The organism is Microbacterium sp. 22242 (genome assembly GCF_052045495.1).
Taxonomy (GTDB): Bacteria; Actinomycetota; Actinomycetes; order Actinomycetales; family Microbacteriaceae; genus Microbacterium.
Genome location: NZ_JBQEOZ010000007.1, coordinates 1 through 114,534, shown reverse-complemented (window position 1 = coordinate 114,534; position 114,534 = coordinate 1). Strand labels below are relative to the sequence as shown.

General features: G+C 70.8%; 98 protein-coding genes, 4 tRNA genes, 1 other RNA gene and 1 pseudogene (1 of these 104 only partly in view). 21 read left to right on the top strand and 83 right to left on the bottom strand.

From position 1 onward, the window contains the following. Positions 1-446 carry the 5' portion of a DNA-directed RNA polymerase subunit beta gene (locus ACTJJZ_RS09895; protein WP_440721012.1) on the bottom strand. It extends 184 nt beyond the left edge of the window, so 446 of the gene's 630 nt are visible here — the first part of the coding sequence; its start codon is at positions 444-446; the stop codon falls past the left edge of the window. A gap of 65 nt (positions 447-511) precedes the next feature. On the opposite strand from ACTJJZ_RS09895, the gene ACTJJZ_RS09890 reads away from it, so the two are divergent. Both ACTJJZ_RS09890 and ACTJJZ_RS09885 read left to right on the top strand, forming a co-directional pair. After that, positions 512-584: transfer RNA gene (locus ACTJJZ_RS09890), tRNA-Lys, on the top strand. A gap of 87 nt (positions 585-671) precedes the next feature. Then, positions 672-1,040, top strand: a complete 369-nt coding sequence (locus ACTJJZ_RS09885) for an A1S_2505 family phage non-structural protein (RefSeq protein ID WP_440721011.1) — start codon at positions 672-674, stop codon at positions 1,038-1,040. Between the two features lie 8 nt (positions 1,041-1,048). Here ACTJJZ_RS09885 and ACTJJZ_RS09880 read toward each other — a convergent pair whose 3' ends face one another. The 13 genes from ACTJJZ_RS09880 to ACTJJZ_RS09820 all read right to left on the bottom strand — a co-directional run bounded on the left by ACTJJZ_RS09880 (position 1,049) and on the right by ACTJJZ_RS09820 (position 12,589). Beyond that, on the bottom strand, positions 1,049-1,462 hold the full coding sequence (locus ACTJJZ_RS09880; RefSeq protein ID WP_440721010.1) for an arsenate reductase ArsC: 414 nt from the start codon (positions 1,460-1,462) through the stop codon (positions 1,049-1,051). Between the two features lie 86 nt (positions 1,463-1,548). Then, the gene (locus tag ACTJJZ_RS09875; protein WP_440721009.1) at positions 1,549-2,094 is read right to left on the bottom strand and encodes a DUF1697 domain-containing protein; all 546 of its coding nucleotides are present in this window, start codon (positions 2,092-2,094) and stop codon (positions 1,549-1,551) included. Then, entirely contained in the window at positions 2,091-2,705 is a 615-nt protein-coding gene (locus ACTJJZ_RS09870; protein ID WP_440721008.1) for an isochorismatase family protein, read from the bottom strand. The genes ACTJJZ_RS09875 and ACTJJZ_RS09870 overlap by 4 nt, the downstream gene beginning before the upstream one ends. A 55-nt stretch (positions 2,706-2,760) precedes the next feature. Next, positions 2,761-2,836: transfer RNA gene (locus tag ACTJJZ_RS09865), tRNA-Thr, on the bottom strand. A gap of 93 nt (positions 2,837-2,929) precedes the next feature. Then, positions 2,930-4,519, bottom strand: a complete 1,590-nt coding sequence (locus ACTJJZ_RS09860) for an alpha/beta hydrolase (RefSeq protein WP_440721007.1) — start codon at positions 4,517-4,519, stop codon at positions 2,930-2,932. A gap of 11 nt (positions 4,520-4,530) precedes the next feature. Beyond that, positions 4,531-5,688: a DNA polymerase III subunit delta' gene (locus ACTJJZ_RS09855; RefSeq protein ID WP_440721006.1), complete on the bottom strand. Its 1,158-nt coding sequence runs from the start codon at positions 5,686-5,688 to the stop codon at positions 4,531-4,533. Positions 5,689-5,756: 68 nt separating this feature from the next. Beyond that, complete coding sequence (gene tmk, locus ACTJJZ_RS09850) at positions 5,757-6,386, bottom strand: dTMP kinase (protein WP_440721005.1); 630 nt, start codon at positions 6,384-6,386, stop codon at positions 5,757-5,759. Beyond that, positions 6,383-9,280, bottom strand: coding sequence for a type I DNA topoisomerase (gene topA, locus ACTJJZ_RS09845; RefSeq protein WP_440721004.1), 2,898 nt, complete (start codon positions 9,278-9,280; stop codon positions 6,383-6,385). The genes tmk and topA overlap by 4 nt, the downstream gene beginning before the upstream one ends. A gap of 83 nt (positions 9,281-9,363) precedes the next feature. Further along, the gene (locus ACTJJZ_RS09840; protein WP_440721003.1) at positions 9,364-9,705 is read right to left on the bottom strand and encodes a helicase; all 342 of its coding nucleotides are present in this window, start codon (positions 9,703-9,705) and stop codon (positions 9,364-9,366) included. A gap of 172 nt (positions 9,706-9,877) precedes the next feature. After that, positions 9,878-10,282, bottom strand: a complete 405-nt coding sequence (locus tag ACTJJZ_RS09835) for a TadE family type IV pilus minor pilin (protein ID WP_440721002.1) — start codon at positions 10,280-10,282, stop codon at positions 9,878-9,880. After that, positions 10,279-10,503 (bottom strand): DUF4244 domain-containing protein, encoded by a 225-nt coding sequence (locus ACTJJZ_RS09830; RefSeq protein ID WP_440721001.1) that lies wholly within the window; start codon positions 10,501-10,503, stop codon positions 10,279-10,281. The genes ACTJJZ_RS09835 and ACTJJZ_RS09830 overlap by 4 nt, the downstream gene beginning before the upstream one ends. Positions 10,504-10,565: 62 nt before the next feature. After that, positions 10,566-11,495, bottom strand: coding sequence for a type II secretion system F family protein (locus ACTJJZ_RS09825; protein ID WP_440721000.1), 930 nt, complete (start codon positions 11,493-11,495; stop codon positions 10,566-10,568). Positions 11,496-11,599: 104 nt separating this feature from the next. Next, a complete protein-coding gene (locus tag ACTJJZ_RS09820) occupies positions 11,600-12,589 on the bottom strand; it encodes a TadA family conjugal transfer-associated ATPase (RefSeq protein ID WP_440720999.1) in 990 nt (329 codons plus the stop codon). A gap of 391 nt (positions 12,590-12,980) precedes the next feature. On the opposite strand from ACTJJZ_RS09820, the gene acs reads away from it, so the two are divergent. After that, positions 12,981-14,945, top strand: coding sequence for an acetate--CoA ligase (gene acs / locus ACTJJZ_RS09815; protein ID WP_440720998.1), 1,965 nt, complete (start codon positions 12,981-12,983; stop codon positions 14,943-14,945). A 67-nt stretch (positions 14,946-15,012) separates the two neighbouring features. Here acs and ACTJJZ_RS09810 read toward each other — a convergent pair whose 3' ends face one another. Beyond that, the gene (locus tag ACTJJZ_RS09810) at positions 15,013-15,471 is read right to left on the bottom strand and encodes a RidA family protein (RefSeq protein WP_440720997.1); all 459 of its coding nucleotides are present in this window, start codon (positions 15,469-15,471) and stop codon (positions 15,013-15,015) included. Next, positions 15,468-15,692 carry a hypothetical protein gene (locus ACTJJZ_RS09805; RefSeq protein WP_440720996.1) on the bottom strand — a complete coding sequence of 75 codons (225 nt, stop codon included), beginning with the start codon at positions 15,690-15,692 and terminating at the stop codon, positions 15,468-15,470. Before ACTJJZ_RS09805 ends, ACTJJZ_RS09810 begins: the two co-directional genes overlap by 4 nt. Positions 15,693-15,769: 77 nt before the next feature. Between ACTJJZ_RS09805 and ACTJJZ_RS09800 the strand changes: the two genes are divergently transcribed. The 5 genes from ACTJJZ_RS09800 to ACTJJZ_RS09780 all read left to right on the top strand — a co-directional run bounded on the left by ACTJJZ_RS09800 (position 15,770) and on the right by ACTJJZ_RS09780 (position 21,595). After that, positions 15,770-18,412 (top strand): transglycosylase domain-containing protein, encoded by a 2,643-nt coding sequence (locus tag ACTJJZ_RS09800; RefSeq protein ID WP_440720995.1) that lies wholly within the window; start codon positions 15,770-15,772, stop codon positions 18,410-18,412. After that, positions 18,409-19,356 (top strand): metallophosphoesterase, encoded by a 948-nt coding sequence (locus tag ACTJJZ_RS09795; protein WP_440720994.1) that lies wholly within the window; start codon positions 18,409-18,411, stop codon positions 19,354-19,356. Before ACTJJZ_RS09800 ends, ACTJJZ_RS09795 begins: the two co-directional genes overlap by 4 nt. Before the next feature lie 67 nt (positions 19,357-19,423). Continuing rightward, entirely contained in the window at positions 19,424-19,990 is a 567-nt protein-coding gene (locus ACTJJZ_RS09790; protein WP_440720993.1) for a hypothetical protein, read from the top strand. Between the two features lie 97 nt (positions 19,991-20,087). Next, positions 20,088-20,161 (top strand) — tRNA-Pro (locus tag ACTJJZ_RS09785). A gap of 171 nt (positions 20,162-20,332) precedes the next feature. Then, a complete protein-coding gene (locus ACTJJZ_RS09780) occupies positions 20,333-21,595 on the top strand; it encodes an ROK family protein (protein ID WP_440720992.1) in 1,263 nt (420 codons plus the stop codon). A gap of 45 nt (positions 21,596-21,640) precedes the next feature. Here the strand turns inward: ACTJJZ_RS09780 and ACTJJZ_RS09775 are convergent, their stop codons facing one another. The 15 genes from ACTJJZ_RS09775 to ACTJJZ_RS09705 form a co-directional block, all read right to left on the bottom strand. After that, positions 21,641-22,645 carry a sugar phosphate isomerase/epimerase family protein gene (locus ACTJJZ_RS09775; protein ID WP_440720991.1) on the bottom strand — a complete coding sequence of 335 codons (1,005 nt, stop codon included), beginning with the start codon at positions 22,643-22,645 and terminating at the stop codon, positions 21,641-21,643. Beyond that, positions 22,642-23,058 (bottom strand): C-glycoside deglycosidase beta subunit domain-containing protein, encoded by a 417-nt coding sequence (locus ACTJJZ_RS09770; RefSeq protein WP_440720990.1) that lies wholly within the window; start codon positions 23,056-23,058, stop codon positions 22,642-22,644. The genes ACTJJZ_RS09775 and ACTJJZ_RS09770 overlap by 4 nt, the downstream gene beginning before the upstream one ends. 61 nt (positions 23,059-23,119) lie before the next feature. Then, complete coding sequence (locus tag ACTJJZ_RS09765) at positions 23,120-24,187, bottom strand: sugar phosphate isomerase/epimerase family protein (RefSeq protein ID WP_440720989.1); 1,068 nt, start codon at positions 24,185-24,187, stop codon at positions 23,120-23,122. A gap of 45 nt (positions 24,188-24,232) precedes the next feature. Beyond that, positions 24,233-25,447 (bottom strand): Gfo/Idh/MocA family protein, encoded by a 1,215-nt coding sequence (locus tag ACTJJZ_RS09760; protein WP_440720988.1) that lies wholly within the window; start codon positions 25,445-25,447, stop codon positions 24,233-24,235. Beyond that, the gene (locus tag ACTJJZ_RS09755) at positions 25,444-26,628 is read right to left on the bottom strand and encodes a sugar phosphate isomerase/epimerase family protein (protein ID WP_440720987.1); all 1,185 of its coding nucleotides are present in this window, start codon (positions 26,626-26,628) and stop codon (positions 25,444-25,446) included. Before ACTJJZ_RS09755 ends, ACTJJZ_RS09760 begins: the two co-directional genes overlap by 4 nt. Next, complete coding sequence (locus ACTJJZ_RS09750) at positions 26,625-27,029, bottom strand: C-glycoside deglycosidase beta subunit domain-containing protein (protein WP_440720986.1); 405 nt, start codon at positions 27,027-27,029, stop codon at positions 26,625-26,627. Before ACTJJZ_RS09750 ends, ACTJJZ_RS09755 begins: the two co-directional genes overlap by 4 nt. Positions 27,030-27,084: 55 nt before the next feature. Then, positions 27,085-28,632: a GMC oxidoreductase gene (locus ACTJJZ_RS09745; protein WP_440720985.1), complete on the bottom strand. Its 1,548-nt coding sequence runs from the start codon at positions 28,630-28,632 to the stop codon at positions 27,085-27,087. Continuing rightward, on the bottom strand, positions 28,629-29,423 hold the full coding sequence (locus tag ACTJJZ_RS09740) for a TIM barrel protein (protein WP_440720984.1): 795 nt from the start codon (positions 29,421-29,423) through the stop codon (positions 28,629-28,631). Before ACTJJZ_RS09740 ends, ACTJJZ_RS09745 begins: the two co-directional genes overlap by 4 nt. A 37-nt stretch (positions 29,424-29,460) precedes the next feature. Beyond that, entirely contained in the window at positions 29,461-29,832 is a 372-nt protein-coding gene (locus ACTJJZ_RS09735; protein ID WP_440720983.1) for a nuclear transport factor 2 family protein, read from the bottom strand. Then, positions 29,829-32,447 carry a hypothetical protein gene (locus ACTJJZ_RS09730; RefSeq protein ID WP_440720982.1) on the bottom strand — a complete coding sequence of 873 codons (2,619 nt, stop codon included), beginning with the start codon at positions 32,445-32,447 and terminating at the stop codon, positions 29,829-29,831. Before ACTJJZ_RS09730 ends, ACTJJZ_RS09735 begins: the two co-directional genes overlap by 4 nt. Continuing rightward, positions 32,444-34,606: a glycoside hydrolase family 3 N-terminal domain-containing protein gene (locus ACTJJZ_RS09725; RefSeq protein ID WP_440720981.1), complete on the bottom strand. Its 2,163-nt coding sequence runs from the start codon at positions 34,604-34,606 to the stop codon at positions 32,444-32,446. The genes ACTJJZ_RS09730 and ACTJJZ_RS09725 overlap by 4 nt, the downstream gene beginning before the upstream one ends. After that, positions 34,603-36,117, bottom strand: a complete 1,515-nt coding sequence (locus ACTJJZ_RS09720; RefSeq protein WP_440720980.1) for a family 43 glycosylhydrolase — start codon at positions 36,115-36,117, stop codon at positions 34,603-34,605. The genes ACTJJZ_RS09725 and ACTJJZ_RS09720 overlap by 4 nt, the downstream gene beginning before the upstream one ends. A 5-nt stretch (positions 36,118-36,122) precedes the next feature. Beyond that, the gene (locus ACTJJZ_RS09715; RefSeq protein WP_440720979.1) at positions 36,123-36,965 is read right to left on the bottom strand and encodes a carbohydrate ABC transporter permease; all 843 of its coding nucleotides are present in this window, start codon (positions 36,963-36,965) and stop codon (positions 36,123-36,125) included. Between the two features lie 3 nt (positions 36,966-36,968). Beyond that, the gene (locus ACTJJZ_RS09710; RefSeq protein ID WP_440720978.1) at positions 36,969-37,910 is read right to left on the bottom strand and encodes a carbohydrate ABC transporter permease; all 942 of its coding nucleotides are present in this window, start codon (positions 37,908-37,910) and stop codon (positions 36,969-36,971) included. A 64-nt stretch (positions 37,911-37,974) separates the two neighbouring features. Further along, entirely contained in the window at positions 37,975-39,270 is a 1,296-nt protein-coding gene (locus tag ACTJJZ_RS09705) for an ABC transporter substrate-binding protein (protein WP_440720977.1), read from the bottom strand. Positions 39,271-39,515: 245 nt separating this feature from the next. On the opposite strand from ACTJJZ_RS09705, the gene ACTJJZ_RS09700 reads away from it, so the two are divergent. After that, positions 39,516-40,451, top strand: coding sequence for a LysR family transcriptional regulator (locus ACTJJZ_RS09700; protein ID WP_440720976.1), 936 nt, complete (start codon positions 39,516-39,518; stop codon positions 40,449-40,451). A 29-nt stretch (positions 40,452-40,480) separates the two neighbouring features. On the opposite strand, the gene ACTJJZ_RS09695 is transcribed toward ACTJJZ_RS09700, so the two are convergent. Genes ACTJJZ_RS09695 through ACTJJZ_RS09675 form a run of 5 tightly spaced genes read right to left on the bottom strand, consistent with a single transcriptional unit; the run spans position 40,481 to position 46,429 of the window. After that, complete coding sequence (locus ACTJJZ_RS09695; RefSeq protein WP_440721088.1) at positions 40,481-41,971, bottom strand: C-glycoside deglycosidase beta subunit domain-containing protein; 1,491 nt, start codon at positions 41,969-41,971, stop codon at positions 40,481-40,483. After that, positions 41,971-42,912 carry a sugar phosphate isomerase/epimerase family protein gene (locus ACTJJZ_RS09690; protein ID WP_440720975.1) on the bottom strand — a complete coding sequence of 314 codons (942 nt, stop codon included), beginning with the start codon at positions 42,910-42,912 and terminating at the stop codon, positions 41,971-41,973. The genes ACTJJZ_RS09695 and ACTJJZ_RS09690 overlap by 1 nt, the downstream gene beginning before the upstream one ends. Continuing rightward, positions 42,909-43,310, bottom strand: coding sequence for a C-glycoside deglycosidase beta subunit domain-containing protein (locus ACTJJZ_RS09685; protein WP_440720974.1), 402 nt, complete (start codon positions 43,308-43,310; stop codon positions 42,909-42,911). The genes ACTJJZ_RS09690 and ACTJJZ_RS09685 overlap by 4 nt, the downstream gene beginning before the upstream one ends. A gap of 30 nt (positions 43,311-43,340) precedes the next feature. Next, complete coding sequence (locus ACTJJZ_RS09680; RefSeq protein ID WP_440720973.1) at positions 43,341-44,912, bottom strand: GMC oxidoreductase; 1,572 nt, start codon at positions 44,910-44,912, stop codon at positions 43,341-43,343. Between the two features lie 29 nt (positions 44,913-44,941). Further along, the gene (locus tag ACTJJZ_RS09675) at positions 44,942-46,429 is read right to left on the bottom strand and encodes an MFS transporter (protein ID WP_440720972.1); all 1,488 of its coding nucleotides are present in this window, start codon (positions 46,427-46,429) and stop codon (positions 44,942-44,944) included. Between the two features lie 179 nt (positions 46,430-46,608). Here ACTJJZ_RS09675 and ACTJJZ_RS09670 point away from each other — a divergent pair, with 179 nt between their 5' ends. Beyond that, the gene (locus ACTJJZ_RS09670) at positions 46,609-47,391 is read left to right on the top strand and encodes an HAD-IIB family hydrolase (protein ID WP_440720971.1); all 783 of its coding nucleotides are present in this window, start codon (positions 46,609-46,611) and stop codon (positions 47,389-47,391) included. A gap of 88 nt (positions 47,392-47,479) precedes the next feature. On the opposite strand, the gene ACTJJZ_RS09665 is transcribed toward ACTJJZ_RS09670, so the two are convergent. From ACTJJZ_RS09665 to ACTJJZ_RS09625, 9 genes are all read right to left on the bottom strand, one after another. Further along, complete coding sequence (locus ACTJJZ_RS09665) at positions 47,480-48,346, bottom strand: alpha/beta hydrolase (protein ID WP_440720970.1); 867 nt, start codon at positions 48,344-48,346, stop codon at positions 47,480-47,482. After that, positions 48,343-49,707 (bottom strand): alpha-hydroxy acid oxidase, encoded by a 1,365-nt coding sequence (locus tag ACTJJZ_RS09660; protein WP_440720969.1) that lies wholly within the window; start codon positions 49,705-49,707, stop codon positions 48,343-48,345. The genes ACTJJZ_RS09665 and ACTJJZ_RS09660 overlap by 4 nt, the downstream gene beginning before the upstream one ends. A 14-nt stretch (positions 49,708-49,721) precedes the next feature. Continuing rightward, entirely contained in the window at positions 49,722-50,450 is a 729-nt protein-coding gene (locus ACTJJZ_RS09655) for a FadR/GntR family transcriptional regulator (RefSeq protein WP_440720968.1), read from the bottom strand. 92 nt (positions 50,451-50,542) lie between these two features. Further along, positions 50,543-51,163, bottom strand: a complete 621-nt coding sequence (locus tag ACTJJZ_RS09650; protein WP_440720967.1) for a thymidine kinase — start codon at positions 51,161-51,163, stop codon at positions 50,543-50,545. 7 nt (positions 51,164-51,170) lie between these two features. Beyond that, entirely contained in the window at positions 51,171-52,631 is a 1,461-nt protein-coding gene (gene mqo / locus ACTJJZ_RS09645) for a malate dehydrogenase (quinone) (protein ID WP_440720966.1), read from the bottom strand. 80 nt (positions 52,632-52,711) lie between these two features. Beyond that, positions 52,712-53,788, bottom strand: coding sequence for an aspartate-semialdehyde dehydrogenase (locus tag ACTJJZ_RS09640; RefSeq protein ID WP_440720965.1), 1,077 nt, complete (start codon positions 53,786-53,788; stop codon positions 52,712-52,714). Between the two features lie 145 nt (positions 53,789-53,933). Further along, complete coding sequence (locus ACTJJZ_RS09635; protein ID WP_440720964.1) at positions 53,934-55,214, bottom strand: aspartate kinase; 1,281 nt, start codon at positions 55,212-55,214, stop codon at positions 53,934-53,936. A 111-nt stretch (positions 55,215-55,325) separates the two neighbouring features. After that, a complete protein-coding gene (locus ACTJJZ_RS09630) occupies positions 55,326-55,943 on the bottom strand; it encodes a response regulator (RefSeq protein WP_440720963.1) in 618 nt (205 codons plus the stop codon). After that, positions 55,940-57,148 carry a sensor histidine kinase gene (locus tag ACTJJZ_RS09625; RefSeq protein WP_440720962.1) on the bottom strand — a complete coding sequence of 403 codons (1,209 nt, stop codon included), beginning with the start codon at positions 57,146-57,148 and terminating at the stop codon, positions 55,940-55,942. The genes ACTJJZ_RS09630 and ACTJJZ_RS09625 overlap by 4 nt, the downstream gene beginning before the upstream one ends. A 95-nt stretch (positions 57,149-57,243) precedes the next feature. Here ACTJJZ_RS09625 and ACTJJZ_RS09620 point away from each other — a divergent pair, with 95 nt between their 5' ends. Next, the gene (locus tag ACTJJZ_RS09620; RefSeq protein ID WP_440720961.1) at positions 57,244-57,720 is read left to right on the top strand and encodes a DUF2871 domain-containing protein; all 477 of its coding nucleotides are present in this window, start codon (positions 57,244-57,246) and stop codon (positions 57,718-57,720) included. A 75-nt stretch (positions 57,721-57,795) separates the two neighbouring features. On the opposite strand, the gene ACTJJZ_RS09615 is transcribed toward ACTJJZ_RS09620, so the two are convergent. The 6 genes from ACTJJZ_RS09615 to ffs all read right to left on the bottom strand — a co-directional run bounded on the left by ACTJJZ_RS09615 (position 57,796) and on the right by ffs (position 65,943). Beyond that, the gene (locus tag ACTJJZ_RS09615) at positions 57,796-58,770 is read right to left on the bottom strand and encodes a DMT family transporter (protein WP_440720960.1); all 975 of its coding nucleotides are present in this window, start codon (positions 58,768-58,770) and stop codon (positions 57,796-57,798) included. Further along, on the bottom strand, positions 58,767-59,360 hold the full coding sequence (recR, locus tag ACTJJZ_RS09610; RefSeq protein WP_440720959.1) for a recombination mediator RecR: 594 nt from the start codon (positions 59,358-59,360) through the stop codon (positions 58,767-58,769). Before recR ends, ACTJJZ_RS09615 begins: the two co-directional genes overlap by 4 nt. Before the next feature lie 38 nt (positions 59,361-59,398). Beyond that, positions 59,399-62,083, bottom strand: a complete 2,685-nt coding sequence (locus ACTJJZ_RS09605; RefSeq protein ID WP_440720958.1) for a DNA polymerase III subunit gamma and tau — start codon at positions 62,081-62,083, stop codon at positions 59,399-59,401. A gap of 265 nt (positions 62,084-62,348) precedes the next feature. Next, entirely contained in the window at positions 62,349-64,844 is a 2,496-nt protein-coding gene (locus ACTJJZ_RS09600) for a glycoside hydrolase family 65 protein (protein WP_440720957.1), read from the bottom strand. Between the two features lie 25 nt (positions 64,845-64,869). Continuing rightward, positions 64,870-65,607: an HAD family hydrolase gene (locus ACTJJZ_RS09595; RefSeq protein WP_440720956.1), complete on the bottom strand. Its 738-nt coding sequence runs from the start codon at positions 65,605-65,607 to the stop codon at positions 64,870-64,872. Positions 65,608-65,846: 239 nt separating this feature from the next. Further along, positions 65,847-65,943: signal recognition particle sRNA small type (gene ffs, locus ACTJJZ_RS09590), an RNA gene on the bottom strand. Between the two features lie 195 nt (positions 65,944-66,138). On the opposite strand from ffs, the gene ACTJJZ_RS09585 reads away from it, so the two are divergent. From ACTJJZ_RS09585 to ACTJJZ_RS09575, 3 genes are read left to right on the top strand one after another with little or no spacing between them, the layout of a single operon-like run. Beyond that, positions 66,139-67,134 carry an AAA family ATPase gene (locus tag ACTJJZ_RS09585; RefSeq protein ID WP_440720955.1) on the top strand — a complete coding sequence of 332 codons (996 nt, stop codon included), beginning with the start codon at positions 66,139-66,141 and terminating at the stop codon, positions 67,132-67,134. A 35-nt stretch (positions 67,135-67,169) separates the two neighbouring features. Continuing rightward, positions 67,170-68,468, top strand: a complete 1,299-nt coding sequence (locus ACTJJZ_RS09580; protein ID WP_440720954.1) for a DUF58 domain-containing protein — start codon at positions 67,170-67,172, stop codon at positions 68,466-68,468. Continuing rightward, positions 68,455-70,755, top strand: coding sequence for a transglutaminase family protein (locus tag ACTJJZ_RS09575; protein WP_440720953.1), 2,301 nt, complete (start codon positions 68,455-68,457; stop codon positions 70,753-70,755). Before ACTJJZ_RS09580 ends, ACTJJZ_RS09575 begins: the two co-directional genes overlap by 14 nt. A gap of 23 nt (positions 70,756-70,778) precedes the next feature. Here the strand turns inward: ACTJJZ_RS09575 and ACTJJZ_RS09570 are convergent, their stop codons facing one another. The 3 genes from ACTJJZ_RS09570 to ACTJJZ_RS09560 all read right to left on the bottom strand — a co-directional run bounded on the left by ACTJJZ_RS09570 (position 70,779) and on the right by ACTJJZ_RS09560 (position 73,889). Then, a complete protein-coding gene (locus tag ACTJJZ_RS09570; RefSeq protein ID WP_440720952.1) occupies positions 70,779-71,453 on the bottom strand; it encodes a DedA family protein in 675 nt (224 codons plus the stop codon). A 136-nt stretch (positions 71,454-71,589) separates the two neighbouring features. After that, positions 71,590-72,486, bottom strand: a complete 897-nt coding sequence (gene trhO / locus ACTJJZ_RS09565; RefSeq protein ID WP_440720951.1) for an oxygen-dependent tRNA uridine(34) hydroxylase TrhO — start codon at positions 72,484-72,486, stop codon at positions 71,590-71,592. Between the two features lie 38 nt (positions 72,487-72,524). Further along, a complete protein-coding gene (locus ACTJJZ_RS09560) occupies positions 72,525-73,889 on the bottom strand; it encodes an LssY C-terminal domain-containing protein (protein WP_440720950.1) in 1,365 nt (454 codons plus the stop codon). A gap of 135 nt (positions 73,890-74,024) precedes the next feature. Here ACTJJZ_RS09560 and ACTJJZ_RS09555 point away from each other — a divergent pair. Next, positions 74,025-74,109: transfer RNA gene (locus ACTJJZ_RS09555), tRNA-Ser, on the top strand. Between the two features lie 131 nt (positions 74,110-74,240). Continuing rightward, positions 74,241-74,423, top strand: coding sequence for a hypothetical protein (locus ACTJJZ_RS09550; protein WP_440720949.1), 183 nt, complete (start codon positions 74,241-74,243; stop codon positions 74,421-74,423). 15 nt (positions 74,424-74,438) lie between these two features. Here the strand turns inward: ACTJJZ_RS09550 and ACTJJZ_RS09545 are convergent, their stop codons facing one another. From ACTJJZ_RS09545 to ACTJJZ_RS09520, 6 genes are all read right to left on the bottom strand, one after another. Continuing rightward, positions 74,439-75,053, bottom strand: a complete 615-nt coding sequence (locus tag ACTJJZ_RS09545; protein WP_440720948.1) for a GNAT family N-acetyltransferase — start codon at positions 75,051-75,053, stop codon at positions 74,439-74,441. A 121-nt stretch (positions 75,054-75,174) separates the two neighbouring features. Continuing rightward, a complete protein-coding gene (locus ACTJJZ_RS09540) occupies positions 75,175-75,903 on the bottom strand; it encodes a hypothetical protein (protein ID WP_440720947.1) in 729 nt (242 codons plus the stop codon). Positions 75,904-76,062: 159 nt separating this feature from the next. Continuing rightward, positions 76,063-76,722: a phosphatase PAP2 family protein gene (locus ACTJJZ_RS09535; RefSeq protein ID WP_440720946.1), complete on the bottom strand. Its 660-nt coding sequence runs from the start codon at positions 76,720-76,722 to the stop codon at positions 76,063-76,065. A gap of 73 nt (positions 76,723-76,795) precedes the next feature. Beyond that, the gene (locus tag ACTJJZ_RS09530; protein ID WP_440720945.1) at positions 76,796-77,764 is read right to left on the bottom strand and encodes a carbohydrate ABC transporter permease; all 969 of its coding nucleotides are present in this window, start codon (positions 77,762-77,764) and stop codon (positions 76,796-76,798) included. Next, the gene (locus tag ACTJJZ_RS09525; protein ID WP_440721087.1) at positions 77,764-78,984 is read right to left on the bottom strand and encodes a carbohydrate ABC transporter permease; all 1,221 of its coding nucleotides are present in this window, start codon (positions 78,982-78,984) and stop codon (positions 77,764-77,766) included. Before ACTJJZ_RS09525 ends, ACTJJZ_RS09530 begins: the two co-directional genes overlap by 1 nt. 232 nt (positions 78,985-79,216) lie before the next feature. Beyond that, positions 79,217-80,548, bottom strand: a complete 1,332-nt coding sequence (locus ACTJJZ_RS09520) for an ABC transporter substrate-binding protein (RefSeq protein WP_440720944.1) — start codon at positions 80,546-80,548, stop codon at positions 79,217-79,219. A 233-nt stretch (positions 80,549-80,781) separates the two neighbouring features. On the opposite strand from ACTJJZ_RS09520, the gene ACTJJZ_RS09515 reads away from it, so the two are divergent. Next, complete coding sequence (locus ACTJJZ_RS09515) at positions 80,782-81,795, top strand: LacI family DNA-binding transcriptional regulator (protein ID WP_440720943.1); 1,014 nt, start codon at positions 80,782-80,784, stop codon at positions 81,793-81,795. A gap of 76 nt (positions 81,796-81,871) precedes the next feature. Here ACTJJZ_RS09515 and rplL read toward each other — a convergent pair whose 3' ends face one another. Both rplL and rplJ read right to left on the bottom strand, forming a co-directional pair. Further along, positions 81,872-82,252 (bottom strand): 50S ribosomal protein L7/L12, encoded by a 381-nt coding sequence (gene rplL, locus ACTJJZ_RS09510; RefSeq protein ID WP_440720942.1) that lies wholly within the window; start codon positions 82,250-82,252, stop codon positions 81,872-81,874. Positions 82,253-82,301: 49 nt separating this feature from the next. Further along, on the bottom strand, positions 82,302-82,790 hold the full coding sequence (gene rplJ / locus ACTJJZ_RS09505) for a 50S ribosomal protein L10 (RefSeq protein WP_440720941.1): 489 nt from the start codon (positions 82,788-82,790) through the stop codon (positions 82,302-82,304). 631 nt (positions 82,791-83,421) lie between these two features. On the opposite strand from rplJ, the gene ACTJJZ_RS09500 reads away from it, so the two are divergent. After that, positions 83,422-85,611: a carbohydrate-binding module family 20 domain-containing protein gene (locus ACTJJZ_RS09500; RefSeq protein ID WP_440720940.1), complete on the top strand. Its 2,190-nt coding sequence runs from the start codon at positions 83,422-83,424 to the stop codon at positions 85,609-85,611. Between the two features lie 138 nt (positions 85,612-85,749). Then, positions 85,750-86,407: pseudogene (locus ACTJJZ_RS09495) on the top strand (YqaJ viral recombinase family protein). A gap of 28 nt (positions 86,408-86,435) precedes the next feature. On the opposite strand, the gene ACTJJZ_RS09490 reads toward ACTJJZ_RS09495, so the two are convergent. From ACTJJZ_RS09490 to ACTJJZ_RS09445, 10 genes are all read right to left on the bottom strand, one after another. Then, positions 86,436-86,948, bottom strand: a complete 513-nt coding sequence (locus ACTJJZ_RS09490) for a hypothetical protein (protein WP_440720939.1) — start codon at positions 86,946-86,948, stop codon at positions 86,436-86,438. After that, entirely contained in the window at positions 86,945-87,583 is a 639-nt protein-coding gene (locus ACTJJZ_RS09485) for a hypothetical protein (protein WP_440720938.1), read from the bottom strand. The genes ACTJJZ_RS09490 and ACTJJZ_RS09485 overlap by 4 nt, the downstream gene beginning before the upstream one ends. Then, positions 87,570-88,298 carry a signal peptidase I gene (locus ACTJJZ_RS09480; RefSeq protein ID WP_440720937.1) on the bottom strand — a complete coding sequence of 243 codons (729 nt, stop codon included), beginning with the start codon at positions 88,296-88,298 and terminating at the stop codon, positions 87,570-87,572. Before ACTJJZ_RS09480 ends, ACTJJZ_RS09485 begins: the two co-directional genes overlap by 14 nt. Positions 88,299-88,384: 86 nt before the next feature. After that, a complete protein-coding gene (locus ACTJJZ_RS09475; protein WP_440720936.1) occupies positions 88,385-89,008 on the bottom strand; it encodes a SipW-dependent-type signal peptide-containing protein in 624 nt (207 codons plus the stop codon). A gap of 11 nt (positions 89,009-89,019) precedes the next feature. Beyond that, the gene (locus ACTJJZ_RS09470; protein WP_440720935.1) at positions 89,020-89,646 is read right to left on the bottom strand and encodes a SipW-dependent-type signal peptide-containing protein; all 627 of its coding nucleotides are present in this window, start codon (positions 89,644-89,646) and stop codon (positions 89,020-89,022) included. Between the two features lie 134 nt (positions 89,647-89,780). Continuing rightward, a complete protein-coding gene (locus tag ACTJJZ_RS09465; RefSeq protein WP_440720934.1) occupies positions 89,781-90,920 on the bottom strand; it encodes an SseB family protein in 1,140 nt (379 codons plus the stop codon). A gap of 49 nt (positions 90,921-90,969) precedes the next feature. Then, positions 90,970-93,468: an ATP-dependent helicase gene (locus tag ACTJJZ_RS09460; protein WP_440720933.1), complete on the bottom strand. Its 2,499-nt coding sequence runs from the start codon at positions 93,466-93,468 to the stop codon at positions 90,970-90,972. A 95-nt stretch (positions 93,469-93,563) separates the two neighbouring features. Next, positions 93,564-94,583: an ABC transporter permease gene (locus tag ACTJJZ_RS09455; protein WP_440720932.1), complete on the bottom strand. Its 1,020-nt coding sequence runs from the start codon at positions 94,581-94,583 to the stop codon at positions 93,564-93,566. After that, the gene (locus tag ACTJJZ_RS09450; RefSeq protein ID WP_440720931.1) at positions 94,583-95,533 is read right to left on the bottom strand and encodes an ABC transporter ATP-binding protein; all 951 of its coding nucleotides are present in this window, start codon (positions 95,531-95,533) and stop codon (positions 94,583-94,585) included. Before ACTJJZ_RS09450 ends, ACTJJZ_RS09455 begins: the two co-directional genes overlap by 1 nt. A gap of 103 nt (positions 95,534-95,636) precedes the next feature. After that, complete coding sequence (locus ACTJJZ_RS09445; protein WP_440720930.1) at positions 95,637-96,638, bottom strand: glycerophosphodiester phosphodiesterase family protein; 1,002 nt, start codon at positions 96,636-96,638, stop codon at positions 95,637-95,639. Between the two features lie 88 nt (positions 96,639-96,726). Between ACTJJZ_RS09445 and ACTJJZ_RS09440 the strand changes: the two genes are divergently transcribed. Then, the gene (locus tag ACTJJZ_RS09440) at positions 96,727-97,683 is read left to right on the top strand and encodes a Bax inhibitor-1/YccA family protein (RefSeq protein ID WP_440721086.1); all 957 of its coding nucleotides are present in this window, start codon (positions 96,727-96,729) and stop codon (positions 97,681-97,683) included. Between the two features lie 240 nt (positions 97,684-97,923). Here ACTJJZ_RS09440 and guaA read toward each other — a convergent pair whose 3' ends face one another. The 8 genes from guaA to ACTJJZ_RS09400 form a co-directional block, all read right to left on the bottom strand. Then, positions 97,924-99,528: a glutamine-hydrolyzing GMP synthase gene (guaA, locus tag ACTJJZ_RS09435; protein ID WP_440720929.1), complete on the bottom strand. Its 1,605-nt coding sequence runs from the start codon at positions 99,526-99,528 to the stop codon at positions 97,924-97,926. Then, positions 99,525-100,007, bottom strand: a complete 483-nt coding sequence (locus tag ACTJJZ_RS09430) for a DUF3817 domain-containing protein (protein ID WP_440720928.1) — start codon at positions 100,005-100,007, stop codon at positions 99,525-99,527. The genes guaA and ACTJJZ_RS09430 overlap by 4 nt, the downstream gene beginning before the upstream one ends. 119 nt (positions 100,008-100,126) lie before the next feature. Next, entirely contained in the window at positions 100,127-104,836 is a 4,710-nt protein-coding gene (locus ACTJJZ_RS09425) for an ExeM/NucH family extracellular endonuclease (RefSeq protein ID WP_440720927.1), read from the bottom strand. A 186-nt stretch (positions 104,837-105,022) separates the two neighbouring features. Further along, entirely contained in the window at positions 105,023-105,841 is an 819-nt protein-coding gene (locus tag ACTJJZ_RS09420; RefSeq protein WP_440721085.1) for an SURF1 family cytochrome oxidase biogenesis protein, read from the bottom strand. A gap of 68 nt (positions 105,842-105,909) precedes the next feature. Beyond that, complete coding sequence (locus ACTJJZ_RS09415; protein ID WP_440720926.1) at positions 105,910-107,034, bottom strand: GuaB3 family IMP dehydrogenase-related protein; 1,125 nt, start codon at positions 107,032-107,034, stop codon at positions 105,910-105,912. Positions 107,035-107,353: 319 nt separating this feature from the next. Further along, positions 107,354-107,629 carry a DUF2277 domain-containing protein gene (locus ACTJJZ_RS09410; RefSeq protein ID WP_440720925.1) on the bottom strand — a complete coding sequence of 92 codons (276 nt, stop codon included), beginning with the start codon at positions 107,627-107,629 and terminating at the stop codon, positions 107,354-107,356. 39 nt (positions 107,630-107,668) lie between these two features. Then, positions 107,669-107,893 (bottom strand): hypothetical protein, encoded by a 225-nt coding sequence (locus tag ACTJJZ_RS09405; protein ID WP_440720924.1) that lies wholly within the window; start codon positions 107,891-107,893, stop codon positions 107,669-107,671. A 57-nt stretch (positions 107,894-107,950) separates the two neighbouring features. Further along, positions 107,951-108,601: a TetR/AcrR family transcriptional regulator gene (locus ACTJJZ_RS09400; RefSeq protein WP_440720923.1), complete on the bottom strand. Its 651-nt coding sequence runs from the start codon at positions 108,599-108,601 to the stop codon at positions 107,951-107,953. A 96-nt stretch (positions 108,602-108,697) separates the two neighbouring features. On the opposite strand from ACTJJZ_RS09400, the gene ACTJJZ_RS09395 reads away from it, so the two are divergent. After that, positions 108,698-110,200: a DHA2 family efflux MFS transporter permease subunit gene (locus ACTJJZ_RS09395; protein ID WP_440720922.1), complete on the top strand. Its 1,503-nt coding sequence runs from the start codon at positions 108,698-108,700 to the stop codon at positions 110,198-110,200. A gap of 171 nt (positions 110,201-110,371) precedes the next feature. On the opposite strand, the gene guaB is transcribed toward ACTJJZ_RS09395, so the two are convergent. The 3 genes from guaB to ACTJJZ_RS09380 all read right to left on the bottom strand — a co-directional run bounded on the left by guaB (position 110,372) and on the right by ACTJJZ_RS09380 (position 114,266). After that, complete coding sequence (gene guaB / locus ACTJJZ_RS09390) at positions 110,372-111,874, bottom strand: IMP dehydrogenase (protein WP_440720921.1); 1,503 nt, start codon at positions 111,872-111,874, stop codon at positions 110,372-110,374. A 79-nt stretch (positions 111,875-111,953) separates the two neighbouring features. Then, a complete protein-coding gene (gene rarD / locus ACTJJZ_RS09385; protein WP_440720920.1) occupies positions 111,954-112,898 on the bottom strand; it encodes an EamA family transporter RarD in 945 nt (314 codons plus the stop codon). Positions 112,899-113,099: 201 nt separating this feature from the next. Then, positions 113,100-114,266: an IS30 family transposase gene (locus ACTJJZ_RS09380; RefSeq protein ID WP_440721084.1), complete on the bottom strand. Its 1,167-nt coding sequence runs from the start codon at positions 114,264-114,266 to the stop codon at positions 113,100-113,102. Positions 114,267-114,534 lie beyond the last annotated feature (268 nt).

Genomic DNA, 114,534 nt, shown 5'->3' with positions numbered 1-114,534 from the left:
GCGACGGAGAAGTCGCCCGAGAACGCACCGCGCAGGATCGTGTCGATGAGTGCCACCAGCTCGTCCGGCCCGGCGGGCACCGGGGCGCCCGCGACCAGCGCGTCGGCCGAGGGCAGCTCGATCCTTCCCCGCTCGTGCAGCAGCGCCGCCGTGGCCGGGTCGCCGTGGATCGAGGCCTGCAGCAGATACAGCCGCCAGAGCGCGCCCGGCAGAGACACGGCGGGGCTCTTGGCCCACAGCTCGGCGACCTCGTCGATGCCGTGCTCTTTCGCGTACGCCACGAGCCGTTCCGCGCTCACGCCGCTGTCGTCCGCGCGCACGCGCGCGAGCAGCGCCGACGCCGTGGCGTGCGCCATCCGCGTCCGCTCGGCGGGGTCGTGGGATCCGAGCAGGTTGTCGAACGTCTCCGGAGGAAGACGGACGGGGCGGTGGAAGGGCGCAGGCACCGACCCAGGGTACGCGCCCCTGCCGACGCAGGGCACCCGTTCGCGACCGTTAGACTCGGAAGCACGGGCCTCTAGCTCAGTTGGCAGAGCATCGGACTTTTAATCCGCGGGTCGTGGGTTCGAGCCCCACGGGGCCCACACTCCAGGTGATGACCTGAGATCACCGCATGTGCGTCACCGGGTGACAGGCTGGAATCAGCCAGGATCGACCGGATCGGAGGGGATGTGGACGTCACACCGAAGGCCGTCACGGAGCTGAAGCCCGACGAGGTCTTCGTCTTCGGCTCCAATGCGGAGGGGAACCACGGCGGCGGGGCGGCCCTCACCGCGCATCGCAGGTTCGGGGCGGTCTGGGGCGAGGGACACGGGCATCACGGCCAGACCTACGCCATCGACACGATGAGCGGCCTGACGACGCTGGCGTCCGAGGCAGGCGATTTCCTCCGGTATGCCGAAGCGCACCCGGAGCTGAGGTTCCTGCTCACGCCCGTCGGGTGCGGGATCGCCGGGTACACCCCGCAGCAGGTCGCTCCGCTGTTCCGCGGCGCGCCCGGCAACGTCACGATGCCGGAGTCGTTCCTGCCGTATCTCTGATCCTGCGACTACGCCGCCACGGGCACGCCGAGATCGGCGAGCAGACCACGCACCCGCACCTCGATGTCGTCGCGCACCTCGCGGACGACGTCCGCGCTCTGCCCAGCGGGATCGCGCAGATCCCAGTCCTCGTAGCGCTTGCCGGGGAAGATCGGGCAGGCGTCCCCGCAACCCATCGTGATCACCGCGTCGGCCTCGCGCACATCCTCGGTGCGCAGCAGCTGCGGCACGGCAGCGGTGATGTCGATGCCCTTCTCCGCCATGACCTCGACCGCCGCGGGGTTGATCCGCTCGCCCGGCTCGGACCCGCCGGAGCGCACCTCGACCCGGCCGCCGCCGAGCGCGCGGGCGAAACCGGCGGCCATCTGCGAACGACCGGCGTTGTGCACGCAGACGAACAGGATCAGGGGCGCATGCGTCATACCGCTCACGCTAGCGGACTGCGGCGCGAGGCCGGTGTCCTCGTCCGACCTGACGGTCCGGCGATCGGGTCACCGAGCCGGCCGGGTCAGACCGGAGCTGTGAGCTCGGCGAGCTTCTGCACGGTGCGGAGGTTGCGGGCGGTGCCGGCCACGCCGAGCGCCCGGTCGAGGACCGCGCGCGTGAGCCTGGTCGTGTGAACGCCCGCCGCATAGTCGATCCACAGGTCCGCGCCGCGCAGCGCGATCCGCTCCCCCGGCTGCAGGCGCTCGGTGAGGGCCTGGACGCCGTCCGTGCGCGGTGCCCCTTCGAGAAACATCGCGTGCAGCATCTTGTCGCTGGCGGCATCCGGGAACGGGTTCTCCGCGATCGCCCGCACCAGCTCGTCATGCGTGCGCAGAACCACCGGAGTGTCCACGCCGAACTCGTCGTGGATCAGGGACCGCACCGCGGCGCATCCGGCCGTGCGGTCCGCGGGGGCGTCGCAGATCACGTTGCCGCTCGCGATGTACGTCGCCACCGAGCCGAGATCCATCCGCTCGGTCATCAGCGCGCGCAGCTCGGCCATCGGCACCCGGTTGTTGCCGCCGACGTTCACGGCGCGCAGCAGCAGCACGCAGCGTTCGGCCGTCACGCCCCCGGCCCGTCCGCGTCCGCGCCGTCCGGCTCTGCGTCGCCGTCCGCCAGCTCGGCGCCTGCGTGGGCGAGCTCGGTCAGAGCCGCCGCGCTCGACTCCTCTCCCACGCCGGCGACCAGGTCGGTGCGGATCCGCACGCGCAGGCCGTGCGCGATCGCGTCCGCCGCGGACGCGCGCACGCAGTGGTCTGTCGCGATCCCGACGACGTCGGCGGTGAGCACGCCGTGGGCGGTGAGGATGCCGGCGACCGTCTCTCCGTCTTCGGTCGTGCCTTCGAACATCGAGTACGCCGGTCTGCCCTGCCCCTTGAAGACGTGATGCGTGACCGCCGCGGTGTCCAGCAGAGGGTCGTAGTCGGCGCCGGGGGTGCCCGCAACGCAGTGCACGGGCCAGGTGTCGACGTAGTCGGGCGCGTCGGCGAAGTGGCCGCCGTTGTCGCCGTCCGCGTCATGCCAGTCGCGGGAGGCGATCACGACCTCGTAGTCCGTCGCGTGCCCGTGCAGCAGTGCGCTGATGCCGGATGCGACCGCGTCCCCTCCGGTGACGGCGAGGGCGCCGCCCTCGGTGAAATCGTTCTGAACGTCGACGATCAGCAGTGCCCGGCTCATGCTTCGAGGGTACGCCGAAACGAGGAAACCCCCTCCGCGGAGGGGGTTTCGTTCGTGGAGCCGCCCAAGGGAATCGAACCCTTGACCTTCTCATTACGAGTGAGATGCTCTGCCGACTGAGCTAGGGCGGCGCACCCCGTGAGAGGCGCATGCGGACGAACCGCACGATCAACGATCTTACCCTGTCCGGGAGGGTGCCGCGAACCAGTCGCCCCGCTGTCCGCCTAGCCGCAGCGGATGCCGGCCTTGTCGGGCACCGTGCTGTTCACGAAGTACGCGTCCACGGCGTCGTCGACGCAGCTGTTGCCCTTGTTGTAGCCGGTGTGCCCCTCGCCGACGCGGGTGATCAGCACGCCCCCTTCGAGCTGCTTGGCCAGCGAGACGGCCCACGCGTACGGGGTCGCCGGGTCGTTCGTGGTGCCGACGACGAGGATCGGACCGGATCCTGCGGCCTTGATCTCGCCACGCGTGCCGGACGGCGGATACGGCCACTGGTCGCACACGTCGGCGCCGTCCCAGTAGGGCGCGACGACCGGCGCCTCGGCCTTGATCTTGGCCTGCGAGGCGGCCTTGGCCGCCGCATCGTCGTCCCTCGGGTAGTCCATGCAGTTGTACGCGTCGAACGCCTCAGTGGAGTTGTCGGTGTATTTGCCGTTCTCCCGAGAGTTGTACGAGTCGGCGAGCTGGAACGCGATCGTCGGATCCCCCTTCAGCACCGCCGTGAGCGACTGCGTCAGGTAGGTCCAGTCGCCCTGCGAGTAGAGCGCGACGACGATCGAGGTCATCAGGGTGTCCGCGCCGAGCATGCGGCCGTCGGCGTTCTTCTGCGGCGAGCGGTCCACACTCGCCAGCAGCGCGCCGAGATCGCTCATCGCCTCGTCCACCGTGCCCTGGAACGGGCACTTCTTGCTCTTCAGGCAGTCGGTCATGTACGCCTTCAGCGCCGATTCGAAGCCGATCGCCTGGGTGGTGCTCACGTCGAGGTTGGAGACCGCGGGATCGAGCGCGCCGTCGAGCACGAGATGCCCGACCCGGTCCGGATACAGCTCGGCGTAGGTCGCCCCGAGGAAGGTGCCGTAGGAGTAGCCCAGGTAGTTCAGCTTCTTGTCGCCGAGCACGCCGCGCAGCAGATCCATGTCCCGAGCGGAGTTCACCGTCGTGATGTACGGCAGGATCCCGCCGCTGTTCTTCTCGCAGGCGGCGCCGAAGTCCTTGTTCGCCTTCTCCTGCGCGGCCTTCCACGGGGCGCTGCCTCGGGTGCCCGGCGGGATCGAGTACAGATAGGCGTCCATCTGCGCGGCGTCGTAGCATTTCACCGCGGTGGAGGCGCCCACTCCGCGAGGGTCGAAGCCGATCACGTCGTAGTTCTTGATCAGAGTCCCGCTGACCGCGAACGTCAGGCTCGACTTGATCAGGTCGACGCCGCTCGCGCCGGGACCGCCCGGGTTGGTGAGCAGGGATCCCTTCGCCGTTCCGCTCGCGCGGTGCCGGACCACGGCCAGGTCGATGGACGCTTTGGCGGGGTTCTCCCAGTCCAGAGGCGTCTTCACGGTGGTGCACTCCATGCCGGAGCCGCACGAGGACCAGCTCAGCTTCTGTCCGTAGAAGGACTGCAGCTCGGGGGCGATGCCCGAGGTGTCCGGCGGCGTCGTCGACCGGGACGACGGGGACGATTCCGCGGGGATCATCGAGTACAGGCAGCCGGAGAGTGCCACGGCGGCGACGGTCAGGCCGGCGACGACCGCCGAGAGACGACGCAGGCGCGAGACAAGACGGCCGCTCGGCGCACCGCCCCGCAGGGGACGGCTGTTCACAGGGCGTTTCTTCACGGCATCCTCCCGCTCGTCACGGTCACGAGCAAGCTCTCGAGGGCGAGCGCCGGTGCGACATTGCGCTCCAGCGATTCTCTGGTCTGGGCGAGATGATCCAGCACGACGAGGGTGCGCTCGGGCTCCCACGCCGTCGCGAGGACGGAAAGCTCGGCGGCGAGCTCCTGATTGATGAGGCTCTCCTCGCGCCCGAACTGCAGCATGATCACATCGCGGAACAGCGACTGCATGTCGGTGAGCACGCGGTCGAGTCCGTCGCGCACGCTGCGCCGTGCGCGCTGCTTCTGCTCGTCCTCGAGCGCGTTGATCTGCGACCGGACCGCCGGGGGCACGGCCTGCCCTTCCGCGAGTCCGACGGTGTGCAGGAGCGCACGCCGCTCGGCGTCGTCGCGTGCGGCGGTGAGCGCCTTCGCGTCGTCGGTGGCGGCCTGCACGATCTGCCCGGCGACCTCGACGGCGTCGCTCACGCCCCTGGTGCCGAGCACGGCACGCAGCGTCTGATCGCGGCGGGCACGGGCGGAATCATCGGTGGCGAGTCGCTGCGCCATGCCGATGTGCCGCTGGGCGTGGCGGGCGGCCTGCTCCGCGATCGCGGGGTCGGCGCCGGTGCGCCGCACGATCAGCTCGGCGACGGAGGCGACGTCGGGCTCGCGCAGGCGCAGGGAACGCACGCGGGAGCGGATCGTCGGCAGCAGGTCGGCTTCGCTCGGGGCGCAGAGGACCCACACGGTCTGCTCCGGCGGCTCCTCCAGCGCCTTCAGCAGCACGTTCGAGGTGCGCTCGGTCATGCGATCCGCGTCCTCGACGACGATGACGCGATAGCGTCCGCTGGACGGGCCGAAGTAGGAGCGCTCGACGAGGGCGCGCGCCTCGGCGATGGTGATGATGACCTTCTCGGTGCGCAGCACGGTCACGTCGGGGTGGGCGCCGGCGAGCACCTGACGCATCGTCGCCTCGTCGTCCGGCCCCTCTGCGACGAGCGAGGCGGCGAAGGCCGTCGCGAGCGTGGATCGGCCGGATCCCGGCGGCCCGGTGATCAGCCACGCGTGTGCGAGCGCGGCCGGATCCTCGACCGCCGCCCGCAGGGCCTCGACGGCGGCATCCTGCCCCCACACGTCCGTCCACGGGAACGGCGCGAGAACGGGGGCGGGCATGAAGCCAGCCTAACGGTGGGCTCGGACATGAGCCGCCGGGTTCCGGCCGGCTCGCTTCGCGCCCCGGCTCAGACGAGCAGCGCGGCGACGCGTGCGCGCACGACGGCGGCGATGGCCGCGGGGTCCTGCGCCGCGTCGACGACCAGGAATCGCGCCGGCTCGGCGGCTGCGAGCGCGAGGAACGCCTCGCGCACCCGGGTGTGGAACTCGCCCCGCTCCGCCTCGAGACGATCGAAGGGCTTGTCCGCCGAGTCCAACCGGCGGCGCGCCGAGGCTGGATCGAGGTCGAGCAGCACGGTGAGATCGGGCAGCGCCCCCTCGGCCGCCCACAGCGACAGGTCGCGCACCTGCCCGGCGTCGAGGATCCGGCCCGCGCCCTGGTAGGCGACGGAGGAGTCGAGGTAGCGATCCTGGATCACGACGTCGCCGCGGGCGAGCGCGGGCCGCACGACCGTCGCGACGTGGTGCGCGCGGTCCGCGGCGTACAGCAGCGCCTCCGCACGCGGGGCGATGTCGCCGCGATGGTGCAGCACGATGTCGCGGATGAGCACCCCGACCTCGGATCCCCCCGGCTCCCGCGTGCGCAGGGTGTCGCGGCCCTGCGACCGGAGCCAGGCCTCCAGCAGGGCTGCCTGGGTGGTCTTGCCGGAGCCGTCGCCGCCCTCCAGGGTGATCCAGAGGCCAGGGCCTGCGCTCACGCGCCCGCCTTCTTTGCTGCGGCGTTGGCGGCGCGCGTCGCGGCGGCCTTCTTCGCCGCCGCGGAACGCGCCGCAGCCTTGTCCGCATCCGTGGACGCCTTGGCGGACGACGTCTTGGCAGGCGCCTTCTTCGCAGGCGCCTTCGTCGCGGGGGCCTTCTTGGCCGCGGCGCCCGCGGTCTTCGCGGGGGCCTTCTTCGCCGGGGCTTTCTTCGCGGCCGCCGTGCGGGTGCCGCGCTTGGGCGCGGGGCCCTTCGCACGCTTGTCCGCGAGCATCTGCACCGCGATCTCGAACGTCACATCGGTGACGTTCTGGCCGCGCGGGATCGTCACGTTGGTCTCGCCGTCGGTGACGTAGGCGCCGAAGCGGCCGTCGCGGATCCGGATCGGCTTGCCGCTGACCGGGTCGGCGTCGAACTCGGCGAGCGCGCTCGATGCCCGCCGGGCACCGTACTTGGGCTGCTTGTAGATCTCCAGCGCCTGCTCGAGCGTGATGTCGAAGATCTGCTGCTCGCTCTCCAGCGAGCGGGAGTCGGCGCCCTTCTTCAGGTACGGGCCGAACCGGCCGTTCTGCGCCGTGATCTCCTCGCCCGACTCCGGGTCGGCCCCGACCACGCGCGGCAGCTCGAGCAGCTTGAGCGCGGTGTCGAGGTCGATCGTGTCGACCGACATGGAGCGGAACAGCGAGGCGGTGCGCGGCTTCGGCGCCGCCTCCTTCTTCGCACCTCGCTTCGGCTTGGGGGCTTCGACCACCTCTCCGGTGGCCTCGTCGATCTGGTCGTCGTCGGAGACCGGGTCGTTCTCCTGCACGTACGGACCGAATCGACCGTCCTTCACGACCACGATCTTGCCGCTCTCGGGGTTCTCTCCCAGCACGCGGTCACCGGCGACGGGCGCGTCGATGAGCTCCTGCGCCTTCTCCCGGGTGAGTTCGTCGGGCGCCAGCTCCTCCGGCACGTTCACGATGCGCGGCTTCGCGTCGGGGTGCGCCGGATCCGTGACCTCGAGGTAGGGGCCGTACTTGCCGAACCGGAGCGTGGCGGTGTCGGTGATCTGCGTCGCGTTCAGGGCGCGGGCGTCGATCTCGCCGAGGTTCTCGACGATCTGGCGGAGGCCGACGTGGTCCTCGGAGCCGAAGTAGAAGGAGTGCAGCCACTCGATGCGCTTCTGCTCGCCGCGCGCGATCGCGTCGAGGTCGTCCTCGAGGGCAGCGGTGAAGTCGTAGTCGATCAGGTCGGCGAAGTGCTGCTCGAGCAGCCGGACGACGCTGAACGCCATCCAGGTCGGAACCAGCGCCTGACCGCGCTTGGTCGCGTATCCGCGGTCGATCACCGTGCCGATGATGCTCGCGAACGTGGACGGGCGTCCGATGCCGTGCTCCTCGAGCGCCTTCACGAGCGAGGCCTCGGTGTAGCGCGGCTTCGGGGTGGTGCGGTGCGGCCTGGCGTCGGCGTCCGCGACGCCGAGCACGTCGCCCACGGCGACCGCGGGCAGCGACTGGTTCTCGGCGGCGTCGGCGTCGCTGCGCTTCTCGTCGCGCCCCTCCTCGTACGCCTCGAGGAAGCCCTTGAAGGTGTACACCGTGCCGGATGCGGTGAACTCGGCGTTGCGGCCGTCGGCGTCCACGGCGAGGGTGACCGTGGTGGTCTCGTACTTCGCGTCGGACATCTGGCTGGCGACGGTGCGCTTCCAGATCAGGTCGTAGAGGCGCGACTCCTCGCGATCGAGCTGGGACGACACGGCAGCGGGTGTGCGGAACTGCTCGCCCGAGGGACGGATCGCCTCGTGCGCCTCCTGCGCGTTCTTGCTCTTCGACTTGTACACGCGCGGCTTCAACGGCACCGCGGCGTCGCCGTAGAGGGAGACCGCCTGCGACCGGGCCGCCTGCACCGCCTGGGTGCTCAGCGCGGTCGAGTCGGTGCGCATATAGGTGATGAACCCCTTCTCGTAGAGGCGCTGGGCGACGCTCATCGCCTGCTTCGCGCTCATCGAGAGCTTGCGTCCCGCCTCCTGCTGCAGCGTCGAGGTGGTGAACGGGGCGTACGGGCTGCGCGTGCCCGGCTTCGCCTCGACCTTGGTGACGGTGGCGGATCCGGCCGCGTCGACGGCGGCGGCGAGCGCGGTCGCCGCCTTCTCGTCGAGGATCACGACGGCCTTCTTCAGCGCGCCCTTGTCGTCGAAGTCGGTGCCGCGGGCGATCGCCCCGCCGTCCAGCCGGACGAGACGGACCTTGAATCCGGCGGTCGCCGAGCCCGTCGAAGCGGCCGCGGTGGCGTCCACGTCCCAATACTCGGCCGACACGAACGCCATGCGCTCGCGCTCCCGGTCGACGATCATGCGCGTGGCGGCGGACTGCACGCGCCCGGCGGAGAGGCCCGACTTCACCTTGTACCAGAGCACGGGCGAGACGTCCCAGCCGTAGAGACGGTCGAGGATGCGGCGGGTCTCCTGGGCGTCGACGAGTGCGAGGTCGAGCTCGCGGGTGTTGCTGACGGCCGCCTGGATCGCGTCCTTCGTGATCTCGTGGAAGACCATCCGCTTGACCGGCACCTTCGGCTTCAGCGTCTCGAGGAGATGCCAGGCGATGGCCTCCCCCTCGCGGTCCTCATCAGTGGCGAGCAGGAGCTCGTCGGCGTTCTTCAGGGCGCGCCTGAGCTCGGCGACCGTCTTGGTCTTGCGATCGCTGACCACGTAGTAGGGATCGAAGTCGTGCTCGACGTCGATCGAGTACTTGCCGTACGCCTGCTTGTCCGCGGCGGGGATGTCCTTCTTGTCCGCCAGATCACGGATGTGCCCCACAGAGCTGAGCACTTCGAAGCCGTCGCCGAGATAGCCCTGAATGGACCTCATCTTCGTCGGGGACTCGACGATGACAAGCTTCTTGCCTTGCGCCACGGGTGCGTCCTTTCGGGTCCTGAGCTTGACGAGCGGTCGAAGCACACCATACACACCGTGCCGAAGCGGAGGGCTCAGCACGGTCATCCGTCGCCGGCAGAGAGTTCGGGTGGTCCTGCACGAGAGGCGGCGACGGCCGGGAACCCAGCGTACGCCGCCGAGACGCGCACTCGGACCACGAGTCCTTCGATGCGGCAGTCCTCCAGCGCCGCGCCGTGGGCGGCGGACACGCGCCCGGCGAGGGTGCACGGATCCGCGTTCACCGGGACAGCGCCGGACACGGCGTCCGCGGCGGCGAGGGCTGCGGCGTCGGCCGCGGCCGCCACGCGCTGCGACACCGCGCCGGCACCGCCGACCATCGCCGCGCCGAGCGCGAGGGTGCCCGCGACGGCGATCCCGCCGAGGGCGAGCGCCGACCCGCCCATCAGCGCTCGCCCGTCGGTGAGGCGCTGCGGGCGGCCGGCGTTCCGACGGGAGCGGGCTGCGGTGTCCTCACGCGACGCCGTTCCGGCGCGGGATGCCCGGCCATCCGGCGCGGGGCCATCGCGGCGCGCCGCGCGAGCACCGGCTGCCCCGCCATCACCGAGCGCCGTGCCATCACCGGCCGCCGTCCAGTGCGCAGCCGGTCGCACGGATCGGCACGACGAGCCCGCCGAGGATCCGCGCGTCAGCAGAGGCCGTCACGCACACCAGGTCGTCGGAGCGGCTGACCGCGAACCCCGCGGCGGGATCCGCACGGGCCACCGCCGCCCCGGCATCGCCGCTGCCGTCGCCGCGGCCGAGGATCCGCGCCGCATCCGCCACGGCGTCCTGCAGCGACACCATGCGCAGGCCGGCGCCGAGCACGCCGACGCCGAGCAGCAGGGTGAGCACCACGACGGGAAGGGCGACGGCGAGCTCCGCCGTCGCGGAGCCGCGCTCCCGGCCGTGGGTGCCGGCTCCGGCCGTGCCCGGGCCGGCGCCGGCGACCTGAGCGCGGCCGGGAGGACGGCCGCCCTTCATGCCACCGTGAGCGCGCGTCGCACGAGATCGGTGAGGATCCCCCGCACCTCGTCGCTGCGCATGATGACGACGAGAAGTCCCGCGAACGCGACGGCGGCCATGGTCGCGATCGCGTACTCGGCGGTCGCGGCCCCGGTGTCGTCGCCGAACAGCTTCGCCGCCCGGCGGCTGGTCAGTGCCGGGAGCGCGTCGTTCAGGAGGCGCTGCTCGTTCTGATTCATGGTGTTCCTTCTTTCTTGGTGGTGCGGCTCCCGGAAGGGGCCGCGGGGTACGGGTGCACGGCTCAGGTGAACGGCAGCGGCGTGGTGGCCAGCACGCTGAGGATCAGCGGCGCGACGCCGAGGAGCAGGAACGCCGGCAGGGTGCAGACGCCGAGCGGCAGCAGCAGCCGGGAGGACAGTCTCGCGGCGCCCTTCCGTCCGGACGTGCGGGCTGCGCGCCGCGCCCTGGCCGCCTCGGCGCGCAGCAGTTCCACGGCGGGCACGCCTGCGGTCGACGAGAGCTGCAGCACCCGGTCGACGGCGTCCGACGCCCCGACGGCCTCGACCCCGGCGTCTGCGCACCCGTCGCCTCTGCCGACCTCCTCGGCGACGAGCCGCAGGGCCCGCGGGATCGCGGTGCCTCCGCTCAAGGCCACGACCAGCAGTTCGGCGCGGATACCGGGGATCTCCGGCGCGGGCCGGGCCCGTCGCACCAGGGCGCGCGTCCAGGCCCGGGCGAGCAGCAGCATCGCCAGTCCGGCGGCCAGGCAGACCCAGCCCGCGGGCTGAGTCACGAGCACCGTCACGGTGTCGAAGCCGAGTGCGGTGCCGAGCAGCAGTCCGACCACGGGCAGCCAGAGCATGAGGCGCGCGGTTCCGGCGGGTTCGGCGAGGGCCACCTCCACCTCGTCCCGGATCTCCCCGGCGCCCTCGAGCGCCGCGGCGATGGCACGGAGCACCTCGCCGAGCGGTGCTCCCACCGTCGCTGCGATGCGCCACGCCGCGGCCACCGTGGTCCACACGCCGCCCCGAGCCCGGACGGCCTCGATGAGCTCCCGACCACGGTCCAGCTCCGCGACCACGGCGGTCGCGTCGGCGGACCCGCTCTCGGCGAGATGACGCCAGGCCGCCGGGGGCGCCGCGCCGGCCTGCAGCAGCACGGCCAGCGTGCGCACCTGCTCGGCGACGGCCGCCTCGCTCGGCGGTGGCGCCGCCGCGAATCGGAACGGCACGCGCCCCGCAGTTCCGGCCCTGCCGCGCGCACGGGCGCTGCCTCGAACGCGCGAGCTGCCGCGATCCCCGGCCCCGCCCGGCCCCCGCGACCCGGGGAGATCCTTCACCACGGCCGCACCTCCTCGATGCCGAGATGCTCGCCGTCGAGCCGAAGCCGGCCCGTCTGGACCAGCCGGCGCACTCCCGACCGCTCCCGCACCAGGTGCAGCACGTGCGCGAAGGCGCTCACCGCCTGCCGCGCGAGCGCCGGCGGATCCATTCCGGCCAGTGCCCCGAGCGCCTCCAGCCGCGCGGGCACATCGGCCAGCCCGCTCGCGTGCAACGTGCCGGCGCCGCCGTCGTGCCCGGTGTTCAGCGCGGTGAGCAGATCGCGGATCTCCTCACCGCGGCACTCCCCCACGATGAGCCGGTCCGGCCGCATGCGCAGAGATTCCCGGACGAGGCGGGCGACGGAGATCGCCCCGACGCCCTCCAGGTTGGGCTGACGCGCCTCCAGGGAGACGTGATGCGGGTGCCTCGGGTGCAGTTCGGCGACGTCCTCGATCGTCACGATCCGCTCGTCGTGCGGCACGTGCGCGAGCAGCGCCGCGAGCATCGTCGTCTTGCCGGTTCCGGTTCCTCCGGTGATCAGCACGTTCTGCCGGGCGCGCACCACGCCTTCCAGCCAGCCCCGCTGCGCGGCGTCGACCGCGCCCAGCATGCTCAGATCGTCCAGGTCGGCCGCGCGCACCCGCGGGATCCGCACCGAGACCGCGGTGCCCGAGGTCGCCACCGGCGCCAGCACGGCGTGCACGCGCACGCCCGAGGCGAGGCGCACGTCCACGCACGGCGACTGGTCGTCCAGGTGCCGTCCGCCCAGCGCGATGAGCCGCACCGCGAGCTCGCGCACCTCTCGTTCGGACGCGCTCCAGCCCGGCACCGGCTCGGCTCCCGCGCCGCGGTCGATGAAGAGGCCGTCTGCTCCGTTCAGGAACAGGTCGGTGACCCGCGGATCGGCGATGTGCGCCGCGAGGTCGCCGAATGCGGGGTCCAGTTCGAGATGCGCTGCAGCATCCGCGGATCCGCGCGGGACGATGACGAAGGGCGAGGCCATGTCCCGACGGTAGGCAGGGCGCGCCCCTCACCGGAGGGCGCGATCGGAACCGGTGCGGAAGCGGATCCCGACCGCATCTGTGCGGAACGAGCATCACGCCGGCACGGACGTCGCTCCACCCGGATGCACAGGCGGAAGAAGGAAGGATGGGCGGCACCCCACGGGGGGAATGGGATGCCGCCCGAAGCGCGGAGCGACGCAGGGGGTCGTCGCTGCCGCAGAAGCCGGAATCGATTGATCGGCCGTCGGCCAGTGTACGCAGGAAAGGGCGGTGCACAAAACGAGTGCACTACCGACTTCCGACGGTATTGAGAGACGATGGGCAGAGCTAGATTCGCGGTGTCGCCGCGACGTCGCGATGCACCATCCCGCAAAGGAGCGCCCCCTCATCATGAGCAGCCAGATCGATCACGTGTTCGACGAGACCCGCGTCTTCCCGCCCTCCCCGGAGTTCGCCGCGGCGGCCGTCGCGAAGCCCGAGCTCTACTCGCAGGCCGCCGCCGACCGCGACGCGTTCTGGGCCGAGCAGGCGCGGGCGCTGCACTGGCACACACCGTTCACCGAGGTCCTGGACTGGTCCAACCCGCCGTTCGCGAAGTGGTTCGCCGACGGCGAGCTCAACGTCGCCTACAACTGCCTCGACCGCCACGTCGAGGCCGGCAACGGCGATCGCGTCGCCCTGCTCTGGGAGGGCGAGCCCGGTGACGAGCGCCGGATCACCTACGCCGAGCTCACGGACGAGGTCAAGCGCCTGGCGAACGTGCTGGAGGGCATGGGGGTCGGGCCCGGCGACCGTGTCGCGATCTACTTGCCGATGATCCCCGAGGCGGTGGCCGCCATGCTCGCCGTGGCGCGGGTCGGCGCCATCCACTCCGTCGTGTTCGGAGGGTTCAGCGCCGACAGCCTGCGCTCGCGCATCGACGACGCCGGTGCGAAGGTCGTGATCACCGCGGACGGCGGCTACCGCAAGGGCAAGGTCTCGGCGCTCAAGCCGGCCGTCGACCAGGCCCTGGCCGACCGCGGCGAGGGCGAGCAGCACACCGTCGAGCACGTCATCGTGGTGCGCCGCGGAGGCAACGAGGTCGACTGGGACGACGATCGCGACGTCTGGTACCACGACGTCGTGAACGCCGCGTCCGGCGTGCACGAGGCACAGGCGTTCCCCGCCGAGAACCCGCTGTTCATCCTCTACACCTCGGGCACCACGGGGAAGCCGAAGGGGATCCTGCACACCTCCGGCGGCTACCTCACGCAGGCCGCGTACACGCACAGGAACGTGTTCGATCTGCACCCGGAGAGCGACGTGTTCTGGTGCACGGCCGACATCGGCTGGGTCACCGGGCACAGCTATGTGACCTACGGCCCGCTCGCCAACGGCGCCACCCAGGTGCTCTACGAGGGCACGCCGGACACTCCGCACCCCGGCCGCTGGTGGGAGCTCATCCAGAAGTACGACGTGACGATCTTCTACACCGCGCCCACCGCGATCCGCTCGTTCATGAAATCGGGCCGCGCGATCCCGAACCAGTACGATCTGTCCAGCATCCGCCTGCTCGGCTCGGTCGGCGAGCCGATCAACCCGGAAGCGTGGATCTGGTACCGCGAGGTCATCGGCGGCGGCTCCGCCCCGATCGTGGACACCTGGTGGCAGACCGAGACCGGCGCGATCATGGTCTCGCCGCTGCCCGGTGTCACGGCCACGAAGCCCGGATCCGCACAGGTGCCGCTCCCCGGCATCTCGATCGACGTGGTCGACGACGACGGCAAGCCCGTCGGGATCGGCAACGGCGGCCTCCTCGCGATCACCAAGCCGTGGCCGAGCATGCTCCGCGGCGTCTGGGGCGATCCGGAGCGCTTCAAGGAGACGTACTGGGAGAAGTTCCAGCAGAAGGGCTACTACTTCGCCGGCGACGGCGCGCGCCTCGACGAGGACGGCGACCTGTGGCTGCTCGGTCGGGTGGACGACGTGATGAACGTGTCGGGCCACCGGCTCTCGACCGCCGAGATCGAGTCCGCCCTGGTCGCGCACGAAGCCACGGCGGAGGCGGCCGTCGTCGGCGCCTCGGACGAGACGACGGGCCAGGCCGTCGTCGCGTTCGTGATCATCAAGGAGAGCTACCTCGCGGAGCACTCCCCCGAAGGTCTCGCGCAGTTGCTGCGCGGCTGGGTCGGGGGGCAGATCGGCCCGATCGCGCGCCCCCGGGACGTCTACATCGTGGGCGAGCTGCCGAAGACCCGATCCGGCAAGATCATGCGACGCCTGCTGCGGGATGTGGCGGAGGGTCGAGAGGTCGGCGACACCACGACCCTCGCCGACACCGCGGTGATGACCGTGATCTCGGCGCAGGTGAAGTAGGGACCAGGATCCGAGAAACGAGAAGAGGCGCCCTCCTGCAGGAGGGCGCCTCTTCCCATTCCGGGCATCAGGCCAGGGTGAACGTCACCTCGACCTCGACCGGGCTGTCCAGCGGCAGCACCGCGACGCCCACGGCCGCGCGCACGTGACGGCCGGCATCGCCGAAGATCTCGCCGAGCACCTCGCTCGCGCCGTTGATGACGCCGGGCTGGCCGGAGAAGGACGGATCCGACGCGACGAAGCCGCCGACGCGGAGCACTCCGTCGAGCCGGTCCACGCCGCCGGCGGCATCCGCCGCAGCGGCGACCGCGTTCAGCGCGCACGTGCGGGCGAGCCCCTTGGCGTCCTCTGCCGAGATCTCCGCGCCGACCTTCCCGGTCGCGGGGAGGGATCCTGACTCGAACGGCAACTGGCCGGACGTGTGCACCAGACCGTCGTGCACGCGCGCAGGCACGTAGGCGGCCACGGGCGCGGCGACGGACGGGAGCTCGATGCCGAGTTCGGCGAGCCGGGCGCTGACGGTCATGCTCCCTCTCCTTCGAACTGCCGCGCGGCTTCCGCGGCGGCGCCGAGGCCGGTGTTCGCGGTGGCGTCGCCGCCGACGGGGCGCTTGAAGTAGGCCACGAGCCCGCCCTCGGGTCCGGTGACGACCTGCACGAGCTCCCAGCCCTGCTTGCCCCAGTTGTTCAGGATGGCGGCGGTGTTGTGGATCAGCAATGGCGTGGTGAGGTATTCCCACGTGGTCATGGCACTCCCGGAGGATGAGGACGCACGCGCTGGCGCGTCAAAGTTTGCGTTCAGGGAACTCCCCTACGATCAAGCGTATGCCTCAGACCAAACGCACGCTCACCGGTGCGCTCAGCGGCCTGGCCGGCCTCGTCGGCCTCAGCGTCGTCGCCGGTGTGCTCGTGACGGCCAGCGTCACCCCGGTGTTCGCCGTGACCGGCGCCGCCGCCACGCAGTCGATCGACCTGTTCGAGCACCTTCCCTCGAACCTGACGGTGAACCGTCCGATGCAGCCGACGACCATCTACGCCAACGACGCCAACGGGCAGCCGCAGGTGATGGCGCGGTTCTACGATCAGAACCGGATCCCGCTGACCTTCAACCAGGTCGCCCCTGTGCTGTACGACGCGCTGCTGTCCAGCGAGGACAAGAACTTCTATTCCCACGGCGGAATCGACATCACCGGCACCCTCAAGGCGGTCGTCGGCAACGCCACCGGATCGTCCACGAACGGCGGGTCCTCCATCAGCCAGCAGTACGTGAAGAACGTGCTGCTGCAGGAGTGCGAGCAGGGTGTGCCCCTCGGCGACGACAAGCGCGACGCCAAGCTCAACAAGTGCTGGGAGGACGCAGCGACGACGGTCGGCAGCGCCGGCATCGCGCGCAAGCTGCAGGAGATCCGCTACGCGACCGCGATCGAGAAGAAGTACTCGAAGAACGACATCCTGATCGGGTATCTCAACCTCGCGAACTTCGGCGGCACGACCTACGGCATCGAGGCCGCGGCAAACCGCTACTTCGGCGTCTCCGCCGCGAACCTCTCCCTCCCGCAGGCTGCGACCCTCGCGGGCATGGTGCAGAACCCGAACGCGTTCCGCATCGATCAGCAGGTCGGCACGATCTGCGACAAAGACGGCAACAACTGCGAGAACTCCCCGAAGGACGGGTTCAAAGACACGCTCGTCCGGCGCAATTACGTGCTGTACCGCATGTACGCCAACGGCAAGATCACCAAGGCCGACTACGAGGCCGCGAAGGCGCAGCCGATCACCCCGAACATCCAGACGCCCACCCAGGGCTGCGCCGGAGCCGGGGCGAACGCCTACTTCTGCCAGTACGTGTACACCACGCTCAGGAACGACCACTCCCTCGACGGTGTTCTCGGCTCGACGGATGCCGAACGCCAGGACAAGCTCTTCCGCGGCGGCCTGAACATCTACACAACGCTGTCCGCGCAGCTGCAGGGCGCCGTCGTGCAGGCGATGGCCGATAACACCACGCCCACGATCCCGGGCATGGCCTTCGGCGCCGCCGCGACGAACCTCGAAGCGTCGACGGGACGCATCCTCACCATGGCGCAGAACACCACCTTCAGCGAGGAGAAGAGTGATGTCGCGACATCGGGACAGACGTCACTGGTCTACGCAGCCGATTACGACCACGGCGGCTCTACCGGCTTCGCCGTCGGATCGACGTACAAGGTGTTCACCCTCATCGACTGGCTCGAGAAGGGGCATTCGCTCCGCGAGAGGGTCGACGGAAACCTGAAGCGACAGACGATGCACTGCGGTTCGCAGTCCATCCCGATGACCTCGGATGTCCGGAACTTCCAGAACGCGCGCGGTTATGTCGGCACGCCGATGGACTTCACCGCCGCGTCGCTGAACAGCGGGTTCCTCGCGATGGCCGCCAAACTCGACCTCTGCGACATCAATGACGTGGCTGCGCGGATGGGCGTTCACACTGGCACCATGAAGCCGGTCAACTCGCGCGTGACGACGTACTACCCCGGCACGGACACCGTCGACCTCCAGGGTCCCCAGCCGTTCGACGTGCTCGGTTCCAAGAACATCGCGCCGCTCGACATGGCATCGGTCTACGCCGCGATCGGGAACAAGGGGGTCCGCTGCGACCCGCACGCGATCGACAAGATCACCGGCCCGGACGGCGCCGAGCTCAAGCTTCCGCCGACGACCTGCACCCAAGTGATCCAGCCGGACATCGCCGCGACCGCCGCCTACGCGCTGAAGGGTGTCATGGCCAGCGGTGGAACCGGTTCACAGGCGAATCCGTTCGACGGCACGGAGTTGATCGGCAAGACCGGTACCAACAACAACGATCAGACCATGCTGATGATGTCGAGCACCAAGGTCGCGACGGGGATCTGGGTCGGCCAGTCCACAGGCTTCGAGAACATCTACGACTTCTACACCAAGGACAACAACGTCCCGAACATCCGCTACTACCTCGGCAAGGCGATCCAGGGAGAAGCGGACAGCCTCTTCGGCGGCGACGCCTACCCGCCGCCGACGCAGACTCTGCTCAAGCAGTCGTACTCGAGCCTGCCGAACGTGGTCGGCCAGACCGTCGATCAAGCCACGCAGACGCTGCAGAACGCCGGGTTCAGTGTGAGCGTCGGCGCCGCGGTGCCGAGCAACCTGCCGACCGATCAGGTGGCCGCCCAGGATCCGGGCCCGGGTCAGGTCGTGACCGGCAGCACGATCACGATCTCGCCGAGCAACGGCCAGGGCACGGCGGTGCCGAACGTGGTCGGCATGACCCTGGGCGACGCGGCGACCGCCCTGCAGAAGGCCGGCTTCCAGGCGGCGAAGGGCACGTGCACTCCGGGCAACGGGGACGACTCGGGAACGGTGTCGGCGTCGGATCCCGCAGCGAACAGCATCGCCCCGAAGGGCGCGACCGTCACGCTCAACTACGTGAAGAAGAACTGCCAGAAGTGACGGCGTCACGCACCGCACGTTCGGCCCTCATCGCACTCGGTGCGGTGGGGGCCGCCGGTGTCGCGGCCGCGACCTGGGGCATCGGGATCGAACGCTACCTGTTCACCCTGCGGCACGCGACGGCGCGTTCGCTGCCGGCCGGCTCCCGGCCGATCCGGATCCTGCACGTCTCGGACGCGCACATGGCGCCGTGGCAGCATCGCAAGCAGCGCTGGCTCGCCGCGCTCGCAGACCTGCGCCCTGACCTCGTGGTGAACACCGGCGACAACCTGGGCCACGAGAACGGGCTCGAGGGTGTCCGGGCCGCGTTCGCCCCCTTCGCCGGAACGCCCGGGGTCTTCGTGCACGGCTCGAACGACAAGTACGCCCCTGCACCTCGCAACCCGTTCCGGTACTTCATGGGCCCCTCCGCCCGGAAGCCGACGGCCGCCAAGCTCGACACCGCGGCCTTGGATCGCTTCTTCACTGACGAGCTCGGCTGGATCGACCTGGACAACACCGCCGCGTCTCTCGAGGTCGCCGGGACCAGGATCGACCTGTTCGGTGTCGACGACGCGCACCGACACTGGGATGAGCTGGACGAGCTGCCCCCCGCGATCGACGCCCTCGGCCCCCGGCCCGCCGGCGTGCCCGTGCTGGGCGTGACGCATGCGCCCTACCAGCGCGTCCTGAACGCCTTCACCGATCTGGGCGCGGACGCGATCCTCGGCGGCCACACGCACGGCGGTCAGGTGTGCATCCCCGGATACGGCGCGATCGTCGCGAACTGCGACATCCCGCTGGAGCAGGCCAAGGGTCTCAGCACCTGGACGCACGCGGGCCGCACGGTGCCGCTGAACGTGAGCGCGGGATGCGGGCACTCGATCTACGCCCCGATCCGCTTCGCCTGCCGCCCGGAGGCGACGCTGCTGACGCTGCTGCCCCGGGACGGTCTCACGGCCTGATGCAGAAGGCCACCCCGGCCGGCACCGGAGGCTGGCCCCCGTCCGCCGCAGGAGCTAGGTTCTCAGTGTGAAGCATCCCGCGGTGATCGCGTACACGGTGGCCGGGCTCGGCGTCGCCGCGCTCGTGGCTCTCGCCGCAGCGCCGCTCGTCGGTGCGGCCACGGCAGCTCCACGCGCCCAGCCGACCGCGGGGACCGCGCCGGCGGCGACGCCGGACCCCACGCCGACCTCCGACCCCGACCGCGTCATCTGGCTCGGGGACGGGATCAGCGTGAAGGCGGGCGATCTTCCGAGCGGGTGCACGACGTATTCGAAGATCGAGATCTTCCGCGTGGACGCCCACGGTTCGGTGCCCAGCGCCGAGTACGGCAGGCTCATCGGCACGGCCCAAGATCGCGGTGCATCGCAGGGCGCCACCGGCACGGTGAACCGTGACGCCGCGGGGGACATCGTCAGCTACACGGCGGCTCCCGGCGACGACCCCTGGAGCGTAGGCGACCGTCTCTGCACGAACCCGCTCATGGTCGGCCGGTACAACCACATCGGCACCGACCGGGGCGATCACGCGCTGCAGCCGGGCGAGACCGTGGTGATCCGTCCCGACATGAACGTCGAATGGGCGCCCGGGGCCTGACGACTGCGACCGGAAGGCCGGCGGATCCACCGCCACGCGCGGGATCCGCCTCGATTCGGCCTCGCCTGCGTTTCCGTATAGACTTGAACGGTTGTCGCGGGGTGTGGCGCAGCTTGGTAGCGCGCTTCGTTCGGGACGAAGAGGCCGCAGGTTCAAATCCTGTCACCCCGACAGCATGGAGAGGGACCGATCCGACGGATCGGTCCCTCTCTCCTTTCCCACCGCAGCCCCAGATCCCACAGTTCCGCACTTATGCAGCTATTATGCGTAAGAGAAGGAGGATCGGGCATTACTCGGGGCGTCAACGGCGGGTTGACGACGGGGGTTGTGTCAGAATCGACCATGGCCAGAGAGTCCGCCCTGCGCTTCGGCGCTCAGACCGACGAGGTCACCAGCCTGCTGCGCATCGTCAACCTCGTGCGCACCGGGGAAGCCTCCACGCGCCCCGAGATCGGCCGGCTGACCGGCCTCGGCCGCGGCGTGGTCACGCAGCGCGTCGAGGCGGCCATCGAGATGGGCTTCCTCGAGGACGGCGCTTTCGGCCCCTCCTCCGGCGGCCGGGCGCCGCGCACCCTGGGCTTCCGCGCCGACCGCGGCCTCATCGTGGTCTGCGCCCTGGGCGCACTGCACATCCACGTGGGCCTGGCCTCCCTGAACGGGGAGATCCTCGCGCAGGACCACCGCTCGTGGGACATCGTCCGCGGTCCAGCGGAGACACTGGACGCGACCGTCGCGATGGTGGACGGGCTCCTGGCCGAGATGGACGGCCGTCCGGTGTGGGCGGTCGCGGTCGGCGTTCCCGGCCCGGTCGACTTCGCATCGGGAACCGTGGTCGCCCCGCCCATCATGCCGGGGTGGAACGGCTTCGATGTGCGGCGCCGGTTCGAGCATCGGTTCGAGGCGCCGGTATGGGTGGACAACGACGTGAACATCCTCGCTCTCGCCGAGCGCGTGCACCGCGAGGACGACGCGATCGACCTCATCTACTGCAAGGTCGGCAGCGGCATCGGCGCCGGATTGCTCTCACACGGGCATCTGCACCGCGGGGCGAACGGCGCCGCCGGCGACATCGGCCATGTGCGGGTGCACGACTCCGAGATCCTCTGCCGATGCGGGAAGATCGGATGCCTCGAGGCCGAGGCCGGCGGCTGGGCGCTGGTGCGGGACGCCGAGAGCGCGATCGCCGAGGGCTCCGGCGGCAATCTCGCGGCCCTGCACGAGCGCGGTGAGCAGATCACGCCCGAGCGGATCTGCCTCGCCGCACAGGACGGCGACGCGCTCGCGATCTCCCTGGTGCAGCGGTCGGCCCGGCTGATGGGCGAATCCATCGCTGCTCTCGTGAACATGTTCAACCCGGCCACGATCGTCATCGGCGGCGCGATGGCGAGCGCGGGCGAGATCTACCTCGCCGGGGTGCGGCAGCGGGTGTACGAGCTGTCCCTGCCGCTCGCCACGAGAGACCTCGCGATCCAGCCCTCGCAGAACGACGTGACCGAACCCCTGCGCGGCGGTGCCGAGCTCGCGATCGAGCAGCTCTTCGAGGTGACCCTCCCGCGCTGGTTCGCGACCGGCCGTCCGTCGATCGAGAGCGTGAAGGCGGGATGACCTGCGGAGGCGGCCGGGCGTGCCCCGGCCGCCTCCGTCAGCGCCTCAGGACTTCGTGGAGAACGCGGCGTCGAACGCCGCTGCGGGCGGGGTGATCGCGTTCAGATCGCGCACGAACCCGAGCGCCTCGGGTGCTCCCCGCAGGCGATCCATGCCCGCGTCCTCCCACTCGACCGAGGTCGGCCCCTGGTAGCCGATCGCGTTCAGCGCACGGAAGATCGGCTCCCACGGCACCTCGCCGTGGCCGGTGGACACGAACGTCCAGCCGCGGCGCGGATTCGCCCACGGCAGGTGCGAGCCGAGCACGCCGTTGCGGCCGTCGAGGTTCGTGACCGACTCCTTCACGTGCACGTGGAAGATGTCGTCGGCGAAGTCCAGGATGAACGCCACCGGGTCGAGCTGCTGCCACATGAAGTGCGACGGATCGAAGTTGAAGCCGAAGCACTTCCGGTGCCCGATCGCGTCGAGGGTCGCCTTGGCGGTCCAGTAGTCGTAGGCGATCTCGGACGGGTGCGGCTCGAGCGCGAAGCGCACCCCCTCCTCCTCGAACACGTCGAGGATCGGATTCCAGCGGTCCGCGAAGTCCTGATAGCCGGCGGCGATCATCTCGTCGGAAGCGGGCGGGAACATCGCCACGGCCTTCCAGATCGACGACCCGGTGAAGCCCGTCACGGTCTTCACGCCGAGCTTCGCCGCGAACCGCGCGGTGTCCTTCAGCTCCTCCGCCGCCCGCTGCCGCACGCCCTCCGGGTCGCCGTCGCCCCACACCCGGTCGTTCAGGATGTCGCGGTGCCGCTGATCGATCGGATCGTCGCAGACGGCCTGGCCGGCGAGGTGGTTGGAGATCGTCCAGACCTTCAGGCCGTTGCGGGCGACGATGTCGCGCCGGCTCTGCACGTACTCCTCGTCCTCCCAGCGGGAGACGTCGATGTGGTCGCCCCAGCAGGCGATCTCGAGGCCGTCATAGCCCCACTCGCCGGCGAGCCGGGCGACCTCCTCGAACGGCAGATCGGCCCACTGGCCGGTGAACAGCGTGATCGGACGGCTCACGCGAGCACCACCTCTCGTTCCACGGGGACCCGGTTGGCGACGTAGCGGCCGGGACCGCCATCCTCCCCCGGCATGATCTGCATGTACAACAAGCGCATCGTCAGCACGACCTCGACCGTGAGCTTCTCGCCGACGGCCGGCACCTCGTCGAGCAGGATCACCACGTCCGGCCGATCGGCGACGAACCAGAGCGTGTCCCACTGCTCGGGAAGCTCCTCGATCCGGTAGGCGCGCCCGTTCAGCTCGAAGCGCAGGCGCTCGCGCGGGATCGCCGCGCCGTCGACGGTCGCGTCGACGCCGTCGACCGCGGAGAGCCAGAGGCTGCGGTACCAGGGCAGCTGCACGGAGACGGCGATGCCGTCGTCGCGACGGCGGACGTCCCGTTCGGAGAACAGGGAGTTGTGAGTGGCCATGATGTCTCCTCAGGCGAAGGTGTCGGTGAACGGTTCGGCGACGGATGCTCCGGCGGTCGCGTCAGACATGCGCCGTCTCCTTCTCCGCGACGGCATCCTCGATCGCACGTCGCATGAGCGCGTGCTGCTTCTTCACGAGGTCGATCGGATCCGCCTCGCCGAGGTCGGAGAAGGCGTGGCCCTCCCACTCGCTGGAGAGGAATCCGCGATAGCCTCCCGCGACGAACTGGCGCACGATGCGGGGGATGTCCATCGCCGGCTCCTCGCCGTCCGCGCCGATGTCGTAGAACTTCGCGTGCACGTGGAAGATCTGCGGCATGATGTCGAGCCACTCCTCCGGCGGCACGAGGCCGTGCATGTTGAACGCGAGGCGCGTGAACGGGCCGAAACGCGCGGGGTCGACCCCCTCGCCGGTGAGATAGTCCTCGAACTTCTGGTTGCGCACGTGCATCGGCGTCGGCTCGTGCCAGATCTCGTCCATCACCGGGAAGTGCTTCTCGTCCAGGCCCATCGCGGCGAGCTGCGAGAGCAGGGTCGGCGAGAGGCTGTGCATGGTCGACGAGAAGTCGGCGGTGAAACCGAGGCGGTCGGACTGCAGCTCGTCGTACATCTCGCGCATCTTCAGCACGGCCGGGTCGTTGGGTCCCGAGGGCGCGTGGATCTCGTAGCCGAGCTTCTGATCGTACTTCTCGGCGAGCGGCAGCAGGCTGCGCAGCAGCTCCCGGCCGTGCGAGCGGATCACGACCTTCGTGAAGCCGAGCGTGTGCGCGGTCTTCAGCTGCCGGGCCAGGAAGTCGTGCTCCTCGTCGGGGGTCATGTCCCTGTCCTTGCGGCGGCCCATGTCGAGGTTGGTGCCGACCGCGCTGGGCTCGAGCTCGTGCTTCTCGAGCGTGTCGAACCACAGCTTCACGAACTCCTGGTCCACGTCGGGGTAGGTGCGCAGCAGCTGAGCGATGTTGAACTCCACGCCCGGCCCTATGCCGTTCTCGGCGACGGCCGCGATGAGCGTCTCGGGAGAGTACAGCCCCGCGGCGAACTCGCTCGTCATCGAGTAGAGCGTCGTGCCGAGCCGGATGCCCGTGCCCGCGATCCCGTTGTCTGCCATTGTCTTCTCCACCTTCTCTGTCATCCGAGCCTCCCTGTCCCCCTCGCCGGCGTCCGGCGCCGACCGCGGTCAGGCGCGCAGGCGCAGGAGGCGATCCTCCGCCGCGTCATCCCTGTCGTCCCCGCTCGCGACGGCGGTCCACGCGGACGACGCCGCCGCGCTCTCCTCGACGGCGGCGAGCACCCGCTGCACCGCCAGCCCGTCCTCGAAGGACGGATGCGGATCGGTGCCGTCGTGGATCGCCGCGACGAGGTCGACCACCTGATGGCTGAAGCCGTGCTCGTAGCCGAGCATGTGGCCGGCCGGCCACCAGGCCGCGACGTACGGATGCACCGGCTCGGTCACCAGGATCGTGGTGAACCCCTGCACCCCTTCGGGCGCCGTGCGGTCGTAGAACTGCAGCTCGTTCAACCGCTCCAGGTCCCAGGCGAGGGCACCGCGGTCGCCGGACACCTCGATGGTCAGCGCGTTCTTGCGGCCGGTGGCGAAACGGGTGGCCTCGAACGAGACGAGGACGTCGTCGCCGAGGCGGCCGGTGAACAGCGCAGCGTCGTCCACGGTCACCTCGCCGTACCCCTCGGCCGCCGCTCCGGCCAGGCCGGAACCGGACGCCAGCAGCGGGCGCCGCTTCACGATGGTCTCCACCGTGCCCGACACGGACCGCACGCGCTGCCCGGTCACGAACTGCGTCATGTCGACGATGTGCGCACCGATGTCGCCGAGGGCGCCGGAGCCGGCCCGGTCCTTCTGCAGCCGCCAGGCGAGCGGAACCTCAGGATCCACCAGCCAGTCCTGGCGATAGGCGGCGCGCACCTGCTGCACGCGGCCGATCCTGCCCTCGGCGATCAGGTCGCGCAGCAGCGTCACGGCCGGCACGCGGCGGTAGGTGAACCCGACCATGGATCGGATCCCCTGCTCCCGGGCTCGCGCCGCGGCGTCCGCCATCGCCTCGGCCTCGGCGACGGTGTTCGCGAGCGGCTTCTCGCAGAGCACGTGCTTGCCCGCCGCCAGGGCGGCGATGGCGATCTCGGCGTGCGAGTCGCCGGGGGTGACGATGTCGACGATGTCGATGTCGTCCCGGGCGATGACCTCACGCCAATCCGTGGCGGACTCGGCCCAGCCCCACCGCGCCGCCGCCTCCGCCGTCGCGCCGACGTTGCGGCCGACGAGCACCGCCATCTCGACCTGCTCGGCGAGGGCGAACACGTGCGGCGCCTGTCGCCAGCCGACCGAGTGCGCCGCCCCCATGAACCCGTGGCCGATCATCGCGACGCGCAGGCTCATGCGCGGGTCCGTTCTGCTCGTCCGGGCGCCAGGGACGCTTCCGCGCCGCCCCACTCCCCCAGCCACTGCTGCAGCTGCGTGCGCGCCGCCTCCGCATCCGTGGTCATGACGGATCCGGCGTCCTGCGCGGCCGAGCGCTGCACCCGCTGCTCGCCGGCGATGATCTCGAACGGCGACTGCCAGTGGTTCCAGTGCCAGCCCTCGTACTCGCTCGAGATCGCGCCGTCGTAGCCGTTCTCAACGAGAAGCTTCACCAGGTCGCGCACCGGGACCGAGGGCTCCTCGCCGTGCTCGTCGATCCCGAAGAACTTGCCGTGCACGTGCTTGATCCACGGCATGATCTCGAGCCAGTCGTCCACGCGCGCCGGGCCGAACAGGCCGGTGCCGTTGATGCCCAGGTCGATGCCGAGGTCGGGGCGACCGTTCTGCGCGGCCAGCCCGATGAACCGTCCGAAGCGCTGTCCGTGATCGGCCTGGTCCGCCGGCGGACCGGCCTGGTAGAACTCGTCCCACAGCTCGACGACCTTGCCGAGCAGCTCCTCCGAGGCGCCGCGGCGGCGGTACGCCTCGAGCAGCGACGGGGCGAATCCGGAGACCGTGGCTCCCCAGTCCATGGTGAACCCGAGGAACGGGGATCCCACCTTCTCGTAGCGGTCGCGCAGCGCCAGGATCCGCGGGTGCGAGGCGTACTGGTCGGCGTGCACCTCGAGCGCCAGCGTGACGCCGTACCGCTCGGCGATCGGCGCGAGGGCCTCCATCGAGTCGGGCTCGATCGAGATCTGCACGCGCGCGATCGGGAAGCCGAGCCGTGCGGCGGCCTCGATCTGGCGGCGCATGTACTCGATCAGCTCGTCCTGGTTCAGCAACCGGTCGCGGTGGATGCCGATGTCGGCGTTGATCGCGAGCGAGGTCTGCACCAGGCCGCTCTCGGCGACGAGGTCGCGGAACCAGCCGGCGTAGGCATCGTCGATCTCGGGGAAGCCGCGGAAGCTGGAGAAGCCGATGATCTCGAGGCCGGGGCCGTAGCCGTCCGCGGCGACCTTGCGGATGAGGCCCTCGAGGTCGTGTTCGCGGGCGTGGAACGCGCGGGTGAAGCTGTACAGCGTCACGCCCTGGATCGGGGAGCCCAGGCGCTCGGGAGCCCGTCCGGCGGGCGCGGAGATCGGACCGGGAGCGGTCATGCCGCCACCTCCTGTCGTGCGGTCATGGTCTTGCTGTCCTGCTCTTCGATGTGCAGCACCTCGTTCTCGCCGATGACGATGTACGGGATGTACAGCGTGAGCTCGACGTCGACGGCGTGCTCCTGGTCCGGCGCGACGGCGAGGTCCCCGGAGAGCACCGCGGAGTCCAGCGGGAACCACCAGTCCTCGGTGTCGTCGACCATGTCCGCGAACGCGAACGTCCGGCCGTTGAGCTCCCAGCGCAGCGACTCGGCCGGAGCTGCGACCCCGTCCACGGTGAGCGACGCGCCGGCGATGCACGACGCCGGCAGGGCGCGGTACCACGGGATGCGGACTTCGACCGCGGCGCGCACGCCGTCCGTCGTGAGCGTCCCCTGCTCGATGATGCGATCCGGAATCACAGCGTCCTCCTCGACACTTAAATCTTGTTTCGACAATCTTATGTCTTAAAGCTACCTAAGACAAGCGGCGGACGATGCTCCGTGCCCCGCGGATGCCGAGAGCGACCGACGTGAGCGTGGGATTGCACGCCGTCGCCGTCGGGATGACGTTGTTGCCTGCGACGAACACCCCCGGCGCCCCCCACACCTCGCTGTCGGGCCCGCAGACGCTCCGGCCGTCATCGCTCGCGCCCATCCGCGTCGCGCCCTGGTAGTGCAGCGACGCGCCGGGGGGCATCGTGAACGGACGCTCGCCGAGCGGCTCGCCGACGGCCTCGGCGAGCTCCACGATGCGGGCGCGCGCCCGGTCGAGGACCTCGTGATCGCGTGCGGTGAGGCGGTAGCGGATCCGCATCGCGGGCAGGCCGTAGGCGTCCGTCGCATCGTCGCGGAACTCGACGCGATCGTCCCACTGCAGGTCCTTCGCGGTGAACAGGCCGAGGCCCACGATCGATCCCGGCACGACCGGATCCTCGTCGGCGAGCGGCACGGGCGAGGCGTCCAGCTGCATGATCTGGCCGTGGAACGGCTCCTCGTCCGTGTACGGCACCCAGCTCACCCCGCTCTGCTCGCTGATCGCGCCGTCGATGACGTCCCGCTCGCCGAACGACTCCCCCGAAGCGCCGCCCGCCCGCGCCGCCACCTCGGCGGCATCCGCGATCCGCGCGGCGTACACGACCTGCGCCTGGTCGTTCAGCATCCTTCCGAGCGCCGCAGGACGGATCCCGGAGGCGTACAGCACCTGCGCGGTGCGCAGGCCGTCCGCCGCGACCACGACGAACCGCGCCCGGACCGTGTGCTTCTCCCCGGTGCGACGATCCTGCACCTCCACTCCGGCGGCGCGACCGTCCTCCAGGAGCACGCGGAGCACGAGCGTCTCGTCGTGCAGAGCGAAGTTCGGGTTGGCGCGGGTCACGTCGCCCATCACGACATCGGACCCCGACCAGACCAGGGCGCCGTCCTCGCGGCGGTGCACGGCGAGCGGCATCCGCTGCACGCGCGCCCCCTCCTCGCGACCCGGGTCGACGGCGTCCGCGAGCCGCTCCCGCACCAGGGCCGTGAACGGCGCGTCGTCGAACGCGTCGGTGGTGACGCCGAGCAGCCGGTCGGCCTCGTCGAGAAGCTCGTCCAGATCCGGCAGGAACGGGATCCGCTCGCTGCCGCCGGGACGGGGGCAGGCGCCGGTCCAGTGCGCGCCCATGCCGCCCACGTTGCTGGAGAAGGCGATCACGGGCAGGCCGTCCTCGCCGTCGACCCGGAACCCGTCCTCGAGCAGGTAGGTGCCCGGGCGCGCCGTCCTGGCGCCGGCCTTGACCGCGCCGGGGCTGCTCACCGTCTCGGCATCGCGAGCCGGGCCCTGCGAGGCCGCCTGGGCGGCGCGGCGCTCCTCGGCGTCGACGATGTTCTTCACGTGCGCGCCGGCCGGTGCCGACACGGTCGGCCCGACCTCGAACATCGCGATCACGGCCTCCGGCGCCTCCTCGCTGAGGATGCGCGCGTAGGCGGCGCCGTTCGGGCCGCTGCCGACGATCGCGACGTCGACCGCGGCGGGGTACCGGCTCACGCGGTCACCGCCAGCTCGCGGATGAGCGCGACGGACGCCGCGGACTCCTGCGTCGGGTAGTACTCCAGGCCGATCGGGCCGTCGTATCCGGACGCCCGCAGGATCCCGAGCCGCTCGGCCCAGTCCAGCGAGCCGCTGCCCGGCTCGCCGCGGCCCGGTGCGTCGGCCAGCTGCACGTATTTCACGATCGATCCGGCGTTCGCGAGCTCGGCGGCCATGTCCTCCCCCTCGACGGCGGAGTGGTAGATGTCGTACAGCACGCCGAAGAACGGCGAGTCCACCCCGCGCGCGACGTAGACGGCCTCGGCCGTGCGGTCCAGCAGCGATCCCGGGTGGTCCACGCGGACGTTGACCGGCTCGAGCACGAGCGTGATGCCGGATCCGTCGATCTGCGCGGTGGCCTTCTGATAGATCTCGACGAGCTTGTCGAGCTGCACCTGGCGCTTCCAGCCGCCGAACCCGGTGCCGCTGCCGACGACCAGGCGCGGGCAGCCGAGGTCCTGCGCGATCACGACGCCCTCGTCGAGCTTGCGGAAGAACTCCGAGTGATCCCACGGCGGGATCATGAACTGCGTGCGCGGCTCGGCGAGCTGAGCCGTCAGCTGCACCCCGCTCTCCTCGAGCGCGGCCTTCAGCGCCGGCAGGTCCTTGGGCGTCGCCGGGGCGTCGGCACCGGTGGGACCCCACATCTCGACGGCGGTGAACCCCGCGGCCGCGGCCGCGCGCACGCGGTCGTGGTAGTCGCCGGCCTCGGTGAAGAGGAGTTCGATGTTGGGGGCGAGCTGGTACATGATTGCCTTTCGGATCGGTCCCTGAGCCTGTCGCAGGTCAGAACATCGGGTGGTCGTGGACGGCGTGCGCCGGGACCTGTTGCAGCACGTCCCAGTGCTCGACGATCCGGCCGTCCTCGAATCGGTAGAGGTCCGCGACGGCGGCGTCCGGAGTGCCGGGTCGGGAGGCTTTGACGTGCACCATGGCCAGGTCGCCGTCGACGAGGATCCGCTGGATCTCGAAGCGCGCCTCGGGGCTGCCGTCGAAGGAGGGCGTCAGCGCATCGACCGCGGCGGCGGGGCCGTCGGGGATGTTCGGGTTGTGCTGGCGGTAGTCGTCCGAGACGAGCAGGGCGAAGGCGTCCGCCACCCTCTTCTCGGTGTAGAAGAGGGTGCAGAACCGCTCGAACGCGGCGCGGTGATCGGTCATGACGTGGCCTCCATCAGTGCGGCGACGGTGACGGGGCCGAGCAGCCCGGTCGGATCCTGCTGCGCGAACGCGGAGAAGAAGTCCGGCTGCGCCTTGGCGAGCGTGTTCACGACCTCGATCACGATCGTGTTGTCGGCTCCGAGAACCCCGGCGGGGACGTCGAACGCGTACGGCGGTGCGATGCGGGTGCCGAGGTCGACGCCGTTGACCGTGACGCCCGCGAGCTCGAACACCTCGCCGAGATCGATCCGGTGCCGGCCGCGAGGCTCCGGGTGAGCGAATCCGCCCTCGTAGCGGATCGTGCCGCTGAACCGCGGCAGCAGTCCCGGGGCGTTCAGCGGGGTGAGCCCGTCCAGGGTGCGCCAGGGGGTGAAGGCGGGATAGGCGTCCGCGGTCGCGAGCGAGACCGCCCACTCCGTCCGCACCTCGCGCGCGGCACCGACGACGGCGGCGGGAGCGACCTCCGCGCCCGCCCAGGCCGCGGGATCCCCCACGAGCACGACCGCGGATGCGCCGGGGGCGAGCACGAGCGGCACGGCGGTGGTGTTCCCGTCCCGCCGGCTCGGCAGCGCGGTGAGCGTGCCCGCGAACGCGTCGAACACCACCGCCTCCCCCGCCCGCGGCACGAACGCCTCGGTCGAGACGACGTCCGTGGCCGACTCGTTGACGAGCATGATCACGTCGGCCTCGCCGAGATCGCGCCGGCAGACCCGCACCGACGGGGCCGCGTCCGCGAGGCGCACCGCCCGGCCGGTGAGGGATGCGGCGCACACGGCGAGCTCGTCCAGACCCACGGGGCGGAACCGCTCGCGCAGCACGCCGGGCCGTTCGCCGTCGACCGCGGGGACCTCCTCGACGAACACGACGGGCACTCCGGCGTCGTCCAGCCGCAGCAGCTGGGCGGCCACGGCCGCGGGAAGATAGGCGCTGCCCGGCACGATGAGCGCGTCGAAGGTCTCCGCGCCGAGCCCGAGCGCTGCCCCCGCCCGCGCCGCGGGGAGGGCGTCCGCGGGCACGATGTCCGCATCCAGCTGCGCCTCCATCAGCCGGCGCAGCGGGCGCTCGCACGGCTGCGCGGAACCCAGCCACTCCGCCTCGGCGTGGTACAGCACTGCGAAGGGCGCCACGTGCGCGCCGCCGCGGAGCAGGTGGCTGAGCCGGTTCGTGTAGGCGCTCAGCAGGTGCTGGTGCCGGAACTGCGGGTTGTGGCCGCGGGCGGAGAAGTGCGGAGGGCAGTCGAGGTCGGGGAACGGCGCCGGCGAGAACGCGTGCGGCACGATGTGCGTGACGCCGCGGACGAGCAGGTGGTTCGTGAGCCAGGTGAACAGCCGCAGGCCCGCGTACCAGCCGTAGGCGCCGATCGTCTCGCACATCGAGCGGCCCTGCGTGGCGGGATCCAGGTGCGCCGCGGAGGAGGCGAGCTTGGCGAGGCCGAAGTGGAAGAACTCGCCGTCGGCCGCGCCGGACATGTTCGCGAACGGGCCGCGGGAGAAGCCGGGCACCGCCTGGCCGCCGATGATGTCGATCCCCGCCATGTCCTGCCCCGCCATGGCGCGGAAATAGTGTCCGGCGCCCGGCCCGAGCCGTGTGTGCGCGCCGTTGTCCTCGATGACGTGGCCGATGTACTCGACGCCGTGGGCGCGGCACCAGTCGCCGATCTGCCGGCTGAAGTTCTCCGAGTAGAGCCGGCTGATCACGTCCATGTAGGCGTGCCGCACGCGACGCTCCGCACCGCCCGCGGGTTCCCACAGCAGCGGCAGGAGCGGCGTCGCATCCTCGCCGAGGGCGTCGCCGAGTGCGGCGGCGACCTCGTCGTTCCAGGACAGCGGCACGCGCTTGCCGAGCGCGGATCCGAAGTCGAAGGTGTCCGGATCGTTGTAGAGGCCCGGCTCGTCGCTGAAGAACCCGGCGATGGTCGTGCCGAACTCGGCCGCGTACCGGGCGTGGATCCGCTCGTGCACGCTGTCGAGCAGCAGCCGGGTCGAGGCCGGGTCGAGGTAGTCGATGTGATCCGCGTGCGGCGCGCTGCCGCCGTCTCCGCTGACGGACAGGAAGAACACCCGCCACCAGCCGTCCGGGACGTCCCAGTGCAGGATCCCGTCGGCGATCCGGTCGGTGAGATCCAGCGGGTCGCCGATGAGCTCGGCCGAGTCCTCGGCGCGCCGATACGCGATCACGCGCAGCAGGCGGCCGGGATCCTGGGCGGCGGCGGGACCCCAGAACTGCCGTCGCTCGACGATGAGCGACGCTCCGCGCGCGGGCCCCACCACGTCGGTCCGCCGTTCGGTCAGGAAGCGCCGCCGCAGCTCGGGCGGGGCGGACGCGACCGCGCCGCCGGCGTGACCGGTGGGGAACGTGTCGTCGTCGAAGAACCATACGGTCATGCCGCGGCGGCGCGCGATCTCGAGGACGGCGTCGACGTCGCGCCACCAGCCCTCCTCGAGGAACTCGGGGTGCGGGCGCGCTTCGAGGATCACGGCGCCGATGCCGGCGTCGCCGATGCGCTCCATCTCGGCCCTGACGACGTCGACCGGCCCGCCCTTCTGCCAGAACAGGGGCATGATCGCGTTCGGGACATCGCCCCGGATCGCCTCGAGCAGCCGCGGCGACGTCATGACTCCTCCCGCAGGTGCACGCGCGTCGCCGTCTCGGACGTGCCGTCGCCGACCGCGAGGGTGAAATCCCCCGCCTCGAGACGGCGGGTCGTGCCGTCCGCCCAGAAGGACAGGTCGTCGGCGGTCAGCCGGAAGGAGACGTCGGCCGTCTCACCGCGGCGGAGCGGGACCCGCCGGAACCCGCGCAGCCGGCGCACCGGCTGGGTCGCACTGGCGACCTCGTCGGTGACGAAAAGCATGAGCACGTCGTCGCCGTCGCGGTCGCCCGTGTTGCGGACCGTGACCGAGACCTCCAGGCCGTCAGCGACGAGCCCGGCACGGGTGAGCACGGCCGGGGACACCGCGACCGGGCCCAGCGCGAACGTCGTGTAGCTCAGCCCGTGCCCGAAGCCGAAGCGCGGGCCGAGCGGCAGGTCGAGGTACTTGGACGTGTAGTGGTCGTCGGTGTTGTTCGGGCCTGCGAGCTCGAGGGCGGCGCCCGTGAGCAGCGCTCCCCCGGTCCGCGCGGGGCGGCCCGTGCGCTCGTGGTCGTGATGGATCGGGATCTGCCCGACCGCACGCGGGAACGTCATGGGCACGCGCCCCGCAGGGTTCGCCCGGCCGGAGAGCACGGCCGCGAGCGCGGCCGGCGCTTCGACACCGCCGTGCCAGCCGCAGAGCACCGCGTCGACGCGCTCGATCCAGTCCTCCACCACGAGCGGGCGACCGGTGGCCAGCACGACCGCGATCCGCGCGCCCGTGTCGGCGACCGCATGGATGAGCCGGCGCTGCGCCTCGGGCAGGGAGATGTCGGCACGGGAGGCGGCCTCGCCGGACAGCGTGCTGGGCTCGCCGACCGCGAGCACGACGAGATCCGCTTCGGCGGCCCGCGCCGCGACGGCCGCGAGCTCCGCGTCCGTCGCGGAGAAGAAGTCCGCACCGGGCTGCACATCCCACTCCACGCCCGGCAGTTCCGCCGCGAGCGCCTCGGCGAGGCTCTCCCGCACGGGGGCGGCGAAGTGCTGCACCCAGGCGCCGAGGTGGTCGCGGCTGTGCGCATAGGGACCGGCGAGCAGGATCCGGCCCTGCCGCGGGAGGGGCAGCGCCCCGTCGTTGGCGAGCAGCACCGCGCTGCGCTCGGCGGCGCGCCGGGCCAGCGCCCGGTGCTCCGCCGTCGGCGCGGTCACGGCGGACGCGGCGTCGACGTACGGCCGCTCGAACAGGCCGAGGCGCTGCTTCAGCGAAAGCACCCGCCGCACGGCCTCGTCGACCCGGTCCTCGGACAGCTCGTCCCGGGAGAGCAGCGCGACGCCCTCCTCGTCGACGAGCAGGGCGCCGCCCATCACGACGTCCACGCCGGCCTCGATCGCGAGGACGATCGCGGCCCGCTCGTCCACGGCGATCCCGTGGTCCACGAGCTGGGCGACGCCGTCCGCGTCCCCCACCACGACGCCGTCGAAGCCCCACTCCTCGCGGAGGACGCCGGTCAGCAGGGCGCGGTGCGCGTGCATGGGATGCCCGTTCAGGGCGTTGAACGCCGCCATGACCGTCAGCGCGCCCCGCGCGATCCCGGCGCGGAACGTCTCCAGGTAGGTCTCGCGGAGCCTGCGGTCGGAGACGTCGGTGGTGTTGTAGTCACGGCCGGCCTCGGCCGCCCCGTACGCGACGAAGTGCTTCAGGCAGGCGGCGACGCCCTCCGCGGGATCTGCACCCTGATAGCCGCGCACCTTCGCCGCGGCGAAGACGGATCCGAGGTGCACGTCCTCGCCGCACCCTTCGACCACCCGACCCCAGCGCGGGTCCCTGGTGACGTCGACCATGGGCGAGAAGGTCCAGTTCACGCCGTTCGCGCGGGCCTCCGCGGCGGAGACGCGGGCGTCGTCCTCCGCGACCGACGGATCGAAGCTCGCCGCCTGCGCGAGCGGGGTGGGGAAGATCGTGAACTGGCCGTGCACGACGTCGAGCGCGATCAGCAGCGGGATGCCGAGCTCGGTCTCCTCGACGGCGATGCGCTGCAGCCGGTTCGTCTCCGCAGCGCTGGGCGGCCAGAACGTCGAGCCCAGTCCGCGCCGCACCAGCTCGTCGCGCTCCGCGGCGTCGCGACGCCACACGATCTGCAGCTGCAGCAGCTTCTGCTCCCAGCTCATCCGGGCGAGCAGCTGCTCGAGGTCCACGGTCATCGAATCCCTCCTCCGGCTGGCACGCGATAGCGGAACCGGCGGAACACGACCTCGCCCGCGCCGGTCGCGAACAGGGCGGGGCGCAGGCTCTTCAGGTCGTTCATGGTCGCCGAGTGCGCGCCGGCCGTGTCGTAGCGGACGCCGTGCCGCTGCCATTCGCCGCCGGGGATGCGATGCCAGCCGGTGACGATGTGCTCGTCGTTCACGAGACGCAGCTGAATCGTGCGTCCCGGCTCCACGGGCTCGCGCCAGTGGGTGCGGATCCCGCCCGCATAGCTCTGCATCGCCGCGCCGTCCCAGCCGATGCCGAAGAACATGCGGTCGTTGAAGTACAGCAGCAGCCCGCCGGCCGCCGAGCCGCGCACCTCGAGCTCGACCTCGATCTCGTATGCGGCGTCCATCGCCCACGTGGTGAGCGGGGAGGAGTCCGCGGGCGAGGACCCCGTGCCCCTCAGCACGAGGCCGTCGTCCAGGCGCGCCCGGTCCGCCTCGGCGGGGCCGGGGTTGTCGAACACCCAGCGCTCGCCCCAGGCGAGCGTCGCGAAGTCGTCGGACGGCGCGGGCACCGCCAGGGGCGTCGTGGCGGCGGAGGGCTTGGCCAGCGGGATGCCGAGGTCGGTCGCGGGGGCGACCGGCCAGCCGTCCTCGGTCCACTCGATCGGCTCGAGCAGGGTCTGCCGCCCGAGAGTGCGGAAGCCGTTCCGGTATCCGTGCGACACCATCCACCAGCCTCCGTCCGCGCCCTCGAGGATGGTGGCGTGGCCGCGCGACCACCATGCCTCCGCGGCGGACCACGTGCGCGCGACCGGGTTGTGCGGCGAGTTCTGCCAGGGCCCGAGCACCGACCGCGAGCGCGCGACGATCACCATGTGCCCGGTCGCAGGGCCGCCCGTGCCGCCGACGGCGCTGACCAGGTAGATCCAGCCGTCGCGGCGGAAGAACTTCGGGCCCTCGAGGGCGTACGCCTCGGTGACCCACTCGTCCGGGTACCGCCAGCCGTCGTACGCGGGCTCGAGCGGGGTGACGGCGCGCAGGCCGTCCCGGCTCAGCCGGCACCGGCGGATCCCGTTCACGAACAGGTACCGCTCGCCGTCCTCGCCGACGACATGGCCGGGGTCGATCGCCCCGGTGATGCCGGTCGGCTCCGGCGCGGTCCACGGCCCCTCGGGGCTGTCCGCGTGCATGACCCAGACCTCGGGTTCGCTGATCGCGTCCGACCACGCGCTCGGGATGAACGGGATGTACAGGTACACCCGCCCCTCGTGCGCGACGAGGTCGGGCGCGAAGACGGTGCTGACCGGATCCTGCAGCGCACAGGTGACGAACGTCCAGTTCACCAGATCCGGCGAGCGCCAGATGGTCAGCCCTGGCGCGGCGTCGAACGACGAGTACGTCAGGTAGTACTGGTCGCCGATGCGGAGGACGCTGGGATCGGGGCGGTCGCCCGGCAGCACGGGGTTGCGGAAGGTGCCGTCCCCGAGATCGGAGGCGGCCCGAAGCGTCGTGTCCATCCGGGTCAGCCCTTGAGCCCGCCGGCGAACCCCTGGATGAACTTCTTCTGGGCGAACGCGTAGAAGGCGAGGATCGGGATCATCGAGACGATGACGACGGCGAAGATCAGGTTCCACTGCGACACGAGGGATCCCACGTAGCCGTACATCACCACGGGGAGCGTCTGGTACTGCGTGCCGTTCAGGAAGATCAGGGCGGTGAAGAAGTCGTTCCACACGATGAGCCCGGCGAGGATCGCGACGGTGCCCGTGGCCGGCGACATGAGCGGGAACACGATCCGCCAGAACACCTGATACTTGTTGGCGCCGTCGATGATGGCCGCCTCCTCGTACTCGAGCGTGAGGTTGCGGAAGAAGTTCGCGTACAGGAACACCGACAGCGGCAGCAGCATCCCCGTGTAGATCAGGATCATGCCCCACGGGCTGCCGACCAGGTCCAGGTTGCGCGCGCCGATGTACAGCGGCAGCGTGCCGAGTTGGGTGGGCAGGATGATCGCGACGAGGAACAGGTAGAAGGCGCGCCGGCTCCAGCGGCTCGTCGACCGGGCCAGCGCGTACGCGGCGAGGGAGCCGAGCACGACGAGCAGCAGGATGCTGCCCGCCGTGATCACGACGCTCCACAGCAGGCCGGCCCAGATGTTGCCGGACGAATCGGAGGCCGGGGACAGCAGCTGCACGAAGTTGTCGATCGTCGGCTTCACCGGCAGCGCGACCGCCGGGGTGCTCACGATCTCGGGCAGCGTCTTGAACGAGCCCATCACCAGGATCCAGAACGGCAGCAGCAGGATCGCGGTTCCCAGGATCGTGATGATCTCGATGGTCAACGTCTTCTTGGTGTAGCGGAACACGGCTCAGGCACCCTTCTCGGAGCGGTCGCGCGTCGCCCACTGCTGCGCGATGGAGAACACCAGGATCAGCAGGCTGAGCACGAGCGCCAGGGCGGCTCCGAAGCCGAACTGCTGATACGTGAACGCCTCTTGGTACACCTCGAGCGCGAGGGTCTGGGTGGCGCCGGCGGGCCCGCCGCCCGTGAGCGCGACGACCTGGTCGAACACGCGCAGGCCCTGGATGAGGGTCAGCGTCGTCGCGATCGCGACCGAGGGCTGGATCATCGGCAGCACGACGTACCGGAACCGGCGGAAGGGACCGGCGCCGTCGAGTGCGCCGGCCTCTTCGAGCTCGACCGGCACGGTCGCCAGGCCCGCGAGGTAGGTCACCATGATGAAGCCGATGTTCTGCCACACCAGCACGACCAGGACGCACCAGAGCGCGAGCGTGGGGCTGGCCAGCCAGTTCACCTTGGGCTGTCCCAGCCCGGTGAGGAGCTGGTTGAGCGGTCCGTTGAAGTCGAAGATGAACTTCCAGATGTACGAGACTGCGATCGGGCTGACCACGGCCGGCATGAACACCAGGGTGCGCAGGACATAGCGGGACTTCAGGCCGCGGTTGAGCGCGAGGGCGAAGAGCAGGCCGAGCACGTTCGTGAAGACGAGGAACCCGACCGCGAGGAACAGCGTGTTCCACAGGGATCCGATCAGCTCCGGCGTCCGGAAGATCTTCACGAAGTTGTCAAGGCCGATGAACGCGAAGTCGCCGACGCCGGACCAGTTCGTGAACGCGAAGAACCCTCCCGCAGCTGTGGAGGCGTAGATCACCACCAGCACGAGCGCCAGGGCGGGCAGCGCCCACCACCAGGCGCCGAGCCGTACGTGCTGCGAGCTCGTGCGGGGCCCTCGCCCCGTCCCCCGGCGCGGCGCCCCGGCGGTCGTGACCACCTCGGTCTGCGTCACCATCTGCGTCACCATCTGTCCGTTCCCGTCATCGGTCGCCGGCGGCCGGCNCCGCCGGGATCCTGGATCAACCCCAGTCGGAGTCCATCTGCTGCAGCACCTGCTTGGCGGTCATCTGACCGGTCAGGATGCCCTGCACTCCGCTGCCGAGGTCGTTGTAGACCTTGGGGTTGGGCCAGTCCAGCGACGGGTATCCGCGCACGTCTCCCGAGGTGATGTAGTCCTTGACGCTCTGATACTGCGGGAGCAGCGTCGTCGACGAGGTCGCGCCGATGGGGATCGACCCGGTCGAGGCCGCATAGTTGCTCTGTCCCTCCGGGGAGAGGATGTACTTCATGAAGCTCGTGGCGAGCTTGGGGCTCTTCGTCTTGGCGCTCGCGGCGACGCTCTGGTCGGCACTGACGGCCAGATAGGTCTTGGTGCCGCTGGGAGCGGGCACGGGCAGGATCTCGAGCTTCACGTGACCGCCGGCGGCGTCCATGATCTCCTTCGCCGCGCCGCTCGGCGCGAAGAATCCGAGCACCTTGCCCGAGGAGGCGTTGTTCGTGATGGCGTCGAAGCCGGCGCTGGCCGCGCCGTCCTGGAAGCAGCCGGCGTCGTACATCTTCTTGATCGACTCGAGCGCGGTGGCCCAGCCGGCGGTGCCCGCGAACGTGGTCTTCCCGGCGGCGCGCTTGGCGTTCCAGTCCTTGTCGGAGCCGTAGACCGTGGATGCGGCGAGGGTGAGGGCGAGGAAGGAGGTGTTCGGCGCCTGGCTGCCCGCGAGGGCGTAGACGGCCTTGCCGTTCTGCCGGGCCACCGTGCAGGCGGAGAGCACGTCGTCGAGCGTGGACGACGCGGTGAGGTTCACGCCGATCGACTTGGCCAGCTCGTCGTTGAAGATCGCGCCGTAGGCCTGGGTGCCGAGCGGCACGCCGTACGCCTTGCCGTTGTAGACCCACAGCTCCTTCTGCGACGAGGGCAGCGCGTCGAGGACCGACTTGTCGCTGATGCCGAGCGCGAGACCGGACTTCGCCCAGGGGATGATCGAGTGCGCCTGACCGGTGCCGCCCTCGGCGTAGAAGGTGTCGGGGGCGTTGCCGCCCTGCACCCGGGTGGCGAGGGCGCTCGCGTAGCTCTCCGAGGGCAGGTTGAGCGTGGTGACCTTGACGCCCTTGTTCGCCTTCTCGAATCCGGTGGCGAGGGCGGTGTAGGCCGCCTTGTCCTGATCGTTCGTGGCGCCGAAGGCGAACGAGATGGTCTGCGGCTCCGGGCCGCCGGCCGCACTGCCGCCGGAGCAGCCGGCGAGGACGAGGGCTCCTGCGACGAGCGGCGCGGTGAACAGGGTGACCCGCGAGGCCCGGGAGCGACGGTGCTGTGTCATGTCCAGCCTTTCTGACTTCGTTGTCGACGCAGCGGCCTTCGAGTGGCCGGTGCGGTTTCTCCAGTATCACAGCGATGTGCCGAAAACACACATAAGTTTTTTCGATATCAGACATAAGCGGGAGCGGGGTCGGGGGCGCAGCGGCCGTCCGCTCATCCGCGCGGCGGATGCGGATCGGGACGCCGTATCAGCCCGGCTGATAAAGTGGCGCGTCAGCCGCCGCCTTCCCTAAGGACCACCCGGACGTGACCGATCACCTGCTGCTGTCCCGGCTCGACCTCAACCTGCTCGTCTCCCTCGACGCGCTGCTGACCGAGCGCAGCGTCACGCGCGCGGCCGAGCGCCTGCACCTCAGCCAGCCGGCGCTGAGCGCATCCCTGGCCCGGCTGCGCGCGCACTTCGACGACCCGATCCTGGCCCGGCGCGGCAACACCTACGAGCTCACGCCCCTCGCGCTGCGCCTCGCCGATCACACCACGACCGCGCTCGAGGCCGCCCGGCGGGTGTTCGAGAGCCAGGCCGCGTGGGATCCGGCCGAGTCGGCGCGGGAGTTCACCATCTACGGCTCGGACTACGGATTCACGACGGTGGGCCGCCTCGTCTCGGAGCTCGCGGCCGAGCGCGCTCCCCGCGTGCGGTTCCGCTTCGTGCTGCACAACCCCTCGGTCGTCGAGGACGCGGCGAACCGCCTCAGGTCCGTGGACGGCATGGTGATCCCGCACGGCTTCCTCACGGATCTGCCCTTCCTCGACTTGTGGCAGGACGACTGGGTGGCGATCGTGGCCGGGTCCAATGACACGGTCGGCGACGTCCTGTCCCGGGACGAGCTCTCGGTCCTGCCCTGGGTGATGAACTATCAGACGCGCTCCGCGTTCACCTCGGCCGAGCGTCAGGTGCAGCAGCTCGGCGTGGAGCCGCGCATCGAAGCGGTCGTGGAGAGCTTCCTCGCCATCCCCCAGTTCGTCGCGGGGACCTCGCGCGTGGGCATCATCCACGCGGCGCTCGCGCCGCTGGCGATGCGCGCGGCGGACGTGCGCGTGGTGGAACTCCCGTTCGCGCCGACGCCGATCGTGAACGCGCTGTGGTGGCACCCCGTGCACACCCACGACCCCGAGCACGCCTGGATGCGCGCACTGTTCGAGGAGGCGGGCCGCATCATCGGCAGCGGCGAGACCGCCTGACGGTCAGCGGCGCAGGTCGGCGGAGTCCGTCATCGCGGGGCTTCCGGTCGGGCCGGCTGCAGCGAGCGCATCGTGCGGCGGATCAGGTCGTGCTGGCGGCGCACGAGCACGAGCGGGTCGACCTCGCCGAGCTCGGCGAACGCGTGGCCCTCCCACTCGCTGGACCAGTAGCCGCGGTAGCCGCCCTCGACGAACACCTTCACCAGCTCCGGGTAGTCGATCGCCGGCTCCTGGCCGTTCTCGTCGATGTCGTAGAACTTGGCGTGCACGTGCAGGGTCTGCGGCATGATGTCGGACCACTCGTGCGGGTCGACGTGCCCGTGCATGTTGAACGCGAGGTGCGCGAAGGATCCCAGCCGGCCCGGATCGAAGTCACGCCCGCGCAGGTAGCCGAGGAACTCCTCCTGGCGCTCCCGCATCGGGGCGTCGGTGGCCCAGATCTCCTGCAGCCGCTGCACGGCCTCGTCGTCCAGCCCGCTGCGGCGCACGGCGCGCAGCAGCGTCGGCGACATCGCGTGCATGGTCGCCGAGAAGTCGGCCACGAACCCGAGCAGCGGCGAGTCGAGCTCGGCGTAGGTCTCGCGGACCCTGAGGATCGGCTCCGCGTTCGGGCCCATCGGCGCGTGGATCTCGTACGCCAGCTTCAGGTCGAGCCGCTCTGCGATCGGCAGCAGCCGGCGCAGCAGCTCGGGCTTGGCGGACTGGATCCGCACCAGCGGGAAGCCGAGCTTCTTCGCGCCCTGGAACATCAGCTCGCTGAACGCGAACTCCTCGTCCGGCGTCATGTCGCGGTCGCGGCGGCGGCCCATGTCGAGGTTCGCGCCGAAGGAACTGGCGTCGAACCCGTGGCGGTCGAACGCGTCCCGCCAGGTGCGCACGAAGTCGTCCGAGACGACCGGGTAGGTGGGCACCAGCTGCGAGGCGACGATCTCGATGCCGGGCCCGATGCCGAGCTCGGCGACGCGGTCGAGCAGCCCCTCGAAGTCGTACCAGCCGGCCCGGAACTCGGCACTGGCCGAATACAGGGTGAGCCCCAGCCGGAACGGATCCTGCTCGCTCGCGACCGGCGCGGCCGTCCCCGCGGCGAGCGCGGGCGGAGCGGCCGGCCGGTCGGTCGCGGTGAGCGTCAGCTCCTGGTGCACGACGTTCGGCACGTACATCCCCGGCCCGCCGTCCCGTCCCGGCGCGATCTGCATGTAGGGCAGGCGCAGCTCGCCGTGGAGCACGACGTCGTGCGTCTCGCCGAGAGCGATCGCGGGGTCTCGCCGCACGATCAGCAGCGGGTGCTGCTGCAGATACCAGAGCACCTCGCTCTGCCGCGGCAGATCCTCGATCGCGTAGCGCACGCCGTCGAGCTCGAAGACCAGATCCTGCGCGGGGATCTCGGCGCCGTCCAGCGTCAGCCTCAGCGTCGTCACGCTGGACAGCCAGAGGCTCCGGTACCAGGGGATGGTCAGGGCGAGTGCGAATCCCTCGGGATGGATCCGCAGGCTCGCCTCGTCGATCAGTCCGTTCGGCATCATCGCTCGCTTTCGTCGGAATCGTTGTCGGTCGGGGGCCCGGGGCGCTCGGCCGCGAGCGCGCGCAGGAGCGCGTGCTGCCGGCGCAGCTGGTCGGCGGCCCGGTACGGCTCGTGGTGGCCCTCGTACTCGCTGGAGAACCAGCCCGTGTAGCCGGCGTCGAGGGCGACGTCGAGGATCTCGCGCCACGGGATGTAGTGGTCGACCAGGTCGTCGTCGACCTCGTAGAACTTGGCCTGGAAGTAGACCGTGTGCGCCATCACCTCGGCGAGATCCGCGACCGGCACGAACGGCACCTCCGGCGGCCGGGCCGTCCCGTCGCCCATGCGGAACTCGGCGCTGCCGCCGCGGCGCTGGTAGCGCTGCACGTCGAAGACCCCGGTGTCGATGAGCAGGCCGAAGTTGTCGGTGCCGGTGCGCTCCTTGAACGCGAGGTACTCCTCCACGACCGGGGACTTGATGACGGTGGGCCAGTGGATCTCCGGGCAGATCACGATGCCGAGCTCGGCGGCGAGATCGAGGTTGCGCTCGACGGCCTCCTGCCAGATCGGGTCGACCTGCAGATCGCCGGTGATGACGCCGATCTTCGGTCGCACGAAGGAGAAGCCGAGCCGGTCCGCGAGGCGCAGGTCGAGTTCGAGCTGCGCAGCGCCCTCGAGCGCGGTCATGCGTCGTCCCGGGAAGCGCCGGGTGTCGATCCACGATCCGTACAGCGTCGGGGTGAGCCCGAGACGGTCGTTGCGCGCGTGCCAGGCGTCGACCCACGCGGCCGGCGGATCGGGGTAGTCCCTGATGTGGCCCTCGCCGAGGATCTCCAGGCCCGTCGCGCCGAGATCGGCGACGTCCTCGATGCACTCCTCGACCGTCATCGTGACGCCGATGTCCTCGGTGTAGCTGTACAGGGAGACGCCGAGTCCGAACGGCAGGATGTCCGTGCTCACTGGACGATCACCGCCTTCCGGTGCGCGGTCCAGATCGAGGGCTGCAGCTCCTCGGGGATGTAGGACATCCGCAGGCGCAGTTCGAGAGCGACGTCGTGCACGCCGGGTGCGAGTCCGCCGGCGCGCGGCACGGTGAGGATCGCCGGGGCGTCCATCGGCCAGCGCGCGTCCGGTGACGCCTGCAGCTCGGCGAAGGAGTACTCGCCGGTCGGCAGCGTCCACCGGATGTCCTCGCCGTCGAACACCTCGCCGTCGACGGAGACCGTGGGGCGTTCGATGAGGCTGCCCCACAGTCCCCGGTAGTACGGGCTGCGCACGCGCAGCTGGAAGCCGGCGGGTGCGTCGTCGGGGCCGACGTTGCGGAACCCGGCCGCCTGGATGAGCGGTTCTTCGAGCATGTCTGTCTTCCTTCCCGGTGGGTCGTGGTCTCAGCGGGCCGCGAGGCGCGCGGCGGCGGCGCGGGCGCCGCGGACGGCCAGGGCGACGCTCATGAGCGTCGGGTTCATCGTGTTCGCCGTGGGGATCAGCGCGTTGCCGCCCACGACGAGGTTCTCGGTGCCCCACACCCGCGAGTGCGGGTCGGCGACCGAGGTGCCGTCGTCCGCTTCACCCATCCGCATCGTGCCCATGTAGTGCAGGCTGGATCCGTTCGGCATCAGCCGCGGGTCGGCCACGAACGTGCCGAGCGCGCCGCCCGCGCGGCGCAGCCGCTCGGTCGCCGCCGCGATCTCGCGGTCCTCGCGCTCGGTGAGGGCGTACTCGATGGTCATGTTCGGGAAGCCGGCGTAGTCGAGCTCGGCGTCGTCGAAGCGCACCCCGTCCTCGACGCGGGGATGCTTGCGCACGCCGTAGCCCATGTTCACGTACCCCCAGCGGTTTCCCGCGTGCGGGTGGGCGGGATCGAGCGGGAACGGCGGGTTCTCGGCGTACATCACCTGCAGCGAGAACGGGTGCTCCGGCTCGGAGAACGGGATGCGGTTCACCGCGGCGATGGGGTCGGCCGCATGCCGCGCCCGGCGGGCGAGCTCGCTCCGCAGCTGCTCCTCGCTGACGAGCGCCGCCATCCGCTCGCCCTCCAGCGCGATCGTGCTGATCACGACGTGGTGCTCGGTGAGGTAGCGGCCCAGTGCGGCGGGACGGATCCCGGACGCCCAGAGCAGCTGCGGAGAGCGGAACGCGTCCGCCGCGACGACGACCAGGTCGGCCGGGAAGGACGTCGTGTCGTGGGTGCGCAGGTCCTCCACCGTCACGCCGGTCACCACGCCGTCCGCGTGCTCGATCCGGCGCACCAGCGACATGTCCCGCAGCTCGAACCGCGCGGACTCCGGGGTGCCCGGCTCGATGAGCGGCCCCAGCACAACGTCGGCTCCTGCCCACACCATGCTGCCGTCGGGCTGCGGGTCGCCGGCGACCGGGAGCGTCCCGACGCCGTAGCCGTCGGGCAGCTCGGCGCCGAACTCGTCGGCGAGCAGCGAGCGGATCGCGGCCCCGATCGGCGAGTCCGCGAAGGCCTCGCTCTGCACGTGCAGCAGGTGCTGGGCGGTGGCGAGCAGGTCGTCCCACTCCTCGGCGGGGATAAACGGCACCTTCTCGCTGAACGCGGGCGCGGGTGTCGCGCAGGTCCAGTGCGCCCCCTGCCCGCCCACGTTCGTCGCGGCCGCCGCGGCCGGGAACGTCGGGGCGTGCGCGGATCCCTCCCCGCCGAAGTCGAGCAGGAACGTGCCCTGCCGGGCGGTGAACGTGCCCTCCACGACCGCGGATCCGGGGATCCCGAGAGACTCTCGGAACGCGCCGGACTGGGGGCCCTGGGACAGGTCGCGTGCGCGGGCCTTCTCCTCGGGATCGGGGATGTTGCGCACGCTCGCCCCCGGCCGGGCGGTCAGCTGCGGTCCTGCCTCGAACATGACCACCCGCGCGTCCGGGAGCTGCTCGAGCAGCACTCGTGCGTAGGCGGAGCCGATCGGGCCGCTGCCGACGACGGCGATGGTGGGATGGGACATGGGGACTCCTGTTCCGGGTCGGTGAGTCTTCAGCGGGAGAGGGACGGTTCGGCGGCCGCGGGCACCGGCCCGGTGGCGTCCGAGAGCCGCCCCTCCGGGAGCAGCGCCGAGGCGATGACGCCGAGCGCGTAGACGGCCGCCAGGGCGGCGAAGACCGGCGCGAAGACGTCGCGGTAGATCGCGGCGATGTGCTGCTGCACCGGCACCGGCGCGGCATGCACGATCGCGGGGGTGAGCGTGGCCGGATCCAGACCGTGCGGCAGCGCCGCCGCGACCCCGACCCCGATGACACCGCCGATCACGGCCGTGGCGACGGTCGAGCCCATCTGCCGCACCAGGTTGACGGTCGCGGTCACCGCGCCGGTGCGGGCACGGGGAGCGGCGCTCTGCACGACCGCGACGATCAGGCTCATGAACGCTCCGGTGCCGAGCCCGACCACGGCCATGACGGCCATCGGGATCCACAGCGGCAGGCCCACGGGCAGCACCGCCATCGCGCCGAGTCCGAGCGCGCCGAGCACGGTGCCGCAGAGCGGGAAGACGCGATACCGGCCCGTGCGGCTCGCGAGCCAGCCGCTGGTCAGGTTGCTCACCAGCATGCCCAGCACGGTCGCGATCGGGACCAGGCCGGAGACCGTCGCGCTCGTGCGGTAGGCCATCTGGAAGTACGTCGGCAGATACGCGGTGATCGAGAACAGCCCGATGCCGACGATCGCGGAGATCGCGGTGCCGGTGATCATGGTGCGGTTCGCGAAGAGCCGGAACGGCACGATCGGCTCCGCCGCGCGCCGCTCCACGAGCACGAAGGCCGCGAAGCAGAGGAGCGCGATCACGGCGGCGATGACCCCCGCCGTGCCGCCGAGCGGGATCCAGGTCACCGCGAGGACCAGGGCCACGAGCGCCGGCGTGAGCGTGAGCGCGCCGAGCAGGTCGAATCGGGACCGGGCGCCGCGGGGCAGGTGCGGGACGGCGATCGCGGCGAGCAGGAGGGCGACCACGCCGACGGGCGCGTTCACCCAGAACACCCACGGCCAGCCCCAGCTGTCGGTGATCAGGCCGCCGAGCAGCGGCCCGATCAGGATCGCGACAGGGAACGCCGCGCCGATGATCGCCAGGTGCTTGGGCCGCTGCCGGGGCGTGGTGGTCTCGGCGATGATCGTCTGCGACAGCAGCTGCAGGCCGGCCGAGCTCATCCCCTGCACGACCCGCGCCACGATCAGCCAGAGGAAGTCGTGCGCGAAGCCGCAGGCGACGGACGACAGGATGAACACGGCGAGCGAGGAGAGGAAGACCGCCCGCGGGCCGATCCGGTCGCCGAGTCCGCCGAGCACGGGCATGAGCACGGTGCTGGCGAGGGTGTAGCCCACGACGATCCAGCTCATGTGCTCGAGAGCGCCGAGCTGTCCGGCGACGGTGGCGAGGGCGGTCGTGACGACGGTGTTGTCGAGGGCGCCGAGGAAGGAGACGGTCAGCAGCGAGGCGACCAGGAGGCGGAATCGCAGAGGTGAGAGCGGCATTGTCTTCACCCGGTCGGCCGGGCACTCGACGCGACAGGATGTGTCCTCGCCGCGACCTCGCGGGAGAGCGGACCGGAGTCCCAACGTCAGGTCGATTCTATGCAGTCTTTAGATCAAAAGCAACATAAGTTTCCGCGTTCACCGGGCTTCCGGATCCGCTCCGGTATCCTGGAACCGCTATGACGACGCCCCGCCTGGTCGCCTTCGACCTCGACGACACCCTCGCTCCCTCGAAGAGCGCGATCGACCCGCGCATCGCGGAGCTGCTGCTCGCGCTCGCCGGGCACGTGGAGGTCGCCATCATCTCCGGCGGCAACGAAGAGCAGTTCCGCACCCAGGTCGTCTCGAACCTCGGCGCCGCCGACACGGCGACCCTGCAGCGGATCCACCTGCTGCCCACCTGCGGCACCCGCTACCTCCGCCACGACGGGTCCGGGTTCTCCCTGCTCTACGCACACGACCTCAGCGACGCGCAGCGGCGAGCGGCGCTGAGCGCGCTCGAGGAGGAGGCCGTCCGCCTCGGCCTCTGGGAGTCCGAGACCTGGGGTCCCATCCTGGAGGACCGCGGGTCGCAGATCACGTTCTCCGCACTCGGACAGAAGGCCCCGAACGACGCGAAGAAGGCCTGGGACCCGGACGGCTCCCGCCGCGCCGCCCTGCGCGACGCCGTCGCCCCGCGCGTCCCCGACCTCGAGGTGCGCTCCGGCGGATCCACCTCGATCGACATCACCCGCGCCGGCATCGACAAGGCCTACGGCATGACCGAGCTCGCTGAGCGCACGGGCATCCCGTTCGCCGAGATGCTGTTCTTCGGCGACCGCCTCGATGAGGGCGGCAACGACTACCCCGTCAAGGCGCTCGGCGTGCCCTGCGTGGCCGTCGAGGGCTGGGAGGACACCGCGGACCACCTGGACGCCCTCCTGCCGACGCTCGTCGCCGCCTCCGCCGCGACCGCCCGGTAGATCGCGGGGACCGATCCGCGTCCCTCCCTCGGCCGCAGGCTCGGTCGCCCTCGCCCGCCGGGTCGATCCGGCGCCCGAGCAGCCGCCGTCAGGCCAGGGCCAGGATCCTCGCCGCGTACCGCTCGATCGAGGCCGTGGCCGCCGGCTCCTCGGGACGGTTCAGGTAGCCGTGCGTCGTGCCGGGCTCGAACGACACGTCGACGTGCCCGCCCGCCTCGCCCAGGGTCCGGGCGAAGACCTCTCCGGAGACGCGCAGCTCGTCGACCTCCGCATTGATCATGATCACGGGCGGATAGCCGTCGAGGTCGGCGGTCGCGGCACGTCCGGGGACGGCGAGGAGCGGCGCATCCTCGACCGGGCCGCCGAGGTAGTTCTCGTACATGCCTCGCACCACATCGGGGCCGAAGCGATCGGCGTCGGGGTCCGCGTCGAGTGCGGCACGCAGCGCCGGATCCGGCGCGGGCTGCACCGCGAGCAGCGTGGGGTAGGCGAGCACGGCGAGGGCGGGACGCACTCCCCCTCGGTGCGTCATCGCGAGGCTCGCGGCCGCCGCGAGGTTGCCGCCGGCGCTGGTGCCGCCGAGCGCCCACGGGCCGGCGAGGCCGGACGACTCCGCCCACGCGAACGCCGCGATCACGTCGTCCACGGGCACGGGATGGTGCGCGCCGACGCGTCCGGGGCGCTGCTCGCCCTCCACCAGTGCGGGCGCGAGCGCATAGTCGACCGAGACGACCGCGACGCCTCGTTCCGCGAACGAGCGCGCGACCCAGTGACCCTCGGGCGTGTCCAGATCGCCGGCCCAGAACCCGCCGCCGTGCAGCCAGACCAGCCCGGGGCTCGCCGGCGCGGCGGGCCGGTACGTCCGCACCGGGACCGGGCCGTGCGGTCCGTCGACCACTCGGTCCTCGATCACGACGCCCTGCGGATCCGCTTCCGCGGCGGGTGCCGCGGTCATCGGGCCGTGGCGTCCGCGGCCGCGCTCAGCGTCGGGGCCACGGGGACCATCCGGGTGAGCTGGGTGACGTGGCGCGGCTCCAGCTCGGCGAGCGTGGAGACGCCGAGCAGGCGCATCGTGCGCTCGATCTCGCTGCGCAGGATCGCGATGGTGCGGTCGACGCCGCGGCGCCCGCCGGCCATCAGGCCGTACAGGTAGGCGCGGCCGATCAGGGTGAAGTCGGCACCGAGCGCGACCGACGCGACGATGTCGGCGCCGTTCATGATGCCCGTGTCGACCATGACGGTGAAGTCCTCCCCCACGGCCGCCCGCACCTGCGGCAGCAGATGGAACGGGATCGGCGCGCGGTCGAGCTGGCGTCCGCCGTGGTTGGACAGCACCACGCCGTCGACGCCGTGCGTGTCCTTCAGGCGCACCGCGTCCTCGACGGTCTGCACGCCCTTCACCACCAGCTTGCCCGGCCAGATCCCGCGGATGACCTCGAGGTCGTCGTAGCCGATCGTCGGATCCATCGCCGCGTCCAGCAGCTCGCCCACGGTGCCGCCCGTGGTGGACAGCGAGGCGAACTCGAGCTTCGGCGTGGTGAGGAAGTCGATCCACCACCACGGCCGCGGGATCGCGTTCAGGATCGTGCCGAGTGTGAGCTGCGGCGGGATCGAGAAGCCGTTGCGCTTGTCGCGCAGGCGCGCGCCGGCGACCGGGGTGTCGACCGTGAACATGAGCGTGTCGAAGCCGGCCTCGGCGGCGCGGCGGGTGAGGCCGTAGGAGATCTCGCGATCGCGCATGACGTACAGCTGGAACCAGTTCCTCGCTGGAAACGGTCCCTGAGCAGGGGCCCCGGCCCTCGGAGGCTCCAGGCGGCGCGCAGCGCCGGCTGGAGTGAGGGCTGGGGAGCGAAGGGTGGCGTGCTTCACGTCCTCGATCGAGGTGGTGCCGAGCGTGGAGAGCGTGAACGGGATCCCCGCGGCGGCCGCGGCACCGGCGCCGGCGATCTCGCCCTCGGTCTGCATGAGGCGGGTGAACCCGGTCGGCGCGATGCCGAACGGCAGCGCGCTCGGCCCGTCCAGGACGGTCGTGGACGTGTCGAGCTCGGGGGCCGGGGCGAGGATCCCCGGGTGGAACTCGACGTCCTCGAACGCCTGCCGCGCGCGGGCGAGCGACAGCTCGCCCTCGGCGGCGCCGTCGGTGTAGTCGAAAGCCGCCTTCGGCGTGCGCCGCTTCGCGATCGCGCGCAGATCCGAGATCGTCAGCGCGCCCTCGAGGCGGCGCTTGGTGCCGTCGAGCTCCGGCTTCTTGAAACTCATCAGCTCGAGGATCTCGGCGGGGTTCGGGAGCTGGCGCTGCACGTTTCGCGGGGCCATGGTGGTCCTTCCGGTCAGGGGCGGAGCTCGCCGTCGGGGGCGAGGCCGGTCGCGGCGTAGTAGCCGGTGATGTGGTCGTGGACGAGCGCGGTCGCCGCGTCGCCGCGGCCGAGGTCGACGGCGCGGACGAGGTCGCGGTGCTCGGCGCGCAGCCGATCCGCCATGCCGGGCCAGTCCTCGATCCGCTCGGATCCGGCGCGCACGTAGGATTCGATGCTGTCGCGCAGGCCCGTCATCATGGCGGTGACGACGGCGTTGCCGCTCGCCTCGGCGAGGGCGAGATGCAGCTGCGCGTCGAGCGCGAGGAAGTCGGCGGCCTCGAGCTCCGCGTCCATCGCGTCCAGGATCCGATGCACCGCACCGGTGTCCCGCCCGTCCGAGGCGGCGAGGGCCGCGACGACGGCCTGCTCGAGGATGACCCTGGTGCCGACCACGTCGGCGATCGGGAACCCCTGGGCGGCGACCTGCAGCCGCAGCAGCGCGGAGAGGCCTCCCCCGGGCGCGGCGATCACGATCGCGCCAGACTGCGGACCCGACCCGGTGGAGGTGCGGATCAGGCCCATCACCTCGAGCACGCGGATCGCCTCGCGCACGCTGGAGCGGCCGACGCCGAGCTCGGCCGCGAGATCCCGCTCCGAGGGCAGCCGGTCGCCGGGCCCGAACGTGCCGTCGAGCAGGCGCTGCTCGACGTGCTGCAGCACCGTGCGCCACGTGCGCGCGGTGACGACGTCGGGGTCGGCCATCGGTCCTCCTGTGGTCAGACCACAGCGTAGAGCCTGTGGTCAGACCACGCAAGACGGACGCGCAACCCGGGTCATCCGCCCCTTCGAGGCGGTCAGCCCAGACGGCCGCCGGACTCCTGGAGGTAGCAGTGGCCGCAGAGCGACTCGTACGTGACAGGCCCCTGAGCCGCCCGACGGACGCCGTCGATCGCGACCTGGTCGCCGTCGAAGACGAACCGGTCCCCGATCCGGCGGCCGTTGAAGACGGCCTTGCGCCCGCACCGGCAGATCGTCTTCAGCTCTTCGAGGGTGTGCGCGATCGCGAGCAGCCGGGCCGACCCCGGAAAGGCGTGCGTCAGGAAGTCGTTGCGGATCCCGTACGCGAGCACGGGGATGTCGTCCTCCACCGCGATGCGGAACAGATCGTCGACCTGGGCCGGTTCCAGGAACTGCGCCTCGTCCACGAGCAGGCAGGCGACGTCGGATCCGCCGTCGCGCACCTTCTGGCGCTCGAGGTGGAAGCGCTCACGCGCCCCTTCGCCGGCACCGATCAGGAAGTCGACCTCACGGGTCATTCCGAGCCGGCTGAAGATCTGGTTCGCGCCCTTGGTGTCGATCTCGGGTTTGGCCAGCAGCACGCTCTGGCCGCGCTCCTCGTAGTTGTACGCCGCCTGCAGCAGCGCGGTCGACTTGCCGGAGTTCATCGCGCCGTAGCGGAAGTACAGCTTGGCCACGGGGCGCTCAGGCGGTCAGATCGAGCGTCTTCGCGGTCGTCTGCATGGACGCCCTGGCCTCGTCCGGCTCCTCGTTCAGCTTCTCGCCGAGCGTCGGGATGAGGCCCTGCAGCTTCGGCTCCCACGCCCCGTACTGCTCCGGGAAGCAGCGCTGCAGCACGTCGAGCATGACCGGAACGGCCGTGGACGCGCCCGGCGACGCGCCGAGCAGGCCGGCGATGGTCCCGTCGGCCGCGGCCACGACCTCGGTGCCGAACTGCAGCTTGCCGCCCTTCATCACCTGCGCACGCTGACCGGCCTGCAGCAGCTCCCAGTCGTCGTCCTGGGCGGTGGGCATGAACTCGCGCAGGGTCGCCACCTTCTTGTGGTGGGTCTTCAGCAGCTCGCTGACCAGGTACTTGATCAGGTCGAAGTTCGTGAACGCGACCTTGAGCATGCTGCCCAGGTTGTGCGGGCGCACCTGCGTGACGATGTCGAGCATCCCGCCCTGCTTGAGGAACTTCGGGCTGAACGTCGCGAACGGCCCGAACAGCAGGCTGCTCTCGCCGTCCACGACTCGGGCGTCGAGGTGCGGCACCGACATCGGCGGGGCGCCGACCGGCGCCTGCGAGTAGACCTTCGCCTTGTGCTTGGCGACGATCTTCGGGTCCGACGTCTTCAGCCACTGCCCGCCGATCGGGAAGCAGCCGTACCCGCGGATCTCCGGGATCCCGGATCCCTGCAGCAGCTTGAGCGCCCAGCCGCCCGCGCCGACGAAGACGAAGCGCGCCTTCACCTCGTTCGGCGTGCGGCCGAGGTTGTTGCGGTACTTGACCAGCCAGGTGCCGTCCTTCTGCTTCTTCAGCTTGCGCACCTCGTGGTTGCGCAGCAGCGTGAAGCGGTCGTCCTCGATGAGGTGGTCGAAGAGCTGGCGGGTGAGGGCTCCGAAGTCGACATCCGTGCCGCTCGGGGTGCGCGTCGCCGCGAACGGCTCGCCCTTGCGACGCCCCTCCATGAGCAGCGGCGCCCACTGGTTGATGACGCGGGAGTCCTCGCTGTACTCGATCCCGGCGAACAGCGGCTGCTGCTTGAGGATCTCGTAGCGGCGGCGCAGGTAGTCGACGTCCTTCTGGCCGCGCACGAACGTCATGTGCGGGGTGGAGTTGATGAAGGTCGTCGGCGCGTCCAGCACGCCGCGCTCGACGAGCGTCGACCACAGCTGACGGCTGAGCTGGAACTGCTCGTTGATGCCGATCGCCTTCGACGGGTCGAGCGCGCCGTCCTTGCCCTCGGGCATGTAGTTCAGCTCGCACAGGGCGGCGTGCCCTGTGCCCGCGTTGTTCCAGGCGTTCGAGCTCTCCTCGGCCACCTCGCTCAGGCGCTCGAACGCGACGACCTTCCAGTCGGGCTGCAGTTCGCGGAGCAGGGTTCCCAGGGTGGCGCTCATGATGCCACCGCCGATGAGGACGACGTCGACGGATTCTGTCACCCGCTCAGTCTAGTTCGCCCCGCGACCGGCGATATTCACCGTCCCGGCCAACCGGCCGCGGATTTTCGCCGACGCGGAGATCAGCTGGCGAGGCGTGCGGCGAGACGGTCGGCGACGAGCTCGGCCACCTGGACGGCGTTCAGCGCCGCGCCCTTGCGCAGGTTGTCGTTGCTGATGAACAGCACGAGCCCCTTGCCCTCGGGGGCGGACTGGTCGGCGCGGATCCGGCCGACGTAGCTCGGATCCTTGCCCGCCGCGTACAGCGGGGTGGGGACCTCTTCGACGACGACGCCGGGAGCCGCCGCGAGCACCTCGTATGCGCGCGCGGGCGTGATGTCCCGGGCGAACTCGGCGTTGATGGACAGCGAGTGGCCGGTGAACACCGGCACGCGCACGCAGGTGCCGGCGACGCGCAGGTCGGGCAGGCCGAGGATCTTCCGGCTCTCGTTGCGGAGCTTCTTCTCCTCGTCGGTCTCGTTGAGGCCGTCGTCGACGACCGATCCGGCGAGCGGGATCACGTCGAACGCGATCGGGGCGACGTACTTCTCCGGCTGCGGGAAGTCGAGCGAGGATCCGTCGTGCACGAGCTTGAGGGTGTCGCCCTGGGCGAGCACGCCCTCGACCTGGCCGAGCAGCTCCTGCGCGCCGGCGAGACCGGATCCGCTCACCGCCTGGTACGTGCTCACGATGAGGCGCTCGAGCCCGGCCTCGGCGTGCAGGGCCTTGAGCACGGGCATCGCGGCCATCGTGGTGCAGTTCGGGTTCGCGATGATGCCCTTCGGGATGTCCGCGATGGCCTCGGGGTTGACCTCGCTGACCACGAGCGGCACCTCGGGGTCCATCCGCCAGGCGCTCGAGTTGTCCACGACGACCGCGCCGGCCGCGGCGAAACGGGGCGCGTAGGCGCGGCTCGCGGTCGCGCCGGCCGAGAACAGGGCGATCTCCACGCCGGCCGGATCGGCGGTCTCCACGTCCTCGACGATCACGGGCGTACCGCCGAAGTCGATCGCCGTCCCGGCGGAGCGCGCCGAGGCGAACAGCCGCAGCTCGCGGATCGGGAAGGACCGCTCCGCGAGGATGTCGCGCATGACAGTGCCCACCTGGCCGGTGGCGCCGACGATGGCGACGGAGAGTCCTGAGTCGGAGATGCGGGTCATGGGGATGCTTTTCCTTGGCGTCGAGCCGTGCGGCGAACGAGGCGAAGGCGCGGCCGCCGGGTACGGCGGATCGATCCGCGCCTGGCGCCGATGTCAGGGTTCGGGTGATTCTACCGGGTTCCCGGGGGATCCGGCTGCACGGGCCTCAGCGGCCGGTGCCGGCGGCGACGACGGCTTCGACCTCGCCGTCCAGGCCGTACGCGGCGTGCACGACGCGGGCGGCCTCGGCGAGCTCGTCGCCGCGCAGCACCACCGAGATGCGGATCTCCGAGGTCGAGATCATCTCGATGTTCACGCCCGTCGTGGACAGCGCCTCGAACAGGATCGCGGAGACGCCGGAGTGCGTGCGCATGCCGGCGCCGACGACGGAGAGCTTGCCGATCTGGTCATCGTGCAGCAGCCCCTCGAAGCCGACCTCGGACTGCTCGGCGGCAAGCGCTTTGAGCGCCGCGGACGCGTCGGACTTCGGCAGCGTGAACGAGATGTCGGTGCGTCCAGATGCGGCCGCGTTCTGCACGATCATGTCGACGTTCGCGCCCGACTTCGCGACGATCTTGAAGATCTCCGCCGCCTTGCCGGGGATGTCCGGCACACCCGCGACCGTGACCTTCGCCTGGCTGAGGTCGGTGGCGACACCGGCGACGATCGGCTCTTCCATGGCTTCTCCCTTGACTTCGCGGGGGTTCTTCATGCCCTCGCCGAGAACGTAGGTGCCCTCGTTCGAGGTGAACGTCGAGCGGGCGTGGATCAGCACGCCGTGACGGCGCGCGTACTCGACGGCGCGGATGTACAGCACCTTGGCGCCGTTCGCCGCGAGTTCGAGCATCTCCTCGCTCGAGACGTGCGAGAGCTTGTGCGCGAGCGGGACGACGCGCGGATCCGCCGTGAAGATGCCGTCGACATCGCTGTAGATCTCGCACACGTCCGCGTCGAGCGCGGCGGCCAGCGCGACCGCCGTGGTGTCGGATCCGCCGCGGCCGAGCGTCGTGATGTCCTGCGTGTCGTCGCTGATCCCCTGGAAGCCGGCGACGATGACGATCGCGCCCTCGTCGAGCGCCTCGCGCAGGCGCGTCGGGGTGACCTCGACGATGCGCGCGGAACCGTGCCTGCTGTCGGTGCGCATCCCCGCCTGGGGACCGGTGAACGAGCGGGCGTCGAAGCCCATCGAGTGGATCGACATCGCGAGCAGCGCCATCGAGATGCGCTCGCCGCTGGACAGCAGCATGTCCAGCTCGCGCGGAGCCGGGATCGGGGCGACCTGCGCGGCGAGGTCGAGCAGCTCGTCCGTCGTGTCACCCATCGCGCTCACGGCCACGACGACGTCGTGCCCGGCGCGCCGGGTGTCGACGATGCGCTTCGCGACGCGCTTGATGCTCTCTGCGTCGGCGACGGACGAGCCGCCGTACTTCTGCACGATGAGGGCCACGGGGTCACTCCTGGGATGCCGGGCGCCCGGATCAGCGCGCCACCGGCCATTCTACGAGCGGCCTCCATGCCGGGTCCGGTATGTGACGGGCCGGGCCGAGCCGGACGCGCATCAGAGCAGACCGCGGCGGCGGGCTGCCGAGACGGCACCGGTGCGGCTGTCGGCGTTCAGCTTCTCCAGCAGGTGCACGACGTGCGTCTTCACCGTGGCTTCGCCGACGAACAGCGCGACCGCGATCTCGCGGTTGCTGAGGCCTTCCGCGACGAGCACGAGAACCTCCTGCTCACGAGGGGTCAGCTCGACGCGGGGCGCGCGCAGCGCCGCGACGAGGCGCTCGTCGCCGCCGGGCGTGAGCACCACGGATCCTGCGGCCGCGTCCACGATCGCCCGGGAGATGACGTCCACGCCGACCTCCTTCAGCAGGTAGCCGGCGGCGCCGGCCTCGACCGCGCGCACGATCTGCGCGTCGTGATCGAACGTCGTGAGGATCAGCACCGCGGGCGGCTCCGGCAACGTCCGCAGTGCCGCTGTCGTGGCGACGCCGTCCATGCCGTCGCCGAGCCTCAGGTCGCAGAGCACCACGTCCGGACGCAGCTCCCGAGCCGCCTGCACCGCTTCCTCGCCCGTGCCGAGTTCGCCGATCACCTCGAACCCGCGGGCCTCGACGACGGCTCGGATGCCCGCCCGGACGACGGGATGGTCGTCGACGATGAGCAGCCGGATGCTCATGACTGCTCCCTCTCCAGCGGCAGGATCGCCTCGATCGTGGTGCCCTCGCCGCGTGCGGTGCGGACGGCGAGCTCTCCCCCGCCCTCGCGCAGGCGCGAGCGCATCGCCGCCAGCCCGTACGAGGCGTCGGACGGCCGGGCCTCGGCATCGAACCCGGCGCCGTCGTCGGAGATGCTCAACCGCACGGAGCCGTCCGCCGCGCCGAGAGAGACCTCGACGGCGCGTGCTCGCGCGTGCTGGCGGACGTTGGCGAGAGCCGATTGCGCGACCCGCAGGAACGCGACCTCGATGGGGGTCGACAGCGCGGGCAGGTCAGGGGCGACCTCCAGCCGCGTCTCCAGTCCGGCCTCCTCGCGCAGCGATGCGAGCATGCGGGCGAGGGCGGCCGCGAGCGCGGACTCGTCGAGGTCGGCGGGCGCGAGGGCGGCCACGATCCGGCGCAGCTCGACGAGCGAATGCTGCGCGAGCTCCTCGATCTGCACGGTGTTCCGAGGTCGGGGATCCTCCTGGTGCCGCCGATCCGGATCCTCGATCCGGGCGAGCATGACGATCGTGCTGAGCTCCTGCGCGATCGTGTCATGCAGGTCGCGTGCCAAGCGGGTGCGCTCGAGGGTGGCACCGGCCTCGCGCTGACTCGAGGCGAGCTCGTCGTGCAGGCGCTCGGCCTCGTGCTGCGCCCGGAGCAGCGAATCGATGAGCCGCTCGCGCTCCGCTGCGTCGCGCAGCAGCGCGTCATAGCCGAGAGAGACGGCGAACGCGAATCCCCCGCCGACCAGGGGTCCGATCAGGTGTGCGAGCGAGGTGCCCGCCTGTTCGGCGCCCGGATGCAGCATTGGCGCGACGATCGCCGCGGCGAGTACGACGGCCACGAAGACGGCCGACCACGGCAGGCGCAGCACGTGGCCGGCGAGCAGCAGCAGCGGGAACGCGAGCCAGACGAACTCCGGCGAGAGCGCGAGCATCCCGATCCAGATGCACAGAAGGCCGAGCATCCACCAGCCGGCGGCCCGCCGGTGCGCGAACCCGGCGCCCGCCCCGTACCAGGCGAGGTAGACGGCGGCGGCGAGCAGCACGGGCAGCGGCTCGCCTTCGATCGCGGCGCGTGCGGTCGTCACGACGACGAGCACCACGGTGATCAGGTGCAGTGCGACCCGTGCGCCGCGCAGCATCCGCCGTCGTGCGGAGGCGGCCACGGTGTCGGTCATCCTCCGATTCTCCCGGGTCGACGACCGCCGGCCCAGCGCCCGCCCTCGATCCTTCGATGGATGTGCTCCGGTTCCGCCCGGAGGAGGCTGTCGGCATGACCGCTCCTGCCGACAGCACCGCACCGCCCTCCCTTGAACGCGCCGCCCAGCGCCGCGCGCTCGCCCAGCTCTTCTGGGCCTCCGTGGCCTGGATCGGGCTCGGTCTCATCGCCGGCCTCTTCTACCGCGAGTTCACCAAGGCCCGGGGTTACGAAGACGGTTTCAGCGGCCAGCTCGCCCTCGTGCACACGCACCTGCTGGCGCTTGGCGCGCTGATCATGCTGATCGTGCTCGCCCTGGAGAAGGCGTTCCGGCTGTCCGCGAGCCGGCTGTTCCCGTTGTTCTTCTGGATCTACAACCTCGGGGTGCTGCTGACCGGCGCGATGCTGACCTGGCACGGAATCCTCGAGGTGCTCAAGGCCGAGGTGTCCAAGGCGATCCCGGGACTCGCCGGCGCGGGACACATCCTGGTCGGGGCGGGATTCGTGCTGCTGCTGATCACTCTGTGGAAGGGGATCGGCCGGGAGCACTGAGCTCTCCGGTGCTGAGCTCTCCGTGCGCTCGGGCCGTCCTCCGCCTGAGCCGCTGCGCCGGGATCCGCAGCCCTCTCAGGATTCGACGGCGCGAGCGTCCGTGCGGTCGCCGGCAGGCGGGACGGGCTCGGCCGTCGCGGCCACCGCGGCCTGGTCCACGGCCGTCCGGGGGCGGAGCCGGCCGCCGGTGCCGGCGAACCAGCACCCGGCGATCACCAGCGGGAACCCGATCAGCAGGCCAAGGGTGAGCGGCTCGGTGAGCACGATCGCGCCGAGGACGATGGCGATGATCGGGTTGACGTAGGTGAACAGCGGTGCGCGGACCGGGCCGACCTCCTTGATCAGGGCGAAGAAGGCCAGGAAGGCGATCGCCGTGCACACCACGGCGAGGGCGATCAATGCGGCGATCGACGGCACGGTGGGCACCGTGTGCTGCGTGAGCAGCGCGATCGGCAGGTAGAGGATCCCGATGAACAGGAGGGCGAGGGTGATCGTGCCCATCGACGGGACGTGGCCGAGCTTGCGCGCCACGATGAACGGCGCCGTCGCGTAGAGGACGGCGACGAGCAGCACCTCGGCCGCCGCGAGGAGGTCGACCGTGCCGCCGAACAGCCCGGGGCCGGCCACCACCACGCCCACGCCGACGAACCCGATCAGCAGGCCGATCAGACGGGCCGGTGCCAGGACGCCGCGATCGCCGCCGCCGAGCGCGATCAGCGCGGCGAACAGCGGCACGGTCGCGACGAGGAGCCCGGTCAGCCCGGACGGCAGCGACTGCTCGGCGTTCCCGAGCAGCAGGAACGGGCCGCCCATCTCGACCAGCCCGAACGCGAGCACCCATGGCCACGCCTTCCAGGCAGCCTTCAGGGCGCCGCTGCGGATCGCGAACGGCAGCAGCAGGAGCGCGGCGAGCAAGGTGCGCCCCGCGACGACGGCGGGCGGCGAGAAGGACTCGACCGCGATGCTGATGAGCAGGTACGGCACTCCCCAGAGCAGGCACATCGCCCCGAAGAGCAGCCAGCCGCGCCGGCTGAAGCCGCCGCCGCTCACAGGACGCGCCGGCCCTCGAAGGCGCGGCCGAGCGTGACCTCGTCCGCGTACTCGAGGTCGCCGCCGACGGGCAGACCGGACGCGAGCCGCGACACCGTGATCTGCATGCTCACGAGCAGGCGGCTGAGGTAGCTCGCGGTGGCCTCGCCCTCGAGGTTCGGGTTGGTGGCGAGGATGACCTCCTGCACGGTGCCGTCGGCGAGCCGGGTCATCAGCTGCGCGATCCGGAGGTCGTCCGGGCCGACGCCGGCGATCGGGCTGATCGCACCGCCGAGCACGTGGTAGAGCCCGCGGAACTCGCGGGTGCGCTCGATCGCGGCGATGTCCTTGGCGTCCTCGACGACGCAGATGAGGGCGGGATTGCGGCGCGGGTCGCGGCAGATCGCACACCGCTCCTGCTCCGCCACGTTGCCGCAGATCTCGCAGAACCGCACCCGCTCGCGCACCTCGACGAGCAGCTCGGAGAGCCGCTTCACGTCGAAGGACGGGGTCTGCAGGATGTGGAACGCGATCCGCTGGGCGGACTTCGGGCCGATGCCGGGCAGACGGCCGAACTCGTCGATCAGCTCCTGGACGATGCCGTCGTACATCTAGATGAACCTCGCCTCGATCAGGGGATCTTCGTGTGTCACTGGAAGCGCGTGGGGGGCTCGTACGGCTCCTCGCGCAGGAACGTCGCGCCGAGCACCTGCCGGACCACGGCCTCGCCGTAGCGCTGCACGCCTGGGGCTCCGGAGCGCGGGGCGCGGTCGGTCACGACGGGAGCCGGTGCCGGGCGGGAGGCCTGCGCCGCGGGAGCCTTCGCCGCGGGAGGCGTGGCGCCGGGTGCTTCCGCGGCGGCGAGACCGGTCCGGGCGACGGTGCCGGTGGCCGCGGTGGCCGTGGTGGCCACGGTGGCCACGGGGGTCGCGACCGCGGGAGCGGCCGTTGTGGCGCGCATGCCGCCGTAGGCTCCGGGATCGTCGGGGCCGGGATCGTCGGCGTCGTCGGGGAACGGCGGCTCGTCGTCCAGCACGTCGCCGTCGTGCACGGGCTCGTACCAGCCCGAGGCGGGCATCGCCTCGACATCGGCGGGCTCCTCGTCCACGGGGAACTGCGCGACCTGCGTCGCGGTCGCCGACGCGCGCGAGGCGGCGGGCGCCGAGGCCGCCGCGGATGGCGAGACGGGTGCGGCGGGCGCCGAGGCCGCTGCGGAGGCCGGATCCGGCTCGCCCTGCGGGATCGCGGCGACGGCCCACTCGGTGACCGGACCGGCGGGCGGTGCCGGCGACGTCGGGCCGGCGGACGGGGCGGGGGCCCCCCGGCCCGCGGCCGGCGCAGCGGGACGCTGCGGTGCGACCGTTCCGGATCCTCGCTCCTCACGCGGAGACGCGGCGGTGGATCCGGCGGCTGTGGATCCCGCTGCGGTGGGTTCGTCCGCGGCGGGTCCGTCCGCGGTGGGTCCGGTCGCGGCGGGTCCGGTCGCGGCGGGTCCGGTGGATTCTTCGGAGGGGTGCGGGGCCTTCCCGCCCTCTTCTAAGCTCCGTTCCGGCGCCTCGGCGGGCAGCGGTGCGGGCAGGTACTTGACCTTGATCGCCAGTTCGGCCTCGATCGCGGTGCGCAAGTGGTCGGACGGGCCGCTGCCCGGCGTCGTGCCCTTGAACCGCGCGACGTCGTTGGGGCCGGGGAAGCCGAGCGTGAGCACCTCGGTGTCGGCCGCGAACGCGAGCGGCTGCACGGCGGTGACGACGAGCCAGGATCCGCGGCTCAGCTTCTCGACCCGGCTCAGCACGGCCGGCCAGACGGATCGGATCCGCTCGATGTCGATCGGTCCGGCGGGCGGAGCGGACTCAGCTCCTCCGGCAGCGCTGCCTCCTCCGGGTGCACTGCCTCCTCCGGGTGCACTGCCTCCTCCGGGTGCACTGTCCGAGGACGGACGCGCAGCGTCGGACGGAGCCGAAGCGGAGCCGGCCTCGGAAACAGGGGCGGCGTGGGCGGACGCCGACGCAGCCGGCGCGGGTGGAGCCTCAACGGCGGGCGCGGCGTCGACGGCGGGTGCCGGCTCGGCCGGTGCGGACGCGCGCGCGGGCGCGGTGGCCGCGGGGGGAACCGCCGCAGCAGGAGCCGGCGCTCGAGCAGCAGGCGCCGAGGCGGGCCTGGCCTCCGCTGAGGCCGCGGCCGGCGCCACCGGCGGAACCGTCTCGCCGTCCGAACCGGACAGCGCCGTCAGCACCCGCGCTACGAGCAGCTCGAGGTGCAGCCTCGGAGAGGTCGCCCCCGTCATGTCGTCGAGCGCCGCGCTCACCAGATCCGCCGCACGGGACAGCCGGGCGCCGCCGAACGCGCCGGCCTGGCCCCGCATGCGGATCAGCTCGTCCTCGGGGACGCCGCGCAGCACGGCGGAGGCGCCGTCTCCCACCGCGGCGATCACGATCAGATCGCGCAGCCGCTCGAGCAGGTCGTCGACGAAGCGGCGCGGATCCTGTCCCGTCTGCACCACGCGGTCGATCGCCGGGAAAGCCGCGGCCGCGTCCCCCGCGGCGAGCGCGTCCACGATCTCGTCGAGCAGCGCCGAGTGCGTGTAGCCGAGCAGCGCCACCGCCCGCTCGTAGGCGACCTCCACAGCCCCGGACTCGGCCGAGGGCTCGGAGCCGGCGATGAGCTGGTCCAGCAGCGACAGGGTGTCACGCGGGGATCCGCCACCGGCCCGCACCACGAGCGGCAGCACGCCCTGGGCGACCGTCACGCCCTCCTCCTTGCACAGCTTCTCGACGTACTCGAGCATGGCCGCGGGCGGCACCAGGCGGAACGGGTAGTGGTGCGTGCGGGAGCGGATCGTGCCGAGCACCTTCTCCGGCTCGGTGGTGGCGAAGATGAACTTGATGTGCTCCGGCGGCTCCTCGACGAGCTTCAGCAGGGCGTTGAAGCCCTGCGGCGTCACCATGTGCGCCTCGTCGAGGATGAAGATCTTGTACCGGTCGCGGCTGGGCGCGAACGTGGCCCGCTCGCGCAGGTCGCGGGCGTCGTCGACGCCGTTGTGGCTCGCGGCGTCGATCTCGACCACGTCGAGGGATCCGCTGCCGTCGCGGGACAGCTCGACGCAGCTCGGGCACACGCCGCACGGGGTGTCGGTCGGGCCCTCCGCGCAGTTCAGGCAGCGCGCCAGGATGCGGGCGGACGTGGTCTTGCCGCAGCCGCGAGGGCCGGAGAACAGGTAGGCGTGGCCCACGCGATCGCCGCGCAGCGCCGTCATGAGCGGATCGGTCACCTGCGACTGCCCGATCATCTCCCCGAAGTTCTCGGGCCGGTAACGGCGGTACAGGGCTGTGCTCACCCGATAAGCCTAGAGCGTGCCTGCGACATTCGAGCCGGCCCCATCGCAGAAGCGCCGAGCGCCACATTTTTTGACTCGCGCGCCAGTGATCTGTGGCGCACAGGTCAAAAAGTGTGGCAAAAGTGGGGCGTGGATTTCGACGACGGACATGAGGCGGTCCTCGCACCCGGCGGCGATTGCGAGATCAGCCACGCCGGGTGAGCGGACCGGGCGGGCCCGCCGGAGGGGAGCTCCGCTGCGGAGCCCCTGACCGCGGGCCGCGCTCTCAGTCCGCCGCGAGCCCCACGATCGGGATCGCCGAGGTGGCCGGGACCTTCGGGGACAGGATCGTGCCGTCCTCGCGACGCGCGTGCGAGCCGAACTCCGGCCGTCCCGGGATGACCGGTCCCTGGTGCGCGAGCGGGACGCGCGCCGGGGCGGAGACGGCGGCGGTCCAGGACTGACCTCGCACGCGGAAGGGCACCGGGTCGCCGGAGCGGACCTCGACGAGCAGCTCGTGCGCCGTGAGCGTGACCTGCAGCCGGGATCCGTGCCACTGCAGCGGGTACGACAGCTCGGGCCAGTCGGCGGGCAGCCGCGGGTCGAAGCTGAGCTCGCCGTCGTGGTCGCGCATGCCGCCGAACCCGCTCACGAGCGCCGTCCACACCCCGCCCGCGGAGGCCACGTGCACGCCGTCCGCGGCGTTGCGGTGCAGGTCGCCGAGGTCGACGAAGAGCGCGTGCTGGAAGTACTCGTGCGCGAGGTCCTGATATCCGACCTCCGCGGCGAGGATCGACTGCACCACCGCCGACAGCGTCGAGTCGCCGGTGGTCAGCGGGTCGTAGTACTCGAAGTCGGCGAGCTTCTCGGCCTCGGTGAAGTGGTTGCCCTGCAGGAACAGCGCGAGCACCACGTCGGCCTGCTTGAGCACCTGGAACCGGTAGATCACCAGCGGGTGGAAGTACAGCAGCAGCGGGCGCTGCTCGGGCGGGGTGTGCGGCAGATCCCACACCTCGCGCTCCAGGAACAGGGAGTCCTGCGGATGGATCCCCAGGGTCGAGCTGAACGGGATGTGCATCGCGTCGGCGGCGCGCTCCCACTGCTCCACCTCGGAGGCGTCGATCCGCAGCCGCTCCACCGCCGCGTCGTACGCCTCTGGCGCGTCCTCCGCCATCTCGCGGACCACGCGCGCCGCGAAGCGCAGGTTGTACCGGGCCATCACGTTGGTGAACAGGTTGTCGTTCACGACCGTGGTGTACTCGTCCGGTCCGGTCACGCCGTGGATGTGGAACGTCGGGGCGCCGCCGGTGCCGCGCCGCCAGAAGCCGAGCGTGGACCACATCCGGGCGGTCTCTACCGCGACGTCGACGCCCTCGCGGTAGAGGAAGTCCTCGTCGCCGGTGGCGCGCACGTACTTGCCGAGCGCGTAGCTCACGTCGGCGTTGATGTGGTACTGCGCCGTGCCCGCCGCGTAGTACGCGGAGGCCTCCTCGCCGTTGATGGTGCGCCACGGGAACAGCGCCCCGCCCTCGTTGAGCTGACCGGCACGACGACGCGCGGCGGGCAGCATGTGCACCCGGCAGCGCAGCGCGTTGCGGGCGAACTGCGGCGACGTGTAGGTGAGGAACGGCAGCACGTACACCTCGGTGTCCCAGAAGTAGTGCCCGCCGTAGCCGGATCCGGAGACACCCTTCGCGGACACCCCCGCGCCGTCNCGCGCCGACGCCTGCGCGATCTGGAACAGGCACCACCGGGTCGCCTGCTGCAGGTCGTCGTGGCGGGCGATGCGCACGTCGCTGCGCTCCCAGTACGCGGTGAGCCACTCGGCCTGCTTCGCGAACTGCACCTCGACGCCCTCCACGCCGACCCGGTCCAGGGAGCGACGGCAGCGATCGATGAGCTCGCGCGCTGGCACGCCGCGGGAGGTGTGATAGCTGACCAGCTTGGTGACCCGCGTGGGCACGCCGGCCTTCGCCTGCACCCGGAAGACGTTCTTCGCGATGTCGGGCTCGACCAGGCGGCGCGACGTGTACTCGTTCTCGGTCTCCACGACGTGGTCGGCGACCACGGCGAGCGTCATGCCCGAGTTCGCGACCCGGTAGGCGAGCGCCGAGCGCTCGCCGTCCTGCCAGTACTCGGCCGGCTGCAGCACGCGGTCGCCGAACCGCTCGGCCTTGCGCGGGTCGAAGCCCGCCTTCTCGCCCGGGGATCCGGCGGCCATCGACGGCACCCCGCCGTAGACGTCCTCGCCGTCCTGCCGGTTGATCAGCTGGCACGAGATCGTCACGGGGGCGTCGGAGTTCTCCACCGTGACCTCGAGGCGCAGCACCGCGAGGTGGCGCTCCTCGAACGACACGATCCGCTCGTCCCGCATCCGCACCCGCTTGCCCGAGGGCGTCTCCCACAGCACGACGCGCTCCAGGATCCCGGTGCGGAAGTCGAGCGTGCGGCGGTACTCGCGCACATCGGCCTCGTCGAAGCTCAGCGGCTCGTCGTCGACGTACACGCGCATGACCTTCGCGTCCGGCGCGTTCACGATCGTCTGGCCGACCTCGGCGAAGCCGAACGCCTGCTCGGCGTGCCGGATCGGCCAGGTCTCGTGCAGGCCGTTGATGAACGTGCCGTGCTCGTGCGCCATGCGGCCTTCGATGTGGTTGCCGCGCAGGCCGAGGTAGCCGTTGCCGAGGCCCATCAGCGTCTCCGAGACCCCGGGATCCGTGTGCGGATACCGGGTCTCGACGAGACGCCAGGGGTCGACGGGGAAGACGTCGCGGTCGATCATGCAGTGCTCCGTAGCGGGGTGGGATTCAGGGAAGGAAGCGGTCGAGGTCGTCCACGACGACGGTCGCGCCGTTGGCGAGCAGCGCCTCGGATCCGGCGCCGCGGTCCACGCCGACGACCGTCCCGTAACCGGCCGCGGCCGCGGAGGCGACGCCGCTCGTGGCGTCCTCGACGGCGACGGCGTCCGCGGGATCGACGCCGATCCTCTCGGCGGCGACGCGGAACACGTCCGCCGCGGGCTTGGACGCGAGCTGCTCGCGCTCGGCGACGACGCCGTCCACGACGACGGTGAAGAAGTCGCGGATGCCGGCGCTGGCCAGCACCTCCTCGGCGTTCTTCGAGCTGGACACGACGGCGAGCGGGACCCCGGCCGACCTCAGCTGCTCGATCAGGGCGAGGGATCCGGGGTACGGCGCGATGCCGTCGCGGCGCAGCGCCTCGGAGAAGGCGACGTTCTTGCGGTTGCCGATGCCGCACACGGTGTCGGCCTCGGGATCGTCGCCGACCGTGCCCCAGGGGATCTCCACGTTGCGGCTGCGCAGCAGGCTGGCCACCCCGTCGTAGCGCTTCTTCCCGTCGACGTAGGCGAAGTAGTCCTCGTCCGTGTACGGCGGGGTGATCCCCCAGAGCGTGAACACCTGGTCGAACACCGCCTGCCACGCGTGCATGTGCACCTCGGCGGTCGGGGTGAGCACGCCGTCGAGGTCGAACAGCACGGCGGCCGCCTGACGGAGATCGGGGAGACCTGCAGAAGTGTCGGGCACGGCGGATCCTCCGGGTGGCTGAGAACGGGATCTGGCGGATCGGCACGTCTGTGTGCCACGGTGTCCAGGTTAGTGCGCGGGCGGGCCTGCGGGAAGACGACCGGGGTCGGCGGAGAGTCGCGAGCTTCTCGGCGGTCGGCGCCCGCCGTCCGGGGATGCCGGCTCGGTTGCAGACCGTGGATCGCTCCGCGGCGGGAACCCGAAGTTCCGCCGACCGGGGCCGTGGCCGCCGGGGCATAAGAAAAGACCCTCCGCGCACCCGGCAGAGCCCGGTTACCCTTGCTGCGTTTCCGCCCTGGGGGAGTTGGCCTGGGTACCGTCACGCGGAGAGCCGGGAATCAGTCTACCCGAGGACGCGGACGGGGCCGAACCGGGGCGTGCCGCGAGCGCCTCCGGGCCTCCGCCCCGCTCGACCGGCGCGGATCGCGCGCCGAACCGGACTCCTCGTCGGCGACCCCGCCGGCCCACGGTCCCCTCCCCGGCGTTACGATCAAGACGCGGGCGCGCCGCAGCGTCCGCGAGAGGGGACGCATGCACGCCACCGACACCGCTCAGGCCGCCCACGAGGACATCGACGCGGACGAGTTCGCGCGGCGCACCGGTGCGATCCTCGACTCGATCACCGAGGTCATCGACGGCAAAGACGACGCGATCCGCAGCGCCCTGATCTGCCTGCTCGCCCAGGGCCACCTGCTCGTCGAAGACGTGCCGGGCGTGGGCAAGACCATGCTCGCCCGCGCTCTCGCGGCCAGCATCGACGCGACCGTGCGCCGGATCCAGTTCACCCCCGACCTGCTCCCCGGCGACATCACCGGCGTGAGCGTCTACAACCCCGTCGCGCAGGAGTTCGAGTTCAAGCCCGGCGCGGTCTTCGCGCACATCGTCATCGCCGACGAGATCAACCGCTCCTCCCCCAAGACCCAGTCCGCGCTGCTCGAGGCGATGGAGGAGGGTCAGGTCACGGTCGACGGCCAGTCGCGTCCGCTGCCGGATCCGTTCCTCGTGGTCGCCACGCAGAACCCGCTCGAGATGGAGGGGACCTACGCCCTGCCGGAGGCGCAGCGCGACCGGTTCATGATGCGCATCTCGATGGGCTATCCGGACGCGGCGGCGGAGACGCTGATGCTGCGCCAGCGCGACGTCGCGAACCCGCTCGACGCGATCCGGCCGGTGCTCGCGGCCACCGACGTGCGCGGCCTGATCGGCTGGGCCCGGTCGGTGCACGTCGCCCCCGCGCTCGAGGAGTACGCGGTCGCGCTCTCGCAGGCCACCCGCAGCGACCCCAACCTGCATCTCGGCGCGAGCCCGCGCGCCACTCTGCAGCTGGTGCGGGCGGCCAAGGTGCAGGCGGCCCTGGACGGCCGGGACTTCGTGCTCCCGGACGACCTCACCGCGCTGCTGCCGGCGGTGTTCGCACACCGGCTCATCCCCGCGCGCGGACTGCACCGCGCCGGCGCCCGTCCCATCGAGTCGGCGCTGGAGGGGATCGTCCGGCGCACCCCGGTCCCGGTCGGCCTGCCGCGGTGAGCGGATCGGTCGCGGCGCCGGCACCCGGACGGCGGATGACCGCACGCGGAGTGGCGGCGCTGCTGACCGGCATCGCGCTGGTGATCGCCGCGAACGTGCTGGCCTCGCCCGCCCTTCTCGCCGTGGCCGTGCTGCTGTTCGCCGTGCTGGTGCTGTCCGCGATCGCCGTGTTCGGGTCGCGCCGGCGCGCCACGGTGAGCCGCACGGTCGCGGCGGATCTGCTCACCGTCGGCGAGGACACCGTGGTGCGGGTGCGCGTCGAGCTGCGCACGATCCTCCGAGCTCCGGCGGGCCGGTGGGACGACGCGCTGCCGTCGGCCGTGCACGGAGCCGCCTCGGGCTCGTTTCCGCCCGAGGCGCACGAGAGCGTGCCGGGCGGCGTCGCCATGACGATGACCTACTCCATCGCCGGCGCGCGACGCGGGCTCGCATCGCTCGGCCCGCTGCGGCTCACCACGGCGGACCCGTTCGGCCTGTTCCGCCGCACCGACGAGCTCGGCGATCCGACTCCGATCACGATCGTGCCGGCCGTGCTCCCGCTCCCCCGCCTGGCCGACCGCACGGGGCGCGCCGGCGGCACCGCGCAGACCTCCTCGCACCGGCTCGGCCAGGGGTCCGACAACCTCTCCCCGCGCCGTTACGTGCCGGGCGACTCGATGCGCCGGATCCACTGGCGTGCCACCGCTCACCGCGGCGACCTCATGGTGCGGCAGGAGGAGCAGGAGTCCAGCCCCGACGCCCTGGTCGTGCTGGATCGCGCCGGCGTGCGCTGGGTCGCGCCGGAGGGGTCGCCGGCCGGAGCGGAACCGGGCCGCGGGACGTCCCCGCGCGGCAGACGGCGGGCGAGGGCCGAGCAGGAGGCCGACTCCGATCGGGGCGGCGTCGGCGACGCCGGGTTCGATCGCGCGGTGACCGCCTGCGCCTCGATCGCCGTGCACCTCGTCGACCACGGGTTCGCGGTCGACGTGGTCGACGCCACCGGCGTGCTGATCGGACGGCTGCGCGGGGCGGAGGACGAGAGGGACGGCCTGCTCGTCGCGCTCGCGGGCACCGCTCCCCGTGCCGGCGAGCGCGATGCCGGCCTCCCCGCCGCAAGCGAGGGGCACACGGTGGGCCCCCTGGTCGTGATCACGGGCGTCCTCGACGCGACCGACGCGGGAGCCCTGCCGCACGGCGGCGCCGGAACCCCGGTCCTGCTGGCCACCGCGCCGGAACGGGATGCGCTGCCGGCCGCCGCGGCGCAGGGCTGGCGCACCGCGGCGCTCGGCGACGATCCTGCCGCCGCCTGGGCGGACACCGGCGTCCAGGAGGGCGCCGCGCATGCCGGCTTCTGATCTCAGCGCCTATGGCGGGCCGAGGTGGGAGCGGACCCCCTTCGCCGGCCCCGCCGCGGCGGCGGCCCTCATCGCGCTCGGCATGCTCGTCGTGGTGTGGCCGCTGGCGGCGGTGGTGCAGCCGGGCGCCTGGAGCGCCGGCGCGGCCGTGACCGCCGGATCCGTCATCCTCACGGGGCTCGTCGCGCGGATCCTGACACGCCGCAGCGCCGCCTGGCTCGCCCTCCCCGTCGTCCCGATCGCCCAGCTGATCGTCGGCGCGGTCGCGCTCGCGGTGTTCGCATCGAAGCAGGTGACGACGATCGCGCCTTTGCCGACGTCGCACACGATCGACATGATCGGCGGCCTGGTCGCCCGGGCGCAGGAGCAGATCCGCGCCGGCGTCGCTCCGCTCGCGTCCACGCCGGAGCTCGCCGTCGCGGTCGCCCTCGTGACGGGGCTTCTCGCCGTTGTCCTCGATCTCGTGCTGGTCGCCCTGCGCGCGCCCCTGGGGGCGGCTGTGCTGATCGCCGCGCTCGGGGCGGTGCCGTCGATCGTCGTGCACGGCGGTTCGAACCCGGTGTGGTTCCTCGCGCTCGCGGTCACGATCCTGCTGTTCCTGCATGTGCGGTTCGCGCCTCCCGGATCCGCCGGCCCTGGCGCGCACCCGGCCGCGGCGCCGGTGCGCACTCGTCCGTTCACGACGGTCGTCGTGGGCGCGCTGGCCGCCGTCGCCGCGCTCGTGGTCTCTCCGCTGCTGCCGCTCTCGGCCGCCGGCATCGACGCGGGCGGCGGGACCACCGCGCTGAGCGCCACCCTCGATCTGGGGCAGGATCTGCGCCGCCCCGCACCGACCACCGCGCTCACGCTGATCACGGATGACGGCACGGCCCCCTACCTGCGCATCGCGACGCTGTCCGCGTTCGACGGCAGGCAGTGGCAGCCCGACCGCCCGCCCACCGTCCCTCTCGCCCAGGGCTTCGGCGCCGTGACCGCCGCCGACGGGGTGGCCGAGCACCGCGCGCACACGACCATCCGCACCACCGGCATCTCCGGCTCGTGGCTCCCGGTGCCCTATCAGGCGACCGCGGTGCACGGCGTCGCGGGCGCGTGGACGGCCGCCCCGGACAATCGCACGGTCGTCGCCGCGAACGCCGACGCGGCCGATCAGAACTACACGATCGACACCACCGAACTCGTCCCGACCCTCGCGCAGATCCGCGCGTCGACGGCGTCGGGATCCGACGCCCCCGAGTCCCTGCGTGCGCTGCCGAAGAACCTCCCGCCGGTGATCGCGGAGGACGCGGCGACGGTCACCGGCGGAGCCACCACCGACTACGACCGGCTGATCGCCCTGCAGACCTGGTTCCGGGCAGGCTTCCGCTACTCCCTGAACACCCCCGTCCAGGACGGCTTCGACGGCACCAACGTGCAGGCCATCGCCACCTTCCTGGACGTGCGCGAGGGATACTGCGTTCACTTCGCGGGCGCGTTCGCGCTCATGGCGCGCTCCCTCGGCATGCCGACCAGGATCGTCGTCGGCTATCTGCCCGGCACGTCGACCGATCGCCGCTCGGACGACGGCAGGGTGGTGTTCGAGGTCGGCACGGACGAGCTGCACTCCTGGCCGGAGGTGTACTTCGCCGGGATCGGCTGGGTCCCGTTCGAGCCGACCGCGACCCGCGGCGTCCCGACCGTCTTCACCGACCCCACCGACTCCGGCGCGGGATCCGGGCCGACCCCGGCGGCGGGCGCCACCCCGCTGCCCACCTCGTCCTCGGCGGCGAAGGACAAGAACCGGCCCGACATCCCCGACGCCGGAGCCGCGGGCTCTTCCGCGCGCGGCCTGGACCCCGCCCCCGTGCTGTGGACGGTCGCCGGCGTCGTCATCGTGCTGCTGATCCCCGCGGCGGTGCGCCGGCTGCTGTCCGTCCGGCGGATGAGCAGCGCCCGGAAGGGCGACGCTCTGGCGGCCTGGGCCGAGCTGCGCGCGATCCTGCAGGACCTCGGGCTGCCCGCCCCCGTCTCGGAGTCCCCCCGGTCCCGCGGGGCGCGTCTCGTCCGCGAGCGCGGGGCGGATCCCGCGGCCGTCGAGGCGCTCGTCCGCGCGGTGGAACGGGCCAGCTACGCACGACCGGGTGAGGCGGCCGGAAGCCGCGGGGAGGCGACGGGAACGGAGCTCGTGCGCGCCCTCGGCAGCATCAGCGCGGAACTGCGGCGGCGCGTGTCTCTCCGGGACCGGATCGCCGCCGTGGTCGCTCCGCGCTCCCTGCTCGGCGCCAGGCTCATGCCCGCCTCGGCATCCTGACGGGATCCCGCAGCGCTCATCGCCTACGGCGTCGTGCCCTCGCGCCCGGTGCTCCCAGTCCCGGTGCGGCCCGATGCGGGGCGCACGAGCGGCTCGGCGTCGCCCCTGCGGCGGTGCCACCAGCGCAGCACGTGATCGACTCCGAAGCCCACGATCACGGCGAACACCACGGCGATGCCGACGCCGAGCAGCGGGTTCTCATGCACCCACTGCCCCGCGAGCAGCCCGATCGCGAGGGCGTAGCCCACCCAGGTGACGCAGGCGAGCGCGTCGTAGAAGAAGAACCGGCGATGCGGATAGCGGGTCTGTCCGGCGACGTAGTTGACCGCGACCCGCCCCCAGGGGATGTAACGGGCGGTGAAGATCAGTGCCGCGCCGCGCTTGTCCAGCTCGTACCGCGCCCATTCGAACATCTTGTGCACGCGCGGGCGGCGCATCCACGCCCAGCGCTCCGTGCCGATCGTGCGGCCCAGCAGGTAGGCCATGTTGTCGCCCGCGATCGCGCCGATCAGGGCGGTCAGGCCGAGGACGACGAGGTTCGGCTCCCCGCTGTGCTGCGAGAGCGCGGCGAGTGCCACCAGGGCCGTCTCGCTGGGCAGGATCGTGGCGAACCCGTCGGCGAAGAAGAACACCAGCAGCACGGGGAAGAGCCACAGCTGGCCGGCCGCGTGCAGCAGCCAGGCGTTCAGCAGGTCCATGAGAGCGCGCTCCTGGGGCGAGGCCGGACGAGGGGACGATCACACGCTACGCCGGCGCCACCGGCCCGTCGTCATCCCACGGGCTGATGTTCCGCACTGTTCACCGAGGCCCGACGGCCGGGCGTCGGCCGGCGGCTCAGACCGCGACCGCGTGCTCCGGACAGCGCACCGCATAGCACTCCGCGCACACCACGTCCTGATGCCGGCACGAAGGATCCGGACAGTTCGCGGTCCGGCTGGTCGCCGTGCCGCATCCTGCGCACACCCCGATGACCGCCGCGTGGTCGCTGAACGCGACGGATCCGCGCCCGTCGAACACGTACAGCGACCCCTCCCAGAGGCCGTCGTCGCCGTACTCCTCGCCGTACCGGGCGATCCCGCCGTCGAGCTGGTACACCTCGCCGAAGCCGCGCGAGCGCATCAGCCCGGACAGCACCTCGCAGCGGATCCCTCCGGTGCAGTAGGTGACGACGGGTCGCCCCTTGAGGTCGTCGTACGCGCCCGAGTCGAGCAGGCCGACGAAGTCGCGGGTGGTCTCCGCGTCGGGCACGATCGCTCCGCGGAATCGCCCGATCTCCGCCTCCAGGGCGTTGCGGCCGTCGAAGAGGACGACCTCGTCGCCGCGCTCCGCGACCAGCGCGTGCAGTTCCGCCGGGCTCAGCCGGGTGCCGCCGCCGACCACGCCGTGCTCGTCGACGCGCAGCTCACCGGGCGCGCCGAAGGAGACGATCTCGTCGCGCACCTTGACGCTCAGCTTCGGGAAGTCGGCGCTGAACCCGTCGGCGTCCACCGCCGTCCCCTCGCTCCACTTCACGTCCGCGTCGCGGAACGCCGGGTAGGAGCGGAACGATCGCAGCCACCGCTTCACCGCCGGCAGGTCCCCGCCGAGCGTGCCGTTGATGCCGTGCGCGGAGATCAGGATCCGCCCGCGCAGATGCAGCGCCTCGCACAGATCGCGCTGCCAGAGACGGATCGCCTCGGGATCCGGAAGCGGCGCGAACGCGTAGAACAGCACGATCTTCGGGGTGGGCACCAGGAGATTCTAGAAGCCCGTCCCGAGCGCGGGCGCTGTCAGCGTTCGTCGTCCTCCCGCGAGCTCCGCCGGGCCCACGCCCCCGCCGCCTCGCTGGAGAGCGCCAGCAGCGCGAGGCACTGCAGCGATGCGGCGAGCAGCGTGCCGTTGAACCCCAGCCTGGCGTTCCCGTCGAGGTAGTCGATCGCGGTGGAGAGCACGCCGATCGCGAGCAGCACCATCAGCACGGCCCGGGAGCGTCGGCCGCGCCGCAGCACGAACCAGGCCATGAGCAGCTGCGCGAGCGAGACGACGCCGGCGAAGCCGAGCCCGCCCAGCAGCAGCGCGACCGCCTCGGGCTGGCCCTCGACGAACAGCCGCCCCACGTCCCTGTCCGTCGCCGCACCGACGATCAGGCTCACGAGGTCGACCAGCCCGCCGAGCGCGACGACGCCCACGGCGAAGAAGATGGCCAGCGGCGCATGGCGCATCGATCGCTCGGCCGTCGTCCGGAACGACTCGTGGCGGCGTCCGCCCGGGTGGTCGAGGACGGGATCGCCACCGAGTCCGCCCGCGTCGCCTTCCACGGCCACGGCGGTGAGATCGAGGATGGGCAGATCCCCGTCGGTGATGAACCGGTCGCCTCCGCCGTTGCGCGAGTGATAGCCGGTGGTGAAGTCGTGCAGGGTCCGGACGTTGACCGCGGCGTCCGCCTGGCAGGCGCTGTGCACGACGAAGTCGCGCTCGATGTCGGTGTCCTCGTCGATGCGGTGCGTGACCTGCAGGGTGAACAGGCTGAGCCCCACGTCGGTGTCGAAGCTGCCCGCGCCCAGCCAGTCGGTCTTGGCCCCGCCCGGCAGCAGCCACCCGGGCGGGCAGTGCCAGAAGCGCACGTGGTGGCGCTGTCGCGGGTTGCCGTCCACCTCCTGCTGGTACGCGACGTCGTGCCGGCGGCCGAACAGCATGAGCGGAGACACCGGCGCGGTCGCATAGCTGCGGCGCGTGAGCGTCGACACGATGATCCCCCAGGTCGACGCCGCGGTGATCTCGTCGGCCCGATGCCACCCCGCCCGCGTCATCACGGCGTCGAGCTGCGCGGAGGTTCCGTCCACACCGAGGTTGACCGGGTCCCCGAGCAGGCCGTCGGCCGTGCGGGTGCGTCCGAAGAAGTAGTCCGGCACGTACAGATCCGACAGCAGCCGGTGCAGCCGCGGCAGCACCAGGTACGCCATGATGGCCCACACCGGCAGGAACAGCAGCACCGACCACGGATACCGGAAGCTCTGCAGCGAGATGATGACCGCGAGCCACACGGCGGATGCGGTGCCGACGAGGAACGCGATCCGGTCGACGACGGTGGCCGGCGGCAGGGGCTGCTGCATCCGCAGCGTCCATCGCCGACGGGACGGATGCTGCTCGGACACAGGCGGATCTTCGGGGCCGGTCACATCGCGCCTCTCCTTCGCAGTCGTTCTCATCCTGGCACGCGCCCCGCGGCTGCGGACCGCCCTGTCCGAAGCCGTCGGCAGGATCGGATAGGATGGTCAGGTTGTACTCCTGGTGACGTGTCCGAGCGGCCGAAGGAGCACGCTTGGAAAGCGTGTGTTGTGCAAGCAACCGCGGGTTCGAATCCCGCCGTCACCGCAGACGTGAAGCGCCGCCTCTGGAAGACGGGGGCGGCGCTTCACTCGTCTCCGCCGCCATCGGTCGCAGCACATCGGCTCGTGGAAAACAAGCCCGTTCCCGCTCCCGGGTCCGGCAGGTAGCGTGCGAACATGAACGCCCAGGATCGTCCGCGCGACGCGTCAGCACCCCGCCCCTCCACGTGGGCGCCGAGCGCCGGCCTCTCCGTGCGCGCCGACGCACCGAGCGCGGAGATCAAAGCACGGATGGACGCGCTGGGAGACCGCGCCCACAAGCCGATCCCGATCCCGCACTTCCCGCCGCTCGGGATGTGACGCGACCCGGCGTCGTCATCCGAGCTGCGGCGCGATCCGGATCCCGTAGGTCGTGCTGCCGTCGCCCGATGCGAGGAGTGCGAACCCGAGCCGCTCGTAGAACGCGCCTGCGGACGCGTTGTCGGCGTTCATCGCGAGGTGCAGCCCGGTGACGCCGCGTCGCCCCAGTTCGGCGAGCAGCGTGTCGATGAGACGCCGGCCGAGTCCCTGTCCCTGCGTCTCGGGGAGCAGGTCGATGTGCAGGTGCGCGGGGTACTCGCGCACGATCGGATCCTCGCGCGGCGCCATCCGGTCGCCGTAGGCGAGGAAGCGGTCCTGCGCGGTCGGCTCGGCCTGCCCGGAACGACGGTAACGGGCCTGGCGCGACGGCCACCACTCGTCACGGAACCAGGCCGCGAACCCGTTCGTGTCATCCGTCGCCACGACGTAGCCGATCACGCGCGCATCGTCCGCTTCCACGACCCAGCACAGCGCCGGGTCCCGCAGCGCGTACGGCACCGCGAAGAGGTCGCCCCACAGGGCGTCGTCCTCGAGCATGCCCGTGGCGTCGGCGCCCACGTCCGCCGTCTTCACGCACACGTCGTACAGCGCGTCGACGTCTTCGGAGCGGAACGGTCGAATGCGCGTCACAGAGAGCTCCTCAGTGCAGGGGTGGCGGTCCGCTCAGCCTAGCGAGATCGGGCGGCCCGCGACCGGACGCGGCTGCGGACGCCCCGGGGACCCGGGACGCCCGCAGCGATCGTGCTCAGGCTCAGCCGGCCGGGGTGCTGAAGGCCCACAGCCCGCCGGGGGATGCCGGGTTCTCCGTCGCGGGTCCCGTGGTCCAGCCGGGGAAGGCCTGCGGCGAGCCGAGTGTGCCGCTGGCCGCGCTGACCGTGCCGGCACTCTGCCACGTCCAGATCCGCCGGGAGAGCAGGATGCTGCCCTCGCCCGTGGAGAGCCAGTTGTTCGGCACGCTCCAGATCGTGCTCACCGTGATCGAGGCGCCGGCGGCGAGCTTCGAGGACGCGTTGCCGACCGTGATCGTCTCGGTGCGCGTGTTCCCGTAGGCGTCCGAGACGCCGTCCTGGTGCGTCCAGCCCACCGAGTACCCGGACGAGGCGTTCACCGCGATCGGGGCGAACAGGGTCGGGTTCGACGCGCTGGCCTGGCCTGCCGACGGCTTCGGGATCGAGTTCTGGATGTTGTAGGGCACGTTGAACGCGATCGTGAACGGGCCGGAGATGGGGTCCGTAGTCGACGAGTTCGTCAGGGTCCAGGTGTAGGTGAAGTTGTCGTTGTCGCTGTTGAGCGCACCGGGGCCCGGCGAGAACACGAGCGTGCCGGTCCCGGATGCCGTGGCCGTGGGGACGGCCGCCGCGGCGGCGATCACCGGGACGGACCACGCCGCACCCTTGATGATCGTGCGGCGTGACATCCGCCCGCGCGTCCGCACGGTCTCCGTGGCCCTGGCCACCGTCCCGATCGTTCGGTTGCTCATGAAGTCGTCCCCTTGTCGTCGTCGCGCAGCTCGCCTGCACCCCAACGAGGCTAGAGAGTTCGGTCATCATTTGCAAACGCTTCCATCAATGTTTCGCTGGGCATAGAGCCACCAGCCCATCGACATACGAGAAAAGACGTAAGCGATTGCAACGACAGTTCAGCGGGCGCTTGCCCTGGTCGTCCCGCCCGGTGGCGCACCTCCGTCCCCCTCCGGAATCGGCGCGGGTCCCACCCAGCGCCACAGCACCGCGGCGACGACGAGCGCCGTGCCGCCTCCGACGAGAGCGCCGCCGACCGTGTCGCTGAACCAGTGCACGCTGAGCACCGTGCGCGAGAAGCCCATCGCGATCACCCAGAGCGCACCGCCGATCACGGTGGCGATCCGCGGGAACAGGAACCACAGCGCCACGGCGAGCGCCGCCGCGTTCGCGGTGTGCCCGGACGGATAGGATCCGAAGTCCGACGCGATCAGCAGATCCACGGGCCTGGCCCGCCCCAGCAGGTGCTTGACGAGCTGCACGGCGACCACGCTCGCGAGGAACACGACGAGGACGGAGACGGACGCCCGCCAGCCCCGCAGCAGGCCGAGTAGCGCGACGCCGAGCGGGACGACGACCACCGCGAACCAGCCGCCCCCGAGGAAGTTCATCACGAGCGCGAACGCGACCAGGGGCGGGGAGCGCCACTCCCCCATCTCCACGTTCCATGCCTCATCGAGCGAGACGATGAGCCCGGGATGGAGGACGATGAGGGAGCCGACCACGACCGCGATGGCGATGGCCGCGACTCCGGTCCAGAGTGCGATCCGTCGTGTCATCCGGCCATTCTCCCCCGACGCGCAGAGCGGGGCGCGATCGACGCGNTCGCACCCCGCTCTGCACCGCTCCGGCTCAGCCCTTCGTCGCTCCGGCGAGCAGGCCGCGCACGAAGAAGCGCTGCAGCGCGAAGAACACGACGAGCGGGACGATGATCGAGATGAACGTTCCCGCCGACTGCAGATACCACTGGTTGCCCCAGGTGCCGGACAGCGAGTTCAGGGTCTGCGTCAACGGCAGCGAGGACTCCGGCGCGAAGATCGTCGCCACGAGCAGGTCGTTCCAGACCCAGAGGAACTGGAAGATCGCGAACGAGGCGATCGCGGGCATGGCCAGCGGCAGGATGATGCTGAAGAAGATCTGCCCGTGGCCCGCGCCGTCCACGCGCGCCGCCTCGACGACTTCACCCGGAATCTCGGCGATGAAGTTGTGCAGCATGAAGATCGCCAGCGGCATCGCGAAGATCGCGTGCGCGATCCACACCGTCGCGAAGCTGTGATCCACGTCCCGCAGCTCGAGCCCGGGGAAGATCTGCGTTCCGAACAGCGTCAACCCCCGCGAGAACAGCGACAGCAGCGGCACCAGGGCCATCTGGATGGGCACGATCTGCAGCGCGAACACCATGACGAACACGAGGTTCTTGCCCTTGAAGTTCATCCACGCGAACCCGTACGCCGCGAGCGAGGCGATGAAGATCGGCACCACCGTCGCCGGGATCGTGATCGCGAGCGAGTTGATGAACGATGCACCCAGGGTCAGCGCGGTGCCGCCCGAGGTCAGCGCGTCCGCGTAGTTGCTCAGCGTGAACGACGGATCCACGAACACCGTCCACCAGCCGGTGCTGTTCGAGTCCGCACCGGGGCGGAACGACGTCACCAGGAGGCCGAAGGTCGGGATCGTCCAGAAGATCGCGATGATCACCGCCGCGATCGTGGCGCCCTTCGACGTCAGCCGCTTCTGCGCCGACGCCTCGTTGCGACGGGTGTCGCGGGCCACCTGGCGCTTGGTGCGGTCGTCGGTGACGACCGCCTGCGTCGCACTCATCAGCGGATCTCCCTCTGCTTGGCCATCTGCCGGGCGTTGTAGATGATCAGCGGCAGCACGAACAGGAACAGCACGACGGCCAGCGCCGAGGAGTGCCCGTAGCTCTGGAACCGCTGCTGCTGGTTCACCATCTCGAAGCCCAGCACGGTGCTGTTGGCGCGACCGCCGGTCATCACCGCGACGATGTCGTACACCTTCAGCGACGCGATCGTGATGGTCGTGAGCACCACGATCAGCGACGACCGGATCCCCGGCACCGTCACATTGCGGAAGCGATCCCAGGCGTTCGCGCCGTCCAGCGACGCCGCTTCCAGCTGCTCGGTCGGCACCGCCTTGATCGCCGCGGACAGGATCACCATCGCGAAGCCCGTCTGCGTCCAGATGAACACGATGAGCAGGCAGATCGTGTTGACCAGCGGCGTGGTGTCCAGCCACGAGACCGGCTTCCCGCCGAACATCGTGGCGATCGCGTTCAGCAGGCCGATCTGGTTGCCCTGCCGGTAGTCGTAGATGAACTTCCAGATGATGCCGGCGCCGACGAACGAGATCGCGACCGGCATGAAGACGAACACCTTGAGGATCTTCTCACCGCGCGCGCGGTCGATGAACACCGCGTAGGCGAGGCCGAAGATCGTCGACACGACGGGGGCGATGAGCGCCCAGATCAGCGTGTTGATGACGGACCAGAAGCCCTCGGGGTTCGTGAACACCCACTGGTAGTTGTCCAGTGCGACGAACTCCTTGCTGGTCTTGTCGAAGAACGACTGGATCACCGTGCTCACGGCCGGGTAGATCAGGCCGATGAGGAGCAGGAGCGACGCGGGCGCCATGAACAGCGCGAGCTGCAGGGTGTAGCCCGCGCCCTCGCGTGCCCGGTAGTCGGCGAAGAACAGCATGCCTCCGGCGATCAGCGCGATCGCCATGACGTAGATCAGTGCGTTCTGGTACGGGCGCAGCAGCATGAACGCGAGCACCGGGATGACGAAGCACGCCACGAGTCGCAGCCAGAAATAGCCCTTGCCGTGCCGCGGCGCGTATTCGATCAGCAGCAGCAGGATCGCCGCGACGACGGCGAAGACGACGAGCACGATCGGTATCTGCAGCAGCGGGTTCAGGCCGCCGATCCACACGAAGAAGCTCTTCAGCGAGAAGCCGATCGTGGTCGGCGTGGGGGTCTCCGGCGCGGGGCTCACCAGCAGTGCGAGGAAGACGCCGATCATCGCGACGGCGCCCACGATCATGGCGCCGACCGTGACGGATCGGGAGGCGGTCGTGCGACCGGATCGGGTGGATGCGGTCGCGGTGGTGGTGGCGGGCGACGTCGTCGTGGTGTGCGACATGAGGACCCCCTTCTGGGTTCGACGTCGAACTCTGTCAGGACCTGCCCGAGAAGGGCTGCGGGTCGTCCGCATCGGCGGACGAGACCCGCAGCCCTCTCAGGTAGTGCTCAGACTAGTTCTTGTAACCGGCCTGGATGTCGCTCAGCACGGCGTCCGTCGGCTTTCCGTCGATCCAGCTGACCATGCCCTTCCAGAACGACCCGGAGCCGACGGTGGCCGGCATCAGGTCCGAGGCGTCGAAACGCAGCGTGGTCTTCGGGTCCTGCAGGGTCTTCATGGCGTCCTGCAGGAACGGGCTGGAGGCCAGCGACGCATCCGCGTTCTTGTTCGCGGAGATGACGCCGCCCAGCTTGACGCGCGCGTTCGCGAAGTCCGGAGACGACATGAACTCGAGCACCTTCTTGGTCGCGGCGTTGTCGCTGAAGCCGGCGACGAACTCGCCGCCGCCCTCGATCGTGTTCTCGCCCTCCTTCAGACCGGGCAGCACGAACGCGTACACGTCGCCGTCGGCGGCGACCTTGGGCGCAGCGCCGGCCTTCGTCTTCACGTCCAGGAAGTTGGAGGAGAGGAACGAGGCCTGGTGCGTCATCGTGCAGGTGCCGTCGGCGACCTTGGCCGCGACGTCCGCGAAAGCGGTCGAGTTGATGCTCTTGACGTCGCCGAAGCCCGCGTTCACGTACTTCGGGTCGAGCAGGATCGTGCCCACGGCGTCGAAGGCCTTCTTGATCTCCGGGTCGGTGAACTTCACGTCGCCGGCGACCCACTTGTCGTAGACCTCGGTGCCGCTCTGGCGCAGCACGAGGTCCTCGACCCAGTCGGTGCCCGGCCAGCCTGAGGCGTCACCGGAGGCGAAGCCCGCGCACCACGGCGCCTGGCCGGTCTTCTCCTGGATCGTCTTGGTGAGCGTGAGCAGCTCGTCCCAGGTCTTCGGGACCTGCACGCCGAGCTCCTTGAACTTCGCCGGCGAATACCAGACGTAGCCCTTGACGTTCGCGAGCATCGGCGCGGCGTAGAACTTGCCGTCGACGGTGCCGTACGTCTTCCAGTCCTTGGACCAGTTCTTGTCCACGTTGGCCGAGACCTCTGCGGGTGCCGTCTTGACCTGACCGGTGCCCACCAGGCTCTTCAGCAGACCGGGCTGCGGGACGATCGCGATGTCGGGTGCGCTGCCGCCGGAGACCTTGGTGACGATGTTGCCCTCGAAGCTCTTGTCACCGGTGTAGACGACCTTGATGCCGGTGTCCTTGGTGAACTTGTCGAAGGACTTGTTCAGCAGATCGGCCTCGGTTCCGGTGATGCCACCGGAGATCTTGACGGTCTTGCCCTTGACATCGTCCCCGCCGCCGGTGGTGCCGCTGCTTTCTGCACACCCCGCCAGGGCGAGGCCCGAGACGGCGAGCAGCGCCAGCGGTGCCAGCAGGCGACGTCGCTGAGACATTCCCATACGTTTCTCCTTCGAATCGCGCGAAGACTGGTTTCCCCGCGCTGGGGGCTCCTCCCAGGAACCGCTTCCAGGCGACACTAATGACCATCGCCCCCTTCCCGCAACGTCGCACGGGTCACAACTGCATAACCCCGGGCTCGCGAGACGGAAGTCGTGGGAGCGATTTCAAGGAACCGGTTCCACAATGCCGTGCCGATCGCTAGGGTGAGGGGATCCGTTTCGAGGAGGAAGCCGTGACCGGGATCGTCGATGTCGCACTGCGGGCGGGGGTCGCGAAGTCGACGGCCAGCCGTGCGCTGAGCGGCAACGGCTACGTCTCCCCCGAGACCAGGGAGCGCGTGGAGCGCGCGGCACGCGAGCTCGCCTACTCCGCGCACTCGAGCGCCTCCAGCCTCGCCACCGGCCGGACGTCGACGGTCGGCGTGATCATGCCGACGGCGGACCGGTGGTACTTCGCCGAACTGCTCAGCGGCCTGCAGCAGGCGCTGGTTGCCGAGGGACTGGATCTCAGCCTGTTCGGCGCCACGGCAGGCAGCGCCGAACGCGCGCGCATGCTGGACCATGCTCTCGCCGCCCGCCGCTTCGACGGGATCATCGCGGTGTGCCTGCAGCCGGGCGCGCACGAGCTCGAGCGCCTCGCCGGGACGGGACTGCCGCTCGTCTCGATCGGCCCGTTCTCCGAGCGCGCCGACACGGTCACGATCGACGATGTCGTCGCCGCCAGGGTCGCCACGGAGCACCTGATCGACCTCGGCCACGAGGACATCGCCTTCCTCGGCGACGAGCCCGACGCCGACCGGTTCAGCTTCGGCGAACGCAAGCGCCTGGACGGCTACTGCCAGGCGATGATCGCCGCCGGGCTCGAGCATCGGATCCGGCCGGTGCCGACCCGCTCGACGATCCCGGAGGCGTTCGCCACCGCGGCGGCGCTGCTGGCCGATCGCCGGCACCGCCCGACCGCCATCACCGCGGTCTGCGACGAGGCGGCGATCGGCGCGATCCTCGCCGCCCAGCGCCTCGGCATCGGGGTTCCCAGCGAGCTCAGCGTGATCGGCATCGACGACCACCGGTACGCCGCGATGTTCAACCTGACGACGATCCGGCAGCTTCCCAAGGAGCAGGGGGCCGAGGCAGTCAGGCTGCTCCGCACCAGGATGCGAGATGCCGAGGCGCCGCTCGAGCACGTCCTCTCGCCGATCTCGCTCGTCGCCCGCGCGTCGACCGCGCCGCCGCGGGAGGCCCGCTGACCGCGGAGCGCGCGTGGTCCGGGGACGCACGAAAGCCCCGGGAAACCCGGGGCTTTCGCAGAGCGTGGGAACGCGGTTACTTGAGGGTGACCGTCGCGCCGGCCTCTTCCAGAGCGGCCTTGGCCTTCTCGGCGGCCTCCTTGTTGGCGCCCTCGAGGACGGCCTTCGGGGCACCGTCGACGACGGCCTTGGCCTCGCCGAGGCCGAGCGAGGTGAGCTCGCGGACCGTCTTGATGACCTGGATCTTCTTGTCGCCGGCAGCCTCGAGGATGACGTCGAAGGAGTCCTTCTCCTCGACCTCTTCCGCAGCGCCCGCGCCACCGGCGCCGGCAACGGCGACGGGAGCGGCCGCGGTGACCTCGAACTTCTCCTCGAACGCCTTCACGAACTCGCTGAGCTCGACAAGGGTCAGACCAGCGAACTGGTCGAGCAGCTCCTCAGTGGTGAGCTTCGCCATGATGTATCTCCTAGATAGATGGGGTTTGTGGGGAAAGACCGGACGAGGCTCAGGCGGCCTCGGCGGTCTCCAGCTTCTCGCGAAGAGCATCGATGGTGGCCGCGGCCTTGCCCATCGTCGCCTTCATCATGCCCGCGGCCTTGGCCAGCAGAACCTCACGGCTCTCCAGCGAGGCGTACTTGTTGACCTCGTCGGCACTCAGGGCGTTGCCCTCGAAGATGCCGCCCTTGATCACGAGAAGCGGGTTCGCCTTGGCGAAGTCACGCAGGGCCTTGGCGGTGGCGACGAAGTCGCCGTGCACGAACGCCACGGCCGACGGACCCTTGAGGTCGTCGTCGAGCGCCGTGATCCCCGCGTTGTTCGCGGCGATCTTGGTCAGCGTGTTCTTCACCACGGCGTAGCTCGCGTCCTGACGGATGTTGTTGCGCAGCTGCTTGAGCTGGGCGACCGTCAGACCGCGGTACTCGGTCAGCAGGACGGCGTTCGAGTTCTCGAAGTTCTTCGTGAGCTCGACGACCGATGCATCCTTCTGCGCCATGGTCACTCCTTGGTGGGTACGGGGTGCTCCACGGAGGTGGAGCACCGGCCGGGACCGCGGCGCAGCTGCGGGCAAAGAAAAACGCTCCGGCGCAGGCGCACGGAGCGGGAAATCCAGGATCCTGGAGAATCGTTCGTGTCACCTGCGCGGGCCCTCTGCTTCACGGATCCGGGGATCCTGCAGTGCTTCGATCGTCACGTGCTCGCACACACGACGATGACCGGCGGTCTTCGGTTGATCCCACAGTACGCGATCGCCGCCTCCTCGCCAAATCGCGGACGCTCTGGCCGAACTCGCGTGTAGTCGGCCGCACGTCCGCATCGCCGGTCCTTCAGGGCGTAAACGTTTCCAATCATTCTGAGGTCGATGTGTGCTGATCACGCCACGACGGGGCCCGGATCGCCGACAGGGCGCCGTTTACACGGGTTTTCATCGCGGGTCCGGTCTCACCTTGTGGACAGTTTCGACCTGGAAGCGCTTGCACTTACTCTTGACGGGCGGCTCCTTCTGCCCCATCGTGGATCCCACGTCCGCGACTTCCCGCGGCGCAAAAGCACCTGTCCGAGGCATCGTCGCCCGGGCCCGGTCCGCTCGGGTGACGACGCCAGGCACACACCAGATGGAGACTTCGATGATCCTGCCCCGCAGAGTCGCGGTGGACGCGCCCCCGAGACGGCGCCTCGCCGCCCGGATCAGCGCGATCGCCGTGGGAGCGCTGGCCGCCGGCGCCCTGATCCCGCTCGCCTTCTCCGGCGCGGCCCACGCGAGCACGCCGAACGGAGGCGACGTCGTGGCGAACCTGTTCGAGTGGAACTGGAACTCGGTGGCGTCCGAATGCACGAACGTGCTGGGCCCGAAGGGGTACGGCGCCGTCCAGGTCGCTCCCCCGCAGGACTCGGTCCGGCTCAACCAGTCGTCGCATCCGTGGTGGGAGGTGTACCAGCCCGTCGGCTACGACCTGAACAGCCGGATGGGAACTGCGGCGCAGTTCGCCGCCATGGTCGGCACGTGCCACGACGCCGGGGTCAAGGTATACGCCGACTCGGTGCTCAATCACATGGCGGGCGACAACCAGACCACGACCGACTCCTACGGCGCCGACTCGTTCAGCGCGGCCTCGCACACGTACGCGCAGCCCGGATACACGGCGAGCGACTTCCACGGCTACCCGGACGACTGCCCGAACTCCAACCTCGCCATCAACGACTGGAACAACCAGACGCAGGTGCAGGAGTGCGAACTCGTGTCGCTCGAGGACCTCAGGACCGAGAGCAGCCACGTCCGCTCCACCGAGACGGCGTACCTCAACCAGCTCGTCGGGCTCGGCGTGGACGGCTTCCGCCTCGACGCCGCCAAGCACATCAACGCGAACGACCTGTCCGCGATCCTCGGCGGCGTGCACAACACCACCTGGACGAACTCGCGGCCGTACGTGCTGCAGGAGGTCATGCCCGGCGGCTCCGGCGGTCTCGCGCCGAGCGCATACGAGGGGCTCGGCCAGGTGATCGAGTTCACCTACGCGACCGCCCTGAAGAACCAGTTCAACGGCAACATCGCGAACCTGTCCTCGCTCGGTCAGAGCTGGGGCATCGAGCCCTCCGCATCGTCGGGCACGATGGTCACCAACCACGACACCGAGCGCAACGGATCCTCCCTGAACTACAAGGCCGGGTCCACCTACGTGCTCGCCAACATCTTCCACCTGGCCTACGGCTACGGCACTCCGCAGGTGTACGCGAGCTTCACCTGGAACGCGTCGGACGACTCCCCGCCCGCCGACGCCAACGGCTTCGTCACCGACACCGACTGCCAGAACGGCTGGTACTGCACCGACCGCGTGCAGGGCGTGGCGAACATGGTCGGCTGGCACAACGCCGCCCAGGGCGCCTCCGTCGCGAACTGGTACAGCGACGGCGCGAACCTGATCTCGTTCAGCCGCGGGAACAAGGCGTGGGTCGCGATCAACAACGGCACCTCCGCGCAGACCCGCACCTTCGCGACCGGCCTGCCCGCCGGCAGCTACTGCGACGTGATCCACGGCGATCTCACCGCCTCGACCGGAGCATGCTCCGGCACCTCGGTCACGGTCGACGCGAGCGGCAACGCCTCGGTCACCGTGCAGGCCAAGGACGCCGTGGCGCTCTACGGACTGACCGGGTCCACGACACCGGCCCCCTCGCCGACCCCGACCGTCACCTCGACCCCGACCCCGACCGGCCAGGTCGCGGAGACGTTCACCGTGAACGGCGAGACGGGCACCACGCCGGTGTACCTCTCCGGATCGATCGCCGAACTCGGCGGCTGGGCGCCCGGGTCCGCGATCCCGATGACCCCGTCCGGCTCCTCCTGGACGGTCACGGTGAACCTGCCGCAGAACACCGCGATCCAGTACAAGTACATCCAGAAGGACGCCTCGGGCACCGTGACCTGGGAGCCGGGGAGCAACCACTCCGCGACGACCGGCAGCGGATCCACCGCCGCGATCACCGACCAGCTGAACGGCACGACCGCTCCTCCGCCGGCGTCGACCACCGTCGCCGTCACGTTCTCCGAGAACGAGACCACCGCCTGGGGCAGCAACGTCTACGTCGCGGGATCCCTCCCGCAGCTGGGCGGCTGGGACCCGGCGAGCGCCGTCAAGCTCGACCCGTCGGCGTACCCGGTGTGGTCCGCGACCGTCGCCCTGCCGCCGAACACCGCCTTCCAGTACAAGTACATCGTGAAGGACGCGAACGGCGTGGTGACGTGGGAGAGCGGCGCGAACCGCAGTTACACCACGGGGGCGTCGGGGGCGGTCACACTCAACGACACCTGGAAGTAGCCGCCGCGGTCGGCACGGCCGCACGATGCCCCGACCAGGCATCGTGCGGCCGTTCCGTCGTGACGGGGACCGGTGCCGTGCGGGCCGGATGCGGCGTGCCAGGACGCGCGCGTCGGACGCCGGAGGTAGCCTCGACAGGTGACCCCGGAACTCGAAGCGCGCATCGTCGCCGATTCGCGCGACCGGGTCGCCTGGCTGCGGGCCAGGGCGAGAGGGATCACCGCCACCGACGTCGCCGGGCTCACCAGCGAGGCCTCGATCGCGCGGGCCGCCGACGCGAAGCTGGGTGCCGGTCCGAGGTTCGCGGGCAACGCGTACACCGACCACGGCCGCCGCCGCGAGCCCGAGATCGCCTCCTGGGTGGCCGCCACGCACGGCATCATGCCGTCGTCCGCGCTGTTCCGCGCCGAGGTCGAGCCGCGGCACCTGGCGACGCCGGACGGCGTCATGCAGGATCCGGCCGGACGCGTCGTCCTCGCCGAGATCAAGACGACCAACAAGTCCTGGCGNGCAGGTGTGGTGGCAGCAGCACGTGCTCGGCGCCGAGCGCACCCTGTTCGTCTGGGAGGAGCACTCCGACTTCCAGCCCGTCCACGACGAGCCGCACTGCGTCTGGATCGACCGCGACGAACGCGAGATCGAGACGCTCGTGGGCCTGGCCACACGGCTGATCGACGAGCTCTACCGCCGCACCACCGGCCGTACGCCTCCGTCCCGCACCCCGGAGGCGCCGGACAGCCGCCGGGACGCCCTGCGTGAGCGGGACATGTTCCGTGCGCTGGCGCTCGCGGACTGATTCCGCGAGCACACCGCGGCTCGGGGTGTCACGTGCACTTCGGGTTTCCCCCGAGCGCGCCCGTCGTCAGGGTCTTCGTCAGGCTCGCGGACTTCCAGTTCGTCCCCGCGTCGTTCGTGACGGTGAACGTCACCGTGCTGCCGAGCGCGTTCTGAAGGATGCTGCCCAGCAGCCCCTGGTCGAGAGTCATCGTGTAGGTATAAGGAGGGGCCGATCCCGCGGAGGCGACCGGACCTATGTCGCTCGAAGGGTTGGCCACCAGCTTCGTCGTGGGGCCCGTCGTCGGTGACAGCGGATACGCCGACTGCCAGGAGACCGTGACGCTCGTCAGGATTCCGAGGGCCTTCGTCGTCGTGCAGGTCATGTTCGTCGGGCTGGCGAGCGTCGCCGCCGTCACCGTGCCGCTCGCGACGTGCTCCGAGTCGGTGTAGGACGCATCCGTCAACGCCGGACGAGGAAGGAACAGCGCCGTCGCGCACGCCGCGACGGCGAGCACCGCGATCGCCGCACGGCGGCGTGAGGAAGCTCTCCCGAGTCTCACGAGTCACCGCCCCGTCGACGCCGGGGGACGAGCAGGAGCGCTGCTGCGGCGAGGAGAAGAACGCCTCCTCCGACGATCGCGGAGATCGGCGCCGATCCCCCGGTCGGCGCCAGCGACTCCTCCGGACCGGTCTGCAGGTGGTCGCCGAACCCGTCCGCATGCACGCGGAGCTGCGTCGCACCCGAGACCTCACCGCCGGCGAGGCGCACATCCAGCCGCAGGTGCGCCACGGAGCCGGCGGGCATCGCGTCCAGCACGACGGTCCGGCCGTCTCGCGGGACGCTCCAGGCGGAGCGCAGCAGCTGCGAGCCGCCGGCGCACTTCTCGCCCTGCCACGCGACGGAGCAGAGACGGGCGTCCACCTCGATCGGCGCGTCCCCGGTCGCGCTGACCCCGAGAAGCACCGTGCCGGGGCCCGGGGCGGCATCGCTCACCACCAGGTCCCAGCGCACGTCGGTGCCCGGCTCCATCTCCGCCGGAGAACTGTGATCCGCGTGCAGCACGAGACGCACGTACTGGCCCTGCACGACCTGAGTCGCGGGATCGGCGCCCGCCTCCGGCACCGTTGCGATGCCGAGTCCAGCGACGGAGAGGGCCGCCATCATGCCGGCGACGAACGTGTCACGGCGCCTCATGGCTCTCCTGCGGCGCATCGGACCGCTCGCCCTCCGCAGCAGGCGCCTCATCGGAGCCGTCACGTCCGCCGGAGCCCCGGCCACGCGGCCAGAACGCCCAGACGACCAGGGCGGTGACGCCGATCGTGATCCCGCCGAGCACGAGAGGGTTGCCGAACGCCACGATGACGGGTGCGAGTCCCGGGACCGAGAAGCGCACGATCCGCACCGTCGAGACCGGATACGGAGCCACGTCGTCCTGCGCATTCGCGTCGCCGCGCAGCGTCAGGAGGCGTTCGCCGGACACCGAACCGTCGGCGACGGCCCGCACTCGGTGCGTGACGGGAAGCTCGCCCGGGCGATCCACCGTCACGACGTCTCCGACGTGGACCTGGGAGGCGGGGATCTGCTGCACGATCGCGACGGACCCGGTCGGGATCGTCGGAGCCATCGATCCGGTGCGGAACATGATGAGCGTGATGTGCGCCGTGAACGCGAGGATCACCAGCACGATGCAGACGAGCCCCGCCAGCGCGACGATCCAGAGCAGGATCTCGCTGAGCACGCCGCGGGCCGTGGGGCGGCGGCGCCCGCCGCCACTCGCGTCCGCCCCGGCAGCAGCCCGCTTCTCCGCCGGCGCTTCGGGGCCCGCGTCCACTCGGGCGTGGCTGCGTCCGTCCGCCGGCGCACCGCGGCGCGCCTCGCGGCGGCTGGTGGGCCGTGTCATCTCCGACATGCTGTTCTTCTCTCTGTGTGGCCTGACTGCGGACGGATCGGCGATGTGCGGGTCCTGCGGATCGGGTGCCGGCTTCACGTTTCGACTCAGGTCGATGTCGCGACGAGCTGCCAGGTCTGCGTCGCCGTCGTGGTCTGCATGCTGTTCGACGCATCGACCGGCAAGGTGATCGCGAAGCAGTAGTACACCGGGGTGCGGTCGGCCGCGAGTGCCTGCAGGATGGAGGACGAGGTCCCCAGGGTCGAGCCGTCGGGGATGACGGTGCGTCCGTTGACGTATCCCGTGGCGTTGCATTGGGTCATGGCACTCACCGTCCGCACGCCGTACCGGAGATCGATCAGCGCGCCGGCCGGGGTTCCCGCGGTGAGCTGGACCTGCCCGGCGATCGACCCGCTGGTCGCGCGCACGGCGAACGCGGCATAGGAGGTGTTGCCGGGGAACAGCCCCCTCACGGCGGGGTTGAAGCTCAGCGCGGCGGCATTCGTGCTGGCGTGCTTGGAGTAGTCCGTACCGTCGAGCGAGCCTTCGATGCCGAACTGCGCCGCCGTGAACGTGCTGTTCGCGTATTCGGCGTCGTTCCAGCTCGCCAGGGTCGATGTCGCCCCCGTGCCGAGGACGAGCCCGCCGGCGAGCAGGGCCCGGATCCGCAGGAGCCGGATCCGGCGCTCGCCGGCGCTCGATACCGTTCGCCGCCCCTTGTGGGTCAGCATCACGGTTGTCCTCAGTTCGAGGTGGCGGTGAACTTCCACACGGCCGTGCCGGCCCCGCCCTGCTGCAGGACCGCCTGGCTTCCGGCGGTCGCGACGAAACACAGCTTCTGCGCAGCGCCGGCCGTGGTCGGCGGCGTGCCCTTGGCCAGCGCGAACGTGGTCGCTCCGGTGGCGGTGCTGAGGTTCGCTCCGGACAGGATCAGCGTTCCGGCCGTCGACACGTTGGCGTCGCACGCGGTCGCGCTGGGAACCGTGTAGACCTTGTACGAGATCGCCGCCGCGTTCGTGCCCGTGCCGGACGAGGCGTCGAGCGCCGGCGTGATCGTCGCGGGGCTGGTGGTCGTCTTGTCCAGCTGCAGCCAGTACGAGGCGTAGACGCTGTCGCCCGGGGTGAGGTTGCCGAAGTTCGCGCTGAACGTCAGCGCAGCGCCGGGCGCGGTGGTGTGCTCGCCGTACGTGGTGCCATCGGTCGAGCCCTGCAGGTTGAACGAGCCGGCGGTGAAGGTGCCGGTCGCGAACTCGGAGTCGTTCCAGGCTGCGAGCGTGATCGCCGCCCCGACGCCGAGAACGAGGCCTCCTGCGAGCACGGCGAGGATCTTGCGCCGGGTGCGAGTGGAAGGGGAAGCCGTGATGGTCATGGTGGTCCTCGAGGTCGGGAGCTGTTTCCTCGAGCCTGCATCCCGGAATACCGGTATGCAAGGAGCTTCGCACTTCCTTGAGGGCCGCTTCACACAGCGTTGAGGATCGGCCTCCGTGCGGACGGGAACAGCGCCTACGGGACCTGTGCCAGGGCGACCAGCGGTCCGAGCGCATCGCGGTGCACCGCAATCGCGGGACCGGCAGCGTCGATGAGGACCCCGGTCATCTCCGGGTGCTCGGCGATGACCGTGCCGATCTGCTCGGCGCTGAACGGCATCGGCTGGTCGCCGCGTCCCAGCGCGATGATCTCGAGAGGGTGACTGAACAGCTGCAGGTAGCGGGAGCCGTCGGGGGTGTGCGCCTCGGCGACGCCGTACTGACCGTCGCCGTCGACATCGCTGACCGCGACCCACACCCTCGCCGTGGTGAGCGCCTGGGCGATCCCCGCTTCGGAGTCCGCGTCGCGGGGCGCGGCGAGCAGCGTCTTGATCGCGAACGCCGGATCGGCCTCCTCGAGCGCCTTCTGCAGGACCTCGGCAGGGAACACCACGCGGTGCGGCGCGGAGGCGTTGTCGATGATGAGGCCGGCGAACGGCCCCTCGATCACCTGCTGGTACACGGCCTGCACCGGCTGCACGACGGCGGACGTGGCCGAGGGGTCCTCCTCGCTCTGCTGCACCGAATCGCGCACGGCGGCCGCCGAGCTGAACGCGAGCATGAACGAGTTCTCGCCGTCGTTGACCACGGCGACCGACAGCGGCTTGCCCTCCCGGATCTGCTCGCCGGCGTCGCCGTGCACGCGGAGGAACAGGTCGCCCTGCAGCGACTGCCGGAGCACGCCGAGCAGTTCGGCCTGGCTGGGATCCTCTCCGAGCATCGCGAGCGCCTCGCGCAGCAGCACGTTGTCGGGCATGCCGGGGATCGACTCGGTCTGCTCCGGCGGATCGGCCGGCGCGAACGGGAGGGCGGGGCGACCGTTCGCCGTCGTGGGAACGCCGCCCGCCTCGGGCGCGGGCACCGCGGGCGCCTCGTCGATGATCGGGTCGATCAGGTCGTGTCCGGGTTCCGGCGCCTCGACAGGAGCGGAGACCTCGGGCCCCGCGGGTGCGCCGAGGCCGCGGAACGCCTGCACCGACACGTTCACCTCGGGCGCTGGGGCGACCCCATCGTGCACCGGGCTCTCGGCGGGGCCGCGGGAGGTCTCGACGTCCTCGGCGGGCGCCTCCGCGGCGACGGCATCGTCCTGCTTCTTACGGCTCGAGAAAAGACCCATCCCGCCAGCCTAACCGCGCCGGGCTCCGTCGTCGTGACGGGCGGACGCCTCAGATCTTCTGGATCGGGGCGATCTTCACGAGGAGCTTCTTCTGCCCCGCCGTATCGAACCGCACATGCGCGATCCGCTTGGCGCCCTCGCCGGTGATCGCCTCGACGCGGCCCTCGCCGAAGTCGTCGTGGCGGATCCGGTCGCCGGCAGTCAGCTCGAGGTCGCCGTTGTCGCGCACCTTCCCGGTCACCCGGTTCGGGAACTTGTCCATCGCGGTGGAGAGCGGCTGGAGCCCTTCCCGGCGAGGCAGCTCGCGCGGCGAGAACCGGTCGCCCGAGCCCGCGGATCCGCCGAACCCGCCGCCGGGACGCCGCGCGTTGAGCGCGCGGGACTGCGTGCCGCCGCGCGAGTTCACGTCGCCGGGCGACTGGCGCCAGTCGACCAGATCGCCGGGGATCTCCTGCAGGAACCGGCTCGGCATCGCCACGGACACCTCGCCGAACTGCGCGCGGGTCATCGCGAGCGAGAGGTGCAGCCGCTTGCGCGCCCGGGTGATGCCGACGTAGAAGAGACGACGCTCCTCCTGCGGACCGCCGGGCTCGTTCGCGGAGATCCGGTGCGGGATCAGGTCTTCCTCGACACCCGTGACGAACACGGCGTCGAACTCGAGGCCCTTCGCGGTGTGCATGGTCATCAGCGACACCACCCCCGACTCGTCGTCGAGGTCGTCCGCGTCGGAGACGAGAGCGACCTCGGTGAGGAAGTCGGCGATCGTGCCCTCGGGGTTGTTGCGTGCGAAGTCGCGGGTCACCGCGATGAGCTCGTCGAGGTTCTCCAGCCGTGCCTCGTCCTGCGGGTCGCGGCTGGCGCGCAGCGCGTCCATGTAGCCGCTCTTCTGCATCAGCAGGGTCAGCCCCTCGGCGACCGCGGCGGGCGGCGCCACCTCGCCGGAGGCGGGGAGCATGATCTCGGTCGCCTCGCGCAGCACGGCATCCAGCTGAGCGATCGACGCCTGCAGCTTCGGGCCGACCCCGAGCTGGCCCGGATGCGCGAGCGCGTCGCGGAAGCTGATCCCGTGCTCCTCGGCGAAGCGCGCGATCGCGGTCTCGGTGACGTCGCCGATCCCGCGCCGCGGCCGGTTCAGGATCCGCCGCACCGCCATCTCGTCGGCCGGGTTCGCGACCGCCACGAGATAGGCCAGGGCGTCCTTGATCTCGGCGCGCTCGTAGAACTTCGTTCCGCCCATGATCTTGTACGGCACGGCCGAGCGGATGAAGATCTCCTCCAGCGCCCGCGACTGCGAGTTCGTGCGGTAGAAGACGGCCATCTCGCCGTACGGCATGCCGGCCCGGCGCAGCGCCTCGACCTCGTCCGCGACGAACTGCGCCTCGTCGTGCTGCGAGTAGCCGGTGAAGCCGACGATCCGCTCCCCCGCGCCCTTGTCGCTCCAGAGCTTCTTGTCCTTGCGGTCGAAGTTGTTGCTGATCACGGCGTTGGCGGCGGACAGGATGTTCTGCGTCGAGCGGTAGTTCTGCTCGAGCAGCACGACCTTCGCGCCGGGGAAGTCGCGCTCGAACTCGCTGATGTTGCGGATGTCGGCGCCGCGGAACGCGTAGATCGACTGGTCTGAGTCCCCGACGACGGTGAGCGAGGCACCGGGCTCTGCGCCCGCCGACTCGTGCGGGTCGGGTTCGAAGATCATCATGCCGTTCGAGGTATATGGCCCTCCGCCCCCGGTCCCTGAGCCCGTCGACGCGGACCGGGTGAGCTCGTGGATGAGCGCATACTGGGCCGCGTTCGTGTCCTGGTACTCGTCCACGAGGATGTGCCGGAACCGGCGGCGATACGTGTCGGCGACCTGCGGGAACGCGCGGAACAGGTAGACCGTCTGGCCGATGAGGTCGTCGAAGTCGAAGGCGTTGGCCTTCTGCAGCTGTCGCTGGTAGTCCGCGAACACCTCGACGAAGACGCGCTCCGCCGGATCCGACAGGTTCGCCTGACGGGCATAGGACTCCGCGTCCTGCAGCTCGTTCTTCAGCTTCGAGATCCGGGACTGCATGGCGGCAGGCGTGAAGCCGAACGCGTCGGCCTCGTGATCCTTCACCAGCCGCTTGATGAGCGCCCGCGAGTCCCCGGAGTCGTAGATCGTGAACGACTTCGTGAAGCCGAACTGCTCGGCCTCGCGCCGCAGGATCCGCACGCAGGCCGAGTGGAAGGTGGAGATCCACATGCCCCGTGCGGTGTCGCCGACGAGCTGCTCGACGCGCTCGCGCATCTCCCCCGCGGCCTTGTTCGTGAACGTGATCGCCAGGATCTGGCTCGGCCACGCCTCGCGCTGGCGCAGCAGCAGGGCGATCCGCCGGGTGAGCACGCTGGTCTTGCCCGACCCGGCGCCCGCCACGATGAGCAGCGCCTGTCCGCGGTAGGTGACGGCATCGAGCTGCTGCGGGTTGAGGCCCGCCAGCAGATCGTCGGCGGATGCGCCGGAGCCCGATCCGTGAGACCCGGGAAGGGCGGATCCGGGCGGGAGGACGACGGGGGAAGGGGCTTCGCTCATGACCCTTCGAGTCTAGATCGGGCAGCCGACATCGGCTTCGGCCGCGGAGGGCCGGCGACGTGGGCCCGTCGTGCCCGTCCTCGGCGTCGGAGCGCTCAGGCGATCCTCGTCCCCGGCGGCAGCCGGCGCGCCGGGGTCCGCGTCCGCGCCCAGGCGCCGGCGAAGAGCCCGCCGGCGATCACGAGCTGGATCCCCAGCCCGACGTACCAGCTCGGCGTCGTCGATGCGAGGATCTCCCGCGGAGGCGGCGGCGTGTACTGCGCCGGCCCGCACTCGTCCCCGCCAGGCATCGACGGCGGCCGCTGGGCCGAGCGCACGGTGAGCTTGAGCCCGCCGAAGATGTCGAGCGGGTAACCCTGCGGGGAGAGGGCGGTGGGGGTCGCGTCTGCGAGCACGACGAACGGGTTGGCCGCGAGGAAGCCCCAGACGTAGTCGTAGCGCGGCAGCTGGACGACCTGCGTCGTCCAGGTCTCGCAGTTCGGCGTCCCGTCGGCATCGCGGTCGTACACCTTCACGTCCACCCCGGTGCGGAGCACCATGCCGCCGAGGCCGAAAGCGATGAGCGTGCCGATCGTGAGAGCCGCGATGACGAGATAGGTGTTCGCGACGGAGAACAGCGGCCTCGCGACCAGGCCGCTCCAGCCGATGCCGATCGTCGCGACGATCACGATCTCCGCGGCCAGCACGAGCAGCGACACGACCAGGACGTCGGGCGGCACGGCGCCCGCCAGCATCGACACCACCAGGAACGGCACGGCGACGAGCAGGAAGGCGGCCCCCGTCATGATCGCCGCGAGGAGCTTGCCGAACATGATGTCGCCCGTGGTCGCGAGCGTGGTCTGCAGACTCGCGAGAGTCGCCGCATCCCGGTCGCCGTTGATCGATGATCCGCTCAGCGTGGGCGAGATCAGCACCACGAGCAGCAGCACCAGCATGACGATCGCCGAGAAGGGACCGGATCCCGCCGCCGAGCTGTACGAGAACGCCATCAGCGCGAGCACCGTCACGATGAGCAGCACGAGTGCGAACACGCCGAGCAGGACGTACCAGCCCGCGCTGCGCAGCCGCTGCGTCAGCTCGAGTCGGGCGATCGTCCAGATCCGGGCGACGGTCATCACGCACCTCCGAGGGCGAGGAAGGCCTGTTCCAGCTCGCTCTGCGCCGGGCCGAAGGCCACGACGGGGACGCCGGCGCGGACCAGTCGCGACAGCCCGGCGGCGGCCTCCGCTTCGTCCGCGAACACCGCCAGCACGTCGCCGCGGTCCGCGCGCAGGGCGTGCGGCTCGACGCCGAGCGCCTCCGCGACCCGCCGCGGCACCGACCCGGCGGCCTCCGCGGATCCGGGCGCGGGCGCTTCCTGCGCCGCGAGCACCCTGATGCGCCAGGGGCGGGCGGTCGATGCGGGCTTCGCCACGACCTCTCCCGCGACCAGGAACACGGCGTCGTCGATGACCTCCTCGAGTTCGGACAGGACGTGGCTGGAGATCAGGATCGTGCTGCCCTCGGCGGCGAGGCGGCGCAGCAGGATCCGCAACTGCACCCGGCCCTCGGGGTCCAGACCGGATGCCGGTTCGTCGAGCAGCAGCGTCCGCGGACGATGCACGAGCGCCCGCGCGAGTCCGAGCTTCTGCTTCTGCCCGCGTGACAGCACCTTCGCCGGGGCGCCGGCGAGCGTCTGCAGCCCGACGAGAGCGATCAGCGCCTCCGCGCGGTCCGCGGCGTCGGCGGCCGTGAGGTCGTGCAGCCGCGCCACCGTGCGGAGCGTCTCGCGCACGGTCAGGTTGGGCCAGGCGCCCATGGCGTCGGGCATCCAGCCGAGCACCCGGCGGGCGTCGACCGGGTCCGCGACCGGATCGATGCCGTCGATGCGGATCCGGCCGCGGTCGGGCGCGAGGAGCGAGGCCAGCATCAGCAGCAGAGTGGTCTTGCCGGCGCCGTTCGGCCCGACCAGGCCGGTGATGCGGCCCTCCGCTGCGTGGAGGCTCGCGCCGCGCACCGCGTGCACGGAGCCGAAGCTCCGCGCCACGTCTTCGACCAGGATCCCGCCTCCGGACCGACCCGTCATAAGGTCAGCATAGGAGACGCAGAGACGACGCCCGGATCCGGCGTGTGGCTCAGCCGTCGTGCGCGGCTCAGGCGCGGCGCGCGGCTCAGGCGCGGCGCGCGGCTCAGGCGCGGAAGACGGTGTCGCCGAGATCCGGATGGTCCACGAACACCCCGTCGACGCCCGTCCCGGCGATCCGCGCCCACTCCGCGCGGTAGTCGCCGAAGGCGGCCGGAGCACCGGCCCGCTGGAAGCGCGGATCCAGGAAGGCGTTCTCGGGGCGACAGGTCCAGGTGAACACGCGCAGCCCGCGTTCGTGCGCCCGAGCCACCAGCGCGTCCCCGCCCGGCTCGAGCAGCATCCGCTTGTCGACGCTGATGCCGTCGACCGCGACCGCCAGTGCGTCGAGCCCGTCCGCCGTGAGCGCGTCTGCGTAGGTCGCGGCGGCCGCACCGTCGCGCGCCACGAGGTCGGCCGGCGGCCCTTCCGCCTCGAGCAGGTACACGTACTGCGCCCGCACCCCGTGTCCGCGGAGGTCGTCCAGCACGGTCCGCTCGAACGACTCGATCCACAGCGGATGGCCGCCGGACGCCCAGCCGGCGCGGCGCAGCTCGTGCGCGACGAGCACCGCGAGATCCTGCCCGATGCCTGCGAAGAACGTCGGATGCTTGATCTCGAGCACGATCCCGATCTCTCGGCCGTGCTCGGCCGAGGCCGCGGCGACGAGGGCGAGCAGGTCGGCCAGCCGCAGGATCGGCTCGGTGTCGTCGTGGGCGGCGGATGCGGGGCGGAGGGCGGGCAGCCGCTCGCGGCAGCGCAGGGTGCGGAGCTCGTTCCAGGTGAAGTCCTCGGTGAACCAGCCGGTGAGGTCCGCACCGTCGATCCGCTTCGTGGTGCGGCGGTCCGCGAACTCAGGATGCTCGGAGACGTCCGTGGTGGCGGAGATCTCGTTCTCGTGCCGGATCACGAGCACCCCGTCGCGGGTCGCGACGACATCCGGCTCGACGGCGTCGACGCCCATCGCGAAGGCGAGCCGATAGGAGGAGGCGGTGTGCTCGGGCCGGTGGCCGGGTGCGCCGCGATGGCCGATCAGCAGGGGCGCGCCGAGAGGGATCCGCCGGGTCACGCTCTCAGCGTACGGCACCCCTCTTCCGCACCGCGGCGGGTATCGTTGAGGGAAGATGACCAGCACCCACCAGGGAGTGAGGCCGACCATGAGCAACTTCGCGTTCAACAATCCGGCGTTCCAGGAGCGCGATCCGCGCGCTGTCGCGACGTATCCCGGAGCCCCGCAGGCTGGCGCCCAGAACGGGCAGTACGCACCGCCGCCTCCTCCCGGGCAGTTCGCCGGCGCGCAGCAGGCCGCCGTCAACGCCCACCTCGAGGGCATGTACGCCGCTCCGTCGGCGGGCTCGATCGAGACCAACCGGATGACCGTCGAGGACACAGTGTGGAAGACCGCCGGCCTGTTCGGCATCCTCCTCGTCTTCGCCGTGGTGGGCTGGTTCTTCACCCTCAAGGGCTTCGCCCTCCCGGACACCACCGACCCGTACGTCCGCGCGGCCGCGATCAGCCAGGTCAGCGTCCTGCCGTGGATGGTGGGCGCGCTCGGCGGCTTCGTGCTCGCGATGATCGTCAGCTTCACGTCGCGCAAGAAGGTCCGCCCGGCGCTGATCTTCGCCTACGCCGCGTTCGAGGGCTTGTTCGTCGGCGGCATCTCGGCGTTCTTCGAGGTGCTCTGGCCCGGCATCGTGATGCAGGCGACGCTCGCCACGGTCGCCGTGGTCGCGGTCACCCTCGCCCTGTTCGCGAGCGGCAAGGTGCGCGCCTCCGCCCGCATGACGAAGATCGTGATGATCGCGATGTTCGGCTACCTGCTGTTCTCGGTGCTGAACCTCGTGCTGATGGTCTTCCACGTGCTGCCGAAGGACCAGATGTTCGGCCTCTACAGCGCCAAGATCGGCCCGTTCCCGCTCGGCCTCATCATCGGCGTGGTCGTCGTCCTCCTCGCCGCGTACTCGCTGGTGATGGACTTCGACCAGGTGCAGCAGGGCGTGCGCAACGGCGCTCCGCGCGTCTACGGCTGGCTCGGCGGCTTCGGCATCATGGTTACCGTGGTGTGGCTGTACGTCGAGATCCTGCGCATGATCGCGATCGCCCGCAGCAACTAGACGCTGCCCGGATCCGCGAAGGCCGCCCTCCTCAGAGGGCGGCCTTCTTCATGTCAGCGCTCCTGATCGGAAGAACCTGGACTCCCGATGGGGAGTCCTCAGCCGCGCTCGTACGTCGCCACAACGCGCGAGACACCACATTCAGCATGAGACACCACAGCATACGTGATGTCTCATGCAAGAAATGGTGTCTCGCGATTCAGGCGCGATGCGCGAACGGCGACCGGCGCGCAGCCGCGGTCACTCCCACTCGATGGTCGCCGGCGGCTTCGACGTCACGTCGAGCACCACGCGGTTGACCTCGCTCACCTCGTTGGTGATGCGGTTGGAGATCTTGGCGAGCACGTCGTAGGGCAGCCTGGTCCAGTCGGCGGTCATCGCGTCCTCGCTGGAGACCGGGCGCAGCACGACCGGGTGGCCGTACGTGCGGCCGTCGCCCTGCACACCCACCGAGCGCACGTCGGCGAGCAGCACGACCGGGCACTGCCAGATGGTCTGGTCGAGACCGGCGAGCGAGAGCTCCTCGCGGGCGATCGCGTCGGCCTCGCGCAGGATGTCCAGGCGCTCGCGGGTGACTTCGCCGATGATCCGGATCCCGAGGCCCGGGCCGGGGAACGGCTGACGACCCACGATCGCCTCGGGGATCCCGAGCTCGCGGCCGATCGCGCGCACCTCGTCCTTGAACAGGGTGCGCAGCGGCTCGATCAGGTCGAAGTCGAGGTCGTCCGGGAGGCCGCCGACGTTGTGGTGCGACTTGATGTTCGCCGTGCCCGCGCCGCCGCCGGACTCGACGACGTCGGGGTACAGCGTGCCCTGCACGAGGAAGCGGACCTTCTCGCCGGAGGCCTTGGCCTCCTCGACGAGGTCGCGCTGCACCTGCTCGAACGCGCGGATGAACTCGCGGCCGATGATCTTGCGCTTGGTCTCCGGATCCGTGACGCCGGCCAGGTGGCCGAGGAAGGTGTCGACCGCGTCGACCGTGATGAGGCGCACACCCGTCGAGGCGACGTAGTCGCGCTCGACCTGCTCGCGCTCGCCCTTGCGGAGCAGACCGTGGTCGACGAAGACCGCGGTGAGCTGGTCGCCGATGGCCTTGTGCACGAGCGCGGTGGAGACCGCGGAGTCGACGCCGCCGGACATCGCGGAGATCACGCGGGCGTCGCCGACCTGGGCGCGGATCCGCTCGACCTGCTCGGCGATGACGTTGTCGCTGTTCCAGTCGGCCGGCAGGCCCGCGCCCTTGTGCAGGAAGTTCTCGATGATCTCCTGGCCGTGGTCGGAGTGCTTGACCTCCGGGTGCCACTGCACGCCGTAGAGCTTGCGCTCCTCGCTCGCGAACGCGGCGACGGGGGTCACCGGGGTCGAGGCGAGCACGGTGAAGCCCTCGGGGGCCTGGGCGACCTGGTCGCCGTGGCTCATCCACACGTTCTGCTCCGCGGGCTGGCCGCCCAGCAGGGTGGAGTCGTTGACCGGGATCATCGCGTCGGTCGCGCCGTATTCGCGCAGGCCGGTGTTCGCGACCTCGCCGCCGAGCGTGCGGGCCATGTACTGGAAGCCGTAGCAGATGCCGAGCGTCGGCACGCCGAGCTCGAACACCTCGGGGTCGAGCTGTGGAGCGCCCTCCTCGTACACCGAGGACGGGCCGCCGGACAGGATCAGCGCGACCGGGTTCTTCGCGGCGATCTCGGCGGCGGTCGCGGTGTGCGGCACGATCTCGCTGTACACCCCGGCCTCGCGCACGCGGCGCGCGATCAGCTGGGCGTACTGGGCGCCGAAGTCGACGACGAGCGCGGGCCGCTGCTCGGTGTCCGGACGGGAGTCGGTTCCAAGAGAGGAGTCGGTCAACGGGCACCTTCCGTGGCGGGAGTGGTCGAGGCGTGATCGGAGGAGGCTTCGCGCCTGGCGAGGTAGGCCTTGACCTCGCGGGCGACACGGATCTCCATGATGAAGGAGAGGAAGGGCACGACCCCGCCGAGGGCGAGGAGGATGAAGCGCAGGAACGGCCAGCGCATGAGGCTCCACACCCGGAAGCAGGCGAAGAGGTACACGACGTAGAACCAGCCGTGCGCGACCAGGATCCCCATGGAGAGGTTCAGCCCGTTGCCGGTGGACTCGAGCCCGCCCTTCACGCCTTCGACGACCGGGGCGAACCAGAGGAACCCGCCGGATCCGCCCGCGAAGAGCTCGAGATGGATGGGCGTGTATTTGAAGACCATCTCCGTCACCAGCAGCAGGAGCATGACTCCGGTGATGACCGAGGCGATCTGGTAGAACTTCAGCGCCCCGCGGATGGCCTGGAAGCTCTCAGGCTTGGGTTCGGGCATGCGTCTATTCTAAGTGGCCGATCTGTGCGTCTTTCCCTCGTACGACGGAGGCCGCCGGGCGAACCCGACGGCCTCCGTGCGACGATCTGCGTCTGTCGATTCCCGTTCCTCGACTCCGATCAGCCGAACAGGCCCTCCAGCAGGCCGAGGACACCGCCCAGAAGCGATCCGACCGCGTCGATCACCCCGCCGCTGTGCCCGTTGCCGCGGCTGACGTGCACGGTGGTCGTCGCCTCGTTCCCGTCGGCCTGCGTCACCACGAGGGTGTACTTGTCGGGTTGCGTGCTCTTGGGCACCACCGGTGCCGCCGAGAACGATCCGTCGGCGGACACCTTCGCGGTGCCGAGCGCGACGGTCGCGCCCTTCTTGCCGCGCAGCTCGATCGTGACGGTCTGGCCCGGCGTGAAGTGCGTGCCGCGGACTGCGAGCGCGGTCCCCGCCTGCACCTTGCCGGCGCCGCCGACCTGGACCGCGCCCTGGAACGGCCCGGTCTGCCCCGCCACCGTGATCGGCAGGTCCAGCGCCGTGCCGGTGCCGGCGACGGCGACGTGCAGCGCCTTCGCGCCGTTCACGCCCTGCGGGATCGTGAACGTGAGCGTGGCGACCCCCGCCTCGTCGAACGCGTCCACCGTCACGGCCGGGTCCACCGCGGCGGACGCGAGGGCCGTGCCGTCGAGCGACACCGTGACGTCACCGGGCGCCTGCTCGCCCGCGCTGAACGCCAGCGAGCTGAGCTTCAGGGTGACGCTCTCACCGGGCGTGTATCCGGTGGTGTCAGCCGGGGCCGAGAGCACCGCACCGACCGCCCGCTGCGCGAGGTCCGGCGTCGCCGTCTGGTGAGCCGCGAACCAGTCCACCATCGACTGCAGGTCGACCTTGCCGGTGTCCTTCTTGTCGGCGCCCTGCGCGAACGTGGAGAAGCTGTCGCCGCCGGCCGCGAGGAACGAGTTCGCCGCCACGGTGTACGACGCGGCCGGATCCACCGGCGTGCCGTTCAGCGTGATCCCCGTGATGTGCGACCCCTGGGGCGCCGCCGGGTCGTAGGTGTACGCGAGCTCCCTCGAGACGCCGAGCTTCAGGAACGGACGTGCCGCACCGGCGGGTTGCCACTGCTCCTCCAGCACGCTCTTCAGCTGAGCTCCGGTGAGCTTCAGCGTCATGAGGGTGTTGGCGAACGGCTGCACCGTGGCCGCCTCGCGGTAGGTGACGTTGCCGTCCGGGTCGGAGACGCCGCTCGAGGCGTACGTCAGGTTGGCCCGCAGCCCGCCCGGGTTCACCAGGGCGAGGTCGGCACCGGTCGACCACTTCTGCACGTCGGCGACGAAGTTGCCCAGGGTGGACTCGCCACCGCGGTTCTCCGTCTTGCCGTCGCTCTGCCGCGCGCGGTTGAAGTCCGCGGTGATGGATCCGAGCGCGACTCCGCCGAGCTCGTCCGCCTTCTTCTTCGCCGCGTCCACGATCGCCTGCACCGCCGGGTCCGCCGGATACTGGGGAACCTTGTTGACGACGAGCGGCTTGATCTCGTTGGTGATCGAGAGCAGCGCCTTGGTCTTCGGGTCGACCTTGATGTCCATCACCCCGAGGTTCTCGCCGTACTGGCCGGCGGAGACCACCGGACGACCGTCGATCACGTGGTTGTAGGCGAGGTGCGTGTGCGCAGAGACGATCGCGTTGACGTCCTTGGTGACGCCGTTCACGATCTCGCCGAGACGCGACTCGGGCGTGATGCTGGCCACGTCGGTCGTGGTCGCCCCCTCGTGCACGAGCAGGATGATCACGTCGGCCTCGCCGTTCGACGGGTCGCCGTCGCGCAGCTCCTTCGCGACCGCGTTCACCGAGTCGGGGATGCTGCGGACCTCGAGGCCCTTCATCCCGTCCGGGGAGACCAGGGTCGGCAGGTCCTCGGTCACCGCGCCGATGAAGCCCACCTTGACGCCCTGCACGTCCTTCACCCAGGCCGGGGTGAGCGCAGGCTCGCCGGTCGCGGTGAGGAACACGTTGGAGCTCAGGTAGGTCCAGTCCGCGCGCTGCTGCACCCGGTCGCGGAGATCCGCGTAGCCCTGGTCGAACTCGTGGTTGCCTGCCGCGCTCACGTCGAGACCGGCCGCGTTGAGCGCGTCGATCGTCGGGTTGTCCTGCTGGATGAAGGACGTGAACGTGGAGGCGCCGATGAGGTCGCCCGCGGCCGCGAAGATCGTGTTCGGGTTCTGCGCGCGGATCTGCTCGACAGCTCCCGCCAGCACCGCCGCGCCCGCGGCGGCGCCGTCGGCCTCGATCCGTCCGTGGAAGTCGTTGATCGTCGCCACGTCGATGTCGACGGGATCCGCCGCGCCGTTCAGGCCGACGAGGATCGGGTCGTGGTCGCTGGCACGGTACGGCGTGCCCGCCTCGGTGGCGGCGTACGCGTAGCCGCGGTCGCTCCACTCCGGCGAGTTGATGCTCCAGACGCCGGCGCCGCTGATCGCCTTCGCCGCGGACGGCGACGCGATCACGTGGTCGAGGGATCCGAGCTCTCCGTCGAAGGAGTACGTGTACTGGCCCTTCGCGAACGTGGGCTCGACATCGGTCCACCCGGCCTGGGCGAACACGTCGATCGGATCCTCCTTGCCGTAGGCGTTGAAGTCGCCCACGAGGAAGACGTCGCCGCTGCCGGAGCTCTTCTGGATCTGCTGCGCGAACGCCAGCTCCGCCTTCGCCTGCGCCACGCGGTCGGCGTTGAAGAAGCCCTGCCCGTCGGCCGGCTCGGACCCGGCGCCCTGTGGCGGGGACTTCGACTTCAGGTGCGTCGTCACGAGCGACAGCACGCGACCCTTCGTCGTCTCGAAGGTCTGCGCGATCGGCTCGCGCGCGTTGCCCCAGACCGTCTCATCGATCGTGGTGGACGCGTCGCCCTTGAGCGTGACGGAGGCCTTCTTGTAGATGATCGCCGTGGTGATGGCGTCGGTGATGGCCGGGTTGTCGAGCGCCTGCGGGGTTCGGACGTAGTCCCACACGTCGGAGCCCGCGGCCTCGTTGAGCGCGCCCACGAGGTTCTGCAGCGGGGCGTCGAGCGGCAGGCCGAACTTCGGGCCGTTCTCCACCTCCATCAGGCCGACGACGTCGGCGCCGAGCCCGTTGATCGCGGCGACCGTCTTGGAGCGCTGGATCTGGAACTCCTGGGCGGTCTTGGCGCCGCGGGCGTTCGGGTCCTCGCTGCTCAGCGTCGTGAAGAAGTTGTAGACGTTGAACGACGCGACCTTCACGTCGCCGCCGGCGGCCGGCGGCGCGGCCGGACGCGGGTTCTCGTCGCCGAAGGTCGGCTTGTGCGAGGCTGCGCTGGTGCTGTCGATCGGCACGACGGGCTGCAGGCGCCAGTCGCCGAAGCCGTACTGCAGGATCTCGCCCTCGGCCGGGAAGGCCACGGAGTCGCCGTTGCGGACCACCGTGTCCTTGGTGAAGTAGGGCTGGTCGCCGGTGTGCAGCTTGTTGCCGATCTGCAGCGACCATCCGTCGTCGAGGAGGATCCGCTTGGACAGGTTCTTCGCGGTGATCGCGTCCGCCTCGGCGCCAGGGCGCGCAAGCTCGGTGGCCTTGACGTTGAGGTCGCCCGCGTTCAGCCAGAGCGTTCCGTAGTTGTGCAGCTGGTGGCTCGAGGCGATCTTGTAGCTGCCGGCGGGCGCCACGAGCATGTTCTCGTAGGCCTCGCGGTCGGCTCCGAGCACGGTGTCGGGAAGCGCCACCGGGACGGGGACGCCCGCCTGCGCGGTGACGACCGAGACGTCGCCGACCGCGCCAGGGGCGATCTGGGTCTGCCCGTTGTACTCCGACACGGTGCCGGTGACCGAGACGAGATCGCCGGGCGAGACCGCCGGTGCCAGGGCGTTCAGGTAGACGAAGATGCCGTCGGAGGCGCCGGCGGTCTTGACGTCGCCGCCCGTGCCCTGCGTCTGGATGACGATGCCCTTGTAGCCGCCGGTGCGATAGTCGCCGGTCACGACGCCCTGCACCGTGACGGTCTGGTCGACGAAGGGCGACACATCCGCGGCGCCCTGCACCTCGGCGATGGTCCTGGTCTCCGCCGGGTTCTGCGTGGGCGTGGGATCCGGCGTCGGGGTCGGATCCGGGTCGGTGCCGGTGCCGGAGTCCGTCGAGTTCTTCGGCGTGATGGTCGCGGAGAGCGCGAAGTCCGCGGCGTTCGCGTCGCTGTCGGCCCCGGCCGCCCGGTTCAGCGACTTCACGTCGGTGTTGCCTGCGGGCGCGGTCGCGGCGGTTCCCTCGAAGGTGTTCGAGCTGCCGTAGCCGAGCAGGTCGATGACGTTCGCGTCGCCCGTGACGGATCCGGTCGGCAGGGCGACGGCCGCGGTGCCCTTGACGAGCGCGATCGTGCCGCTGGAGCCGCTCGGGTTCAGCGAGCTCCGGGCGTCGGGCGCCGGCAGTGCGGCGCCGTTGGCGCCGTTGCTGCCGCCCTCCACGAGGTAGTAGCCGTGTGCGGGGATCGCGCCGGCGAGCGCGACGATGCCGCTCGAGTTCCCGGTGCCGGTCGCGGAGCGGTACTGGATCGAGGTGCCGTCGAGGGCGATCGGGTCGCCGGTCGGGTTGTAGAGCTCGACGAACTTGTTCGTGAAGGCGGCGCCCGCGCTGCCGCCGGACAGATACGCCTCGTTGATCACCACCCCCGTTCCCGAGGTGTTGGCGAAGGCCGGGGCGGCGACGAGCGAGCCGAAGCCCAGAGCGGTCACTGTGGTCACGGCGAGCGCGCAGATGCGCGCTCCGGTTGCGCTGCGGCGCGTGGGTGCTGGACGGTGCGCGACGGGAACGGCGCGGTTCTCGTCGTCGGGGACTCTCGTCACGTGCTGTCTCCTCGGGAAGGGAACGGCGGCCCTGGTGGGGCCGCCGGCGCCGCGGCCCGGGCGGACGGCGGCATCTTCCCCGACGATAGGCGAGGCTATGGACGTTCTTCAAGGACGATATGGATCGCCTGAGAGCTGTTCACCCGCCGGACATGGGATCGTCACGATCCGACGCACGAACGCGCGTCACACGCCGTTCTCGCGCTCGGATGAGCGGGGCTGCTCCGAGCGCTCCTCGAACTCCTCGACCTCGCGCTCCCAGGCGTCCTTCGTGAGCCGGTACCAGAGGTAGAACGCGAAGCCCGCGAACACCGCCCACTCGATCGCGTAGAAGATGTTCAGCCAGTTGATGGGCGACTGCTGCACCGGTGCGGGCGAGGAGATCGCGTCCAGGCCGCCGAGCGGTTTCTGCGAGGCCAGATACGGCCGGTACACGTTCAACTCGTCGGTGTCGTGCCAGAAGCCGAGCAGCGCCGCCGGCGACATCCGATCCATCCGATCCGGCTGGTCCTGCGGCGGGGCCACGGCGCCCTCGTCGGAGATGAGCCGCCCGGTCAACGACACGATCCTCCCGTCGGCCGTCTTCTCCAGGCGCTGGATCGCGGCCTTCGCGGCATGCTCGTCCGCGGCCCAGCCGATCGCGACCGCGAGCGACGTGGGCTCCGCGGTGCCGGCGATCCGCAGCTGCCCGGTGACCCAGTACCCCTCCACGCCGTCGTTGTAGCGCGAGGAGACGACGAGGAAGTCCCCGCGCACCCAGGATCCGCGCGCCTCGGTGCGCTGACCGACCAGCGGCGCGTCCAGGTACTGGCCCGGCTTGACGACCTGGTCGAGAGGCTTCACGTTCTCGGTCAGGTCGGGCGGCGCAGGGTTCGAATCGATCGCGCGCTCCAGCTGCCACTGCCCGAGCCAGGCGAACACGCCCGCGACGACCAGGCAGAGCATCAGCATGCCGATCCACCGCCCGCGCAGCAGGACCTCGCGCAGGGTCGGCGGGAAGCGCATCTGCGGCGAGGACGGATCGGCGGGCGGCTGCGGCGAGGACACGGCGGAACGGCGGACGGGTGGGCGGATCAGGGGCGCTCGTATGGCGAGAGCACGACCTCGACCCGCTGGAACTCCTTGAGGTCGGAGTAGCCGGTGGTCGCCATCGATTTGCGGAGCGCCCCGATCAGGTTCGCGGTGCCGTCCGCCACGGGAGCCGGGCCGTACAGGATCTCCTCGAGGGTCGCGACACCGGCGACCGCGACGCGACGGCCGCGGGGCAGCTTGGAGTGGTGCGCCTCAGGACCCCAGTGGTAGCCGCGCCCGGGCGCGTCGGTCGCCCGCGCCAGCGCGACACCGAGCATGACCGCGTCGGCGCCCATCGCGAGCGCCTTCACGATGTCGCCCGAGGTGCCGACGCCGCCGTCGGCGATCACGTGCACGTAGCGGCCGCCCGACTCGTCGAGGTAGTCACGCCGCGCCGCGGCGACGTCGGAGACGGCGGTCGCCATCGGGGCGTGGATGCCGAGGGTCGCGCGCGTGGTGGAGGCCGCTCCCCCGCCGAAGCCGACGAGCACGCCCGCGGCTCCCGTGCGCATGAGGTGCAGGGCCGCCGTGTAGGTCGCCGCGCCGCCGACGATCACCGGGACGTCGAGGTCGTAGATGAACTTCTTCAGGTTCAGGGGCTCGGCCACGCTCGAGACGTGCTCGGCGGAGACGGTCGTGCCGCGGATGACGAAGAGGTCGACTCCGGCCTCGACGACGGTCTGGTACAGCTCCTGGGTGCGCTGCGGGGTGAGGGATCCGGCGACCGTGACGCCCGCCTCGCGGATCTCGGCCAGCCGGCGCTTGATGAGCTCTGGCTTGATCGGCTCAGCGTACAGCTGCTGCATGCGGGAGGTCGCCTCGGCCTCGCCGAGACCGGCGATCTCGTCGAGCAGCGGCTCGGGATCCTCGTACCGGGTCCACAGGCCTTCGAGGTCGAGGACGCCGAGACCGCCGAGCTGGCCGAGCATGATCGCGGTGCGCGGGCTGATGACCGAGTCCATCGGCGCACCCAGCACGGGGATCTCGAACGGGAACGCGTCGATCGTCCACGCCGTGGACACGTCCTCCGGGTTGCGCGTGCGCCGCGAGGGCACGACCGCGATGTCGTCGAACGTGTATGCGCGGCGGGCGCGCTTGGCTCGGCCGAGCTCGATCTCCTGGGTCACGGCACCAGACTACCGGGCCGACTCTGCCCCGACAGGGCCCGCCCGGCCGATCCTGTCCCGAATCACCGACAGATCCCGCGGTTCCCTCGGCGATTCGTGACACCATCGGCGAAACGGGACAGGCCCCGGCCGTTCAGCGGATCTGAACGATGCGCTCCGACTCCCCAGGCGCCGCCCGCGGTGATCACAGCCACGTTGAGGCGATCCGCCAGCGCCAGGCAGAGCCGGTCAGTGGATCCAGCGTTCCGGGTGAACCGTCACCGAGGGATCGAGCGTTCCGGGTGAACCGTCACCGACCCGAGGTCGTCAGCGGATCCGATCAAGCAGCGTAGCGTCCACTCGCGATCGCGCGGGCGCGCTTCTTCTCCGCCTCCTCCTCGCGGTTCTTCGGCGGGACGCTCGCGACGAGGTCGTCGAGCAGGTGCTGGGTGAGGTGTGCGATCTCGGCGACCGCGCGGTCGAACGCCTCCTGGTTGGCCTTGGACGGCTTGGTCGTCCCGGCGATCTTGCGCACGTACTGCAGGGCGGCGGCGTGCACCTCCTCGCTGGTCGCGGCGGGCTCGAAGTTGTGGAGGGTGTGGATGTTGCGGCACATGCCCTTCACGCTACGCCGGGCGTCCGACGCCGGGAAGGGTCAGAAGATGCCGTCGGACAGGCGCAGACCACGGCGTTCCACCTCAGCGAGGAGTACGGTCCGGATCGCCTCGGCGACGGCCGTCACCTCTGTCAGATCCGCTTCCATCCGCTCGAGTTCGACCCGCGACGGGGCCGGGCCGTGCGTCAGACGGTGCTCCCACCGGCCAGCCGTGAGGGTGACGTCATGCAGAACGGCGTGAAGATCGATCGATGCGGTTGCCATGCCCGGAAGCTATCCGACGCCCCCGACATCGGGGCGGCAGACCCCGGACCGCTCGCGTTACAGGCGGTGCTCGTTGCGGGGCAGCACGTCGAGCACGTGCGGCAGCTTGTTCGGGAAGCACGCGCGGAACAGCTCGGTGATCTGCGGATCGGATCCGTAGTCGTCGACGATCCGCAGGCCGATCATGGTGCTGATCAGCATGCCCTCGGCGAGGAAGGTGCGCGCCTCCTCGGCGTCCAGCCCCATCTCGTCGCGGAAGAACCGCCAGACCTGCGCGAAGCCCTGGCGCGCGGCGGCGCCGATCGCGGGGTTGCTGCCGAGCAGATACGCGTGCGCGAGGGTCTGGTGCAGGCCGCGCACCTCGATCAGATCGACGTAGGCCTCGCCGATGCGCTTGCCGACCGGTCGTTCCCCGCCCTCGTCGGACGCGGCGAGTGCCGCCCGGAACGAGGCCAGCAGCCGGTCCAGCGCGAAATCGATCGCGGCGAGGAAGAGGTTCTCCTTCGAACCGAAGAAGCGCACGACGTACGGCTGGCTGACGCCGGCGGCCCGGGCGACCTCGTCGGTCGTCGCACCCTCGTAGCCGCGCGCGCCGAACACCGTCAGCGCGGCGCGGATGATCTGAGCGCGCCGCTCCTCGGACGAGAGCCGCCGACCGGGGTCGTCCGGCCCGACCGGGGCGGTGTCGGCGGCGGCTGCGGAGGTCATGTCGAAAGGTTATCAGCGAATGACTTGACTTTGTAATCATTCGATTACTACCTTGATCTCAGCGCAGGTAATCATTCAATTACAACGGGAGCTTCCATGTCCGAGTCCTCCTCCGTCGCGCGGCGGATCCGCCCCGCGAACCCGATCCGCCGTCCCCTCGTCCTCGTCATCGCCGCGGCATCGCTGCCGATGTTCATGGCGACGCTCGACAACCTCGTCATGACCAACGCCCTCCCCGTGCTGCACCGGGAGATGAACGCGAGCATCGAGCAGCTGCAGTGGTTCGTGAACGCCTACACGCTCGCCTTCGCGGGAGCGATCCTGGTCGCCTCCGCCCTCGGGGATCGGTTCGGCCGTCGCACGGTGTTCGCGATCGGCATCGCGCTGTTCGGCGCCGGATCCGTCTTCGCCGCCCTGAGCGGCGATCCCGGCCAGCTGATCGCCGCCCGCGCGGTGCAGGGCCTCGGTGCCGCCGCCGTCATGCCGCTCTCGCTCGCGCTGCTCACCGGCGCCGTCCCCGCGGCGCGCCGGGCGCTCGCGATCGGCATCTGGGGTGGCGTCTCCGGCCTCGGCGTCGCCGTCGGCCCGCTCATCGGCGGCGCGATCATGGAGGGCTGGAACTGGCAGGCGATCTTCTGGATCAACGTGCCGGTCGCGATCGTCGCGATCCCGCTCGCACTGCTCGTGCTGAACAACGACTTCGGCGCCCGCGTGCGCATCGACGTGCCCGGCGCCGTGCTCGCCGCGGCCGGTGTGCTCGCCCTCGTGCATGCGATCGTGCGCGGCAACGACGATGGCTGGGACTCGTTCGGCGTGATCGCGGAACTGGCCCTGGGCGGCGCTCTCGTGGTCGCCTTCATCGTCTGGCAGTGGCGTTCGAGCGCACCGCTCGTGCCGCTGCGCCTGTTCCGGGATCGCTCGTTCTCGATCACGAACGTCGTCGGCTTCGCGTTCAGCTTCGGGACCTTCGGATCCGTCTTCATCCTGATCCAGTACCTGCAGGTCGTGAAGGGTGCGACGCCGCTCGAGGCCGCCGTGCAGACCACGCCGTGGACCCTCGCGCCGATGTTCGTCGCCCCGATCGCCGGCATCATCGCACCGCGCGTCGGCACCCGGATCCTGCTGGTGCTCGGCCTGCTGCTGCAGGGCGTCGCGCTGGGCTGGGTGGCCCTGCTGCTCTCGCCGGACGTGGCCTACCCCGCGCTGATCGCGCCGTTCATCCTGGCCGGCGTCGGGATGGGACTGGTGTTCGCGCCGTCCGCCACGGCGCTGCTGGCCACGCTCGGGCTCGTCGACCACGCGAAGGCGTCGGGGGTGAACTCCACGGTCCGCGAGCTCGGCGTGGCCCTCGGCACCGCGGTGATGACGGCGATCTTCGTGGGCGCGGGCGGCCGGCTGCTGCCCGACCACTACGTCGACGCGGCGCGGCCCGCGGTCTTCACCGGAGCCGCGGTGCTGTTCGCGGCGACGCTCGTGGCGCTGTGGCTTCCCGCCGGGAAGGGCGGGCATGCGGCCGGAGAGGTCGTCGAAGCAGGATCGGCCGGATCCGAGAGGACCGGATCCGAGTCCGTCCACCCCGAACCGATCGCCGTGAGCTGATCCCGTCACGCCTGCACGATCGGGGGGCCTGCACGACCGATCCGCAGAATCCGGCCACAGACGTATCACGATCGTGCAGACGTCCCCACCCTGCACGCGGACCCACACACGCAGAAGGCCCTGGAGGATCCAGGGCCTTCTGCCGGGGTCCGGCTCGGTCGCCGGGAGCGCTCAGCGCTTGTAGTTCGGCGCCTCGACCACGATCTGCACGTCGTGCGGGTGCGATTCCTTGAGCCCGGCCGGGGTGATCCGGACGAACTTGCCGCGGGCCTTGAGCTCCTCGATCGTGCGCGCGCCGACATAGAACATCGACTGGCGAAGGCCCCCGACGAGCTGATAGGCCACGGCCGACAGCGGTCCGCGGTAGGGCACCTGGCCCTCGATCCCCTCGGGGATGAGCTTGTCGTCACTCGGCACGTCCGCCTGGAAGTAGCGGTCCTTGGAGTAGGACGTCTGCTTGCCGCGGGTCTGCATCGCGCCGAGCGAGCCCATGCCGCGGTACAGCTTGAACTGCTTGCCGCCCTGGAAGACGATCTCGCCCGGCGACTCCTCGGTGCCGGCGAGGAGGGACCCGAGCATCACGGCGTCGGCTCCCGCGACGAGCGCCTTGGCGATGTCGCCGGAGTACTGCAGACCGCCGTCGGCGATGACCGGGATGCCGGCGGGCCCTGCGGCGAGCGACGCCTCGTACACGGCGGTGACCTGCGGCACGCCGACGCCGGCGACGATGCGGGTGGTGCAGATCGAGCCAGGGCCGACGCCGACCTTGACGGCATCGACGCCGGCGTCGACGAGCGCCTGGGCGCCCTCGCGGGTGGCGACGTTGCCGCCGATGATGTCGATGCGGTCGAACGACGGGTCCGCCTTGAGTCGCGTGACCAGGTCGATCACGCCCTGGGACTGGCCGTTCGCGGTGTCGACGACGAGCACGTCCACGCCCTTGTCGCGCAGCGCCTCGGCACGCTCCCACGCGTCGCCGAAGAAGCCGATCGCAGCGCCGACACGGAGCCGGCCCTGGTCGTCCTTGGTGGCGAGCGGGTACTTCTCGCTCTTGTCGAAGTCCTTGATCGTGATGAGGCCGGCGAGCTTGCCGTCCTCGTCGATGAGCGGGAGCTTCTCGACGCGGTGCTTCGCGAACAGCTCGATCACTTGCGCCGCCTCGACGCCCACGGGGGCTGTGACGAGGTTCTCGCTCGTCATGACGTCACGGGCCAGCGTGGTCTGCGTCGCGGATCCGGAGATGAACCGCATGTCGCGGTTGGTGACGATGCCGAGCAGGCGACCCTCGGGGTCGACCACCGGCAGGCCGGAGATGCGGTACTTCGCGCACAGCGCGTCGACCTCGGCGATCGTCGCGTCAGGCGTCGTGGTGATCGGATCCGTGATCATGCCGGACTCGCTGCGCTTGACGCGGTCGACCTGGGCGGCCTGATCCGCGATCGAGAGGTTGCGGTGCAGGATGCCGAGGCCGCCCTCGCGCGCCATCGCGATCGCCATGCGTGCCTCGGTGACGGTGTCCATCGCGCTGGAGAGCAGCGGCGTGGCGACCGAGATGCGCCGGGTCACGCGGGACGAGGTGTCCGCCTCGCTCGGGATCACATCCGTGTGCCCCGGCAGAAGCAGAACGTCATCGTAGGTCAATCCGACAAAACCGAACGGGTCGTGCTGCTCCATGGGGTGCGGGGCTCCTCTTTCTCGCGCGAGTGTATCGAGTCTAAGCGCCGCGGCGGGGGCCGTATTCCCAGGAACGCCCTCAGGGCACCGGGATGGTGTCGGTGCCCGTGTGCGCCGCAGAACGCGAGGATCGGCGGGCCGCGAGCACCAGGTCGGCGAGGAAGACCGCGACCGCGACCCACACGATCACGAAGCCGATCCAGCGCGTGGCCGGCATCGCCTCGTGCTCGACCAGCACCCCGAACAGGAACTGCATGATCGGGGTGATGAACTGGATCGTCCCGATCGCGACGAGGCCGATCCGCCGCGTCCCCGCCGCGAACAACAGCAGCGGCACGGCCGTCGCCACCCCGGCGAAGGCGAGCAGAGCCGCGTGCAGGGCGCCGTGTGCGCCCATCGTGAGGCCTGAGGTCAGCCCGACCGCGACCAGCTGCACGGCGGCGACCGGCAGCAGCCAGAAGGATTCGAGCGTGAGGCCGCTGATCGCGTCGACAGCCGGGCCGATCTGCTTCTTGACCAGCCCGTAGATCCCGAACGAGGCGGTCAGCGACAGCGCCACCCAGGGGAACTTCCCGTACGCGAACACGATCACCAGCACCGCCGTGGACGCGATCCCGATCGCCACCCACTGCAGCCGACGGATCCTTTCGCGCAGGATGAAGAAGCCGAGCAGCATCGTCGTGATGGGGTTGATGAAGTAGCCCAGCGCGGTCTCGACGATGTTGCCGTTCAGCGTCGCGAGGACGAACACCTGCCAGTTGATGTAGATCAGCACGCCGGCGAGCGCGGTGAGGGCGAGCAGCCGCGGCTGCCGGATGATCGCGAGCAGCGGCTTCCAGCCGCGCGTGACCGCGAGCAGGATCAGGCAGAACACGAAGGAGAGGGCGACGCGCCACGCCACCAGCTCCCACGGCCCGGTCGGGGCGAGCAGGAGGAAGTACAGCGGCAGCACGCCCCACAGCAGATAGGCGCCGATCGCCGAGGCGACGCCGACGGTCTGGGCGCTGCGCGCAGTGGTGGTCACCGATCAACCCTATTGCGGCGCGGAGACGGAGCGCCCCGCGCTCGGCGAGCGCTTCTGCGTTTCGAGGAGCGATGTTCGCCGCTTCGGCGCCGGAACGAGAGCAGACATCGCTCCTCGAACAGGATCCTCACCCAGATCCGGGGACGACGAAGGCCCGGATGCACGGGGCGGATTCAAGGGGTCGTCGCAACACCGATTGAACTAGACAAGTTCTAGCAGACGCTCGGCTGGAGTTTTCCAGCCGAGCGTTTTGCGTGGGCGGCGGTTGAGTTTCTGGGCGACGTGTTCGAGGTCCTCGGGCCCGTAGACGGTCAGGTCCGTGCTCTTGGGGAAGTACTGCCGCAGCAGTCCGTTGGTGTTCTCGTTCGACCCGCGCTGCCAGGGCGATGCGGGATCACAGAAGTAGACCGGGACACCGGTCGCGATCCGAAACGCTTTGTGGCCGGCCATCTCCGCGCCCTGGTCCCAGGTCAACGACCCGCGCAGGTGCTCCGGCAGGGTGCCGATCAGGCCCACGAGAACATCACGGACGGTCTCGGCGGTGTGGTCCCCGCCGGGGAGGTGCCCGAGCATCACGTAACGGGTGGTGCGTTCGACGAGCGTGACGATCGCGGATTTGTTCAGTTCCCCGGTGATCAGGTCCCCTTCCCAGTGCCCGGGGACGGCGCGGTCCTCGACCTCCGCGGGGCGGTCGCTGATCATCACCATCGGATCGACGAACCGGCTGGTGCGGTGCTCCGGCGACCGGTGCGGTTTGCGGCGGGTCCGCCCGGTGCGCAAAGCATCGGTGATTTCGCGTTTCAGGCCGCCGCGCGCTTGGACGTAGATGGCTTGGTAGATCGTCTCCGTGCTCACTCGCATGCCCTCATCGTCAGGATGGTCCTCGCGGATCCGGTTGCGGATCTGCTCCGGAGACCATTGTTCTCGCAGACCGGCCGCGACGTAGTCCCTCAGCCGACCAGGCTGGACCAGAAGCCCCGGCTTCGGCCGCGCCCGCGCCGCGGCGGCTGCCCGGTGCGCACCGTGCGGCAGATACCGACCATCGGTCGTGTGCGCATCGAGCTCACGTTTGATCGTGGACGCCGGTCGGTCCAGCTCCCGCCCGATCGCGCGCAACGACAGACCAGCCCGGTGCAGATCCGCGATCTTCTCCCGCTCGATCAGGGACAACAACCTGGACCCGATCTGTTCCGGAACCAGGGGTGGTGGACTTTCCATGGTCTCCATCGTGACCCGCCCGGTCGCGTAATCCACCCGCCGCCCGTCCGGGTAGAACCGCGAGTTCCGCGACTTGCGAACCCCATGGTCCCAGTCCTCGGCTGTCCGCTCATGGATGCCGACCCTGGCAGCAGCGTCCCGTCGCGACATGCCCTCCGCCCGCAATCGCGCGAACTCGTCACGACGTGGATCCGGGCGGGCGGGGTACTTCCCTCCAGAGCGGAACCCACCCTTCCTCGCCCAGCCGAACGCCGTGTTGCGGTTGATGCCCAACTCCCGCGCTGCCAGCGAGACACTGCCCACCGAACTCAACAACGCGAAGAACTCAGCCCGACGCTGATCCTGCTCCTCTGAAAACGACACGGTGGTCGCAACCTCCCGAAACTCGGGGTGTTGCGACCACCGTTAGAACCCGCTC

Excerpts from the sequence above, each read along its gene's own strand:
- ACTJJZ_RS09880 (WP_440721010.1), bottom strand. The coding sequence starts at position 1,462 with ATGACGCATGCGCCCCTGATCCTGTTCGTCTGCGTGCACAACGCCGGT.
- ACTJJZ_RS09870 (WP_440721008.1), bottom strand. The coding sequence starts at position 2,705 with ATGAGCCGGGCACTGCTGATCGTCGACGTTCAGAACGATTTCACCGAG.
- ACTJJZ_RS09855 (WP_440721006.1), bottom strand. The coding sequence starts at position 5,688 with ATGCCCGCCCCCGTTCTCGCGCCGTTCCCGTGGACGGACGTGTGGGGG.
- ACTJJZ_RS09840 (WP_440721003.1), bottom strand. The coding sequence starts at position 9,705 with ATGGGCGGGTCGGCGCTCGCCCTCGGCGGGATCGCCGTCGCGGGCACC.
- ACTJJZ_RS09835 (WP_440721002.1), bottom strand. The coding sequence starts at position 10,282 with ATGAAGGGCGGCCGTCCTCCCGGCCGCGCTCAGGTCGCCGGCGCCGGC.
- ACTJJZ_RS09830 (WP_440721001.1), bottom strand. The coding sequence starts at position 10,503 with ATGAATCAGAACGAGCAGCGCCTCCTGAACGACGCGCTCCCGGCACTG.
- ACTJJZ_RS09820 (WP_440720999.1), bottom strand. The coding sequence starts at position 12,589 with ATGGCCTCGCCCTTCGTCATCGTCCCGCGCGGATCCGCGGATGCTGCA.
- acs (WP_440720998.1), top strand. The coding sequence starts at position 12,981 with ATGAGCAGCCAGATCGATCACGTGTTCGACGAGACCCGCGTCTTCCCG.
- ACTJJZ_RS09810 (WP_440720997.1), bottom strand. The coding sequence starts at position 15,471 with ATGACCGTCAGCGCCCGGCTCGCCGAACTCGGCATCGAGCTCCCGTCC.
- ACTJJZ_RS09805 (WP_440720996.1), bottom strand. The coding sequence starts at position 15,692 with ATGACCACGTGGGAATACCTCACCACGCCATTGCTGATCCACAACACC.
- ACTJJZ_RS09800 (WP_440720995.1), top strand. The coding sequence starts at position 15,770 with ATGCCTCAGACCAAACGCACGCTCACCGGTGCGCTCAGCGGCCTGGCC.
- ACTJJZ_RS09780 (WP_440720992.1), top strand. The coding sequence starts at position 20,333 with ATGGCCAGAGAGTCCGCCCTGCGCTTCGGCGCTCAGACCGACGAGGTC.
- ACTJJZ_RS09770 (WP_440720990.1), bottom strand. The coding sequence starts at position 23,058 with ATGGCCACTCACAACTCCCTGTTCTCCGAACGGGACGTCCGCCGTCGC.
- ACTJJZ_RS09765 (WP_440720989.1), bottom strand. The coding sequence starts at position 24,187 with ATGACAGAGAAGGTGGAGAAGACAATGGCAGACAACGGGATCGCGGGC.
- ACTJJZ_RS09760 (WP_440720988.1), bottom strand. The coding sequence starts at position 25,447 with ATGAGCCTGCGCGTCGCGATGATCGGCCACGGGTTCATGGGGGCGGCG.
- ACTJJZ_RS09755 (WP_440720987.1), bottom strand. The coding sequence starts at position 26,628 with ATGACCGCTCCCGGTCCGATCTCCGCGCCCGCCGGACGGGCTCCCGAG.
- ACTJJZ_RS09740 (WP_440720984.1), bottom strand. The coding sequence starts at position 29,423 with ATGTACCAGCTCGCCCCCAACATCGAACTCCTCTTCACCGAGGCCGGC.
- ACTJJZ_RS09735 (WP_440720983.1), bottom strand. The coding sequence starts at position 29,832 with ATGACCGATCACCGCGCCGCGTTCGAGCGGTTCTGCACCCTCTTCTAC.
- ACTJJZ_RS09730 (WP_440720982.1), bottom strand. The coding sequence starts at position 32,447 with ATGACGTCGCCGCGGCTGCTCGAGGCGATCCGGGGCGATGTCCCGAAC.
- ACTJJZ_RS09725 (WP_440720981.1), bottom strand. The coding sequence starts at position 34,606 with ATGACCGTGGACCTCGAGCAGCTGCTCGCCCGGATGAGCTGGGAGCAG.
- ACTJJZ_RS09720 (WP_440720980.1), bottom strand. The coding sequence starts at position 36,117 with ATGGACACGACGCTTCGGGCCGCCTCCGATCTCGGGGACGGCACCTTC.
- ACTJJZ_RS09710 (WP_440720978.1), bottom strand. The coding sequence starts at position 37,910 with ATGGTGACGCAGACCGAGGTGGTCACGACCGCCGGGGCGCCGCGCCGG.
- ACTJJZ_RS09705 (WP_440720977.1), bottom strand. The coding sequence starts at position 39,270 with ATGACACAGCACCGTCGCTCCCGGGCCTCGCGGGTCACCCTGTTCACC.
- ACTJJZ_RS09695 (WP_440721088.1), bottom strand. The coding sequence starts at position 41,971 with ATGCCGAACGGACTGATCGACGAGGCGAGCCTGCGGATCCATCCCGAG.
- ACTJJZ_RS09685 (WP_440720974.1), bottom strand. The coding sequence starts at position 43,310 with ATGCTCGAAGAACCGCTCATCCAGGCGGCCGGGTTCCGCAACGTCGGC.
- ACTJJZ_RS09680 (WP_440720973.1), bottom strand. The coding sequence starts at position 44,912 with ATGTCCCATCCCACCATCGCCGTCGTCGGCAGCGGCCCGATCGGCTCC.
- ACTJJZ_RS09675 (WP_440720972.1), bottom strand. The coding sequence starts at position 46,429 with ATGCCGCTCTCACCTCTGCGATTCCGCCTCCTGGTCGCCTCGCTGCTG.
- ACTJJZ_RS09670 (WP_440720971.1), top strand. The coding sequence starts at position 46,609 with ATGACGACGCCCCGCCTGGTCGCCTTCGACCTCGACGACACCCTCGCT.
- ACTJJZ_RS09665 (WP_440720970.1), bottom strand. The coding sequence starts at position 48,346 with ATGACCGCGGCACCCGCCGCGGAAGCGGATCCGCAGGGCGTCGTGATC.
- ACTJJZ_RS09660 (WP_440720969.1), bottom strand. The coding sequence starts at position 49,707 with ATGGCCCCGCGAAACGTGCAGCGCCAGCTCCCGAACCCCGCCGAGATC.
- ACTJJZ_RS09655 (WP_440720968.1), bottom strand. The coding sequence starts at position 50,450 with ATGGCCGACCCCGACGTCGTCACCGCGCGCACGTGGCGCACGGTGCTG.
- ACTJJZ_RS09640 (WP_440720965.1), bottom strand. The coding sequence starts at position 53,788 with ATGACCCGCATCTCCGACTCAGGACTCTCCGTCGCCATCGTCGGCGCC.
- ACTJJZ_RS09630 (WP_440720963.1), bottom strand. The coding sequence starts at position 55,943 with ATGAGCATCCGGCTGCTCATCGTCGACGACCATCCCGTCGTCCGGGCG.
- ACTJJZ_RS09625 (WP_440720962.1), bottom strand. The coding sequence starts at position 57,148 with ATGACCGACACCGTGGCCGCCTCCGCACGACGGCGGATGCTGCGCGGC.
- ACTJJZ_RS09620 (WP_440720961.1), top strand. The coding sequence starts at position 57,244 with ATGACCGCTCCTGCCGACAGCACCGCACCGCCCTCCCTTGAACGCGCC.
- recR (WP_440720959.1), bottom strand. The coding sequence starts at position 59,360 with ATGTACGACGGCATCGTCCAGGAGCTGATCGACGAGTTCGGCCGTCTG.
- ACTJJZ_RS09585 (WP_440720955.1), top strand. The coding sequence starts at position 66,139 with ATGCACGCCACCGACACCGCTCAGGCCGCCCACGAGGACATCGACGCG.
- ACTJJZ_RS09580 (WP_440720954.1), top strand. The coding sequence starts at position 67,170 with ATGACCGCACGCGGAGTGGCGGCGCTGCTGACCGGCATCGCGCTGGTG.
- ACTJJZ_RS09575 (WP_440720953.1), top strand. The coding sequence starts at position 68,455 with ATGCCGGCTTCTGATCTCAGCGCCTATGGCGGGCCGAGGTGGGAGCGG.
- ACTJJZ_RS09570 (WP_440720952.1), bottom strand. The coding sequence starts at position 71,453 with ATGGACCTGCTGAACGCCTGGCTGCTGCACGCGGCCGGCCAGCTGTGG.
- ACTJJZ_RS09550 (WP_440720949.1), top strand. The coding sequence starts at position 74,241 with ATGAACGCCCAGGATCGTCCGCGCGACGCGTCAGCACCCCGCCCCTCC.
- ACTJJZ_RS09540 (WP_440720947.1), bottom strand. The coding sequence starts at position 75,903 with ATGAGCAACCGAACGATCGGGACGGTGGCCAGGGCCACGGAGACCGTG.
- ACTJJZ_RS09535 (WP_440720946.1), bottom strand. The coding sequence starts at position 76,722 with ATGACACGACGGATCGCACTCTGGACCGGAGTCGCGGCCATCGCCATC.
- ACTJJZ_RS09530 (WP_440720945.1), bottom strand. The coding sequence starts at position 77,764 with ATGAGTGCGACGCAGGCGGTCGTCACCGACGACCGCACCAAGCGCCAG.
- ACTJJZ_RS09525 (WP_440721087.1), bottom strand. The coding sequence starts at position 78,984 with ATGATCGGCGTCTTCCTCGCACTGCTGGTGAGCCCCGCGCCGGAGACC.
- ACTJJZ_RS09520 (WP_440720944.1), bottom strand. The coding sequence starts at position 80,548 with ATGGGAATGTCTCAGCGACGTCGCCTGCTGGCACCGCTGGCGCTGCTC.
- rplL (WP_440720942.1), bottom strand. The coding sequence starts at position 82,252 with ATGGCGAAGCTCACCACTGAGGAGCTGCTCGACCAGTTCGCTGGTCTG.
- rplJ (WP_440720941.1), bottom strand. The coding sequence starts at position 82,790 with ATGGCGCAGAAGGATGCATCGGTCGTCGAGCTCACGAAGAACTTCGAG.
- ACTJJZ_RS09500 (WP_440720940.1), top strand. The coding sequence starts at position 83,422 with ATGATCCTGCCCCGCAGAGTCGCGGTGGACGCGCCCCCGAGACGGCGC.
- ACTJJZ_RS09485 (WP_440720938.1), bottom strand. The coding sequence starts at position 87,583 with ATGAGGCGCCGTGACACGTTCGTCGCCGGCATGATGGCGGCCCTCTCC.
- ACTJJZ_RS09480 (WP_440720937.1), bottom strand. The coding sequence starts at position 88,298 with ATGTCGGAGATGACACGGCCCACCAGCCGCCGCGAGGCGCGCCGCGGT.
- ACTJJZ_RS09475 (WP_440720936.1), bottom strand. The coding sequence starts at position 89,008 with ATGCTGACCCACAAGGGGCGGCGAACGGTATCGAGCGCCGGCGAGCGC.
- ACTJJZ_RS09470 (WP_440720935.1), bottom strand. The coding sequence starts at position 89,646 with ATGACCATCACGGCTTCCCCTTCCACTCGCACCCGGCGCAAGATCCTC.
- ACTJJZ_RS09465 (WP_440720934.1), bottom strand. The coding sequence starts at position 90,920 with ATGGGTCTTTTCTCGAGCCGTAAGAAGCAGGACGATGCCGTCGCCGCG.
- ACTJJZ_RS09460 (WP_440720933.1), bottom strand. The coding sequence starts at position 93,468 with ATGAGCGAAGCCCCTTCCCCCGTCGTCCTCCCGCCCGGATCCGCCCTT.
- ACTJJZ_RS09455 (WP_440720932.1), bottom strand. The coding sequence starts at position 94,583 with ATGACCGTCGCCCGGATCTGGACGATCGCCCGACTCGAGCTGACGCAG.
- ACTJJZ_RS09450 (WP_440720931.1), bottom strand. The coding sequence starts at position 95,533 with ATGACGGGTCGGTCCGGAGGCGGGATCCTGGTCGAAGACGTGGCGCGG.
- ACTJJZ_RS09440 (WP_440721086.1), top strand. The coding sequence starts at position 96,727 with ATGAGCAACTTCGCGTTCAACAATCCGGCGTTCCAGGAGCGCGATCCG.
- ACTJJZ_RS09430 (WP_440720928.1), bottom strand. The coding sequence starts at position 100,007 with ATGCCCGAACCCAAGCCTGAGAGCTTCCAGGCCATCCGCGGGGCGCTG.
- ACTJJZ_RS09420 (WP_440721085.1), bottom strand. The coding sequence starts at position 105,841 with ATGCGCTTCCCGCCGACCCTGCGCGAGGTCCTGCTGCGCGGGCGGTGG.
- ACTJJZ_RS09410 (WP_440720925.1), bottom strand. The coding sequence starts at position 107,629 with ATGTGCCGCAACATCCACACCCTCCACAACTTCGAGCCCGCCGCGACC.
- ACTJJZ_RS09405 (WP_440720924.1), bottom strand. The coding sequence starts at position 107,893 with ATGGCAACCGCATCGATCGATCTTCACGCCGTTCTGCATGACGTCACC.
- ACTJJZ_RS09400 (WP_440720923.1), bottom strand. The coding sequence starts at position 108,601 with ATGACCTCCGCAGCCGCCGCCGACACCGCCCCGGTCGGGCCGGACGAC.
- ACTJJZ_RS09395 (WP_440720922.1), top strand. The coding sequence starts at position 108,698 with ATGTCCGAGTCCTCCTCCGTCGCGCGGCGGATCCGCCCCGCGAACCCG.
- guaB (WP_440720921.1), bottom strand. The coding sequence starts at position 111,874 with ATGGAGCAGCACGACCCGTTCGGTTTTGTCGGATTGACCTACGATGAC.
- ACTJJZ_RS09380 (WP_440721084.1), bottom strand. The coding sequence starts at position 114,266 with ATGTCGCGACGGGACGCTGCTGCCAGGGTCGGCATCCATGAGCGGACA.